General features: G+C 37.1%; 88 protein-coding genes and 3 tRNA genes (1 of these 91 running past the window's edge). 57 read left to right on the top strand and 34 right to left on the bottom strand.

Annotated elements, in window-relative coordinates:
- Positions 1-679, top strand: the final stretch of a protein-coding gene (locus tag C1A06_RS12680; RefSeq protein ID WP_101690586.1) for an alpha-L-fucosidase. Its footprint begins 953 nt before the window's first position; the window shows 679 of its 1,632 coding nt (coding positions 954-1,632); its start codon lies beyond the left edge, outside the window; its stop codon occupies positions 677-679.
- Positions 680-738: 59 nt separating this feature from the next.
- Here the strand turns inward: C1A06_RS12680 and C1A06_RS12675 are convergent, their stop codons facing one another.
- On the bottom strand, positions 739-1,602 hold the full coding sequence (locus C1A06_RS12675) for a helix-turn-helix domain-containing protein (RefSeq protein ID WP_101690585.1): 864 nt from the start codon (positions 1,600-1,602) through the stop codon (positions 739-741).
- A gap of 297 nt (positions 1,603-1,899) precedes the next feature.
- Here C1A06_RS12675 and C1A06_RS12670 point away from each other — a divergent pair, with 297 nt between their 5' ends.
- The 8 genes from C1A06_RS12670 (at position 1,900) to C1A06_RS12635 (ending at position 19,537) form a co-directional block, all read left to right on the top strand.
- Complete coding sequence (locus C1A06_RS12670; RefSeq protein WP_101690584.1) at positions 1,900-6,000, top strand: hybrid sensor histidine kinase/response regulator transcription factor; 4,101 nt, start codon at positions 1,900-1,902, stop codon at positions 5,998-6,000.
- Positions 6,001-6,115: 115 nt separating this feature from the next.
- Positions 6,116-7,366: a glycoside hydrolase family 88 protein gene (locus C1A06_RS12665; protein WP_101690583.1), complete on the top strand. Its 1,251-nt coding sequence runs from the start codon at positions 6,116-6,118 to the stop codon at positions 7,364-7,366.
- Positions 7,367-7,389: 23 nt separating this feature from the next.
- Positions 7,390-9,882 carry a glycoside hydrolase family 2 protein gene (locus C1A06_RS12660; protein WP_101690582.1) on the top strand — a complete coding sequence of 831 codons (2,493 nt, stop codon included), beginning with the start codon at positions 7,390-7,392 and terminating at the stop codon, positions 9,880-9,882.
- A 184-nt stretch (positions 9,883-10,066) separates the two neighbouring features.
- Positions 10,067-13,219, top strand: coding sequence for a SusC/RagA family TonB-linked outer membrane protein (locus tag C1A06_RS12655; protein WP_185116847.1), 3,153 nt, complete (start codon positions 10,067-10,069; stop codon positions 13,217-13,219).
- 15 nt (positions 13,220-13,234) lie between these two features.
- The gene (locus C1A06_RS12650) at positions 13,235-14,872 is read left to right on the top strand and encodes a RagB/SusD family nutrient uptake outer membrane protein (RefSeq protein ID WP_101690580.1); all 1,638 of its coding nucleotides are present in this window, start codon (positions 13,235-13,237) and stop codon (positions 14,870-14,872) included.
- Positions 14,873-14,886: 14 nt separating this feature from the next.
- Positions 14,887-15,525 (top strand): hypothetical protein, encoded by a 639-nt coding sequence (locus C1A06_RS12645; protein ID WP_145996406.1) that lies wholly within the window; start codon positions 14,887-14,889, stop codon positions 15,523-15,525.
- Positions 15,526-15,646: 121 nt separating this feature from the next.
- On the top strand, positions 15,647-16,846 hold the full coding sequence (locus tag C1A06_RS12640) for an alginate lyase family protein (RefSeq protein WP_101690578.1): 1,200 nt from the start codon (positions 15,647-15,649) through the stop codon (positions 16,844-16,846).
- Between the two features lie 33 nt (positions 16,847-16,879).
- A complete protein-coding gene (locus C1A06_RS12635; RefSeq protein WP_159461418.1) occupies positions 16,880-19,537 on the top strand; it encodes a glycoside hydrolase family 2 TIM barrel-domain containing protein in 2,658 nt (885 codons plus the stop codon).
- Between the two features lie 232 nt (positions 19,538-19,769).
- Here C1A06_RS12635 and C1A06_RS12630 read toward each other — a convergent pair.
- Positions 19,770-19,843: transfer RNA gene (locus C1A06_RS12630), tRNA-Met, on the bottom strand.
- A gap of 334 nt (positions 19,844-20,177) precedes the next feature.
- Between C1A06_RS12630 and C1A06_RS12625 the strand changes: the two genes are divergently transcribed.
- From C1A06_RS12625 to C1A06_RS12575, 11 genes are all read left to right on the top strand, one after another.
- On the top strand, positions 20,178-21,038 hold the full coding sequence (locus tag C1A06_RS12625; RefSeq protein WP_101690576.1) for a sigma-70 family RNA polymerase sigma factor: 861 nt from the start codon (positions 20,178-20,180) through the stop codon (positions 21,036-21,038).
- Positions 21,039-21,289: 251 nt separating this feature from the next.
- Positions 21,290-21,697 (top strand): methylaspartate mutase subunit S, encoded by a 408-nt coding sequence (gene glmS, locus C1A06_RS12620; protein ID WP_101690575.1) that lies wholly within the window; start codon positions 21,290-21,292, stop codon positions 21,695-21,697.
- Between the two features lie 15 nt (positions 21,698-21,712).
- The gene (gene glmL, locus C1A06_RS12615) at positions 21,713-23,095 is read left to right on the top strand and encodes a methylaspartate mutase accessory protein GlmL (protein WP_101690574.1); all 1,383 of its coding nucleotides are present in this window, start codon (positions 21,713-21,715) and stop codon (positions 23,093-23,095) included.
- Positions 23,096-23,129: 34 nt separating this feature from the next.
- Positions 23,130-24,581: a methylaspartate mutase subunit E gene (locus tag C1A06_RS12610; protein ID WP_101690573.1), complete on the top strand. Its 1,452-nt coding sequence runs from the start codon at positions 23,130-23,132 to the stop codon at positions 24,579-24,581.
- Positions 24,582-24,610: 29 nt separating this feature from the next.
- On the top strand, positions 24,611-25,855 hold the full coding sequence (locus tag C1A06_RS12605) for a methylaspartate ammonia-lyase (RefSeq protein WP_101690572.1): 1,245 nt from the start codon (positions 24,611-24,613) through the stop codon (positions 25,853-25,855).
- A gap of 20 nt (positions 25,856-25,875) precedes the next feature.
- On the top strand, positions 25,876-27,252 hold the full coding sequence (locus C1A06_RS12600) for an acyclic terpene utilization AtuA family protein (protein ID WP_101690571.1): 1,377 nt from the start codon (positions 25,876-25,878) through the stop codon (positions 27,250-27,252).
- Positions 27,253-27,261: 9 nt separating this feature from the next.
- Positions 27,262-27,579, top strand: coding sequence for a DUF4387 domain-containing protein (locus C1A06_RS12595; protein ID WP_185116846.1), 318 nt, complete (start codon positions 27,262-27,264; stop codon positions 27,577-27,579).
- A 7-nt stretch (positions 27,580-27,586) separates the two neighbouring features.
- Positions 27,587-28,525, top strand: coding sequence for an alanine-tRNA synthetase second additional domain-containing protein (locus tag C1A06_RS12590; protein WP_101690569.1), 939 nt, complete (start codon positions 27,587-27,589; stop codon positions 28,523-28,525).
- A gap of 7 nt (positions 28,526-28,532) precedes the next feature.
- A complete protein-coding gene (locus C1A06_RS12585) occupies positions 28,533-29,375 on the top strand; it encodes a fumarate hydratase (protein WP_101690594.1) in 843 nt (280 codons plus the stop codon).
- 15 nt (positions 29,376-29,390) lie between these two features.
- Complete coding sequence (locus C1A06_RS12580) at positions 29,391-29,960, top strand: Fe-S-containing hydro-lyase (RefSeq protein WP_101690568.1); 570 nt, start codon at positions 29,391-29,393, stop codon at positions 29,958-29,960.
- Between the two features lie 156 nt (positions 29,961-30,116).
- A complete protein-coding gene (locus C1A06_RS12575; protein WP_101690567.1) occupies positions 30,117-30,788 on the top strand; it encodes an HD domain-containing protein in 672 nt (223 codons plus the stop codon).
- 71 nt (positions 30,789-30,859) lie between these two features.
- Here C1A06_RS12575 and alaS read toward each other — a convergent pair whose 3' ends face one another.
- Positions 30,860-33,469: an alanine--tRNA ligase gene (gene alaS, locus C1A06_RS12570; RefSeq protein ID WP_101690566.1), complete on the bottom strand. Its 2,610-nt coding sequence runs from the start codon at positions 33,467-33,469 to the stop codon at positions 30,860-30,862.
- Positions 33,470-33,583: 114 nt separating this feature from the next.
- Between alaS and C1A06_RS12565 the strand changes: the two genes are divergently transcribed.
- Both C1A06_RS12565 and C1A06_RS12560 read left to right on the top strand, forming a co-directional pair.
- The gene (locus C1A06_RS12565; protein ID WP_101690565.1) at positions 33,584-34,555 is read left to right on the top strand and encodes a M23 family metallopeptidase; all 972 of its coding nucleotides are present in this window, start codon (positions 33,584-33,586) and stop codon (positions 34,553-34,555) included.
- A gap of 4 nt (positions 34,556-34,559) precedes the next feature.
- Complete coding sequence (locus C1A06_RS12560; RefSeq protein ID WP_101690564.1) at positions 34,560-34,904, top strand: MerR family transcriptional regulator; 345 nt, start codon at positions 34,560-34,562, stop codon at positions 34,902-34,904.
- Between the two features lie 12 nt (positions 34,905-34,916).
- Here C1A06_RS12560 and C1A06_RS12555 read toward each other — a convergent pair whose 3' ends face one another.
- The 5 genes from C1A06_RS12555 to C1A06_RS12535 form a co-directional block, all read right to left on the bottom strand.
- The gene (locus tag C1A06_RS12555) at positions 34,917-36,431 is read right to left on the bottom strand and encodes an MBOAT family O-acyltransferase (protein ID WP_101690563.1); all 1,515 of its coding nucleotides are present in this window, start codon (positions 36,429-36,431) and stop codon (positions 34,917-34,919) included.
- A gap of 6 nt (positions 36,432-36,437) precedes the next feature.
- Positions 36,438-37,841 carry a LysM peptidoglycan-binding domain-containing protein gene (locus tag C1A06_RS12550; protein WP_101690562.1) on the bottom strand — a complete coding sequence of 468 codons (1,404 nt, stop codon included), beginning with the start codon at positions 37,839-37,841 and terminating at the stop codon, positions 36,438-36,440.
- Complete coding sequence (locus C1A06_RS12545; RefSeq protein ID WP_245872073.1) at positions 37,834-39,276, bottom strand: SGNH/GDSL hydrolase family protein; 1,443 nt, start codon at positions 39,274-39,276, stop codon at positions 37,834-37,836. The genes C1A06_RS12550 and C1A06_RS12545 overlap by 8 nt, the downstream gene beginning before the upstream one ends.
- Before the next feature lie 97 nt (positions 39,277-39,373).
- Positions 39,374-40,183 carry a DUF3316 domain-containing protein gene (locus C1A06_RS12540; RefSeq protein WP_245872072.1) on the bottom strand — a complete coding sequence of 270 codons (810 nt, stop codon included), beginning with the start codon at positions 40,181-40,183 and terminating at the stop codon, positions 39,374-39,376.
- Positions 40,184-40,232: 49 nt separating this feature from the next.
- Positions 40,233-42,959: a DNA gyrase/topoisomerase IV subunit A gene (locus C1A06_RS12535; RefSeq protein ID WP_101690559.1), complete on the bottom strand. Its 2,727-nt coding sequence runs from the start codon at positions 42,957-42,959 to the stop codon at positions 40,233-40,235.
- Positions 42,960-43,146: 187 nt separating this feature from the next.
- Here C1A06_RS12535 and rlmH point away from each other — a divergent pair, with 187 nt between their 5' ends.
- Entirely contained in the window at positions 43,147-43,620 is a 474-nt protein-coding gene (rlmH, locus tag C1A06_RS12530) for a 23S rRNA (pseudouridine(1915)-N(3))-methyltransferase RlmH (RefSeq protein ID WP_101690558.1), read from the top strand.
- 7 nt (positions 43,621-43,627) lie between these two features.
- On the opposite strand, the gene C1A06_RS12525 is transcribed toward rlmH, so the two are convergent.
- From C1A06_RS12525 to C1A06_RS12515, 3 genes are all read right to left on the bottom strand, one after another.
- Positions 43,628-44,875: an ABC transporter permease gene (locus C1A06_RS12525; RefSeq protein ID WP_101690557.1), complete on the bottom strand. Its 1,248-nt coding sequence runs from the start codon at positions 44,873-44,875 to the stop codon at positions 43,628-43,630.
- Positions 44,876-44,896: 21 nt separating this feature from the next.
- Complete coding sequence (ruvB, locus tag C1A06_RS12520; RefSeq protein WP_101690556.1) at positions 44,897-45,919, bottom strand: Holliday junction branch migration DNA helicase RuvB; 1,023 nt, start codon at positions 45,917-45,919, stop codon at positions 44,897-44,899.
- Between the two features lie 82 nt (positions 45,920-46,001).
- Positions 46,002-46,514, bottom strand: coding sequence for a terminase small subunit-like protein (locus C1A06_RS12515; RefSeq protein WP_101690555.1), 513 nt, complete (start codon positions 46,512-46,514; stop codon positions 46,002-46,004).
- 194 nt (positions 46,515-46,708) lie between these two features.
- Between C1A06_RS12515 and C1A06_RS12510 the strand changes: the two genes are divergently transcribed.
- Positions 46,709-46,780, top strand: a tRNA-Met gene (locus C1A06_RS12510).
- 76 nt (positions 46,781-46,856) lie between these two features.
- On the opposite strand, the gene C1A06_RS12505 is transcribed toward C1A06_RS12510, so the two are convergent.
- The 3 genes from C1A06_RS12505 to C1A06_RS12495 form a co-directional block, all read right to left on the bottom strand.
- The gene (locus tag C1A06_RS12505) at positions 46,857-47,549 is read right to left on the bottom strand and encodes a hypothetical protein (RefSeq protein WP_245872071.1); all 693 of its coding nucleotides are present in this window, start codon (positions 47,547-47,549) and stop codon (positions 46,857-46,859) included.
- Positions 47,550-48,093: 544 nt separating this feature from the next.
- A complete protein-coding gene (locus tag C1A06_RS12500) occupies positions 48,094-48,744 on the bottom strand; it encodes a carbonic anhydrase (protein WP_101690553.1) in 651 nt (216 codons plus the stop codon).
- Between the two features lie 121 nt (positions 48,745-48,865).
- Entirely contained in the window at positions 48,866-49,393 is a 528-nt protein-coding gene (locus tag C1A06_RS12495; RefSeq protein WP_101690552.1) for an RNA polymerase sigma factor, read from the bottom strand.
- 380 nt (positions 49,394-49,773) lie between these two features.
- On the opposite strand from C1A06_RS12495, the gene htpG reads away from it, so the two are divergent.
- The gene (gene htpG / locus C1A06_RS12490) at positions 49,774-51,660 is read left to right on the top strand and encodes a molecular chaperone HtpG (protein WP_101690551.1); all 1,887 of its coding nucleotides are present in this window, start codon (positions 49,774-49,776) and stop codon (positions 51,658-51,660) included.
- A 49-nt stretch (positions 51,661-51,709) separates the two neighbouring features.
- Here the strand turns inward: htpG and C1A06_RS12485 are convergent, their stop codons facing one another.
- Both C1A06_RS12485 and C1A06_RS12480 read right to left on the bottom strand, forming a co-directional pair.
- Positions 51,710-53,146: an alpha-amylase gene (locus tag C1A06_RS12485; protein WP_101690550.1), complete on the bottom strand. Its 1,437-nt coding sequence runs from the start codon at positions 53,144-53,146 to the stop codon at positions 51,710-51,712.
- A gap of 152 nt (positions 53,147-53,298) precedes the next feature.
- A complete protein-coding gene (locus C1A06_RS12480; RefSeq protein ID WP_101690549.1) occupies positions 53,299-54,168 on the bottom strand; it encodes a DUF8429 coiled-coil domain-containing protein in 870 nt (289 codons plus the stop codon).
- 237 nt (positions 54,169-54,405) lie between these two features.
- On the opposite strand from C1A06_RS12480, the gene mdh reads away from it, so the two are divergent.
- Positions 54,406-55,341 carry a malate dehydrogenase gene (mdh, locus tag C1A06_RS12475; protein WP_101690548.1) on the top strand — a complete coding sequence of 312 codons (936 nt, stop codon included), beginning with the start codon at positions 54,406-54,408 and terminating at the stop codon, positions 55,339-55,341.
- A gap of 52 nt (positions 55,342-55,393) precedes the next feature.
- Here the strand turns inward: mdh and C1A06_RS12470 are convergent, their stop codons facing one another.
- Positions 55,394-56,092 carry a VIT1/CCC1 transporter family protein gene (locus C1A06_RS12470; RefSeq protein WP_101690547.1) on the bottom strand — a complete coding sequence of 233 codons (699 nt, stop codon included), beginning with the start codon at positions 56,090-56,092 and terminating at the stop codon, positions 55,394-55,396.
- An 80-nt stretch (positions 56,093-56,172) separates the two neighbouring features.
- Between C1A06_RS12470 and C1A06_RS12465 the strand changes: the two genes are divergently transcribed.
- The 3 genes from C1A06_RS12465 to metH all read left to right on the top strand — a co-directional run bounded on the left by C1A06_RS12465 (position 56,173) and on the right by metH (position 64,146).
- Positions 56,173-59,076, top strand: coding sequence for a PD-(D/E)XK nuclease family protein (locus tag C1A06_RS12465; RefSeq protein WP_101690546.1), 2,904 nt, complete (start codon positions 56,173-56,175; stop codon positions 59,074-59,076).
- Positions 59,077-59,185: 109 nt separating this feature from the next.
- Complete coding sequence (gene galK, locus C1A06_RS12460; RefSeq protein WP_101690545.1) at positions 59,186-60,331, top strand: galactokinase; 1,146 nt, start codon at positions 59,186-59,188, stop codon at positions 60,329-60,331.
- Between the two features lie 77 nt (positions 60,332-60,408).
- Complete coding sequence (gene metH / locus C1A06_RS12455) at positions 60,409-64,146, top strand: methionine synthase (protein WP_281253962.1); 3,738 nt, start codon at positions 60,409-60,411, stop codon at positions 64,144-64,146.
- A gap of 46 nt (positions 64,147-64,192) precedes the next feature.
- Here the strand turns inward: metH and C1A06_RS12450 are convergent, their stop codons facing one another.
- The 3 genes from C1A06_RS12450 to C1A06_RS12440 form a co-directional block, all read right to left on the bottom strand.
- Positions 64,193-65,086, bottom strand: coding sequence for a DMT family transporter (locus C1A06_RS12450; RefSeq protein ID WP_101690543.1), 894 nt, complete (start codon positions 65,084-65,086; stop codon positions 64,193-64,195).
- A gap of 99 nt (positions 65,087-65,185) precedes the next feature.
- Positions 65,186-65,647, bottom strand: coding sequence for a ribose 5-phosphate isomerase B (gene rpiB / locus C1A06_RS12445; RefSeq protein ID WP_101690542.1), 462 nt, complete (start codon positions 65,645-65,647; stop codon positions 65,186-65,188).
- Positions 65,644-67,665, bottom strand: coding sequence for a transketolase family protein (locus C1A06_RS12440; protein ID WP_101690541.1), 2,022 nt, complete (start codon positions 67,663-67,665; stop codon positions 65,644-65,646). Before C1A06_RS12440 ends, rpiB begins: the two co-directional genes overlap by 4 nt.
- Positions 67,666-67,903: 238 nt before the next feature.
- Here C1A06_RS12440 and C1A06_RS12435 point away from each other — a divergent pair, with 238 nt between their 5' ends.
- The 3 genes from C1A06_RS12435 to C1A06_RS12425 all read left to right on the top strand — a co-directional run bounded on the left by C1A06_RS12435 (position 67,904) and on the right by C1A06_RS12425 (position 70,397).
- Positions 67,904-69,175, top strand: coding sequence for a replication-associated recombination protein A (locus C1A06_RS12435; RefSeq protein WP_101690540.1), 1,272 nt, complete (start codon positions 67,904-67,906; stop codon positions 69,173-69,175).
- A 110-nt stretch (positions 69,176-69,285) separates the two neighbouring features.
- A complete protein-coding gene (locus C1A06_RS12430) occupies positions 69,286-69,804 on the top strand; it encodes a TlpA disulfide reductase family protein (protein WP_159461417.1) in 519 nt (172 codons plus the stop codon).
- Positions 69,801-70,397, top strand: a complete 597-nt coding sequence (locus C1A06_RS12425) for a thioredoxin family protein (RefSeq protein ID WP_101690538.1) — start codon at positions 69,801-69,803, stop codon at positions 70,395-70,397. The genes C1A06_RS12430 and C1A06_RS12425 overlap by 4 nt, the downstream gene beginning before the upstream one ends.
- A 67-nt stretch (positions 70,398-70,464) precedes the next feature.
- Here the strand turns inward: C1A06_RS12425 and C1A06_RS12420 are convergent, their stop codons facing one another.
- The 8 genes from C1A06_RS12420 to nusB form a co-directional block, all read right to left on the bottom strand.
- Positions 70,465-70,707, bottom strand: coding sequence for a hypothetical protein (locus tag C1A06_RS12420; RefSeq protein ID WP_101690537.1), 243 nt, complete (start codon positions 70,705-70,707; stop codon positions 70,465-70,467).
- 57 nt (positions 70,708-70,764) lie between these two features.
- Positions 70,765-71,538, bottom strand: a complete 774-nt coding sequence (locus C1A06_RS12415) for a metal ABC transporter ATP-binding protein (RefSeq protein WP_101690536.1) — start codon at positions 71,536-71,538, stop codon at positions 70,765-70,767.
- The gene (locus C1A06_RS12410) at positions 71,528-72,421 is read right to left on the bottom strand and encodes a metal ABC transporter solute-binding protein, Zn/Mn family (RefSeq protein ID WP_101690535.1); all 894 of its coding nucleotides are present in this window, start codon (positions 72,419-72,421) and stop codon (positions 71,528-71,530) included. The genes C1A06_RS12415 and C1A06_RS12410 overlap by 11 nt, the downstream gene beginning before the upstream one ends.
- Positions 72,421-73,092 (bottom strand): carbonic anhydrase, encoded by a 672-nt coding sequence (locus C1A06_RS12405; RefSeq protein ID WP_101690534.1) that lies wholly within the window; start codon positions 73,090-73,092, stop codon positions 72,421-72,423. The genes C1A06_RS12410 and C1A06_RS12405 overlap by 1 nt, the downstream gene beginning before the upstream one ends.
- 7 nt (positions 73,093-73,099) lie before the next feature.
- Positions 73,100-73,687: a dephospho-CoA kinase gene (coaE, locus tag C1A06_RS12400; RefSeq protein WP_101690533.1), complete on the bottom strand. Its 588-nt coding sequence runs from the start codon at positions 73,685-73,687 to the stop codon at positions 73,100-73,102.
- Positions 73,688-73,690: 3 nt separating this feature from the next.
- Positions 73,691-74,566: a YbbR-like domain-containing protein gene (locus C1A06_RS12395; RefSeq protein ID WP_101690532.1), complete on the bottom strand. Its 876-nt coding sequence runs from the start codon at positions 74,564-74,566 to the stop codon at positions 73,691-73,693.
- Between the two features lie 162 nt (positions 74,567-74,728).
- Complete coding sequence (yajC, locus tag C1A06_RS12390) at positions 74,729-75,052, bottom strand: preprotein translocase subunit YajC (protein ID WP_101690531.1); 324 nt, start codon at positions 75,050-75,052, stop codon at positions 74,729-74,731.
- 108 nt (positions 75,053-75,160) lie between these two features.
- Entirely contained in the window at positions 75,161-76,087 is a 927-nt protein-coding gene (gene nusB, locus C1A06_RS12385) for a transcription antitermination factor NusB (protein WP_101690530.1), read from the bottom strand.
- 188 nt (positions 76,088-76,275) lie between these two features.
- Between nusB and cmk the strand changes: the two genes are divergently transcribed.
- The 9 genes from cmk (at position 76,276) to C1A06_RS12340 (ending at position 86,673) form a co-directional block, all read left to right on the top strand.
- Complete coding sequence (cmk, locus tag C1A06_RS12380) at positions 76,276-76,974, top strand: (d)CMP kinase (RefSeq protein ID WP_101690529.1); 699 nt, start codon at positions 76,276-76,278, stop codon at positions 76,972-76,974.
- A gap of 25 nt (positions 76,975-76,999) precedes the next feature.
- On the top strand, positions 77,000-77,878 hold the full coding sequence (locus tag C1A06_RS12375) for a 4-hydroxy-3-methylbut-2-enyl diphosphate reductase (RefSeq protein ID WP_101690528.1): 879 nt from the start codon (positions 77,000-77,002) through the stop codon (positions 77,876-77,878).
- Between the two features lie 224 nt (positions 77,879-78,102).
- On the top strand, positions 78,103-79,083 hold the full coding sequence (pfkA, locus tag C1A06_RS12370) for a 6-phosphofructokinase (RefSeq protein ID WP_101690527.1): 981 nt from the start codon (positions 78,103-78,105) through the stop codon (positions 79,081-79,083).
- 111 nt (positions 79,084-79,194) lie between these two features.
- Positions 79,195-79,638: a dCMP deaminase family protein gene (locus C1A06_RS12365; protein ID WP_101690526.1), complete on the top strand. Its 444-nt coding sequence runs from the start codon at positions 79,195-79,197 to the stop codon at positions 79,636-79,638.
- A gap of 24 nt (positions 79,639-79,662) precedes the next feature.
- A complete protein-coding gene (locus C1A06_RS12360; RefSeq protein WP_245872070.1) occupies positions 79,663-81,303 on the top strand; it encodes a S41 family peptidase in 1,641 nt (546 codons plus the stop codon).
- Between the two features lie 12 nt (positions 81,304-81,315).
- Positions 81,316-81,873: a 5-formyltetrahydrofolate cyclo-ligase gene (locus tag C1A06_RS12355; RefSeq protein ID WP_245872069.1), complete on the top strand. Its 558-nt coding sequence runs from the start codon at positions 81,316-81,318 to the stop codon at positions 81,871-81,873.
- Between the two features lie 82 nt (positions 81,874-81,955).
- A complete protein-coding gene (locus tag C1A06_RS12350; RefSeq protein ID WP_101690524.1) occupies positions 81,956-83,098 on the top strand; it encodes a hypothetical protein in 1,143 nt (380 codons plus the stop codon).
- A gap of 35 nt (positions 83,099-83,133) precedes the next feature.
- Positions 83,134-84,996, top strand: a complete 1,863-nt coding sequence (locus tag C1A06_RS12345) for a DNA topoisomerase IV subunit B (protein ID WP_101690523.1) — start codon at positions 83,134-83,136, stop codon at positions 84,994-84,996.
- A 159-nt stretch (positions 84,997-85,155) separates the two neighbouring features.
- Positions 85,156-86,673 carry a peptide MFS transporter gene (locus C1A06_RS12340; RefSeq protein WP_101690522.1) on the top strand — a complete coding sequence of 506 codons (1,518 nt, stop codon included), beginning with the start codon at positions 85,156-85,158 and terminating at the stop codon, positions 86,671-86,673.
- Between the two features lie 191 nt (positions 86,674-86,864).
- Here the strand turns inward: C1A06_RS12340 and upp are convergent, their stop codons facing one another.
- On the bottom strand, positions 86,865-87,521 hold the full coding sequence (gene upp / locus C1A06_RS12335; RefSeq protein ID WP_101690521.1) for a uracil phosphoribosyltransferase: 657 nt from the start codon (positions 87,519-87,521) through the stop codon (positions 86,865-86,867).
- A 9-nt stretch (positions 87,522-87,530) separates the two neighbouring features.
- Entirely contained in the window at positions 87,531-88,298 is a 768-nt protein-coding gene (locus C1A06_RS12330) for a shikimate dehydrogenase family protein (protein WP_101690520.1), read from the bottom strand.
- A gap of 152 nt (positions 88,299-88,450) precedes the next feature.
- On the opposite strand from C1A06_RS12330, the gene C1A06_RS12325 reads away from it, so the two are divergent.
- Together C1A06_RS12325 and C1A06_RS12320 are read left to right on the top strand one after the other, a co-directional pair.
- Positions 88,451-88,954 (top strand): pyridoxamine 5'-phosphate oxidase family protein, encoded by a 504-nt coding sequence (locus tag C1A06_RS12325; protein WP_101690519.1) that lies wholly within the window; start codon positions 88,451-88,453, stop codon positions 88,952-88,954.
- A 112-nt stretch (positions 88,955-89,066) separates the two neighbouring features.
- Positions 89,067-89,140 (top strand) — tRNA-Arg (locus C1A06_RS12320).
- A 242-nt stretch (positions 89,141-89,382) separates the two neighbouring features.
- Here the strand turns inward: C1A06_RS12320 and C1A06_RS12315 are convergent.
- The 4 genes from C1A06_RS12315 to C1A06_RS12300 form a co-directional block, all read right to left on the bottom strand.
- On the bottom strand, positions 89,383-90,564 hold the full coding sequence (locus tag C1A06_RS12315; RefSeq protein WP_101690518.1) for a tetratricopeptide repeat protein: 1,182 nt from the start codon (positions 90,562-90,564) through the stop codon (positions 89,383-89,385).
- Positions 90,565-90,589: 25 nt separating this feature from the next.
- Complete coding sequence (locus tag C1A06_RS12310; RefSeq protein WP_101690517.1) at positions 90,590-91,741, bottom strand: hypothetical protein; 1,152 nt, start codon at positions 91,739-91,741, stop codon at positions 90,590-90,592.
- Positions 91,738-92,133 carry a hypothetical protein gene (locus C1A06_RS12305; RefSeq protein WP_145996405.1) on the bottom strand — a complete coding sequence of 132 codons (396 nt, stop codon included), beginning with the start codon at positions 92,131-92,133 and terminating at the stop codon, positions 91,738-91,740. The genes C1A06_RS12310 and C1A06_RS12305 overlap by 4 nt, the downstream gene beginning before the upstream one ends.
- A gap of 532 nt (positions 92,134-92,665) precedes the next feature.
- Entirely contained in the window at positions 92,666-94,588 is a 1,923-nt protein-coding gene (locus C1A06_RS12300; protein WP_245872068.1) for a glycoside hydrolase family 97 protein, read from the bottom strand.
- A 424-nt stretch (positions 94,589-95,012) separates the two neighbouring features.
- Here C1A06_RS12300 and C1A06_RS12295 point away from each other — a divergent pair, with 424 nt between their 5' ends.
- From C1A06_RS12295 to C1A06_RS12230, 14 genes are all read left to right on the top strand, one after another.
- On the top strand, positions 95,013-95,945 hold the full coding sequence (locus C1A06_RS12295) for an aldo/keto reductase (RefSeq protein ID WP_101690514.1): 933 nt from the start codon (positions 95,013-95,015) through the stop codon (positions 95,943-95,945).
- Positions 95,946-95,957: 12 nt separating this feature from the next.
- Positions 95,958-96,974 carry a zinc-binding alcohol dehydrogenase family protein gene (locus tag C1A06_RS12290; protein ID WP_101690513.1) on the top strand — a complete coding sequence of 339 codons (1,017 nt, stop codon included), beginning with the start codon at positions 95,958-95,960 and terminating at the stop codon, positions 96,972-96,974.
- A 12-nt stretch (positions 96,975-96,986) separates the two neighbouring features.
- The gene (locus tag C1A06_RS12285) at positions 96,987-97,910 is read left to right on the top strand and encodes an amidohydrolase family protein (RefSeq protein WP_101690512.1); all 924 of its coding nucleotides are present in this window, start codon (positions 96,987-96,989) and stop codon (positions 97,908-97,910) included.
- Between the two features lie 17 nt (positions 97,911-97,927).
- Complete coding sequence (fucP, locus tag C1A06_RS12280; RefSeq protein ID WP_101690511.1) at positions 97,928-99,187, top strand: L-fucose:H+ symporter permease; 1,260 nt, start codon at positions 97,928-97,930, stop codon at positions 99,185-99,187.
- An 83-nt stretch (positions 99,188-99,270) separates the two neighbouring features.
- Positions 99,271-102,249, top strand: a complete 2,979-nt coding sequence (locus C1A06_RS12275; protein ID WP_101690510.1) for a SusC/RagA family TonB-linked outer membrane protein — start codon at positions 99,271-99,273, stop codon at positions 102,247-102,249.
- Positions 102,250-102,269: 20 nt separating this feature from the next.
- Complete coding sequence (locus tag C1A06_RS12270; RefSeq protein WP_101690509.1) at positions 102,270-103,952, top strand: RagB/SusD family nutrient uptake outer membrane protein; 1,683 nt, start codon at positions 102,270-102,272, stop codon at positions 103,950-103,952.
- A 394-nt stretch (positions 103,953-104,346) separates the two neighbouring features.
- Positions 104,347-104,973 carry an RNA polymerase sigma-70 factor gene (locus tag C1A06_RS12265; protein ID WP_101690508.1) on the top strand — a complete coding sequence of 209 codons (627 nt, stop codon included), beginning with the start codon at positions 104,347-104,349 and terminating at the stop codon, positions 104,971-104,973.
- Between the two features lie 109 nt (positions 104,974-105,082).
- The gene (locus C1A06_RS12260) at positions 105,083-106,078 is read left to right on the top strand and encodes a FecR family protein (RefSeq protein ID WP_101690507.1); all 996 of its coding nucleotides are present in this window, start codon (positions 105,083-105,085) and stop codon (positions 106,076-106,078) included.
- A 31-nt stretch (positions 106,079-106,109) separates the two neighbouring features.
- Complete coding sequence (locus tag C1A06_RS12255) at positions 106,110-109,532, top strand: SusC/RagA family TonB-linked outer membrane protein (RefSeq protein WP_101690506.1); 3,423 nt, start codon at positions 106,110-106,112, stop codon at positions 109,530-109,532.
- A gap of 21 nt (positions 109,533-109,553) precedes the next feature.
- Positions 109,554-110,951, top strand: coding sequence for a RagB/SusD family nutrient uptake outer membrane protein (locus C1A06_RS12250; RefSeq protein WP_101690505.1), 1,398 nt, complete (start codon positions 109,554-109,556; stop codon positions 110,949-110,951).
- Between the two features lie 16 nt (positions 110,952-110,967).
- On the top strand, positions 110,968-112,956 hold the full coding sequence (locus C1A06_RS12245; RefSeq protein WP_101690504.1) for an outer membrane protein assembly factor BamB family protein: 1,989 nt from the start codon (positions 110,968-110,970) through the stop codon (positions 112,954-112,956).
- Positions 112,957-113,011: 55 nt separating this feature from the next.
- The gene (locus tag C1A06_RS12240; RefSeq protein ID WP_101690503.1) at positions 113,012-113,908 is read left to right on the top strand and encodes a sugar phosphate isomerase/epimerase family protein; all 897 of its coding nucleotides are present in this window, start codon (positions 113,012-113,014) and stop codon (positions 113,906-113,908) included.
- Between the two features lie 2 nt (positions 113,909-113,910).
- Entirely contained in the window at positions 113,911-114,948 is a 1,038-nt protein-coding gene (locus tag C1A06_RS12235; RefSeq protein ID WP_101690502.1) for an MBL fold metallo-hydrolase, read from the top strand.
- A 10-nt stretch (positions 114,949-114,958) separates the two neighbouring features.
- On the top strand, positions 114,959-115,343 hold a 385-nt coding region (locus tag C1A06_RS12230), incomplete at its 3' end, for a glycerophosphodiester phosphodiesterase family protein (RefSeq protein WP_145996404.1).

Raw genomic sequence — 115,343 nt, 5'->3', positions numbered from 1 at the left:
AGTTGTTTTCGCTAAGATTCTGACAGAAGATCAAAAAGAAGCTTTAGTGTGGGATGTAGAGAAAGGCGTTCCGGATCAGATTCAGGAAAAACCATGGCAGACTTGTACATGTTTAGGACATTGGCATTATCACAGAGAAACCTACGATAAAGGTTGGTACAAATCTGCAAAAACAGTAGTACATATGTTGATAGACATCATCAGCAAAAATGGGAACTTATTGCTAAGCGTGCCGATGCGTGGTGATGGAACAATAGATGATAAAGAAGTCGCTATTTTGGAAGATATTGCCAAATGGATGAAAATCAATGAAGAAAGTGTTTTTGGAACACGTCCTTGGAAAATATTTGGCGAAGGTCCGGTAGCCGAAACTTCGAATCCATTACATGCTCAAGGTTTTAATGAAGGTAAGCACCAACCTTATACTGCAGAAGATATTCGTTTTGTAACAAAAGGAGAAACACTCTATGCACATGTATTAGCATGGCCAAAAACAAATAAAGTAGTTGTCAAATCTCTATCTAAAGATAACCCTTTGTATGAGGGAACTGTGAAAAATGTAGAGTTGATAGGTAGCGAAGGCTCACTGAAGTTTACTCAAACGGAAAATGGGTTGGAGGTAGAATTGCCTTCAGCAGAACAAATAAATGATATTTCATTTGTATTGAAAATTTCTTAATTTTAAGGCTAGATCAAAAAACGGACTAATAATTTCTATTAGTCCGTTTTTTGTAAATATCAGTCCTTGCGGTTTAGTAACTTATATTGCTGAGGTGTCATTCCTGTTTCTTTTTTGAATACTCTGTTGAAATATGAATGATCTTCAAAAGCTAGCATATAAGCAATGTTCTTTATAGGTATATCATTTGTTATCAGTATTAATTGTGCTTTTTCTATTTTCTTCTGGTTGATGTACTGTAGAGGTGTTAATCCTACTTCTTTTTTAAATAAGCGTATGAAATGATCTTTTGATAGATATGATTTCTGAGATAGGTCTTCAAGGCTGATAGAGGTATAAACGTTTTTACGAATATAAGAAAGAGCTCTTTGTATTCGATCGTCACTTACGTCTATTTTAGGTTTTATATCTTTCACAAAACGAGATAGAAGTTGATAAACGATTCCACGTGATTCTACTTTATCGCAAAAAGTACGCTCTTTGTTTTTTATTATATTTTGAATAAGCATATCGTTATTGTCATAGCTGGCAGGATTCGAGTTTTTCAATTTCATATTCGGATTAATTTCGCATAATCTGGCGAAAAGTTCTCGGTCTATAACATTGGATGTAATTTCTACGGGAAAGTTCCAATCTTCTAAAAGTCCCGAACCTGAATTTATATCTTCATATATGTGAAGATAATAATGACAAAAATGTGTATCGCATTGATAGCTATGTTCGGTGAACGAAGGTATTAAGTATAAATTGTTTGGTTTAAGCTCTTGAATTCCAGATGGAAGTATAAGCAAGGCTGTCCCTTCGGTTACATAGTATAAACGCGTAAAAGGACTGCTGATATTTTTCCAGTTCCAATCAGCATTATGTATAGCTAGCCCTACGTTCAAAACAAGTAAGTGCAGTTCGTCTATCGATTTAAGCATAGGTGTAAATATATTGTTACAGACCTCAGAATAATAAGTGTCGATAAGATACAAATCTTTTTTTTATTATTGGATGACATAGTGTCTTTTTGTGTAATACGTATCGATGTTGTCCTATTTAAAAGCGAATTTATACAATGAGTGATTTATTCATATGTTATTGAAGAATTTATATATATAGATTATATTATATGGATATTGACGTTTTGTCGGCATAAATTGTAATATTATCTTTTCGTGTAAGATTAAGTTGCTTATCTTTGTGGCCTTATAGAATTAAGCCTTTCATTTTGTTGTATGAGAAAGACTGCTTTATTATATATATTTACACTACTCACAATATTTTCATCGATAGTAATAGCAGGTAACAGAGATTATTACTTTTCTCAGCTATCTACAGAAAATGGCTTATCACAGATAACAGTAACATCAATCTGTCAGGATGGTGAAGGTTTCATGTGGTTTGGTACCAGAAATGGTCTCAATCGATTTGATGGATATTCTTTTGATGTATATCAGAATAATTCAGACGATGTTGAGAGTATTAGCGATAGTCACGTACTATACATAAAAGAAGACGCATTGGGCGATTTATGGATCGGTACTAATAATGGTTTAAACAGACTAAGAAAGAAAACTGATAAATTTGATCGTTACTTTTCTATTACTAAAGACGTTCAAAGTCTTTCAAGTAATATGATTATATCGCTTTATGTTGATCATAAAGAATGTCTATGGATAGGGACTAGCCGCGGTTTAGATAAATATAATGCAGACTCAAATTCTTTTTCTAGGATCGAGTTGCCTGCGTTATCAGGTAATGCAGTGAATTGTATTGTAGGGCAAGGAGACATCCTATATTTAGCCACATCCTCAAATGGTGTAGTTTCATACAATTTAGAGACTGATGAGACAAAAGTACTGTTTAAGGATGAGAGGCTGAAAGATATAAAGACTTTGTTTATCGACTCGAATGGTAATTTATGGGTTGGTACACATCATAATGGAGTTGCATTGATTGATATGAAGACTCATACGATATCATTTATCACAAAAGCATCAGGTCTCAGCAATGATTATGTAAGAAGCATTACTGAGAATGCTGAAAAGAAGATTGTGATTGGAACTTTTAATGGACTGAATATACTTGATCCACAGACTAAAAAAATAGTAAACTATTCTGTTGCAGATTATAAAGATGGTAGTTTAAGCCATTATTCAATCTACAGCTTGTTTATTGACAATGCCGAAACGCTGTGGATTGGAACTTATGGTGGAGGAATTAGTTATTCGAATAAATATGGTAACAAATTTCATTTTTATGATCCATCTAAAGAACAAAGATCTCTCATGGGGATTATTGGACCAATGCTTGAGTATCAAAATAGCTTATTTATTGCTACAGAAGGTGGTGGTCTACTTGAATTAAATAGAAAATTTGATCATAATAGTTATAGATCATATACGAATTCGAAGTCGACATTATCTCGCGATATTCTCAAGTCTGTTTATCTGGATGGCGATCAAATCCTTTGTGGAAATAATAGGGGTAGAATTTATAGTTTCGATGTTAAGAATAGAAAGTTTAGTGAGTTTTATGATTTTGGTACCGAAAATACAATCTATCAGATAGGACGAAATTTATCAGGAGAATTATATGCAGTAGGAGTTAACACTATAGGGCTTACATTTTTTACAAAAGATAGCAAAGTGAAAAACTCATTTAAACTAGCTAATGATTCCAGCTTTTCTTTTCATGATGCACGATGCCTATTCGAAATAGAGAAAAATGTTTATTTGATTGGTCTGCGAAATAATGGTCTTCAGCTTTATGATGCAAACAAGCGAATTCTGAAAAAATACAAGAGAAGTAGAAATTCGGTTTCCGAGAGTGGGATTCCTGAGAATTACGTTACAAGTATCATAAAAGATAGTAGGGGATATATTTGGATCGGAACATATGGGGGTGGAATTTCTCTTTTCAATATAGAAAAAGAAACATTTGAAACTTTTAATGCAAGTGCTGGACTACAAAGTAACGATGTATGTGCTATTGTTGAAGACAGAAATGGATATCTGTGGATAAGCACAATATCGGGGATAAGTAGATTTGACGTCGAAAATAAAGAATTTACGAATTATGACCATTCGAGTGGAATAAAAGTGGATGAGTTTACTCCACATGCAGGTATTCGTTTATCGGATGGACAAATACTTTTTAGTGGTAACAATGGATTTACTTCATTCAATCCGCATGAAATGTTGACAAATCCTTATAAACCTACTGTTGTATTTAAAGGCATTTCGGTAAATAATAAAAGAATAGTTCCTTTTGGTGAAGATGGCATTTTAAAAGGTGAATTGAAAGATCTGAATGAGATTAAACTCGAATACGATCAGACAAACATAGCAATCGAATATAGCGCACTAAATTTTATTCTTCCCGAAAGAAATCAATATATGTACAAATTGGAAGGGTTTGACAAGGAGTGGAATGAGGCTGGAAGTCGTAGAATTGCGTATTATACAAATATTCCCGCAGGGACTTATCGTCTTATAGTAAAAGCATCTAATAATGATGGTTTGTGGAATGATGAAGGAACTTCTATTACCATAAAAGTTTTACCTCCATTTTGGAAAACCTGGTGGGCATATTGTTTTTATGCGTTGCTGTTATCAATTATATCGTATTTGATTTTCAGATATTATAATGAGCGTAAACAGCTGGAGAATGCAATAAAAATTGAGCAGGCTAAAGCGGAAGCTCAACAAGAGTTTCATGAGGCTCGAAATAAACTTTTCACAAACTTTTCTCACGAATTAAGAACCCCGTTGTCATTAATTATGAGTCCGTTGAAGGATTTGGTAGATAATGAAGCTAATTTACCAAGTAAGGTTCGCGATAGTCATAAACTGATGTATAATAATACGCAGAGAATATTACGATTGGTAAATAACCTGATGGATTTTCAGAAAAAAGAGAGTGGTACAATGGAATTAAAGCTTGAACATCACGATTTTGTTGCTTTCTCGAATGAAATGATATCGTTGTTTCAAGAACTTGCGTTTTCTCGTAAAATAAATCTGAATTTCAAACATGAAATAGCCTCATTAGATTATTGTTTTGATGTAAGTCTGATGGAGAAGGTTTTCTTCAATTTCTTATCAAATGCCTTTAAGAACGTACCAGATGAAGGAATAATAACTATAGTTTTAGATAAAATATCTTCAGCGAAGCTAGAACAGCAGTTTCCGGATAAAGCTGCCTCTATTGGAAACAGAGTTACTCAATATATATTATTCGAAGTTTATGATTCAGGAAAGGGAATACCTGAAGATGATTTAGAAAATATATTTATTCCATTCTATCAGGTATCTCAGAATAAGCATTCTGCGTCGGGTACTGGATTGGGTTTAAGTCTTAGCAAATCGATAATTGAATTGCATAATGGCATAGTATGGGCAGATAACCAAGATATAGGGGGAGCTATTTTCAGATGTATTCTTCCGATAGGAAAGAGTCTGGATGATGATTTGGTTGTGGATAATTCAGATGAAATAGAACAATCATCATTGTATCGTGAAGTAGAGTTGCCAAGTAAGAATATTGCAGTGCCTATTTACTCGAAAGACAAGAAATACACGATACTAATTGTTGAAGACAATCCGGATGTACAAGCTTATATTATGACTTGTTTGTCCGATAAATATAATATACTTCTAGCAGCTGATGGTGAAGAAGGTGTTGAAAAAGCTGTTTTGAAACAGCCGGATCTTATAATATCCGATTTGATGATGCCACGAATGGATGGAATGAAAATGTCATCCATACTGAAGAATGATATCAGAACCAGCCATATTCCGATCATAATGTTGACTGCACGTGCAATGACGGCTGATATTGAAGAGGGATATACAATAGGTGCTGACGATTATATTACCAAACCATTTGAATCATCGCTTTTGGTTGTTCGTGTTGACAACTTGATCAAAAGCCGGGAGATGCTCAAGCAAATCTATGGAAAAGACTTCTCGCTTGATACTTTAGGCATTAATGTATCTCCGTTGGATGAGCAGTTTATGGATAAGCTGTATAACATAATGGAACAAAATATATCGAACTCTCAGTTTAACTTAGATATTTTTAGTAGTGAGATTGGAATGAGTAAAGCCAGTCTGTATCGAAAAATTAAATCGATAACAGATTTGAGTCCTAATGAATTCATAAGAAATTACAGATTGGAGATAGGCGCAAAATTATTGCGTGAAACCCAATTACCTATCTCAGAAATATATGTATCAGTAGGCTTCAATAGTATTGCTTATTTTTCGACTTGTTTTAAAAATAGATATGGAGTCTCGCCTTCCGAGTATTTAGCTGATATTAAGAGAGTTTAATTTCTAATAAAATAGCTGATTGATGAGTTTTTGAAAAAGAATGATTGATTTTTGGAAATAGAGAAGTTTTTAGTTTCTCATTTTTGCTGTGCAAGAATTATAACAAAAATCTAACATGAGAAAACTCTTTTTTTCAATAACCGCAATTATCTTTCTTATAGGGTGTACTACTCCCCAAAAATCAAAAAAAGATATTGTACATACTAATTTCACGTTCGCATCTACACAATTTGATTTTGCAATGTCCGAGATTGATAGTGCTATCAATAAAGAACCACAAGCGGATAAAATGAAACGCGAGAAAAGGGGGCAGGGACCTTTGGTATCTCCTCGTTCAATTGATAATCAGGGAAATCTGATTGTTGTCCCTTCTGCTGATTGGACTAGCGGTTTTTTTCCTGCAGAATTATGGTATATGTATCAATATACGAATGATGTGAAATGGAAAGAGTTGGCTCAGAAATATACACAGCAAATAGAACATGAGAAAACTAATGGCAAAACTCACGATATGGGCTTCAAAATGTATTGTAGTTTTGGCAACGGCTATCGCCTGACAGGTGACGAAAGCTACAAAGAGATATTACTGGAATCCGCTCGTACGCTTGCAACACGTTACAAACCTAATGCAAAAATAATTCGTTCATGGGATCATAATAAAGATAAATGGCAATGCCCAGTTATTATTGATAATATGATGAATCTGGAATTGTTGTTTTGGGCTGCAAAAGAAAGTAAGGATTCAACATTTTATAATATAGCTATAAATCATGCGACAACTACACTAAAGAATCATTTCCGAGCAGATTATAGTTGTTATCACGTAATAGATTATGATACAATTACGGGCGAAGTATTGAAACGCAATACGCATCAAGGATATTCGCATGAGTCGGCATGGTCGCGCGGACAAGCTTGGGCTGTTTATGGTTATACAATGTGCTATAGAGAAACACAGAAGATTGAATTTTTGGAACAGGCAAAACATGTTGTAAACTTTATATTCAATCATCCTAATTTACCGGAAGACCTTATTCCTTATTGGGATTTTGATGCTCCCGAAATACCGAATGAGCCAAGAGATGTATCAGCAGCTACAACGACAGCTTCAGCTTTGTATGAATTGAGTTTGTACGATAAAGAAAATGCAATGCAATATAAAAAATGGGCAGATACAATTCTCGAAAATTTATCAAAAAACTATCTAGCTAAACCTAATGATGACTATGGATTTCTATTGTTACATAGTACAGGATCGAAACCTGGAAATTTTGAAGTAGATGCCCCTCTAGTATATGCTGATTATTATTTTCTTGAGGCATTGTTGAGAAAACAAATGCTGGAACAAAATGGAAAATTATTCTAAATACATAATTATATAAAAGAGAAATGAACAAAACAACTATTATTCGAACGTTAAGCATTTGTATTGCTTTGTTCGGTTTTATAGCGCAGAGTTTTGCACAAATTAATTATCCTGAAAAAGAACGCCTCAATGAAGGATGGCTTTTTTTGAGACAAGATCTTGGAAGTATCTGGGAAGCTGTTCGTCCCGCGGCGAAGGGCTCTTCGGAAGAAGTTCCTCTTTGGTCTAAAGTAACGTTACCACATTGCTTCAATGCCGAAGATGCAGTTGATCCCGATGTAAATTATTATCAGGGAGCAGGTTGGTATAAAAAAATGCTGGAAGTGAAGAACCCATATCAGAATGGTAGAACTTTATTGCATTTCGAAGGCGCTGGACAAAAGACAGAAGTTTATGTATATACCGAAAAAGTGGGAAGTCATGTTGGTGGCTATGATGAGTGGACTGTTGATATAACTGAAGCTGTAGACCGTTTTTTGCAATCAAAAGATGCAAAACGCTTTAAAGGAAAAGTTCCACTTAGTATTCGCTGTGATAATACACGCGATGTTGAAATGATTCCATCAGATCTTTCAGACTTTTGTGTATATGGAGGTATATATCGTTATCTGAATCTGGTATATACTCCCGCTATGTCTTTCACTCAGATCAAAATTGATCCGATTGTAGATGAAAAAGGTAAAGCAGGTAATTTACGAATCAGCGGAAATATATTGAATTATTCGGATGAAAAATCAGCAGATGTCAATATTAAAATATTTGATCCTTCAGGAAAGAAAATTCAAGATGTAAACACTAAATACACAGATTTAAAAGAAGTTATATTGCTAGATACAAAGCTGTCAAAACCGGTTCTTTGGTCACCTACGACTCCAAATCTGTATTCATGTGAAATTACATTGTCCTCGTCAGTCGGACAGCAAACATACAAAGATGAGTTTGGTTTCCGCCATTTTGAATTTAAGGAAAAAGGTCCTTTTTACTTGAATGGAAAAAGACTCTTATTAAGAGGTACTCATAGACATGAGGATCATGCTGGTGTAGCAGCTGCTATGACTGAGGATCAAATTTTGAAAGAAATGAAAATGATGAAGGATATGGGTGTTAATTTCATCCGCCTAGGTCATTATCAACAATCTCGTATTGTATTAGAAGCCTGTAATCGTCTAGGTATTCTTGTGTGGGAAGAAATTCCATGGTGTCGTGGAGGTTTAGGTGGAGATGTATATAAAGAACAAGCTCGTAGAATGTTGACAAATATGATTACTCAGCATTATAATCACCCTTCCGTAATATTATGGGGTATGGGTAATGAAAACGATTGGCCAAATGATTTCCCCGAATTTGATAAAGAGAAAATCAGAGTTTTTATGAAAGAATTACATAATTTGTCTCATCAGTTAGATAACGGACGTTTAACTTGTATCCGCAGATGCGAATTCTGTAGCGATATCATTGATGTATATTCGCCTTCTATTTGGGCTGGATGGTACAGAGGTATGTATTCGGATTACAAGCGAGTATCATATAGCGAAATGCAAAAAGTGAAGCGCTTCCTTCATGTAGAGTGGGGAGGTGATAATCATGCCCGCCGCCATGCAGAAGATCCATACGTAGGTCTCGATAAGATAGAAACGGGAGGTAGTGCTGATGAGAGAGCAGGTGATGCATCATTATACGGAGGTAAAGCTCGTGCTTCGAAAGATGGGGATTGGAGTGAATCTTATATTGTCGATCTAATTGACTGGCACCTGAAAGAACAAGAAACTATGCCTTGGTTGACAGGCGCTGCATATTGGCCATTCAAAGATTTTTCGACACCAGTTCGCCCAGAGAATCCGGTACCTTATGTCAATCAGAAAGGAGTTGTTGAACGTGATTTGACTCCTAAAGAATCATATTTTGTATTTCAGTCTTATTGGACTGATAAACCTATGGTGCATATTTATGGTCATACTTGGCCAGTACGTTGGGGTAAAGATGGCGAAACTAAAACTTTGAAAGTATACTCTAACTGCGATGAAGTTGAATTGTTCCTGAATGGAATAAGTCTAGGTATCAAAAAAAGAGACTCACAGGATTTCCCTGCTGCAGGTTTACGTTGGGATACTCAATTCAAATCGGGAAAAAATACAGTAAAAGCAATTGGTTATAAAAAGAATAAAAAAGAAAAGATTCAGATTGTTGATGAAATTTCTTTCGACTATGAAACCAGAGAATTTGGAAAAGAGAATTCGATAAAAGTATCAATAATTGAAGAAACGAAAGAATATGCATGGGTCGAAGCTCTACTATTAGATAGCAATGGAGTCATTAGTTTGAATTCGAAAAAATACATCAGGTTCGAGATAGCTGGTGATAGTAATTTTGTTAAAAACCAAGGAACATCCACGGGTTCATCCAAAGTGCAAGCTTATAACGGTCGTGCAAAAATTAAAGTTATAAAGAATAACGGTGTGTCGCACGTAGCTGTGAAATCGGAAGGACTGCCTACAACATTCATTGATTTAAAGTAACTCGATGTTAGAATCAACCAATATAATAAACTATTCTAATTGAGTCTTAATTGCTTTAAAAGTATTGATAATCAGTTAATGAATGAATTTTGAAAGTTTATGAATTAATATTAAAAATGGAAAAATGTATTCGATATTAATTTCGCACCAGAAGTATTTAAATTTCTATAATCTAATTAATAATATGAAAAACTATTTTTTGAAAACGAGGCTTATCCTACTTATGGGATTGCTCTTCTTTTGCTCTTCAGCATTGTTGGCCTCACCTGATGAAATCAATCAGCAAAAGACTGTTACAGGAGTTGTGACGGATGACAAAGGTGAACCTCTTCCGGGAGTATCGGTTGTTATTAAAGGTACAACTATAGGCTCCCTTACAGACTTAGATGGTATTTATTCAATTTCTGCAGATGAAGATGCAGTTCTTGATTTTACTTACATTGGTTTTAAACCACAGTCAATATCTGTAGGTAACAAAACTAAAATTGATGTTGTTTTATTGGAAAATACGCAATTACTGGAAGAAGTAGTTGTGGTAGGTTATGGCACACAGAAGAAAGTTAATCTTACTGGAGCTGTAGCTGCTATTGATGGTGATGTAATCTCTTCTAAATCGAGTCCTAATGCTTTGGCTGCTCTACAAGGAGAAATGCCGGGTGTTACTGTATTAAGAAGTAGTGGTCAGCCAGGATCAGAGACTTCAGGTGTTCGTATCCGTGGATTTTCTTCTATTAATGATGCATCTGCTTTGATTCTGATTGATGGAGTTGAAGGAAGCCTTGAAACAATAAATCCGAATGATATTGAAAGCGTATCTGTACTGAAAGATGCTGCTGCCAGTGCAATATATGGTGCGCGCGCTGCAGCCGGTGTTATATTGGTTACAACAAAATCGGGAGGAGAAAGTAAGGAAGGTAAAGCAAAAATATCATATAACGGATACTTTGCAATAAATACACCTACACGTATGCCTGAGCGTTTACCAGCATGGGAAGAACAAGACTTTATCAACAAATCGCGTATTGCTGAGGCTGGCTCTCCAGAATGGAACGACGAACGTACATCATGGCTTTCTAATCCTAACTTCAACTACAGACCTAACAATAATGGTGGCCGTTGGGAATATTTTGATCCTACAAACTGGGTAGAAGAAGGAACTCGTGATTATACGACACAACAAAATCACTCAGTATCTATTTCGGGAGGTAGTAAAAAGATGAATTACCTTGTGTCGGGTAGCTATTTCAATAAGAATGGTTTCTTGAAATATGGTCCTGATAAAAATGAAAGATACAATTTACGAGTAAGATTGAACTCAGAATTGAATGATTATATGGACTTTGGCTTGATTGCCAGTTATGATGGGCGTTTTGATGAAACAATACCTTATAAAAATTCGTCTACAAGAGCCGATGGTGCTAAGAATGTGCTAGGTGAGCTCTATCAAATCAGAGGAAGACAGCCTGTATTTAATCCTGAAGAGGATGCTTATCCTGGTTCGTATAATGGTGACTTGCATGTAAATCCTATAGATATTATGAAGAATGGTGGTATTGACGAGATCCGTTCTGAGTCTTTTATGGGTAAAGGTGAGCTTACTATCAAGAATATAGTGAAAGGTCTTAAGTTTAAATTGAGTGCTTCGCGTAGAGCAAGTTTCTATAATAGAAAAGTGGAAAGACGCAGATTGGTTTGGTATAACCGTCTTGGTGATACCGAAAGAAACAGTATAAATCAGAATGGCGAATTGGAGAAAACACGTTATTACCGTACGCATGATACATTCGAAGCGTTGGCATATTATGACTTATCTTTTGGCAAAAATACATTCAACTTTTTAGGAGGTGCATCGTATGAAAATTACAGAAATGATCAGACTAAGTCAGTTGCTAAAGATATGAACTCGGAAGAGTTGTACACTTTGAATGGATATAACAGTATCATAGCAGCTAATTCGGAATTAAGCGATGCTATCAAAACTTGGTCTATGATGTCTTATTTTGGACGTATCAACTATAATCACGATAACAGATATTTGTTCGAAGCAAATATTCGTTACGATGGTAGTTCAACATTGCATCCGGATAAAAGATGGGCAGTTTTCCCCTCATTATCAGCAGCATGGCGCGTAAATGAAGAGAAATGGTTCAATGTACCATATATTGATAATCTTAAGGCTCGTGTATCTTGGGGACAACTTGGTATTGGAGACGATTCGGTTGGTGCATACGACTTTCTGAGCATGTTGAAGAGTGGTTTTTATATGGGTGATAGATATACTTATCAAGAGAGATTACGCTCGAAAGATAAAACATGGGAAGTTATTGAAACAACAAATATCGGTTTCGATTTAGGCCTATTCTCAAATAGATTGACTTTTGTAGGAGACTACTATTGGAAGTATAATAATGATATGCTTATTGATTACCAACTACCAAGTACAGTTGGAGCGAAAGTTCCTAGAGGTAATTTAGGTAAACTGAAGACTTGGGGTTGGGAGTTCGAAATCGGATGGAAAGATAAAATACAAGAAGTAAGCTACCAAGTAAGCTTCAACTTATCGGATAGCCAGAATAAGCTTGTTGAATTTAATGGTATTAATGAAATCAAAGCTGGAGCAGTAAAGCACATTGAGGGATATCCAATCAATACAATATGGGGATTCCAAACCAACGGATATTGGTCTAGCCGCCAAGAGTACTTGGATTATAAAGCTGCTAATCCGGGTTATGAATCATTTAATGATGCTAAGATAAGTGGAGGAGATGTGAGATATGTTGCTCAAGGTAAAGCAGACCATGCTATAAAAGGAAGTGGTACTCCTGATAATCCTGCAGATTTAGTCTATTTAGGAAACTCGAACGGCAGATATATGTATGGCTTGAATCTTGCCGCTCAATGGAAAGGTTTTGACTTTTCTATGCTATGGCAAGGTGTTGCTAAACGTGATATAATTGTTAAAACTGAAACTATTGCCCCTTTGTTCAGATCGTATAATATGCCTTGGACAATGCACCGCGATTATTGGACAGAAGACAATCAGGATGCATATTGGCCTCGCCTGTATAACTATAATGGCAATGACTTTAACTTCAAAGCTTCTGATAAATGGGTACAAGATGCATCGTACATACGATTGAAAAATGTGCAACTAGGTTATACTATTCCAATTAATCAGAAAATAGTAAGCAGATGTAGGGTCTATGTATCGGGTGACGATGTTTGGGAATACACCAAATTACTTGATGCTTTCGACCCAGAGGTTAAAAATGAAGCATCAGCAAGCTATTATCCATTCTTCCGTACTTGGACTGTAGGATTAAACTTAACATTTTAATTTTTGCTAAATATTATGAAATATATATACTTATCAATTTTGAGTTTCGTATTGTTTCTATCTAGTTGTGAATTGGATAGAATGCCGGAGACGCAATTCCACGATGACAATTTCTGGAAAACAGAGAGAGATTTACGATCGGCTTGCAATAAATTATATGATGATTTAGGCGGCTTTTCTCACGATTTCAGATCTGATGAGTTGGTAGCAAAGTCGGCTAATAGCATTTCAGCAGGTAGTCGTACTACCCCTCACGAAAGTACAGATTGGGAAAATCCGTATACTCGTATTTTCAATGCAAATAAAATAATAGACTTTGCTCCAAATGCAGATGTTAGCGAAAAAGTTCTGAACCATTATCTTGCTCAGGCATATTTTTTCAGAGCATATGATTACTTTACACTAGTTAAACGCTATGGAGATGTTCCTCTGATCTTGAAGTCTTTCTTAGATCCGGATGATCCTGCAATTTATACTGCACGTACACCAAGAGAAGAGGTTATTCAGCAATGTTATGCCGATTTGGAGTTTGCTATAGAATGGTTGAATACGTCAAAAAATGATTGGGGACATGTAACTAAGTCTGCCGCATTAGGTTTAATGACCCGCATAGGTCTATATGAAGGAACTTATGGAAAATATCATAATTTGAATAATAACTACAAAGTTCACTTAGAAAAATCGATAGAGGCGGCTGAGGCTTTGATGAAAAGAGGACATGAATTGTATCCTAATTTTTCGGATTTGTTTACATTTAAAGGACAAGGTCCTGAAAATAAGGAAAACATATTTGTAAAAGTTTATGGTCCAGATGATGCTGGAACCGAAGTTCATAAGAATAGTAGGGAAATGGAGAATAAAGTTTCATTGACTCGTCAGATGGTTGATTTATTCTTGTACGAAGATGGATTGCCTCGTGAAAAATCGAAAGATGCTATACTTCAAGATAAAAGTTTCGACGATGTGTTTGTTAAGCGTGACCCTCGTTTGGCGATGACGATATTCAAGAGAGGAGAAGAAGCCTATAAAGGGAAATATAATCCTTTAGCACAGAATCACGGATTTGGATATGGTCTGAAGAAAGGCTTTATGATGGAAGAATGGTCTACAAACCAGAAAGAAACTGTCGATAAAATGTTGATTCGTTATGCAGAGATACTACTTTCTTATGCCGAAGCATTGTATGAACTGAACGGATTGATAAGCAATGATAAGTTAGATGCGACTATTAATTTAGTACGTGCCAGAGCTGGATTTAATGCAAAGCTTTCAAACGAATTTGTAAAAGACAATGATCTGAATATGCTTGAAGAGATTCGCAGAGAACGTACTGTTGAATTGCTCGACGAGGGCTTCCGTTATGATGACATTATCCGTTGGAAAATTGCAGAAGAAGTTCTTCCTAAGGCAATAGTAGGAGCTAAGTATGTTGAAGGAGAAACAACGAAAGGCAGAGATGAACTGGCAAAACGATTGACAGACAAAAATGGTATGGTAAACGGCGAATTCGAGTATGGAGTTGAAGATATGTATATTATCGAGTTAGCTAATACTCGCAGATTTAACCCAGAGAAAGATTATCTATATCCTATTCCGATGAAAGAAATTATACGTTCTAAAAATATAATAACTCAAAATCCTAATTGGAACTAAAATATATAAGAATTATGAAAAAGTTTTTATTCCTAGCAATAACTGTTCTATGCTCGTTGGGCTTTATGAGCTGCGATGACGATAAGTGGACAGATGGAGATCCCTCAATGGAACACATATATTATTTTGGTTTCGAAGATTGGGGAGGATACAATAACAAAGTTGAGTATACGGTTAAAAAAGACCAAATTGTTAAAATACCAGTACAATTCTTTAGTGAGCGTGTTCGTTCGTATGATGTAGTTACATATTATTATGCAAGTTCAAAAAATCTGACTTATGGAGAAGATTATTTGATTGTAGACGAAAAAGGGAATACTATTGAAGCTGATGAAAATGGTGCATATATTATGCATTGGCCGCAAGCTGAAAAAGGTGTTCAGAATGTTTATGTTAAGACTTTGAGAGATACACCAAAGTACATCTATGATGAAAGTAATGTTAATAAAGAAGGACTGACTGAAGATGAAATTGAAGCTGCGATTAAAAAAGAGAAAGAAAGAATAAAATCGCTTAATACTTTTAATGTTCTTACTTTTGATCCTAGTGTAGGGAAAATAGCTCATCCCGACAACATAACTAATAGTAAAACGAATGATTATGAGGTAAGATCATTTAGTCAAAATTACAAGGTAAATGTTGTTGTCAAATAGTTATTATAGACACTGAAAATTTATTCCAGAATTCATATCACTACTTTAAAGCGAGGGGTGTGCCCAAAATGGACACACCCTTTGTGATAAAGACAAAAAAGCTTTAAACCACTGTTACCTGATGAAATACCTAGTTTTCATACTATCGCTATTCGTTCTATTTAATACTTCTGCATTTTCGCAAAATATTATTGATATTGAGTATCTGCTTGATGTGAAAGAGAATCTTGATGGTATTGAATGTGGATATGATGCATATAGTAGTTTAGTAGAATCAGCCAACAAAGTAATTAATTTATCTATTTCGCCGGTTACAGATAAGAAATATCTGGCCGCTAGTGGTGATACACACGATTATGTGAGTATTGGACGGTATTGGTGGCCTGATTCAACGAAAACTGATGGTTTACCTTATGTCCGAAATGATGGTTATCACAATCCTGAATTGAAAGACTTTGATAGAAAGAAGCTGGGTGATTTGACACAGAGTGTTAGTGTATTATCATATGCTTATTTTTTTACGAAAGAAGATATATACGCGAAGAAAGCGATCGAGAACCTACGAATTTGGTTTTTAGATGAGAAAACCCGGATGAATCCGAATCTGAATTATGCTCAAATAATCCGAGGGCATAATGGTGATGCGGGTAGGAGTGAGGGCCTGATTGACGCTTATGGATTTGTGGAAATGTTGAGCTGTGTAGAACTCATATCAGAATCGGGATTAATGACGAAAAATGACTATGAAGGTCTGAAAAAATGGTTTTCAGATTTTCTTGACTGGATGTTGACAAGCGATTTAGGTATAAAAGCTAAAGGCTCGAAGAACAATCATGGTACTGCATACGATGTGCAAATTGTAGCTTATTCGTTATTTGTAGGTAGACTGGATATAGCTAATAAGTATATTCAACAATTTGCCGAGAATAGGTTGTTTAAGCAAATTGAATCTGATGGAAAGCAACCTTTAGAATTAGAACGTAAGACAGCCTTTCATTACTCGTTGTTTAATATTGGTCATTTTCTGGATATGTGTACCTTGGCAAAGTCGATAGGGATTGATATTTATGATTCTAATTTGAAAGGTAAACACTCGATAGATATGGCTATTAAATTTATGCTTAAATATCTAGGTAAACCCAGTTCGTCATTTCCCTATGAAGAAATCAGTAATTGGGAGACTTGTCAAGAAAGGCTTTGTTGGATACTTAAAAGATCAACTCAATTTAAGGCGAACAAAAAATACAACAAGCTCTTTAAAAAGTATTGTACAACCAAATGCTCAGATATTAACTGGTTGCTTTATGCAACTACTAAATAATATAACTTTTCTAATTCTTTAATAGACATGAAAATGCGAAAGATATTTCTATTTCTTATTTCTTTACTTTTTACACTTAATATTTCGGCCGGAATTAAATATTCGATAAATGAAGCGTGGCGATTCTCGTTAAACACGGCGAAAGATGTGTATAAGACGAATTTTAATGATAAATCATGGGAGATTGTATCACTGCCACATACTTGGAATGATAAAGATGCAATAGATGAACAACCGGGTTATTTCAGAGGTCAGGGTTGGTATCGGAAAAACTTGTTTATTGGCGATGTGGCAAAAGATAAGGTTGTTTATTTGTACTTCGAGGGAGTTAATCAAGTTACTGAGGTCTATATCAATGATAAATACGTAGGAATTCATAAAGGTGGGTATACCAGATTCTGTTTCGATGTGTCGTCTTTCATAAATGTTGGGTCTGATAATCAGATCAGTATCCGTGTTGATAATAGTCATGATGAACAGATATCACCCTTGAGTGCCGATTTTACTTTCTTCGGAGGTATCTATCGCGATGTATATCTGCAGATAGAAGATCCTATACATTTTTCGTTATTAGACAGAGCTTCCGAAGGTGTGTATATTACTACACCTAAAGTTTCGGCAGAAAATGCTGAGGTTGTAGTTAAATCTTTAGTGAACAATACCGATCCCAAGAATCGAAAAGTAAGATTAGAATATTCGATCATTGCTCCGGATGGAAAACAGGTAGCTCAATTCTCGGAAAAAATAAACCTGAAAGGAGAAACTCAGAATCATCAAGTCTCAAAAAACTTTGTTATTAATAACCCCCAATTATGGTCAATCAAAAATCCCGATAGATATACGCTTAAGGCAACTTTGCGAGATGAGAAAAGCAAAGAGGTGCTTGACGAGTCAGTTGAGAAATTTGGATTACGATGGTTTGAGTTTGATGTTGATAAAGGATTCTTTCTGAATGGAGAGCATCTTAAGTTGATGGGTACATGTCGTCATCAGTGTTTCGAAGAAATGGGGAATGCTTTGGATGATCAACTACACATTCATGATATAGAGTTGCTGAAAAATATGGGGGGTAATTTTTTGAGAATAGCTCATTATCCGCAAGACCCGCTAATTTTGGATTTATGCGACAGATTGGGAATTATTACTTCTGTTGAAGTTCCTATAATCAATGCCATTACAGAAAGTGATGAATTTCTTGAAAATTCGATCACGATGATGGATGAAATGATGAAGCAAAATTTCAATCATCCCTCTTTGGTGCTTTGGACATATATGAATGAAATTATGCTTCGACCTCCTTATAAGGTAGGTTCGGATGAATATAAAACTTATTGTAAAGAGGTAAACAGACAAGCTTCTACTATAGAAGCGCATATAAGAGAGCTTGATCCTTACAGATATACTCAAATCCCTTTCCACGCAGGATTTAAACGATACGAAGATTCTGGCTTAAATAAGATTCCTATGACTATTGGTCTTAATCTTTATTCGGGGTGGTACTCGGAAGGTATTGAGAAACTTGAAAGTTGGATATTAAATTTCAGAAAAAAGAATCCGGATAAGCCTTTAACTATTAGCGAATATGGAGCTGATGTGGATGTGAGGATTCATAGTGAAAAGCCTGAACGATTCGATTTCAGTGTCGAATTTGGAGATATGTTTCACGAACATTATCTAAAAGTATTTTTAAAGCACGACTTTATTACCGGTACAAATATCTGGAATTTGAATGATTTTCATTCCGAGATAAGGACTGATGCAGTACCCCGTATTAATAGTAAAGGAATTACAGGTTTGGATAGAACGCCAAAGAATACTTATTATCTCTATAAAGCTAATTTGAGTGACCAGCCATTTGTGAAGGTTGCTTCTTCGGATTGGAAATACAGAGCAGCATCACTTAAAAACGATTCGTCTACATATGAGCAGGAAGTTAAAATCTATACTAATCAGAAAAGTGTAGACTTTTATCACAATGGAATATTTAAGGGAAAACTTTCAGTTGTAGATGGCATTGCTAAGACAAAAGTAGCCTTTACGGATGGAGTTAATTATCTGAGAGCAGATATAAATAATGGAGAGATGATTGATGTTGCCGAGATAAATTACATGTTGATTCCTCAGATTTTTAGAGATGATTTTACTGAATTGAATGTTCTTTTGGGTGCCAATCGCTCATTCGAAGATAAAGTTTATAAAACAGCGTGGTTGCCCGAGCAGGAATATAGCGAAGGTAGTTGGGGATATATCGGAGGAAATCCCTTCAGAGCAAAAACTAGTTTCGGATCATTGCCAGCAGCCGATCTTGATGTTTTAGGGACTGATAAAGACCCTATATTTCAGACACAACGCATGGATATTGATGCTTTTAAGGCAGATGTGCCTGATGGACGATATTATGTTTATTTATATTGGGCAGATTTTAACCGAGAAGAAAGCAAAGAAATTGTAGCATATAATCTGGGAAATGATCGGATGTATGAAAATATTCAACCACGCATTTTCGATGTTGCTATAAATAATTTAAAGGTATTGGATAAGTATGATATTCCGAATGAAGCAGGAACTGGACGAGCTGTTGTCAAAAAGTTTGAAATCAATACTTCCAACAGAGAAGGGATTACGATAAAATTCACACCTATCGAAGGAAGTGTTATTCTTAATGCTGTTCGAATAGTCAGAGTAGATTAATATATAAATCTATTGTGATTGTTTACTAATGCATTTGGTTAATTAAAATAAGGGTATTTTTAAGATACCCTTATTTATTTTAAATATTTTATGACAAAAGATGGTCTCGTTTATATTCAAATGTGCAATACTTGACAGATGACAGAAGAACAATGCATATTGGAATTATAAAATTCACTAATGGGTTTTGGCAAAACAAAAGAAGCAGCACTATATAGTACTGCTTCTTGAGTAGCGAGAGGGGGGCATGATCCCCCGACCTCATGATTATGAATCATGCGCTCTAACCAACTGAGCTATCTCGCCATCATCATTTAACGGGTGCAAAAATAGCTGATTATTTCATATGTTCCAAAAAAATATAAGACAAAGTTATCTGAAAAAATAATCTTTTGTATATAACTTTGATTAATAGCCCGATATAATGGCATTGAATTTGATGTAATACAAATGTCGTATTCTGATTGTGAACTATATACTACCATAATTGTTAATAATATTGAGTATCCTAGTTTGTCAAACAATAAAAAACGAATTTATTAGTTAAAATAACATCAAATAGAGGTGATTGATGTGCTATCAATCTCTATTTTTTGTATATTTGCAAACGCTTAGAGATTAAAAAGTTATATATCTGTGTATGAGGCAGTTAAAAATTACAAAATCAATTACAAACCGCGAGAGCGCATCTCTTGACAAATATCTTCAAGAAATTGGTCGTGAAGAGCTGATCACTGTTGAAGAAGAAGTAGAGTTAGCACAGGCAATCAAAAAAGGTGACCGTGCTGCTTTAGAAAAATTGACACGTGCAAACTTACGATTTGTAGTTTCTGTTGCTAAACAATATCAAAATCAAGGGTTAAGCCTTCCCGATTTAATCAATGAAGGAAACTTGGGCTTGATTAAAGCAGCCGAAAAATTTGATGAAACAAGAGGATTTAAATTTATCAGTTACGCTGTTTGGTGGATTCGTCAATCCATATTGCAAGCACTAGCTGAACAATCGCGTATTGTACGTCTACCTCTTAATCAAGTTGGCTCGTTGAATAAAATTAGCAAAGCATTTTCTAAATTTGAGCAAGAAAACGAACGTAAGCCTTCAGCTGAAGAGTTAGCTGATGCATTGGATATCCCTGTAGATAAGATTGCCGATTCTATGAAAGTATCGGGTCGTCATATCTCAATGGATGCTCCGTTTGTAGAAGGGGAAGACAATAGTTTGCTAGATGTTTTAGTAAACGATGATGCACCAATTGCTGACCGTGTTTTGATTAACGAATCGCTACAACAAGAAATAGATCGCGCGTTATCAACATTATCAGAGCGTGAAAGCGAAATAATCAAAATGTTTTTCGGTATTGGGTATCAGGAAATGACTCTGGAAGAAATCGGAGATAAATTTCAATTAACCCGCGAACGTGTGCGCCAAATTAAAGAAAAGGCGATTAAGAGACTTCGTCAGAACTCACGAAGCAAATTATTAAAGAGTTATTTAGGATAATAAATCCTTTATAGAATATACTGAAGGGCTGAAAGTTTACACTTTTAGCCCTTTTTTATTTTGATGAAAATGATTTATTGAAATAAAATGTTGTTAAAACTTGTTTTTAGCTTTTTTTTGACTTGTACTAATAATTTTTGCTAGTTTTTACTTTCATATTGTTTTAATTTGTACATTTACATCACGAAGGAGGCACTTAAATGTGTCATTTTGTAAAAGACCATGAATGAATTTAACCTTATTAGAATTGTATGGAAAAGAAAACTATTGTTACTGGTGTAATTGGGGCAGATGCACATGCCGTTGGTAATAAAATTATTGCCTTTGCATTAGAACAAGCCGGATTTAATGTCGTAAATCTTGGAGTTATGGTTTCGCAAGAAGAATTTATTGCCGCAGCAGTCGAAACAAACGCAAATGCTATCGTTGTATCATCTCTATATGGACATGGCGAGATAGACTGTAACGGGTTACGCGAAAAATGTGAAGAAGCAGGATTGAAAGATATTCCACTATTAGCAGGAGGTAATCTGGTTGTCGGAAAACAAGATTTTGCTGATGTAGAGAAACGCTTTAAAGCTATGGGCTTTACAAGTGTGTATCCTCCGGGTACAGCAATTGAAACAACTATAGACGAACTTAATAGAATACTAGGATAAATACCAGCGAACGTTATGAAATATTTAACGGCCGATTTTGGAAGCACATTTACTAAACTCACTGCAATCGATTCGGATAGCCGTCAGGTTTTAGCTACTGCAAGTGCATTTACAACTATCGAAACAGATATCATTGATGGTTTCAATGCTGCTATGCAAAAGTTGGAAGCCAAAATAGGACGCTTTGAATACGAAAAGCTTTTATGCTGCAGCAGTGCCGGTGGTGGGCTGAAAATGGTGGCGTTGGGTTTGGTTCCGGAATTAACAGCAAAGGCTGCAAAAATGGCCGCATCAAGTGCTGGAGCAAAAGTCATTAAAACATACTCATTCGAAATATCGCAACAAGAGCAAGATGAGATATATGATATCAATCCTGATCTTGTTTTGTTATGTGGTGGAACCGACGGAGGAAATAAAGAAGTAATTGTAGCTAATGCCAAGCGTTTGTGTGATATCAAACGAGATTTTTCAATAATTGTTGCAGGAAATAAATCTGCATCATACGATATTGAAGAAATATTTAAAGGTTCGGGTAAAGATTATGTAATTACTAAAAATGTAATGCCAACCTTTAACAAACTTGATATTGAACCTGCAAAGAAAAGCATAAAAGACCTATTCATAAAAAAAATAATCGAAGCTAAAGGACTTTCGGGTGTTCAACAGATGGCAACAGGAGAGGTTATACCTACGCCGTTGGCTGTGATGAATGCTTGTGAACTGCTTAGTAAGGGTACAAAGAGTACAGAAGGAATAGGTGAATTGGTTGCCATAGACTTAGGTGGTGCTACGACTGATATTTACTCGATGGCAAGTGGAAAACCTTCTCAAGACAATGTTCTGGAAAAAGGATTGCCTGAGCCATTCAGCAAACGTACAGTCGAAGGTGATTTAGGGATGAGATATAGTTTGCATGCTTTGGTAGATGAACTGGATATGGATGACTTAGAGAGAAATTCCGGTATAGCGAAAGAAAAAATAGAAAATTGGGTAAAGAGATGTTCTGCCAATCCCGATACAATAGCTGAAACAGATGAGGATGAACTCAAAATAGAAGAGCTCTTGGCTCGCAGTGCTGTAGAGATGGCTGTTGAAAGACATTGTGGATATATGGAAAGCACATATTCGCCAATGGGTGAGATTTTTACACTAGTGGGTAAAGACCTTAGCGAAGTGCCATCAGTTGTAGGTATAGGAGGTGCTATTATAAATAGTAGATATCCTGCATCCATACTTGAAGGTGCAAAATACAGTATTAAGAAATTTAATTATATGAAACCAAAGTCACCTAGATACCTGATAGATCAAAAATATATTTTTGCGTCTATGGGGTTAATTAGTACTGTCGACCCAGAGTTGGCTTTGGACATATTAAAAAAAGAGATCAAACAAATATAACCTTATAAAACAGATTCCTTGGAGGGGTAACAAAATGGAGATTAAAAACACGAAATTAACAAATGATGCTTTTTTTGCTGAACGTAAAGAAGTATTATCTCAATGGTCTACGGGTGATAAAGTAGATTTTGACGAAGCAGTCAAATATCAAAAAACTATCTCTACCGAAAAACGTTTTGGAGACAAATTAGCAAAAGCAGCACAAGAGGGAGTAACGCTTATTCAACCTCGTGCAGGTGTTGCACTTTATGATGAACATATAAAACTATTACAATATCTGGAAACAGAAGGAGAAGCAGACTTGCTTCCGACAACAATTGATAGCTATACACGTCTGAATAGATATAAAGAAGCCGAATTAGGTATCGAAAAAAGTAAAGAAAGTGGTCGTTCGATGTTGAACGGATTCCCAGCTGTAAATTATGGTGTAGATATCTGCCGTACAGTTACTTCTTCATTGAAAAATCCGGTGCAGGTTCGTCATGGTACTCCTGATGCTCGTTTATTGACAGAAATAGCTATCGCAGGAGGATTTACTTCATACGAAGGTGGAGGTATTTCATACAATATACCATATTCTAAAAACTTTTCATTGGAACGTACTATTGCATATTGGCAATACACAGACCGCCTTGTGGGAATGTACGAAGAAGCTGGAATTTCTATCAACCGTGAACCATTTGGACCATTAACAGGAACTCTTGTTCCTCCTTGTATTTCGAATGCAGTTGCAATTATCGAAACATTGCTTGCTGCTACCCAAGGAGTGAAAGATGTAACAGTAGGTTATGGCCAATGCGGTAACTTGATTCAAGACGTAGCGGCTATCCGCTCGTTGAATATAATGACACGCCTATATCTTGATAAATTTGGTTTCAACGATGTTCGCGTTACAACTGTATTCCATCAATGGATGGGCGGATTCCCTCAGGATGAAGCAAAATCATTCGGTGTTATTTCTTGGGGAGCTGCTGCTGCTGTATTGGCGAAAGCTACTAAAGTAATCGTCAAAACTCCTCACGAAGCAATGGGTGTTCCTACGAAAGAAGCTAATGCGGCAGGCTTGAAAGCAACTAAACAGCTAACATCGATGCTGAAAGACCAAAGTTTCGTAGATATTCCTGCAGTGGTTGCCGAAAGCGAAATCATTATGCAAGAAATGAAATGTATCTTGGATAAAGTTGAAGAACTAGGACAAGGTGATTACGCTATCGGTACAATTCGTGCATTCGAAGCAGGAGTTATCGATATTCCTTTTGCTCCAAGTAAATTCAATGCAGGTAAGGTAATGCCGGCTCGTGACAATACGGGTGCAGTACGCTTGCTTGATGCAGGTAATATTCCTTTGTCAAACGAATTGAAAACATTCCACCGTCAACGTTTGGAAGAAAGAGCAGCATTCGAAAAACGTGCTGTAAGTTTCCAAATGGTAATTGATGATGTTTATGCAATCGGAAAAGGATTCTTAGTAGGAAGACCTCATTAATATTATAACCCAAAGAAAATATCTAAAATATGAAAATTATTGATGTAGTATGCGCTCAAGGTAAAACAGGATTTTACTTCGACGATCAGAAAGCAATAAAAGCAGGTGCAAAGCATGATGGAGCATTCTATCAAGGCGAACCTATGACTGATGGTTTTACAGCTATCCGACAAGCAGGTGAATCTATCTCTGTTTTGTTTATCCTTGAAAACGGACAAGTAGCTCATGGCGATTGTGCGGCTGTACAATATTCCGGAGCTGGTGGACGCGACCCTTTATTCTTAGCAAACGACTTTATTCCGATCATCGAGAAGCACATTGCTCCTTTATATAAAGGAAAAGAAATCTCTTCTTTCAAAGAATTAGCTAACTTAGTAGATTCAGGTATTAATCCTGAAACTGGTAAGATATATCATACAGCTATTCGTTATGGCGTGACTCAAGCTTGTTTGGATGCAGTAGCTAAGAGCAAATCGAAATTAATGGCTCAAGTTATTGCAGAAGAATACGGAACTACTATTGCAAATGATATTATTCCTATCTTCTCTCAATCGGGTGACGATCGCTATATGAATGCAGACAAGATGATTATGAAAGGTGCTGATGTTTTACCTCACGGACTTTTCAATCATGTCGAAGATAAACTAGGTAAAAATGGAGAAAAACTTCAAGCTTATGTAGAATGGCTTCGCAACCGAATCCTTCAATTCAAACCATATGAAGGCTACGATCCAGTATTGCATATCGACGTATATGGAACAATGGGATTGGCATTCAACAATGATTTTGATAAAATTGCTACATTTATAGGTGAAGTCGCTGAAACGGCTAAGCCATTCCGTCTTCGTATCGAAGGTCCGGTAGATATGGGCGAAAAAGAAGCTCAAATCGAAGCATTGAAAACTATCCGCGAATTGATGGAGAAAAAAGGAATCAAAGCTGAAATCGTAGCAGATGAGTGGTGTAATACGCTACAAGATATCAAAGATTTTGCAGAGAGAAAAGCTGGTCATATGGCTCAGATCAAGACTCCGGATTTAGGAGGTATCAACAACTCAATCGAAGCTGTACTTTATTGTAAAACTCATGATATGGGTGCATATCTTGGTGGTACATGTAATGAAACGAATCGTTCGGCTGAAGTATGTGCTCACATTGCTATGGCAACATCTCCGATTCAATACCTAGCAAAACCAGGTATGGGCGTTGACGAAGGTTATATGATCGTATTTAATGAAATGCAACGTGTATTAGCGTTGAAAGATAAATTGTAAACTACAAAAACTAAATAAAAATGGAAGAAATCAGAATTCTTTCCCCAACAGCTATTCTCGGTTACGGATTCCCTATGGAATCTTTCACCGAAGGTATGAAACGCAAACCACACGTAATTGCTGTGGATGCAGGTTCTACCGATCCGGGACCTTACTATCTCGGAGCCGGAAAATCATTTACCGATTACAACTCGGTAAAACGTGACTTAGGTATTATGATTCCAGCAGGTCTGGAAGCAGGTATTCCCGTGATCATAGGTACAGGTGGTGGATCGGGAGGTAGACCTCACGTAGAATTCGTACTCGATATCATCAAAAGTATAGCTAAAGAAGGCAAGCTTTCTTTCAAATTGGCAATCATTCAATCAGAATTAGATAAAGAACTAATTAAATCTAAGCTGAAAGAAGGTAATGTAACACCACTTGAGCCAGCTAAGCCTCTTACTGAAAAGGATGTTGATGATGCTGTACGCATTGTTGCTCAGATGGGTGAAGAACCATTTATCGAAGCATTGAATGGTGGAGCAAATGTAATTCTTGCTGGTCGTTCGTACGACCCATCGGTATTTGCAGCATTGGCTATCAAAGAAGGCTTTGACAAAGGTTTGGCTATTCACTTGGGTAAAATCCTAGAGTGTGCATCAATTGCAGCCCTTCCGGGAAGTGGTAGCGACTGTATGTTTGGTTACTTGCAAAAAGATGGATTCATCCTTGAACCACTTTCTCCAATTCGTAAGTGTACAACACTTTCGGTAGCAGCACATACATTGTATGAGAAAACAAATCCATATATTTTGCCTGGTCCGGGTGGAGCAATCAATCTTCACGAATCTGAATTCACGCAGATAGATGATAATAAAGTTCGTGTAACGGGTAGTAAGTTTGTTCCGACAGAAGAATACTTTGTTAAACTAGAAGGTGTTCGCAAAGTTGGATATCGTACAATATCGGTAGCAGCGACTAAAGATCCTATCATGATTTCGAAAATAGACGATATCGTGAAAAGTGTAACTGAACGTGTTAAAGATAACTTCAAGACTTATGGTATAACAGACTTCTTCCTTGATTTCAAAATCTACGGTAAGAATGGAGTTATGGGATTATTCCCTGGAAGTGAAAACCGTGTAGCTCACGAATTATGTATCGTTATTGAGGCTGTAGCTCCGACTCAGGAACAAGCTGATACTATTTGTGGATTTGCACGTAGTACAATGCTTCACTTTGGTTACGAAGGACGTATCGCTACTGCTGGAAACTTAGCATTCCCATTCTCTCCGTCTGACTGTCATGTCGGCGAGGTGTATGAGTTTAATGTATATCACCTGATGAAAGTGGATAATCCGAGCAAGCATTTCCCAATTTCATATAAGGAATTTACTAATGGTGAATCAAAATAAAAGAAGATCATGGAACATAAATTAGTAGATATAGCATCGGTAATACGTAGTAAAAATTCTGGACCTTACGAATTGACATTCGATGTGATATTCAAGGATTTTGAAACGTTCAAGAAAGTGAAAGAAGCTAAGGCTATCAACGAAGAAGCATTTGCAAAATTGTATAATATTCCGGTATCGGATATCATCAATCTTGTTTACTTTGATCCGGCTAAGGCTGTCAAAATTACGATTGTTCGTCCTATTCCTTCGGGAGCATTAGGTGAAACAGATGTTTATGGAGCTCAACAACATGCTCCGTTGATGAATTATACAGTAAATTTCTGATACGACTATGCGTAATCTGGTACAAGAGTACAACGTATTTTCTCAATATTTTGCACCCCGAGGAAGAGAAAGACTTCTCTTCCTCGGCGAGCAAATATCGCAGCGTCATTTGCATTATAATGACCGCTTGATCGGTATAGTAGGGGATGCAGGTTCGGGCAAATCATCTCTGATTAAAGGGATGTTTCCTGGAATTGAATTGTCGAATGACGATGATACATTGAATCCTCGTAAGATAATGCAGGTACGTGATTTGGACATGGATATTCATGAGGCTACGACATATCATATTGATATGCGTTTCCAGACAGCATTTACGCAAATGCATGAGATTGTAGACTTTGTGAATAGTGTTCTGGATAGTAAACGACGAGTGATAGTTGAACATTTCGATCAGCTATTTCCAGCATTAGGACGAAATGCTGATATGATTATTGGTATTGGGGAAGAAATCATTGTTACCCGACCAAGCATTTTTGGACCACTACCTCATAGTATTTACGAGATTGTACACGAATCACTTTGGTATCGTAAAGTTGCGCATACAATTGAAGATATAACAATGTTATTGTTAGGGACTGAGTTTGGTATCGACGAAAGTATATACTACAGCTCGGATATGAGAAATGGTTTTGTCTTGAAATTTTTGAAAGAAGTGGATCTTGACTTTTGCAGACTTTCGGCTAGGATTCATGAAGAATTGAAGAAGAATTTGTCGGTTAGTTATTATGATGAAAATCATATAATAATAGGTGATACTATTGTTCCTTGCGATGGGCCGCGTTTTCATATCCGTAATACATCGGAAGTGAAGAACTTTACTTTGATCAAGAAGTTTATTCCAGACCCGAAGACCAATACTTTCTGTTTGGTCGGATGTCTTGATGATGAAGATAAAATTGATATCCGTAACCTGAATACAATACATTTCTTAAAAAGAGGCTAGTAACATGATAAGAGAAGTTAAGGCTAGTGATATAACCGAACTAGTTGAAAAACTATGTATCGAAGCGAATACCGTTCTATCTAACGATATATATACTTGCTTGGGTAATTGTGCCAAGAAAGAAAAATCAACTTTAGGACGAGAAATTCTGAATACGCTCATCGAAAATGCTGATATTGCAAAAGCAGAAGTTGCTCCTATGTGTCAGGACACTGGTATGACTGTTGTTTTCGTAACTATGGGGCAGGATGTACACGTATCGGGTGGTTTCATCGAAGATGCTATCAACGAAGGTGTGCGTCGTGGATATAAGAAAGGCTATTTGCGTATGTCGGTTGTAAACAATCCGATAGATCGTGTAAATACAAAAGATAATACACCCGCTATCATTCACTACGAAATAGTAGAAGGTGATAAATTTCATATAACAGTAGCACCAAAAGGATTCGGTAGTGAAAATATGAGTCAGCTTCGTATGCTGAAGCCTAGTGCCGGATTGAAAGGTATCAAAGACTTTGTAATCCAAACTGTATCGGAAGCTGGAGCTAATCCTTGCCCGCCGATCATAGTTGGAGTAGGGATAGGAGGTACGATGGAAAAGAGTGCTTACTTGAGCAAAAAGTCTTTGTTGAGGCCTATTGATCAGAAGAATCCAGATCCAAAGTTAGCTGAGTTGGAAGCAGAGTTACTCGAAGCTGTTAACGCTCTGGGTATAGGCCCTGCCGGATTCGGTGGAACAACAACAGCTTTGAGTGTAAATATATTGACCAATGCGACACATATTGCAGGTCTGCCAGTATCGGTAAATATTGGTTGTCATGCAACGCGTCATGCCGAAGGCGATTTATAAATAGGAGGAAACAGTATGGAAGATAAAAGAATCAGTCTGACAACTCCGTTTACGGATGAAATGATAAAGAGCCTTAAAGCTGGCGATATGGTTTATATTTCGGGAGTGATCTATACATCTCGCGATGCAGCTCATAAACGTATGTGCGAATATCTGGAGAAAGGAGAGGATATGCCTTTCGATTTTGAAGGTGCAGCAATCTATTATGCAGGACCTTGCCCACCGAAGCCAGGTAAGCCAATCGGATCGGTTGGACCTACAACCAGTGGACGTATGGATGCTTATTCGCCAAAACTGATAGAACAAGGCTTGAAAGTTATGATTGGTAAAGGCTTGCGTAATAATGAAGTTGTAGATGCTATTGTAAAACATACCGGTGTATATTTTGCAGCTATAGGTGGAGCAGCAGCTTTGATGGGTAAAAGCGTTGAGTCTGCTGAGGTCATTGCTTACGATGATTTAGGAACTGAAGCTGTTCGCCGACTTGTTGTGAAGAATTTACCTGTAATTGTAGCTATTGATAGCCAAGGTAATAATATGTACGAAAGTGGTAGATTAGAGTTTGAACAAGATTGTGATTGTTAGCTCAATCATCTAAGATATTTGAAAGCTGTTCTAATTTAGAACAGCTTTTTTTGTAATAACTATGTAATAGATGTTATTATTATGTGAAGAATGCTTAGCGTTCTGTAACACATTGAATTTTTATGCTATTTTTGGGCTTGAAAATTAAGAAACAACATGGAAAAGAAAATAATAACTTTTGCCGATATAAAACAGTCGGAAGAAATAAGAGCATATATCAAGCAAGCAGATATATCGCTTGCAGCACGGGGCTTTACAGAACATAGTTTTGCACATGTTACTAAATGCGCTGAGGTAGCAGGTAAATTGCTGGACGATTTGGGATACAATGCACGTGAAGTAGAATTGGTCAAGATTGCTGCTTTTATGCACGATATAGGTAATGTGGTTAATCGTGCAGATCATGCACAGAGTGGGGCATTGATGGCTTTCCGTATTTTGGATAAAATGGGCTTAGCATACGATGAGACTGCGATGATAATAAGTGCGATTGGTAATCATGATGAAGGTTCAGCATATCCTGTAAATGAAATAGCAGCAGCATTGATATTGGCTGATAAATCGGATGTAAGACGTACACGTGTGCGAAACAAAAATACAACATTGACAGATATTCATGATCGTGTGAATTATGCTGTTGAAAAAGCAAATTTAGTTCTTGATAAAGAAAATGGAGTTATAACTCTTTATCTGAGTATTGACACAAAAATAAGCTCAGTGATGGATTACTTCGAAATATTTTTGCAACGCATGCTATTGTGTCGTAAAGCTGCAAACTTTTTCAACTTGAAATTTCAGCTAAATATAAATGGTAATGATCAAGGCTAAGATTGGTCTTTGAGAAACAGAAAAGAGGTATATGATTGTCATATACCTCTTTGTTTTATGTTGTTGTAATCTTAAATCTTGCTTAAGATTTCATCCATAGCCGCAGTTAAGCCTTCTGTATTTTTACCTCCTGCAGTTGCAAAGTGAGGTTGTCCACCACCGCCACCTTGGATAAGTTTAGCTGCATCGCGAACAATTTGAGAAGCATTCATTCCACCTTTCACCAAATCATCGCTTATGATAAGAGTAAGTTGAGGTTTGTTTTCACTTTCTGTTGCTCCAACGAATATTGAATTTTCAGGGAATTGCCCATGTATTTGGAATGCAATATCTTTAACAATATCGGCAGGTATTGAAGCACGTAGTGTAAATACATCCACTCCGTTGATGACTTGTTTGTGGCTGATGACTTTCTCTTTTACTTGTTGCGCTTTTTCTTTAACATAAACCTCTACTTGTTTTTTCAATTCAGAGTTTTCGTCAAAGAATTTATGCATAGTCTGAATCAAGTTCGGAGCATTGTTGAAAAGCGAACGAATATCAGAAAGGATATCTTGCTGAGCATATAGATAATCTTCACAAACTTTACCAGATATTGCTTCGATACGACGAATTCCTGCAGCAATCGAGCTTTCACTTATAATACGGAAAGTTCCGATTTTTCCAGTCGAAGAAATATGTGTACCACCACATAGCTCGACAGAAGTGCCAAAACGTACAACACGAACTTCTTCGCCATATTTTTCGCCAAACAATGCCATCGCACCCATTTCGCGAGCTTCGGAAATTGGAACCTTGCGCGATTCGACAAGTGGAAAGTTTTCACGAATCTTTTCAGTAACGTAACGCTCTACTTTACGAATCTCTTCGTCTGTCATTTTCTGATAGTGAGAGAAGTCGAAACGCAGTACATTTGGCGATACGAATGAACCTTTTTGTTCAACGTGTTTGCCTAATATCTCGCGTAATCCTTCGTGAAGCAAGTGAGTCGCAGTATGGTTACACTCGGCAGCAGTACGATTTTCTACATTGATACGTGCTATGAATGTTGATGTAAGATCGCTTGGTAGCTTAGCCAATAAATGAACCGACAGATTATTTTCTTGTTTTGTATCGAACACTTCAGTCGTTTCTTCACCGTCGATTAAGTATCCGCTATCACCAACCTGACCTCCCATTTCTGCATAAAATGGAGTACGATCAAGTACTACTTGGTAGAACTCTTTATTCTTTTGTTTTACTTTTCTGTATCTAAGTATATTAGCTTCGCACTCGGTCATGTCATAGCCAACGAACTCTACATTTCCTTCTTTCAATACAACCCAGTCTCCGGTTTCCATGCTTGCAGCATTGCGGGCACGATCTTTTTGTTTTTGCATTTCTGCATCAAACTCTTTGTGATCTACTGTCATATCATTTTCGCGCAGAATCAGTTCTGTCAAGTCAAGCGGGAACCCGTAAGTATCGTATAGTGTAAATGCTACAATACCTGAAAGTATAGTTGATTTTGCTGCTTTAGTATCTTCAATTTGTTTATCCAACATCTTGATACCAGTTTCCAAAGTACGAAGGAATGATTCTTCTTCTTCTTTGATTACCTTTTCAATCAATGTTTGTTGCTGTATCAATTCAGGATAAGCATCGCCCATTGTATCAATTAGTGCAGGGATCAATTTGTACATAAATGCCTGATGTTGTCCCAGGAATGTATATCCGTAGCGAACTGCACGGCGTAGAATACGACGGATTACATAACCAGCTTTTGCATTCGAAGGAAGTTGTCCGTCGGTAATTGAGAATGCAATAGTACGTATATGATCGGCAATAACACGCATTGCGATGTCCTTTTTGTCATCTCTTCCATATGTGCTATTAGTAAGATCACCAATTGCTTTTATGATAGTCTGGAAAACATCTGTATCGTAGTTAGATGTTTTACCTTGTATAGCCATACAAAGGCGTTCGAATCCCATACCAGTATCGATAACCTTAGCAGGAAGTTCTTCAAGAGACTTGTCTGCTTTGCGGTTGAACTGCATAAATACAAGATTCCAGATTTCAACAACCTGAGGGTGGCTTTGATTTACTAATGTAAGACCATCAACTTTTGCACGTTCTTCGTCAGGACGAATATCGATATGGATTTCCGAGCAAGGTCCGCAAGGTCCAGTATCACCCATTTCCCAGAAATTGTCGTGTTTATTTCCATCGATGATTCTGTCTTTCGGTAAATACTGAGCCCAGTATCCAGCTGCTTCGTCATCTCTTTCAAGACCTTCTTCTTCGCTACCTTCGAAAACAGTTGCATAAAGACGGCTCTTGTCAAGTTTAAGAACTTCTGTCAGATATTCCCAAGCCCATTCGATGGCTTCTTTTTTGAAATAATCGCCAAAAGACCAGTTCCCTAGCATTTCGAACATCGTATGGTGATATGTATCATATCCCACTTCTTCCAAATCGTTATGTTTTCCGCTTACACGAAGACACTTTTGCGAGTCGGCGACACGAGGATACTTGATCGGCGCATTACCCAATATAACATCCTTAAATTGGTTCATGCCGGCATTAGTAAACATCAGTGTAGGATCACCCTTGATGACCATCGGAGCCGATGGTACAATCTTATGATTCTTCGATTCGAAAAATGTTTTGAACGAATTACGTATTTCCTTAGAAGTCATTTTGTTATTATTTCTAATAATATTATAATATTGTTTATCTTGATTTGCAAAAGTAACTCAAATTCTTTACTTTCGCTGCTCTTTGGTCAAATAAAAAACGTCTGACATCGTTAAATGAAGAAAAAAATCTATTATCGATATAATCCGCAAACACTTACATATGAGCGGGTATATAGAAGTGCGAAGGATAAATTCTTCACAGTCCTACGTCATCTATTGTCAGGTATTGTGATCGGAGGACTGTTATTCTCAGGTGCGTGGTATGTGTTAGGAACACCATATAGAGCGGCTGAACGCAAAGAAAAAGAGATTACTGAGGCTCAATATAAACTATTATCTAAGCGTTTGGATGATGCATTGTCAGTGCTAGAAGATATTCAGCAACGTGATGATTATATGTATCGCGCGATTTTCCATGCAGAACCCGTATCATCATCTATTCGTAATTCGGGTATCGGGAATATAGGTCGATACGAGCATTTAACAAATTTATCGGCTTCAGATCTTATCATACAGACTTCTCAAAAGGCGGATTATTTGGAAAAACAGCTTTATGTACAATCCAATTCATTTGATTATCTGATAGGATTGTCTAAGACTCAGAAAGATCGTTTAAAACATATCCCAAGTATACAGCCGGTAGCCGAAAAGAATCTCAAACATGTAGCTTCGGGTTATGGTACACGTATTGATCCAATCTATGGTACCCCAAGATTTCATGCCGGGATGGACTTTACTGCACGTGTAGGTACTCCGGTATATGCTACTGGTCAGGGTACAGTTATTTATGCGGACTGGAAGCAAGGATATGGAAAATGTATTATAATCGATCACGGATATAATTATCAAACTTTGTATGCCCACTTGAATGACTATACTGTACGTAAAGGACAAAAAGTAGTTCGTGGCGATTTGATTGGTAAAGTGGGTTCGACTGGAAAATCTACTGGTCCTCACTTACACTATGAGGTACATTATAAAGGTCGACCTGACAATCCTGCTAAATACTATTTTATGGACTTAACTCCAGAAGAGTATGATGAAATGTTACGCGTTGCTGCAAATCGTGGACAGGTAATGGATTAATACTATGGCAATCGATTTAGAAAATAGCAAGAAACTTTATTTCTCCATCAAAGAGGTTGCTGAACACTTTGATGTAAATGAATCGTTGTTGCGTTTTTGGGAAAAGGAGTTTGATACAATCAATCCCCGAAAAACAGCAGGTGGTTCACGTCAGTACTCACGTCAGGATATTGAAGATATATCCTTAGTATATCATCTTGTTAGGGAAAAGGGATTAACCCTTGAAGGGGCTCGTCAGATGCTGAAGCACAAGAAAGATGAAGCAACTCGAAAACTAGATGTTATTCAGCGTCTTGAGCGTATCCGTGACGAACTGAAGTCGATGGAAGATGAGTTCGATATTGAGTAGCTTGCCTTTATTTTAAAACTGAAAATAAATAAACGGTTGTGGTCCGCTTGACATGGTAGCATATACCAACCAGAATGATAAGCCCATGATTACTGCTTTGCCAACAAGAGGAAGCGCAATAAATCCATTTCTTACGCGATCAACAAATCTTTCGGGTAAGAAGTGCATAATGTAGCCTATAGCTATCATGATAAATACATTTCGGTAGCTTGATATGACTGTTGCCCAAGCATTCAGATCGAAGTTCAGATCTCCAATTTTTGAAATCACATCACTAGCCATCCCAAAATCTTTCGCACGGAAGAAAATCCAGCAGAATGCAACCAAATGGAATGTAATCAATATACGGAATAGGCGAGGGAAGAACTTGTCACTCGAGAGGGGAATCCATTGTTTTATGTAGCGTTCGATAGCTAACAATATACCATGCAGACCACCCCATACAACAAATTTCCAGGATGCTCCGTGCCATAATCCACCAATAAGCATTGTCATAAACAGATTAAAATAGGTGCGGATTTTACCTTTACGATTTCCTCCCATCGAAATGTATAAGTAATCCCGTAGCCACGAAGACAGCGAAATATGCCAGCGTCTCCAGAATTCGGTAATCGATTGCGATTTATACGGTGTCAGGAAGTTTGGCGGAATCTTAAATCCCATTAATAGCGATAGGCCGATTGCCATATCCGAATAACCCGAGAAGTCACAGAATATCTGTAAAGTATATCCATAGACAGCCATCAGATTCTCGAAAGAAGTGTAGCTTAATGGAGAATCGAAAATACGATCCACAAAGTTTGTCGATATATAATCAGATATTACGGCTTTTTTGATAAGACCTATCACGATAAGAAATATGGCTGCTCCTGCTTCTTGTTTAGTTAGTTGCAGCTTTTTGTGCATCTGGGGTAAGAAATCCTTAGCTCTGATAATAGGTCCTGCAACCAATTTAGGGAAGAATGCAATATAAAAACAGAAATCAAGAGTCGATTTAGCTGGTTGCATTTCGCGGCGATAAAGATCGACTGCGTAACTGATAGCCTCGAATACGAAGAATGAGATACCAATTGGAAGAGCAATGTTCCCAAATGAAATATCACCATTGAAAATTGCATTTATATTCTCGACCAAGAATCCAGTATATTTATAGTAGGAAAGCATAGCCAGATTGCCAATAATGATAAGGGCCAGCCATAATTTGCGTTTGCGCTGATCTTCTTCTTTGTACATTATTCTAGCTAAGAAATCAGTAACCAGTGCACAGACCAGAATCAGGATATAGTAGTTTCCTCCTGCTTTGTAGTAGAAGAATAACGAAAATAAGATGACATATATGTTGCGGAAGGTCTCATGTTTGGCATTCTTCAATGATACATATATTGTATAGAATACGGCAAATATTCCCAAAAATAGTGCGCTATTGAATAGGAGAGGGCGCTTCTGATCGAATACAAACCAACTCTCAATTGTTGGCCAGTATTGACTGATGAGATCCGGAAGATAAAAGCTAAATAGTGTACTCACTTTATTTTAATGTTGTTCTTTGTAATTCGTATATGATTTTAACAAGTCTGAAGCGAACATTTGTCCTTGGAGATCGTAGCCCGATTGGGTATAATGTACTTTGTCTCTGGCTACTAGTGATGCGAATCTACCAGATCGGATACTTTGTAAGCCTCCCATATTATTGAATAGATCCCATACTGTATAATTCTTTTGCGAATTTAATGCTTCGGAATATTCTATTAGATAGTTATTGTTATTTCTACGGCGGAAAAGTGATGCCGGTGGTGTCATTACTAGAATTGTCGCATTCGGAACAGACTTCCGTATTTGATTGACAAAATCATTCATTTGATTCATGTATTCACTTACAGCCATACGTGCAAAAGATTCGTTTGTTCCGATTGATATAATCACTAAATCGGGTTCGAGTATTGGCAGTTGCTTAAAGAATACTGGGTACTTGCTATAGTCGCTCATGTGAGCACCATTTACACCTATCGAATGATATATGATTCCGGGTTTGTTATTCTCAACAACAAATCCATTGATTGTATATTTCGAGATTTGTTCAATTGGGAAAAAAGTTGCGCGTTCAATTCCTTGAGGGTTATAATAAAATGAATGATAAGGATGGTTCTCTTCCATTTCGGTAAACTGGATATTATCATCAATTTTGATATTAGACACCTGAACAGTATTCTTTGTCGGTATTTTCAATAACTTCCCTGCACGGATAAGATCGCTTCGCATATTATTTGCTTGCTTTAGCTTCGCTACAGTTACTCCGTATTTACGTGCAATAGTTGAAAGTGTTTCACCACTTTTTATGCGGTGTGTTTTTCCTCCTGATGAAACCACAGATGTTACTTTTAGTTTGTCGGCAGTTAATGACAATCTAAATTGTGGAGTCTGGGTAGGGTATATGATCTTTATTTTGTTAATACTTTGGCTTTCGCTAGTAAGTTGCAAGGCAAAATTCTTAGTCGTAGTAGATAATGCAAACCCACCTATACCAACTTCTGTATCTCCAATTGCACGCGTATTGGGAGTGCTGGCCCACGCAATATTCGATGAATATTGTATATCTCTAGGTCCATTGGTGCGAACTAGTTGATATGGAAACGAAAATCCGATCCCTCCATCTCCAAATTGATTTTGAAGCATCGAACGTATCGATTGTGTAAAGAATCCGGCTTGAATATGTGAATCACCAATATGAACGATATTCAACTTACGATTACGATTTGTTTCTAGATCCTTTAGCTTTTCGAAGAATGCAGAAAGCTGTCCCTCGTTTGCAAACAATGCTTTATTTTCGATGTCCTGATTCTGTGTTACGATAGAATCGGTATCTATTGATGTCGCAGTACATATCGATACTGATAGAAATAGAAGGCATGTAGCGATTATCTTTCCTAAGCTATTCATCTCTATTGTCTTCTATATTAATGTCTATATCGCTTGCGTCACTTGTCGAATCAACTTCTTCAGAGATTGAGTTTTTGTTCTCCTTATATAGATTATAACCTTTGATTATTTCGTTATAAATAAGCTTTGCTACTTTCTTCGACCCCGATGCATTGAAGTGTGTATAATCTTTTCCAGCCAGTCCGTCATCAACCCATTTTATCATTGAACCATCTCCACCCATCAGACTATAAAGATTGATAAAGCCAGATCCGGTACTACGTGCATACTTTTTCTGAGCATTCAACAACAGAGTTACAGCGGGATCGCTGGCTAATTCTTCTTCTATCTTAGTTGCTTTGTCGGCTGTGGATATGATCAGAATTTCAGCATTCGGAAAACTTCTTCTCAGATTATTGACAACTCGTGTCATTCCTTTTTCATACCACCCATAACTTTCAACTGTATAGCTTAGCACATTAGCACCGTATTGCAGCACAATTAGGTCGTAGTCGAATGAGGAGTTAAATGCATTCATCAATGATGAATTGAAGATTGATAGTGGCAATCCAGAGTTGCCACGAAGTGAGAAGTTATCTACATGCACGCCCGTATTATTTCCAAAGCTAACGCCATAGATAGGGATAGAATCAATATCGTTGAAGGTTAGCTTTATTTGTTTTTGGTTTGTGTCACTAAGTGATAGCTTGTTCAGTAGCTTGTCTGCATTAAGAGACTTGATCTCTTTAGATCCGTCGGCAGTTTCTATTGTTACAGACCCATTTTTATTGTTCGAACGCCCGTAATATAGAGTCGGGTTGTACAGCTGTGTACAGTGTTTTTGTCCCTGAGCTTTGTATTTTACCCAAAATGATTTAGTATCGGTCGTGTCGTTCCCGAAGAATACTTGGCCGCTGATGCCATACTTAGTATGTGAGCCTTTTTTAGCAGTAACAAATGATTCGGTTCTCCAGTCTTTGCTGAATTGATGAGAAACAGAGTAGCGGGCTCCAGCAGATAAAGATGTTATTCCGACAAAACCGACTCCCTGACCACCATATGTATCTTGAAACGCTTGACGTATGTCTTGAACAATGAGGTCTCCGTCATTCATCGAGTCTCCGAAATATGCTATTCTGACATTACCCTTCTTTTGAGTCTCTAACTCATTTAGTTTTGTGTAGAATGTTGATAAATTCTTGTATCCTTCAGCAGATAATGTAGGGTTTAGAGAGCCATCCACTTCTGTTGTTGCGTTGTTGTTTATTGTTTTCGGCTCACCAGTTTCTGCTGATAGAGTATCATTGGCTTCTGTATCGACTTTTACAGAGTCTGACTCTGTCTCTACTTTATCTGCTTCGATAGCATCAAGAAGTAAATTGTCAATGATTATGTTCTTATTATTTGCCGCGACTGTTTGTTCTGGGAAAAGACGCTCCGGTAGTATCGCTTTCAAACCGATAAAGGCTACTATGGACAGCAATATTAATAAGATAGTACTCGAAAAGTATGAATTTTGATTACTCACTATGAGAAAGTGTTAAAAAGGGATATTAATAAAAACTGCTGTTCCATTTAGGAACTTTACGCGATTTTGCTCCACTAATATTTAGCGATTCAGTGACTAAACCTATCACAAAACTATTTGAATAGGTATGCGTATTAATGTTGTTAACTTTGGTTTGGTAGTGCGAACCTAAATATCCTGCACGAATTGTTATTTTACCGATCGGGTAGTCTACAGTTATGTAATTACGAAGTGCTCGTTGATTATGTATCGAAGCAAAATTTACTACACCAACCGAATTACCTAGTGATATCTCGTAATATGATTGTCCAAATCGAGGCGAGAACAAAACACCAACAACTGGAGTGTCGACTTGCCAGCGGAAAGTAAACTTTTTCCAATTGTAGAAAGCTGTAGCCGAGAGATTTAGATTGGTATATGCACGTGCGGAAGCCGGATTATTCCCATTTCTTTGATTAAACAATACGCCTAATGATACATCCCAAAGCGCTCCAGCTCGTAATCTGAAATCACCGATATTTATCACCTCATAATGACCCCCAAGGCGATAATTTAGCATTATCCAATATTCGTTAGCAGTTTTAGCCGGATTGTCAGTTAAGGCAAATTCAAAGTCGATTATTTGTTGCTTAATAAACTTATCCGTAGCCCAATGCAGTCGGCTTGTCCGCTCATTGAATACACGTAATGATAAACCCGTATATTTCAGCGGTGATAGGTAAGTGTCATATAAATTCGAACTTCCCATACCAATCAGAGTTGCTTTATTAACGGGATGAGGTAACGAGATCGAGTCATTTTCTTGTTCTTGAGCCGAGAGTGTATTGCAACACAAACAAATACATATTAAAGAAAATATGTATTTGAATATGTTTGGGCAATATTTACTCTTCTTCATCATCTTCTATAAATAAAGACTTTTGTCCGGTTATTTCATCTATGATCTCTGATACCGAGCGATTGTCTACATCTTCGTCATCATCATCAATTTGTATGTCAAATTTCTTTTCCTCTTCATCTTTTGGTTCAGGGAAGCGGGTCGGTTCCAATTCTTCAACTTTAGCTATATTGAATGTTGAGATTCTCTTGCCGCGCGCTTTAAAGCTTTTTACTGCGATAAATTCTTCGGCATCTACTTCCAGAGCTTCGCGGAAACTGTCTCCTCCACCAAATGTAACAAGAATTCTAGGAAAGGCAACATCAGTCAGTATGTATAGTTTCGAATTCTGGTTTTCTCCTAAGAAATTTTGTTTCTTGATTGTGGCCTCAAAAGTGAAACGTTTCAGATAAACATACTGTTGGTCTGCATCGAATAGAACTGCTGTCCAATCTTTGTCTTGAACAAATTTTTCGATGCGAACAATGTTGGCTTCGTAGTGATTGCTGATATCAAAGTTGGTTGTACAGAAATCACCATTTTCATAAACTACAAGTATCTGATCATCACTCTGGAATTCTCCAAGATAAGATCCTCTTCCGTCGTAGTTGAGACGAAGTACATCTTTATCGAACCATACTTTACGTCCACCAAGAGTTGATCCACCTTTTTGTTTCAAGGAGATTTTGTGAACTTCCGCTTTGGTCAGGATGTTACCCATCGATTGACGTCCTTTGATAGCTATTTCGCTGAAATCTTTTTCAAAAACAAGTATTTTCTGACGAGGTTTTGGTTTTAGTATAACTCGTATAGTCTCGGCTTCTCCATTCGGATTAGCACTGAAATATACCACTTTCGAGTGATCTTCTCCTTTTGTCAGATCATATTCTTTATCGCGAGTAACTCCAGTTACAGCAAAGCGTTTGATGTAATGCGGCCCATTCCGTCCATCACGATAAACGGCGTTGTAAATTGTACGTTTGTCGTTTCGGCGGAAAACATTCAGGTATAGAATATTCTTACCTACAAACATCTTATCGCTTACTTTTACGATCTTATATTTACCATCTTTGTAGAAAAGAATCACATCGTCAATCTCCGAGCAGTTGCATACAAACTCATCGCGTTTAAGTGATGTCCCGATGAAACCTTCTTCACGGTTGATGTACAACTTCTCGTTAGCTTCGATAACTTTCGTTGCTTCGATAGTATCGAAGTTTCGTATTTCCGTTCTTCGAGGATGATCTTTTCCGTATTTCTCTTTAAGCATTACATACCAGGCAATTGTATAGTCTACAATGTTTTCGATATTGTGCTTAATTTCTTCTATTTCTTCTTTGTACTTCGCAATGATATCATCTGCCTTGTCGGAATTGAATTTGAGGATACGTCCCATCTTAATTTCCATCAGACGAAGTATATCTTCGCGGGTTACTTCGCGGATAAAGATAGCTGCATATTTAGCTAATCGTTTATCTATGTGTTCTACGGCTGCATCCATGTTTGGTGCGTTCTCAAACTCTTTATCCTTGTAGATTCGTTCTTCGATGAAGATCTTCTCAAGCGAAGCGAAATGAAGACTTTCTTCGAGCTCCGATTTTTGAATCTCTAACTCTAGTTTCAGCAGTCGAAGCGTGTTGTCGGTCGAATGACGAAGAATATCACTTACTGTAAGGAAGTACGGTTTGTTATCTTCAATGACACAACAGTTTGGAGAAATACTGATCTCGCAATCAGTAAATGCATATAATGCGTCTATCGTTTTGTCCGATGATACGCCAGAAGCCAGATGAACATGTATCTCGATATTCTGAGCGGTAATATCATCAACCTTGCGAATTTTGATTTTACCTTTTTCGTTAGCTTTCAGTATTGACTCTACTACCGAAGATGAGGTGCGCCCAAACGGAGTACTATTGATGACTAAAGTCTTATTGTCAAGCTTGGTAATCTTTGCTCGTACTTTTACTGATCCTCCGCGTTCCCCATCGTTGTATTTACTAATATCAACATAACCTCCGGTTTGGAAATCGGGATAGAGCGTGAATTCTTTACCATTCAGATAGGCAACCGAAGCATCACAAAGTTCGTTGAAGTTGTGAGGTAGTATCTTCGAAGATAATCCTACTGCAATACCTTCTGCACCCTGTGCTAGTAGTAGGGGAAACTTAACTGGAAGGTCGATAGGCTCTTTATTACGGCCATCATACGAAGGCTTCCACTCGGTAGTTTTGTTGTTAAATACTACATCAAGTGCAAATTTAGATAAACGGGCTTCAATATAGCGGGGAGCAGCAGCTCCATCGCCAGTGAAAATATTACCCCAGTTACCTTGACAGTCAATCAGCAAGTCTTTTTGTCCTAACTGCACAAGAGCATCGCCTATTGATGCATCACCATGCGGGTGAAATTGCATTGTATGCCCGATAATATTGGCAACCTTATTGTAACGGCCATCATCCATACGCTTCATAGAATGTAGGATGCGTCGTTGAACAGGCTTCAACCCATCGTGTATATGTGGGACGGCACGTTCGAGTATTACATACGAAGCGTAATCCAAAAACCAGTTTTGGAACATACCCGAAAGATGCATCTTGGTGTCGCCTTCTTTTGTAGGTGCTTTGTATTCAGAATGACCTGCTACTTCTTCCGAATCGGTATCTATATTTTCCGATTCGTTGATCAGATCATCCAAGTTCTCATTTTCATTCGTAATATCTTCTGGAAACATGCGTGTTTATTGTTATTATATAGCTATAAAAAAACACCCAAAGATAGTTTTTTTTAGCATGAAAACCAAAAGCGAACTTCTATATCTTGAGGCTGTTGAAAACAATTTATCGATAGATTGAAAGCTTGCTAGTAATAATCTGTTCCAAAATTGTACTTTTGTACTTTCAACGCATGTGTATACGAAAATGAAAATAATATTATTATCAATCGGGAAAACTGACGCAACGTATTTGGTGGAAGCTATTAAAGAATACCAAAAACGTTTAGAACATTATATTCCCTTCGAAATACAGATAATCCCAGATCTGAAAAATACGAAAAATTTAACATTCGATCAGCAGAAAGAAAAGGAAGGAGAACTTATTCTGAAAGCTTTGCAGCCCGGAGATTACCTTGTCCTGCTAGATGATAAAGGCAAAGAGTATACCTCGATGAAATTTGCCGAATACATCGAACGTAAGACACATACTGTTCCCAAAAGATTGATCTTTGCCATAGGTGGCCCGTATGGGTTTTCTCAAGCAGTTTATAGTGCAGCTAGCGAGAAACTAACCTTATCGCGAATGACTTTTTCGCATCAGATGGTAAGGCTGATTTTCGTCGAACAGCTATATAGGGCAATGACCATCTTGAATAACGAACCTTATCATCACGAGTAATTGCAGGTTACTCGAAACGCATGGTTTTGACAGGCGATATATTAGATATCATATAAGACGGCAGAATCATGGTCCCGACTGTTATGATCAGTGTGCCAAGATTGAGCAGTATGAAATATAGCCAGTTGATCTCAACCGGTACGGCTGATAGGTAGTAAGTTCCCGGGTCGAGTTTGATGAACGATGTATATTTCTGTAAGAAGATTACTCCGAATCCAATTATATTCCCCCAAAGCATCCCTTTCAGAACAAGAAAACCTGATACATAAAGAAAGGTCTTGCGGATGCTCTTGTTACGCGCTCCCATCGTTTTTAGTATTCCGATGAGTTTTGTATTTTCGAGAATGATAATCAGTAGCCCTGATGTCATAGTGAAAACGGATATTGCAAGCATCAGCAGGATAATGATTATGACATTGAGATCAAGCAGCTCGAGCCAGCCGAAAATGTCGGGTTTGACTTCTTTGATGGATCGTGCATAGAATGTATTATCTTCCTTATCTCGATATCCAAGCATATCGAAGAACAGCTCGTTTTTAATATCATCCAGCTTATTATAATCATTGACTAGAATCTCCAGACCGGTAACTTTGTCTGCCGTCCATCCGTAAAGACGTTGAACAGTACGTAGGTCGGTAATGATAAAGAGCTTGTCGTAGTCTTCAAAATTGGTATTGTAGATGCCGGTTATCTTAAATTTACGGGCACTGACATTTTTCTCCTTGATGAAATAGCTCGTAATATCGTCTCCCAGTTTAAGGTTTAGCTTGTTGGCAATGTGTTGCGAGATAATGGTGCGATATCGTACCGAGTCATCTGGACTGAATACAGAGCCCTCAACCATATTGTGCTCGAAAAAAGACCAGTCGTAGTCTTCTCCAACTCCTTTGAGCATGACGCCCTGAAAATCGTTGTCTGTTTTGATGATTCCAGGGATGTTGGCATAAAGCTCTATATGTTTGAAATCCTTATTCTGGCGAAGCGAATCAACAAATGCCGAGTCGGCTATAATTGAGCCATAATCCAATGAGCTGTTGTCGCTTAAACTAGAAATCTGAATGTGTGAACCAAATCCGATAACCTTGTTGCGTACTTCGTTTTTGAAACCGATGACGATTGATACGGCCAATATCATTGCAGCAAGTCCAATGGCAACACCAGCGACAGCAATTTTGATAGCCGGTGACGAAACGCGCTTCTCGCCTTTCTCTTTGCTGAAGTAGATACGCTTTGCTATGAATAGTTCTAAGTTCAAATCGTCTGGATGGTTTAGTTGTTAGAATAAGAATCCTTGTTCGCTTTCTTTGCGGCGACCGAGGTGCTCGTATGCAAGCTCAGTTGCTTCGCGACCACGAGGAGTTCGTTTCATAAATCCCTCCTTGATCAGGAATGGCTCGTACACTTCTTCTATCGTTCCGCTGTCTTCGCCCAATGCTGTGGCAATAGTGGATATTCCCACCGGACCACCTTTGAACTTGTCGATAATGGTCAGAAGTATCTTGTTATCAATCTGGTCGAGACCGTATTTGTCGATATTCAAAGCTTCGAGGGCATAGCGTGCAATCTCACGATCGATTCGTCCTGTTCCTTTTACCTGAGCAAAGTCTCTGACGCGGCGGAGTAGGGCATTGGCTATACGCGGTGTCCCGCGACTTCGTGATCCTATCTCAAGAGCAGCTTCGGCGCTACATGGAACATTGAGTATATCGGCCGATCGTAATATAATGCCTGTCAAAGTATCTATATCGTAATACTCGAGGTGCATATTGATGCCGAATCGGGCGCGGAGCGGGCTTGTCAGCAATCCGCTGCGAGTTGTAGCTCCTACGAGTGTAAACGGATTTAGTTCTATTTGCACCGAGCGTGCGCTAGGTCCTTTGTCGATCATTATATCGATTCGGTAATCTTCCATTGCGCTGTAAAGATACTCTTCGACTATGGGAGAAAGACGATGTATCTCGTCGATGAAAAGTACATCATTCACTTCGAGCGAAGTGAGTAATCCTGCCAGATCCCCCGGTTTGTCCAATACTGGGCCTGATGTTACTTTGAATCCTACGCCTAGTTCGTTGGCTATGATGTTTGATAAAGTAGTCTTACCTAGTCCCGGAGGTCCATGCAGAAGCGTATGATCGAGCGATTCGCCACGCATTTTAGCTGCTGTGACAAATATCTGCAAGTTCTCGACCACCTTGTTCTGGCCGCTAAAGCTATCGAATGAAAGCGGACGCAATGCGTTCTCGAATTCTTTCTCGCTTTCGTTGTAATTATCTTTTCGTATATCGAATGTCTCTTCCATAAGTCAAAGGGCAAATTTACATGATAATTTTCGAATAACCTCATTCCGAGTCGATAGAAAAAGTAACACATTACTACAACTTTCAGGCACTTTTGTTTGTTGACTCCTGTTCCAGACGTTGGAGAAACTTAGCCAAAATAAAAGCCTCTTGGCTTGTGGATGGTGTTATTGTCGCATTCTTTTGTTTTTCGGTTGACGAAAAGTTATGTAGCTTTTGGGCTTTCTGAATCCGACTACGTTCGATAATATTATTCAGCGAAGCTATACTTGCTTCTTTTCGCTTGCGTTTTACTACTTTTTTCTTCAATATCATTTGTTCGTCATCAAGCGGCGAAGGTTCATAGGTGAAAGTTGTTTCTTCAACAGTGTAGCCTTCAATGCGGTCACGAAGTGTGCGTCGAGCCAATGCGATTATTTCGTCGTAGGCTCGTTCGCGGGCATCTTCAATGGCTTGTGCAAACTCGGGTTTCGAGTTTTTCCATTCATAAAATGTTTTGCGATTAATGCCGACTGTCTTGCATATTTCGGTTACCGACATGTCATTCTCTACGAGTTCTACGATTACTGCTGCTAATTTTTGATTGAATTTTGCCATGACTTTTTCTTATATAGATAAAGTTGTACCAATTTCGTTGTTTTTGATCTGAAGAAAAAAAGTTTGATATTTTTTATTGTAGCTAATCGTCTAGACTTTAGATGCTAAGCGGGTTTTAGTTTTATTGTTGATGAAAAAAATATATAATATGTTTGGAACGATAGATATTTTTCATACCTTTGCACTCACAATATCGCGGGGTGGAGCAGTGGTAGCTCGCCAGGCTCATAACCTGGAGGTCATCGGTTCGAATCCGGTCTCCGCAACTAGAAAAAAAAGCAACCTCATTTGAGGTTGCTTTTTTGTTTTATATCAGTTCGTTGGGGAGTTCGATAAAATAGATTATTCATTATCACCTATATCAAGAAAAGATTCTCTTATGTTGGCACTCCAAAACGAAGCATAACTGTTTGCAAATTCTTCTTTCTTTTTCCCTGAAGCCTTACTCCAAAATGAAAAGTGAATACTATTAATAGAGTGTCCTATTTCATGTAATAGCAGGCTTTCAATATAGTATTGCTTTATCAGCAGTTCAGTCCATTGTAAATACCAATATCCATCTTGATCTTGCTTTAAATCAGTTGTATATTTCTTGTAAAAATTGATTGTCTTAGGAATGGGCTTCTTTTTTCCGAAAATCATTCTATTGTCTTTAGGAAATGGATATAAAATAATAAGGTAGACCCCACTACCAGCAATAAAACAACCTTGCATAGCATCCTCTTGCAGATAGTCACTCTTTTTTATTTTTCTTAGCCATATGTGAGTAAGATGATCGGTATCTTCTTTAGGTAATTTTTTTAATGTACTTTTTATATCATCAATGGATATTGGAAAATAAAACTCTCTTGATGGGTTTTCTACTATATATAAAGGTTTCTCTTCAGAGTCAGTAGGTTTTGAAAAACTGTGCATACGATTGAATATCCCATCTTTACACTTCAATCTCATCCGTCCACCTTTTATGTCTCCAAATTTACGATTCTTCTTCCAAGCTGTGTGTTTCCGCGTTTGCATAGTATTCTGTTTTTTCAAATATACTCATTAGATCTAATTACCATCTTCCAATTCTTAACAAACTTGTTCGATAAGTTTCTTCTTTTCTATCATAACTTACGTTCTTCGAAAAAACTAAACGTTTTATTGCCGTATTCAATCAATTAATTGGGTCGTTCTTTGTATTTTTTGTCTATATTTGAATTATGGATTCTGTCTATTTTGTCCTAAAATATTTATCTTATCGACTCTTCTTTAGTGGTTTCTATATAGCTCCAGTAGTGATGATAATATCACTGATTGGAGTCGCATATTCCTTCAGAACTCATAAAGAGAAGTTGAATAAGTTTTTCCTTTTTGTAATTGTTGCTTCATGTATTAATAGCATATTTAGTATTTGTTATTATATCTGGCTATTTATTATGATATAGGTTCGAACTAGTAATATTCTAATGTTCAACATTAGTCTTTTATATTATTGTTTTTTTTTGTTAGCCCTATGGAAGATATATTCAACTAAAATAATAAAGCATCTGATGATTCAGATGCTTTATTGGGATGCATAACATTAAGAACTGAACGATTACATTCCTTCCGTAATATTATAAGTCTTCTTGATCTTGTTAAGTTCGCCTTCGAAATCGATATTTAAGTCGTGAAGCTGTGCATCGTGTATATCGAAAATCCAACCTGCAACTTTTGGATAACCATTCTTATGATATGATTTTTGAACTTCAGCAGTTTTTATCACATTCAGACACTGTTCGTATGTATTCAGTTCCACAAGGCGGCGATGTCTTGCTTCAAGATTGTCGATTGCATCCAATTCTTTTTGGTGAAGACGATATACATCGCGAATGCAACGCAGCCAAGGATTCAATATACCATGATCCAGATTTTCCATTGCAGCTTTGATCCCTCCGCAACCATAGTGACCGCAAACAATGATAAACTTTACTTTCAAGTATTCTACAGCATAGTTGATTACCGAAAGAGCATTCAAATCGGTATTGATAACCATATTGGCAATGTTACGATGAATAAAAACCTCTCCGGGTTTCAGGCCCATTACCTGATTGGGATGCACTCTGCTATCCGAACAACCGATGTATAGAAAGTCAGGATGTTGATCGGCTACCAGGAGTTTGAATAATCCTGGATTATCGACCTTGTTTTTCTCTATCCATTTTCTGTTCGATTCGAATATATTGTCATATTTTTCTTGATCTGTCATTCTGAAAAATTTAATATTAATCAGACAAAGATAATATTTGTCTGATAATTTGCTAGAAATGCACAAAATAAAAAGTCCCACTGCAATAAGTGAGACTTTTTGGTTGTTTATTCTGTTAGTTTCAATCGTTCTGATATTTATAATCTTTCAATATCTCTTGCAACCTCTTGCGTGCAAAGAAGATTCGACTCTTGACTGTTCCAAGCGGAAGTTTCAGCGCTTCGCCTATCTCTTCGTATTTGTAACCATCTACGTGCATCTTGAAAGGAATTCGGTAATCGTCGGCAAAACTTTCGATGACGCGGTTGATTTCTGCCAGATTGTACGAACTTTCAGGAGAATCGAAGCCCGATTCCTGAGGCATATTCAGATGATAGAGATTGTCTGTCTGATCAATAATTGTCTGACTGCGTACGGCACGACGATAATTGTTCACAAAAATGTTGTGCATTATAGTGAATACCCAGCCTTTGAAATTCAGATTCTCGTAATACTTGTCTTTATTGTTGAGTGCGCGTAAAGTTGTTTCTTGTAGCAGGTCGTTTGCCGCCTCTTTGTCTAACGTCAACGTCAGAGCGAAGCTTAGCATATTGTTCTGTAAATCAACTAGGTTGTTTTCAAAACTTTTGATTGAATTATTATCTTTCATCTTTAGGTGTATAAAGTAAAACTATGAATATTAATTCTACAAATACCTTTTATGTATTATTTTGGACTTGTTAAGTACAAAGATAAAGACATTTCATCTTAATAGATATAATGTATGATATTTCACGATTTGAACAAAAAATCTATAAGATTGTTGGTCGTGTAAAACTCAGTCAAATAGCCGGTTAATTGTTAATATAAACGGAATGTTTGTCTGATGAATAATATCTATTGAAGTAAAATAACTATAAAAGTATAACAGGATGTCAAAATGTCACACACGCTTGTCTGGCATTTTTTTTGTTTAAAGAATATTCGATCGTTTATGATTATTATGTCTAACGGTTGCAATATACAAAAATAAATTAAAAAATATATAAAATGGAACAAAAAGGTAAAATTGGAGTAACAACGGACAACATTTTTCCGATTATCAAGAAATTCTTGTACAGCGATCACGAGATTTTTTTGCGTGAGTTAGTTTCAAATGCAGTAGATGCCACTCAGAAGTTGAAGACTTATGCATCGATAGGCGAGTTTAAGGGCGAGTTGGGTGAATTGGCAGTTTCCGTATCGGTCGACAAAGAGAATGGTACAATTACAATCTCAGACAAAGGTATCGGGATGACCGAAGAAGAAATTGATAAATACATCAATCAGATTGCTTTTTCTTCGGCAAACGAATTCCTTGATAAATATAAACAAGATGCTAATGCTATTATCGGGCATTTCGGACTTGGATTTTATTCTGCGTTCATGGTGTCGAAACATGTGGATATTATCACTAAATCATTCCGCGATGGAGCCGAAGCGGTAAAATGGTCGTGCGACGGGTCACCGGAATATACACTAACAAAAACTGAAAAAGCTGATCGAGGAACAGATATCGTGTTATACATCGACGATGAAAATAAGAATTTCCTAGAAAAAGCAGAAATAGAAAAACTTTTGAAAAAATACTGTCGATTCCTGCCTGTTCCGATTGCCTTTGGTAAAAAGACAGAATGGAAAGATGGAAAATCGGTAGAAACAGAAGAAGATAATATTATCAACGATACAAATCCTCTTTGGACACGTAAACCAACCGATCTGAAAGACGAGGATTACAAGAAATTCTATCAAGATCTATATCCTTTCAGTGACGAACCTATGTTCTGGATTCATCTGAATGTAGACTATCCATTCAAATTGACAGGTGTATTATATTTCCCTCAAATCAAGAGTAATATTGATTTGAATAAGAATAAAATTCAGCTATATAGCAATCAGGTATTCGTAACCGACTCGGTTGAAGGTATCGTACCCGAATTCTTGATGTTGATGCATGGAGTGATTGATTCGCCGGATATTCCGTTAAACGTGTCACGTTCATATTTGCAAAGTGATCAGAATGTGAAGAAGATATCTAATTATATCACTAAGAAAGTGGCTGACAAATTAGAAGAAATCTTCAAAAATGATCGTAAACAATTCGAAGAAAAGTGGGATAGCTTGAAATTGTTTATCGACTATGGAATGCTTACTGACGAGAAGTTCTACGATCGTGCTTCTAAGTTCTTCTTGTTGAAAAATACCGAAGGACAATTCTTTACGCTCGAGGAATATAAAACTTTGATAGGTGCAAATCAGACTGACAAAGATGGCAATTTGGTCTATTTGTATGCCAACAATACCGATGATCAATATGCATATATCAGTGCTGCAAAAGATAAAGCTTACGATGTTATTGTTTTCGATGGTCAGTTGGATGTACACATGGCTGGTTTGTTGGAACGTAAGTTAGAAAAGAGTCAATTTGTACGTGTAGATAGCGATATCGTTGAAAATCTGATCAAAAAAGATGAATCGAAAGTAGACTTGACCGATGCTCAGAAAGAAAGTTTGAATGAGGCCTTCTCATCACAACTACCTAAATCGGATAAAGTATCATTCACAGTTGATTATGCCGCTTTAGGCGAGTCAGGACAACCTGTACAGATTACTCAGAACGAGTTTATGCGTCGTATGAAAGATATGGCTCAGATGCAAGCAGGCATGAGCTTTTATGGTGAAATGCCAGATAACTTCAACTTGGTAGTAAATGTTGAGCATCCTCTTGTTAAATCTATTCTTGCAGATGTTGATTCGAAAGACAAAGAGGCTGTAAAAGAATATGCTGACGGCAATAAAAATATCCGTCAGTTGATCGATTTGGCATTGCTATCGAAGGGAATGCTGAAAGGTGAAGCTTTGAATAACTTTATCAAGAGAAGTACTGAAATGATATAATTTAATTGAATTCTTAAAAAAGGCTGTTAGAAATATCTGACAGCCTTTTTTATTTACTTTTTTCTACCCATACCGAGAAACTTCGAGCAGGGACTGAGAAATGTCCATATCCGTCATGACCGATTACAATGTCTTCACGGATATTTCCAGTGATATCGTACCATGTTTGTTCGGCACGACTCACCCCAACAAACATATTCTTCGAATCGGCATCGTTGTTGGATACCAGCAAGGCTAGTCCTGAACGGGCTTTATCTTTTACTCCCGGACGTACGAATCCTATCGTATTTGGATTGTTGAAATAATCTATCTGATTGCCGTAAGCATATTTTTGTCTGATTCTGATGAGCATATCAAGTGTCTTTTCCAGATATTCGTTAGCTTGATAATCGCCCCAGAATATAGAAGGAGTTCCTTTTTCCATCAGAAGGAGTAGGGCATAAGCTGATGGCTTGAACCAATCGGCAACTGGTGAATCCATCGAGCTTCCATGCTCCGAATCGTGATTATCAACAAATGTAACGGCTTTTCGCGGATGACGTTCGATGAGAGTTTCCTTGAATAGATTTCTCAAATCGTAATTGTCTTGAATCGAAGCCTCGTGCATATTGTAATGTAACGGAACATCAAACATATTTGGAAGAAAGTCTGTTTCTTCAAGAAAATGCGTAAACGCATCGATATATCTCGACCAATATTCGGCAACAAAGTAAAAATTATTGCCTTGCTTCTTACGAAGGCTGTCAATAAAATGTTTAATAAAGTTCAGATCAATGTGTTTTGCTGCATCCAAACGCATGCCATCAACATTCAGCTCCTTACATAACCATTGTCCCCATTCGGTGACATGATCAACAACATCCGTATTGCTGTAATCAATATCGGCATGCATCAGATAGTCGTAGTTACCTAGTTCTTTGTCAACCGCTTCCGACCAATGAGTATTGTCTTTTTTTTGTATCAGGTAAATAGCCTTTTTGCCATTCTGAACATTGCAGTCTATCCCTTTGAAGTGCGTGTAATTCCATTTGAAAGAAGAATATTTATTCTTTCTGCCGGGAAAATTGAATCCTGTCCATCCTTCAATTTCGTATGCATCGCTTATTGTCGTATTACGATTGTTGGGATCAACTTCTTTTACCAGAAAATGTTCAGTATAATCGGCTCCGGCTTTATGATTCAGAACAGCATCGAAATAAACTTTTATTCCGTATTTATGCAATTCTTTAATGGCTTCTTGCAGTTCGTGTTTCGACCCGTATTTTGTTCTGAGTGTTCCTTTCTGGAAGAATTCGCCCAGATCAAATAAGTCATATATTGAGTAACCCGTATTTTCATACGACATGGCTTTACAAGCAGGTGGAATCCAGACAGCCGTAAACCCCTTTTTGTGGAGTGCGGCTGCATCCTCTTTCAGCCTGTTCCAAAGGGTTCCGTCCGAGGGCATATTCCACTCGAAGTATTGCATGATAAGTTTATTCTTCATTGATCATTGTTAATAATCCGTGTCTGTAGAACATCGAAATAATATTAATGTTTTACATCTTCAGATTGTTTAACTTATTTTGTACACAGCACATTGTTACATTACTGTCTAGCGTAATGCAAATTAGAATTCAGAAGTCGGAGATGACGTATTTATTTTTTCAGCTCAAATGATTTTGAACCGATACGGTTTCCATCCGCAAATATATCGCAACGATATGTTCCTGGTATAAGATATTCTTCTACATCCCAATATAGTGCAACGTTAACTTCTTCACCTCCGTATTCGATAATACGTTTCATCGAGTAGTTGATCTCTGTATTTTCGTAAGGGAATAAGTTTGCACGGCTCTTAGTCAGCACATCATTATCAGGTTTCATGATACGTACGTAGATTGTTCTTTCGCCCGGCTCGGCTGTAATGTTTTTAGTTATTGTGAAATTCACAACCAACTGTTCTGTTTTACTGATCTTTTTCTGAACCTTTCCCTTTTTGTTAGTCGGCGTAATAGAGATATTCGTAGCATCCAGTTTCGAAGCCAGAGTTACAATTTCTGTCAATCCTTTTTTCTCTTCTGTCACTCTGTTCAGAGTTTGAGATGCTTCCTGATATTTGGTAGTGATTTCTTGTTTCTCTTTCTTTAATTGTTCGTTTGCTCTGTTCAACGAGTCGATCTGAGCAACATACGATCTGAGTACTTTTCTGAGAGTGCCCAATTCATCATTCAGACGCTTTATTTCGGCCTGATCATTTGCTTTTACAGTCTTTAGTTCTTCAAGCAAACGTTGGACTTTGGCTTGCTCATTATTCAATTGGAACAATAACGAGTCGTTCTTTATGTTGAATTTCATTGTCTCGTATTGCATAGACAAGTCAGCATAATTATCTTCAAGTTGCTGTTTGTTGATCGACAATTCCAATTTGTTGTTATCATTCTCTTTTTTCAGCGTAAAGATGACAGCACCAAATATGATAATGAGTAAAACTATAACACCACTAAGTATTTTTGTATTTTTATTCATAACTATTATTCAATAAATCAAACATACAAATATATACATGTTTTTTCAAATCTGGCTAAATAGAAGATTTCACTTTTGTATTTTTAATAAATTGGAAGGTTTTTAGACAGAAAATGCTTCATAATTGGCAATAATAATGTAAATTTGTTAGGTGAAAATATTCTAAATATACGAAGTATATAAAAACAATAAACTAATTGAAATTCACTTAATTTATAATCATAAAATCACAACGCAATGTCTAAAGTAACAGTAGTTGGCGCTGGTAATGTAGGTGCAACATGTGCAAATGTTTTAGCTTTCAAAGAAATAGCAGATGAAATAATCATGCTTGACGTGAAAGAAGGAGTATCGGAAGGTAAAGCTATGGATATGAACCAAACAGTTCAGCTGTTAGGTTTCGATAGCCGTATCAAAGGTGTAACTAACGATTATGCTGCTACAGCAAACTCGGATGTAGTAGTTATCACATCGGGTATCCCTCGTAAACCAGGTATGACTCGTGAAGAGCTAATCGGAGTAAATGCAGGTATCGTAAAATCGGTAGCTGAAAACATCCTTAAATATTCACCAAATACAATTCTTGTTATTGTATCTAACCCAATGGATACAATGAACTATTTGGCTGCTAAAGTAACAGGTCTTCCTAAAAATCGCGTAATCGGTATGGGTGGAGCGCTAGACAGCTCTCGTTTCAAATATTTCTTGAGCGAAGCTCTAGGTTGCAATGCTAGCGAAGTAGAAGGAATGGTTATCGGTGGTCATGGCGATACAACAATGATCCCTGTAACTCGTTTGGCTACATACAAAGGAATTCCGGTAACAGAACTTCTATCGAAAGAAGTATTGGATAAAGTTGCTGCCGATACAATGGTTGGTGGTGCTACACTTACTGGTCTTCTTGGAACTTCGGCTTGGTATGCTCCGGGTGCAGCAGCTGCAGCGGTAGTTGAAAGCGTTATCCACGATCAGAAGAAAATGATTGTTTGTAGCGTATTGCTAGATGGCGAGTACGGACAAAAAGATATCTGTATGGGTGTTCCTGTAATCTTAGGTAAAAACGGTTGGGAAAAAATCGTTGACCTTAAATTGAACGCAGACGAAAGTGCTAAATTCGAAGCATCTGCAAATGCAGTTCGCAAAACAAACGAAGCATTGAAAGGCGCTCTATAATTTTCAGAGATATAAAACGAAAGGCTGCAAGTAAAAAACTTGCGGCCTTTTTTTATCCGGCCTGCACTCCGAATAATGATCCCACGAATGCAGAGATTGCCATAGCTACTGTTCCCCAAAAACAGATTCTAAGCACTGATTTTAAAATATTAGCTCCACCAAACTTGGCAGCTATTGCTCCAGATATAGCAAGAAATACAATAGCAAAGATATACTGACAATAAATCATATGTTCGACGGGTGCTAACCAAGCTACAAGACAAGGCATAAAACCTCCACTGATGAACGATGCGGCAGAAGCTCCAGCTGCTTGTAAAGGCTTGGCTTTCGAAATGTCATTGATGCCCAGTTCTTCTTTGGCATGAGCATCTAAAGCGTTATGAGCCATCAATTGCATAGCAACATCTCGTGCTAAATCTTTTGTCAGGCCTCGTCTTATGTAAATATCAGTGAGTTCGTCGAGTTCTTCTTCGGGCTGATTTTCCAATTCAGCAGATTCTCGCTGCAAGTCAGCCTTTTCGGTGTCGGCTTGCGAGCTAACCGATACATATTCACCGGCAGCCATTGATCCTGCACCTGCTACAAGACTAGCTACAGCTGCAATAATTATTGCTTCGCGCGTCGAGCTGGCAGCAGCTACTCCGATGACAAGGCTTGTGGTAGAAATGATTCCATCATTTGCTCCCAGAACGGCTGCACGTAACCAATTGTTGCGATGTACATAGTGATTTTCGGAATTTGGATATATCATGTTGTTTCGATTAAATGTTAAAGAGGTATACTAAGTTACTCTAAAAATGATTATTTTCGTAGGTCAAAGCAAAAAAATAGATGATTCCTTTTTTATACAATGTTGCTCAGGCCTACTATAATAAATATGGTGCAGCCGTTAGTCGTTATACGTTTGTTTTCCCGAACCGACGTGCCGGATTGTTTTTTCAGAAATATTTGGCCGAGATCGCGCAAAAGCCGATTTTCTCTCCATCTATATTGACAATCTCAGACTTATTCGAACGATTGAGCGGTTATAAAAAAGCCGATCGCATCGAGATGCTTTTCCTGCTTTACGATATTTACATCGATATAAGTAAATCTAGCGAAACATTCGACGAATTTCTCTATTGGGGAGATATGCTGTTGAATGATTTTGACGATGTTGATAAGTATCTGGTCGATGCCAAGCAGTTGTTTCATAATATCTACGATCTGAAAGAGATTGATTCGGATTATTCGTTTCTATCCGAAGATCAAGTAGAAGCCATAAGGCGGTTTTGGACGAATTTTCTGCCGATAGGAGAGAATGCGAAGAAAAAAGATTTCCTTGAAATGTGGGAGGTCCTTTTTGAATTATATTCTAGGCTTCGCGAGGGTTTGATGGCTAAGGGGCTAGCCTATGAAGGAATGATTTTCAGAGAAGTGGCTGAGATAGCGTTACGCAAAGAAGATTTGCCGATAGATACAGAAAAAATTATATTCGTTGGTCTTAATGGTCATAGTAAGTCGGAAGAAACCTTGTTGAGATACCTACAGAAACGTGGTATTGCCGATTTTTACTGGGATTACAGTTCGCCTTTGGTTTGCGATTCGCAGAACAGAGCTTCGCTTTTTGTAAGTAAAAATAAGGTTCAATTTCCTTCGCAGTTAGAACTTCAGCCCGAAGAACAGAGTCTGTTTAAACCTACAATCGAATTAATAGGGATACCATCGGCCGTTGGACAAGCGAAATATGTGTATACGATTATCGAATCGTTGGTCGACGAGAAAGAAATTACTTCCGAAAACGAGGGTTTGAATACTGCAATTGTTTTGCCTGACGAAAATCTGTTGATTCCCACGCTTTATTCGATTCCCGAATCGGTAGATAAGATTAACGTAACAATGGGGTATAGCCTGAAGAACTCGTCTGTATCTGGGCTGATGGAGTATATTTTCGAGCTACAGAAGAATGTGCGCCAAACGGGTGGACGGATTGGTTTTTATTTCCGTCCAGTGATGTCTATCTTGAATCATAGATACATTATTCAGATCACTGGTGATACAGTAAAAGAAATTCGCAATCAGATTGTTCGTTATAATAAAATAATAGTCTCTCGGGAAGACCTGAATCAGCATCAGCTTCTCGAACTGATATTTCGCCCTATAAACGATTGGTCTGAAATTCCTGAATATATAAAAGATATTCTGGCTTTTTTGCAGAAATCACTATCCCTAAAGCGTCATGATATGGACGATAAAGATATTGAAGCGCAAGCTAATACACGATCGATTGATATTGAATGTGAATTTATAATTGAATACTACAAAACTGTAAATAGACTGGATGAAGTATTGAAGGTTATAAAACCACAGATGTTGATTGAGACTTATTTCAAACTGCTGAAAAAGCTGATTATTAATATAAGCGTTCCGTTTAGCGGAGAACCTTTGTCGGGATTGCAGATAATGGGAGTTCTGGAGACTCGTGCTCTCGATTTTGACAATCTGGTTATTCTGTCGATGAACGAAGGAATTTTCCCTATGAAACGCGCAACAAACTCATTTATACCATACAATCTGCGTCAAGGGTTCGATCTGCCAACTTATGAGCATCAGGATAGCATATTTGCATATCACTTCTATCGTTTGATCAATCGAGCTAAAAATATATATCTTCTTTACGATACTCGTACCGAAGGGCTTCAAACAGGAGAAGTTAGCCGTTATTTCAATCAGATAAAATACCTATATAACGATTCGTTCGATATCAGCGAAAAGTTGGCTGTATATAAAGTCTCTTCCAGCGAAAGCTTATCCATATCGGTACACAAAACACCTCAGATAATGGATCGTTTGAGTAACTTCCTTTCGGGTGGCGAGCGGAGCTTATCGGCCAGTTCGATTAATATGTATCTCAATTGTCCGCTACAATTCTATTTCTCCGTTGTCGAGAAAATGGAAGATGAGGAAGAAGTAGCCGAGACGATCGAATCGAGTATGTTCGGTACGATATTCCATTATATCATGGAGTCGATTTATGAGCGATTGGAAGGTAAAATGGTTACTGCCGATCTGTTGAACAAAGTAGCTGTCGACGATAAGTATCTGACTGAATTGATCGAAAAATCTTTTGCTCGAAATTTCTTCAAGACTGAAAAAGTGAAACCTTTGACTGGACAAAATTATCTGACCGGAGAAGTCCTTCGCAAATACGTAAAACAAGTTCTACATACCGATGCACGACTGACTCCGTTTATATACGAAGAATCGGAAGAAAAGCTTTTGTTAGATTATCCTTTACCATCAGGAAAATCGGTTTCGCTGAAAAGTTTTATCGACCGGGTTGATAAAGTGAAAGGCTGTACCCGCATTATAGACTATAAAACCGGAAAAGGAGATCTACGATTCAAGGCTATGGCCGATCTTTTTGACAAGGATTTGAAAGATCGTCCAAAGGCTGTAATGCAGGTATTCATGTATGCTCATCTTTATATGATAAAGCATCCTGAAGTAATTCTGGAACCAGGAATTTATTACTTGCGAAATTTATTTAACGATAAATTTGATCCCAGTGTACTCTATAAACCTGATGCAGGAAATGGAGTCCAAGTCCGCGACTTTGCCGAATATCGAGAAGAGTTCAGAGAAATGTTCGATTCTTGTCTTGAAGAGATTTTTGATGAGCAAATCTCGTTCGATCAGACCACTACTTCAGAGGCCTGTAAGTGGTGTTCTTTTACAAATATCTGTAAAAGATGAAATAGTGGTATCTTTTGACCGATTTTTGGCATACACTTTGCCATTATATTTATAATTTTATGCTTCCGAAAAACAAATAATATTAATTTATAAAATAAATATTCATACCATGGAGATTAAAGTATTACAAGAAAAATTCCAAGAGCTTTACGGATCAGAAGGATCAGTTTACACTTCACCGGGACGTATCAACCTAATTGGTGAACACACTGACTATAATGGTGGATTCGTATTGCCAGGCGCAATCGATAAAGCTATGTACTGTGTTATCAAACCTAACGGTACAGCAGATAAAGTTCGTGCATTTGCAATGGACTTGAACGAAAGTGCAGAATTTGACTTGCAAAATTTACCCGCACAAAGTTGGGCAAAATATCTGTTCGGAGTTTGTAACGAAATGATCAAACGCGGAGCAAAACCTCAAGGATTTGACACTGTATTTGCTGGCGATGTGCCTCTAGGTGCAGGTATGTCATCTTCGGCTGCTCTTGAAAGTTGTTTCGGTTTCGCATTGAACGATATGTACAATCTCGGTTTCGATCGCTTCGAACTAGCTAAAATCGGTCAAGCTACAGAACACAATTATGTGGGAGTGAAATGTGGTATCATGGACCAATTTGCTTCATGCTTCGGTAAAGAAGGATCGTTGATTCGTTTGGATTGCCGCTCATTAGAATACAAATATGTACCATTCCATCCGGAAGGCTACCGTCTGGTATTGGTTAATACTTGCGTAGCTCACGAATTGGCTTCGTCGGCTTATAACAAACGTCGCGAATCATGCGAAAATGTTGCAGCTCATATCCGTAAATATCATCCGGAAGTTGAGTTGTTGCGTGATGCAAATATCAATATGCTGAAAGAAGTAGCTAACGAAGTTAGTGCAGAAGACTATATGCGTGCTGAATTCGTAATAGAAGAAATCGCTCGTATGGGTGAAGCTTGTGATGCATTGGAAAAAGATGACTACGTAACAGTAGGAAGAAAAATGTACGAAACACACATTGGACTTAGCCGTAAATACGAAGTAAGCTGCGAAGAACTTGATTTCTTGAACGACGTTGCTCGTGAATGTGGTGTAGCTGGATCTCGTATGATGGGTGGAGGCTTCGGAGGTTGTACTATCAACCTTGTGAAAAACGAACTATACGATGCATTTATCAAACGTGCAACAGAAAGCTACGAAGCTAAATTCGGTATCAAGCCGAAAGTTTATGATGTAGTAATTAAAGATGGTGCTCGCAAGTTAATGTAATTAGTAAAATTGTTACATAATAATACGAATAGAGGGTAGTATCCGACTACTCTCTATTTTTTTATGCTCTTTTTTATATCTTTGTAAATCTTACAAACGAAAGAGATCAACAGATGCAGAATATTAAGGAAATATTGAAGCATCGTATCCTTGTTCTGGACGGAGCAATGGGTACGATGATACAACGCTATAAGCTAAAAGAAGAAGACTACAGAGGAGAGCGTTTTAAAGACTCGAAGATATTGCAAAAAGGCAATAACGACCTATTGTGTCTCACTCAACCCGCTATCATTGAAGAAATTCATCGTGAATATTTGGAGATTGGGGCAGATATAATAGAAACCAATTCATTTAATGCTCAATCCATTTCGATGGATGATTATGGATTGGCAGATGAGGCTTTTGTTCGCGAATTGAATATAGCTGCAGCCCAGATAGCACGTCGTGCAGCAGATGATTATACAAAGAAAACACCATCTAAACCTCGCTTTGTAGCCGGATCGATGGGACCAACAAATAAGACAGCATCGATTAGTCCTAAAGTTGAGAATCCAATTTTCAGAGCTATCACTTTCGATGATCTGAAACTGGCTTATCGTCAGCAGGTCGAAGGCTTAATTGATGGAGGAGTCGATTTACTTCTGATTGAAACTATCTTCGATACGTTGAATGCTAAAGCTGCACTTTTTGCCGCAGATGAGGTACGTAAAGAACGCAATATAGATATGCCGATCATGATATCGGTAACCTTGGCTGATAAAGGAGGAAGAACCTTATCGGGACAAACTGTTGGAGCATTCTTGGCATCAATCAGTCATATCGATTACCTTTCGGTAGGATTGAACTGTTCGTTCGGAGCAACGGATATGAAGCCGTTCTTGAAGGAATTAGGACGATTGGCTCCGAATTATATTTCGGCTTATCCGAATGCCGGACTGCCAAATCAATTTGGAGAGTATGACGAGACTCCCGAGAAAATGGCAGTGCAGATACAAGAATACATCGACGAAGGTTTGGTCAATATTCTTGGCGGTTGTTGTGGTACAACTCCAGCACATATTGCAACTTATGCACGTTTGGTTGAGGGAGCTAAGCCTCATGTGCCGGCTAAGGCATCTCCATATATGCAGTTGTCAGGTTTGGAGCTGCTAGAAGCAAAGCCTGAAATCAATTTCATAAATGTAGGCGAACGATGCAATGTTGCCGGTTCGCGCAAGTTCTTGCGACTGATAAAAGAGCAGAAATACGAAGAAGCTTTAACAATTGCACAGAAGCAAGTTGAGGACGGAGCACAGATTCTGGATATAAATATGGATGAAGGTCTGTTGGATGCAGCGAAAGAAATGACAACTTTCTTGAATCTGATAGCTTCTGATCCTGATGTTGCCCGTATTCCGATAATGATTGATTCGTCGAAGTGGGAAGTTCTTGAAGCAGGATTGAAATGCACACAAGGAAAGTCGGTTGTAAACTCGATTTCGCTAAAGAACGGCGAAGCTGAATTTTTGCGCGAAGCTCGTTTGATACGTGCCTACGGAGCAGCCGTAATTGTCATGGCTTTTGATGAAGTAGGGCAGGCCGACAGTTTCGAACGTAAGATTCAAATTTGTGAGAGAGCATATAAATTATTAGTCAATGATGGTTTCCCTGCTCAGGATATAATTTTCGACCCGAATATATTGGCAATTGCTACGGGTATAGAAGAACATCGTGGCTATGCCGTTGCATATTTAGATACAATTACTTGGATAAAAGCGAATCTACCTCATGCCAAGATTAGTGGAGGGGTGAGCAATTTATCTTTCTCTTTCCGTGGTAATGATTATGTGCGCGAAGTGATGCACTCGGTATTTTTATATCATGCTATTCAACGTGGTATGGATATGGGAATCGTTAATCCGGGGCAGTCTATTGTATACGACGATATCCCGTCTGATCTGCGTAACTTGGTTGAAGATGTTATCTTCAATCGCCGGCCAGAATCTACAGACGAACTGATTGTAGTAGCCGAAAAACTTAAGAATGAACAATTAGGACAGACTGAAGAGAAAATTGAAGAGTGGCGCAGCTATTCGCTTGATGAACGTATTAAATATTCATTGGTAAAAGGGATTAGCGATCATCTTGAAGAAGATCTAGCCGAAGCCTTACAAGTATATCCCAAGGCTGTAGATATTATCGATAAGCCTTTGATGGATGGAATGAATCGGGTAGGAGAGCTGTTCGGTTCAGGTAAAATGTTTTTGCCACAAGTTGTTAAGACTGCCCGTACAATGAAACGTGCAGTAGCGATTCTGCAACCAACACTTGAGGCTCAGAAAGCATCATCAAACGGAAGCAATAAAGCCGGAAAACTGTTGATTGCTACAGTGAAAGGAGATGTACACGATATAGGTAAAAATATTGTAGCTATCATTCTTGCTTGTAATAATTACGAAGTGATTGACCTTGGTGTGATGACACCTCCTGAGGTTATAATAAAGAAAATAGCCGAAGAAAAGCCCGATATTATGTGTCTTAGTGGCTTGATTACACCATCTTTGGAGGAAATGAGTATTGTTGCCGAAGAAATGCAAAAAGCAGGATATTCTATTCCATTGATGATCGGAGGCGCAACTACATCAAAATTGCATACAGCTATAAAAATCGATCCGAAATATTCGAATGGTTCAGTCGTTTACGTGAAGGATGCTTCGCAAGCTCCGGCTGCAGTGGGTAAATTGATGAATCCGACAACAAGAGAAGTTTTCTCGGCTGAGATACGTGCAGAATACGACTCATTACGTGAGTCTGCAAAAGATAAAACCGTTGAATTATTACCTTATACCGAGGCTTTGAGCAAGTCGCTGAAAATCGACTGGAATAGTTATGAAGCTATGCCCCCTTTAACAAAAGGACGTCAGGTATTGAAAAATATTCTTATTGAGGATATTATTCCGTTTATAGATTGGAAATTCTTCTTCCACTCGTGGAATCTATCGGCACGATATGCAACTGTTCAGCATCTTGATGATTGTATGTCATGCAAGCAAACTTGGTTGAATAGCTTCTCGGCTGACGAACGCGAAAAAGCAGAAGAAGGATATAAGCTTTACAAGGATGCTTGTGCATTGTTGGATAAGTTTGTTGCTGAAAAAGCTGATTTTATAGGTGCAGTATTTGGTGTTTACGATGCGTATAGCAACGACGAATGTCTGTATATAAACGATGTTTGTTTCCCGATGTTACGTCAACAAAAGAAAAATGATAAAGATCTTTACTTGTCGTTGTGCGATTTTGTTGCACCGAAATCTTCGGGTAAAAAAGACTACGTTGCCGGATTTACTGTAAGTGCCGGATTGGGCGAAGCCGAGAATATGCTTAAGGCATACGAGGAAGAAGGAGATGAATACACCGCATTGCTGATGAAATCGGTACTTGACCGTTTGGCTGAAGCAACAACCGAGTGGCTACATGCTCGTATTCGTAAAGAATATTGGGGATTTGCTGCAGAAGAAAGTATTTCGGTTAACGAAATGTTTGCTCTGAAATATCAGGGAATCCGTCCGGCAGTTGGCTATCCATCGATTCCTGATCAGTCGGTAAACTTTTTATTGAACGACAATTTGTTACAATCGTCTGAGATTGGAGTTCGTTTGACCGAAAATGGCGTGATGTATCCGAATGCAGCAGTCAGTGGAATTATTATTTCGCATCCGCAGTCTAAATATTTCACTATCGGAAATATAGATAAAGAACAAGCTAAAGTTTATACTGCTCATCGTGGTATCGATCCCGGGCAAATGAGAAAGTTCTTAGCAGCTAACTTGATTTAAGAAATAAACTCGATAAAGATAAAAGGCTTCCATTCGGAAGCCTTTTTTATGAATTAATAGCAGGATTTTCCTGCTTGCGATTTCTTATGCTGTCGAATGTTTGTAACAATACAGAAAGTATAACGAGCGATACGCCGATATAGAAAGAAAAGTTAAGTTCTTTGGCTTCTCCGAAAAAAGCCATTGCTAGAATAATACTATAAACGGGTTCGAGGTTATAGCTCAGATTAACTGTGAATGCCGATACTTTTCTTAATACCTGAATTTGTAGCAATTGCAGTCCGATCGTACATAAGATAACGAATAGTAGTAGCCAGACAATATCCAGTTTTGTTGGTAGCATCGAGTCGGTTGGATTGAAGTGAAGATAGATTGGAAGTAATAATGATATCATTAAGAATCCGCCAATCATCTCGTAGAGTAAAATTGTTCGTGGAGGGTAGTCTGCGTTGATTTTCTTTGTCATAATTGTGAACAAAGAGGCAAAAGCCGCTGATATTATTCCGAGCGTAATCCCGAATCGATAGCGTGTGTCGAACGAGAATATCAGCATTACACCAAGTAAAGTAATCAAACTGTAAATAAGTTCACGCGCAGAGAATCGACGATGTAGCATAATTGGTTCGAGAACGGCTGTAAACAATCCTACAAGCGAGAAACAGACCACTCCGATAGAAACATTCGAAGCTTTGATACTTCCGTAGAAGAATATCCAATGTAGAGACAGTACAGCTCCGACTTTTGCAATACGAAAGAAATCTCGTCCTGATATTCGTGGCATTTTTTTTATAGCGATCAAGAAAAGCATATAAAGTACACTGGCTAGTAACGTTCTGTACCAAACCAGCATTCCCTCGTTGAGTGAGATTAGTTTACCGAAAATCCCCGTAAATCCGGCTAACAGAATAGATAAATGGAGTTTGAAAAATGTCTTTCCCATCACTTAATATTTGACGCTGCAAATGTATTGTTTTAGTTGAATAGATGGTGTTAAAACAAAAAAAACCTGACTTACCAGTCAGGTTTTTTGAAAGTATTCTTATTTGCAAAGCGGAATTTTATCAATTCTTGTTTGATGTCTTCCTCCTTCAAATTCGGTACTGAAGAATTTATCTACGATTCTAAGACCTTCTTCTATCGAAATGAAACGAGCTGGCATACTCAATGCATTAGCATTGTTGTGCTTACGTACAAGTTCTGCTATCTCAGTATTCCAACACAGTCCTGAACGAACTTTTTGATGTTTGTTCATTACCATATTGATTCCATTTCCCGTTCCGCAGAATGTAATTCCGTATTCGCACTCGCCGTTGTCAATAGCATTAGCTAATTTGTGTGCAAAGTCAGGATAATCTACACTCTCGGTAGAATATGATCCAAAATCAATGTATTTGATTCCCGATTCTTCGAAAAGCTTAATCACAGCAGCTTTCATTTCGAAACCTGCATGATCGCCAGCTAGTCCGATCGGTTTATCTGTTTTCGAGATCAAATTTTTCATTTCAAAAGTTCTTTAACTTGCTTGTATACATTTTCAGCAGTGAAACCTAGTTTCTCATCCAATACTGTATATGGAGCAGAGAAACCGAATGAGTTAAGTCCCCAAACAGAACCATTGTGTCCTACAAGTCCTTCAAGTGTTACTGGAAGACCTGCAGTAAGACCGAATTTCTTTTTGTCAGCAGGAAGTACTGATTCCTGATATTCTTTGCTTTGTTTGCGGAACAAACCTTCTGATGGAACAGAAACAATACGTGCTTTTATTCCGTCAGCATTCAATAATTTAGCTCCTTCTACCAGAGTTGAAACTTCAGAACCTGAAGCAAGAAGAATAACATCGAAGTTAGCTTCATCGGATACGATATAAGCACCTTTGTCAGATTGAAGAGCTTCTTTGTAACGAGATTCCTTTGCAGGAAGATCTGTAATGTTTTGACGAGAAAGGATCAAACCGGTTGGAGTTGAAGTATTTTCCATTGCCATTTTCCAAGCAACAGTAGCTTCTTGAACGTCAGCCGGACGAAGAACTAGCATCGAGTTTTCGCCGCTGTGGTTTTGAAGTTTTTCCATCAAACGGATTTGAGCTTCTTGTTCAACTGGTTCGTGAGTAGGACCATCTTCACCAACACGGAATGCGTCGTGTGTCCATACAAACTTAACCGGAACTTCCATCAATGCAGCCATACGAACAACTGGTTTCATATAGTCAGAGAATACGAAGAAAGTACCACAAGCTGCAATAACACCGCCATGCAACATCATACCTACAGATAGTGCTGCCATTGTAAGCTCAGAAACACCAGCTTGAAGGAAAGCTCCGCTGAAGTCACCTTTCTTCATTGATGTTGTTTTGTTCAAGAAACCGTCTGTTTTATCAGAGTTTGATAAGTCAGCAGATGAAACGATCATATTTTCAACTTGTTGAGCTAAAGCTCCAAGTACTGTCGCCGAAGCTGCACGTGTTGCTTGACCAGGTTTTTGTTCGATAGCTTCCCAGTTTACTTTCGGAGCTTCACCTTTGAACCAAGCTTCCATTTTTGCTGCTAATTCAGGGTTTGCTTTTGCCCATTCAGCTTTTGCTGCAAGTTTCTTAGCAACGATATCGTTTAGTTCAGCTTCGCGTTTTGCGTATAGCTCTTTTACTTCTGGGAATATAGTGAACGGATTTTTAGGATCACCGCCTAGATTTTCAACAGTCTTTTCGAAGTTTCCGCTTCCTAGAGGAGCACCATGTGTAGATGTACTGTTTTCGAAGCTAGAACCGTCTGCTTTACGAGCACCTTTACCCATAATTGTTTTACCAATGATTAGGGTTGGTTTTTCTTTTTCTAGTTTAGCTTCAGTCAGAGCTGCACGTATTTCAGTTGCGTTGTTTCCGTCGATTGTGATTACACGCCATCCCCAAGCTTCGTATTTAGCAGCTACATCTTCTTCTGTAACTTCGCTTGTTGGTGTAGATAGCTGGATGCCATTTGAGTCGTAGAACATGATCAGGTTATTTAAACCTAAGTGACCCGCTGTACGTCCTGCACCTTGAGAGATTTCTTCTTGGATACCACCATCCGAAATGAATGCATAGATTGTTTGATCCATTACATCGCCAAAACGATGTTGAAGGAATTTAGCAGCAATAGCAGCACCTACTGCATAAGCGTGTCCTTGTCCCAGAGGTCCTGATGTGTTTTCGATACCACGCATCAAGTCTCTTTCAGGGTGTCCTGGTGTAACGCTTCCCCATTGGCGAAGTTGTTGAAGATCTTCAAGCGTAAACTTGTTGATCAATGCCAAAGTCGAATATAGCATCGGAGCCATGTGTCCAGGGTCAAGGAAGAAACGGTCGCGACCTTCCCAAGCAGGATTTTTAGGATCGAATACCAAGAATTCAGAGTAAAGGACATTGATGAAGTCAGCTCCGCCCATTGCACCACCCGGGTGACCAGATTTCGCCTTCTCAACCATAGAAGCAGCAAGGATACGGATGTTGTCTGCTGCACGATTCAGTAATTTTACGTCATTCATAGAGTTTATATTTTTTGATTATTTATAGATTTTCTTCGTAACGTACAAATATAGCTATTTTATTGTGATTTTTCTCTTAGAATTCCTTACAAAAGAGCAAGAAAACTCAGGTTGTTTAGTTATTTGAAAACTTTGTTTTTTAGAAATTGACAATAAGGTTTCAATGAGTTATCTTTGTGTAAATAGAATTCTCTTTTTTGTTAATTTGGGGATTTTACAATAATTAGATATTGCGATTATGGCTCAACCTCTAGCGGAACGATTGCGTCCCCGATCATTAGATGAATATATCGGGCAGAAACACCTTGTAGGACAAGGTGCTGTTTTACGTAAGATGATCGAATCGGGGCGAGTGCCGTCGTTTATTTTATGGGGACCTCCCGGGGTAGGTAAGACTACCTTGGCACAGATTATAGCTAATACTCTAGAGACTCCGTTTTATACATTAAGTGCAATCAATTCGGGAGTAAAAGATGTCCGAGAAGTAATAGATACGGCAAAGCGTAATCAGTTTTTCGGATCAGTCAGCCCAATCCTCTTTATTGATGAAATCCATCGTTTCTCAAAATCGCAACAAGATTCATTGCTTGGAGCTGTTGAAACGGGAGTTGTTACATTGATTGGAGCAACAACAGAAAACCCTTCGTTCGAAGTTATTCGTCCATTATTGTCACGCTGTCAGGTTTATGTGCTCAAATCGTTAGAAAAAGCTGATCTCGAGGAGTTGATACAACGTGCTATAACTCAGGATTCGATTTTGAAAGAGCGTGATATTGATATTCAGGAGACGAACGCATTACTTCGTTTTTCGGGTGGTGATGCTCGTAAATTACTGAATATATTAGATCTAATAATCGAGGCTGAAACAGAAAATAAAGTAATCATCAACGATAAGATCGTAACCGAGCGGTTGCAGGAGAATCCTGCCGCATACGATAAAGGCGGCGAGATGCATTACGATATTATTTCAGCTTTCATAAAATCGATTCGTGGTAGTGATCCCGATGCTGCAATCTATTGGTTGGCAAGAATGGTTGCAGGAGGGGAAGACCCAAAATTCATAGCTCGCAGATTGGTCATTTCGGCAGCCGAAGATATTGGATTGGCAAATCCGAATGCTTTATTATTGGCAAATGCATGTTTCGAAACACTTCAGAAAATAGGCTGGCCCGAAGGACGGATAGTCTTGGCTGAAACTACAATTTATTTGGCTACTTCTGCTAAAAGTAATTCGGCATACCTATCTATTGATAAGGCTATTGCTTTAGTAAATGAAACGGGAAATCTACCAGTTCCGTTACACCTTCGTAATGCACCGACCAAGTTGATGAAAGAACTTGATTATGGTAAAGAATATCTTTATTCGCACAACTATGCAAACAATTTTGTAGAACAAGACTATCTACCCAAAGAGATTAAAAATAGCTGTTTTTGGGATCCACAGCAAAACCCGTCCGAAGCTAAAATTGTCGAACACATGAAACGACTTTGGAAAGACCGATATAAATGATCTAATTACAAAGCTTCTTAAATTATTCTAAAATTGCATTTTGATGTGATTATTTAGAAACATTTTACGCTATATTTCCGTTTAGATATAAATAGATGAAATATGCGCGTATGAATATCAATAAACTAACACTTGTATTGCTTGTATGTTGTGCATCATTGATGATGACAATAACAGCACAAAATAAACCAACAAAAATAGGAGGACTTCCAGTCTATAACTTTGAGCAGATTGAGCCAATGTTCAATCCCGAAGCTTCGAATGATACAGTCTATGTATTCAACTTTTGGGCAACGTATTGTGCTCCTTGTATCAAAGAACTTCCTTATTTCGAAGGAGCAGGAGAAAAGTATAAGGGAGAGAAAGTCAAAATAGTACTTGTTAGTCTCGATTTCAAATCGAAGATTGAGAGTGGGGTAGTACCTTTTCTTAAAAGAAAGAATATTACACTTCCGGTAGTTGTTTTATCCGACCCCGATGCCGATGCATGGATCGATAAGGTCGATCCGTCGTGGGATGGTAATCTACCTGCAACACTTGTGGTGAAAGGAAATAGAAAAGAATTTTACGATAAAGAATTTACAAAAGAAGAATTGGATTTACTAATTACTAAATTTTTAGAACTATGAAGAAAATTATATTACTAATAGGCTTCCTTGCTGCCTTCACAATGAGTGCTTTAGCTCAAGGATATCAGATAGGTGATGTTGCAGCCGATTTCAAATTAAAGAATGTAGATGATAAATTTGTATCATTAGCAGATTATAAAGACGCCAAAGGTTTTATTGTAGTATTTACATGTAATCACTGCCCTTATGCCAAAGCTTATGAAGAACGCTTAGTAGCTTTAGATTTACGATTCAAGGATAAAGGTTATCCCGTAATTGCGATTAATCCGAATAATCCAGTTTCGTATCCGGCTGATAGCTTCGATGAAATGAAAATTCGTCACAAAGAAAAAGGATTCACTTTTCCTTATTTGTTTGACGATGGTCAGAAAATATATCCCGTATACGGAGCAACGAAGACACCTCATGTTTTTATCCTAGAGAAAACAGATAAAGAAAACGTTGTAAGATATATTGGAGCAATAGACGATAATTACGAAGATGCATCGGCTGTAAAGAAAACTTATGTTGCTGATGCTGTAAATGCTCTTTTAGAAGGCAAGCCAGTAGAAGTTACAACAACTAAAGCTATTGGTTGCAGTATTAAGAACTAATGTTTACTAGCTATAAACAAAAAAGGAGAAACTCTAAGAGTTTCTCCTTTTTAATTATAAGATTTTATTATTCTGTTTCTTTATACCACTTAACCAATCTGCCATCTTGGAATTGGAAGAACCAGTGGTTCTTGTATCTGTCTACATATTTGATCGTATTGTTGTCAACCATAGTGTATTTATCTCCCATGAGAGCTACAATTTCCTGATCTGTCATCCCTAGCTGAACTTGTTTTAGCTGTGTGTTATAAGCTGTACCACAAGCAGCAAGGCTAATTGCTGCAAAAGCAATAATTAATAATTTTTTCATAATCGTAATTTTTAAGTTCATATCTTGATTATAATCTTCGTTTTTTTCTATCTCAGTTTACTTGCAACAGTCGCAATCATCATGTCTTTCCAGCACTCGGTGTGGTAAATCGCCATGACCAATAATCTCGATAGGGCAAGCATATGATTTTTCGAGCCATTCGCTGGTGATGTTTGCACCCGAATGGTAATGCAATCCACCGTTGACGCAGGCAATATTTTTTACCATTGAAAGCGTAGTACCTACATCGTGTGAAACAAGGATAATTGCAGTCTTCTTATTTATCTCCTCTAGTATTTTGTAGAAATTCTTTTCGAATTGTTTATCCACATACGAATTTGGCTCATCCAAAACCAGAAGCTCAGGACCATCTACTATTGCTCGTCCAAGTAATGTACGTTGAAGTTGTCCGCCCGAAAGTTCACCGATCGGACGATCTAGCAGATTATCCAGTCCCATCTGAGCAGCTACTTTCCGAGCTTGTTCTTTCTGTTCGGGGGTATATGACGGAATAAATTTTTTAGGGAGTGTAATACCCGAAAGGATGACATCAAATACCGAAATAGGAAATTTTTTGTCGATCTGATTGATCTGTGGCAGATATCCGATATTGATCTTTTTCGAGGTTTTGCAATGAAATACAATTTCGCCTTTCGATGGTTTCAGCAGCCCTAAAATTGTTTTTAACAGAGTTGTTTTCCCTCCGCCATTAGGTCCTATGATACCAAGAAAATCGCCATCGAAAACATCGAGGTTAACGCCTTTCAGGATATTGGGATTGTCGTCATATCCTGCCGACATGTTTTTTATTTCGAGAATCTTATTGTTCATCGCTAAAAGTCTTGGCTATATTGATTAGTTCTTCAGCCCAGTTATAATTAAGTAAATTGATGGTAAAAGTACGAGCGTTGATAGATTTTGCTATCGTTTCAGCATTTTTTACATCAAACTCCTTCTGGATAAATACAGTTTTTACACCTTCTTTTTTCGAATTGTCAATCATTTCCGCCAATTGAGTCGGAGTTGGGCTCTTGCCGTCTTTTTCTATCGAATGCTGAGTCAATCCGTATTCGTTAGCAAAGTACGACAATGCTGGATGGTAGATGATAAAGCTTTTGTTTGCTGCTTTATCAATATAACTTTTGATTACCTGATCGGTACTGTCAACAGTTGCTATCAGTTTGTTGTAATTTGTTTCGTAATATTCTTTGTTGTCTTTGTCGAACTCAACCAGAGCATTGTACATATTCTGAATCATAACTTTTGCACTAGCCGGAGAACTCCAAATATGAGGATCAGTTCCGGAATGAGCATGGCCATGATCATGATGATGATCATCGTGCCCACAATTAGCATGATCGTGCCCTTCGATAAGATCAATTCCTGTCGAGCAATCGATATATTTAATATCAGGGCTGTTGCTTCTCAGCTTTTCTACCAATAGATGTTCAACACCTAATGAACCAACTGTAAAATACATTTTACTTTTGCTAACTTCTAGCAGTTGTGATGGAGTAGGGTCGAACGACTCAGGATTAGCGCCATTCGGAGTAACGCAATTCACATCAAACTTGTCGCCGACAAGTGTCTCAAGAAAGAAGCGCTGAGGTTCGATAGTTACCGATAGTACCTCTTTGCTACTTGATGGTTTGCTGTTGCAGCTCGCTAATGCGAGTGATAATAATATTGTGATGTATATAAATTCTTGTTTCATTAATCTTCTGATTTTTTAGGTTGATTTCTTGTAATATCATATATTTCTCGGATTCGATCCAACTCTTTGTCCATATCTATATTCAAATCGTGAAGCAGCCCGTCGTTAACATCATAAACCCAGCCTTCTACTACGGGATATCCTTTCTGATGATAACTTTTTTGCACTTCGGCAGTCTTTATTACATTCAGACATTGCTCATAAGTGTTTATTTCGACAAATCGTCTGTATCTTTCTTTCTCGTCTTTTATTGCATCCAATTCGTTACGATGCAATCTGTAAACATCGCGAACGCATCTTAGCCATGGATTCAAAATGCCTTGATCCAGATGCTGCATTGCAGCTTTTATTCCTCCACAGTTGTAGTGGCCGCAAACGATGATGTATTTCACATTCAAATATTCTACACCATAGTTTATGACAGACAAAGCATTCAGGTCGGTGTTGATGACCATGTTTGCTATATTGCGGTGAACAAATACTTGTCCGGCATTCAATCCCATTATTTCGTTGGCATGTACACGGCTATCCGAGCACCCAATGTATAAATAATCAGGATCCTGATTGTTCGCCAAGTTAGCAAAGAAATTTGGATCTTCCTTTACTTGCTTTGCTGCCCATTTCCGATTGGCTTCGAAAATACTTTTGTAATTTTCTTTATATGAAGACATCTTTATTTTATTGTTGCAATTGTTCGATCAATTGAATCGTTTGTTCAATTAAAGATTTATCTTCATTATTAACAATAATAAAGTCAGAAAGTTCTACTTTTTTTTCATCAGGCATCTGCGAATTTATTCGCTCTTGTGCCATTTCGCGCGTACAGTTATCTCTTTGGGTTATTCGATCTATCCTTATCTCGATCGGGGAATATATGATCACCGATTTATCGGTAAACCGATCGAATCCGGATTCGAATAGTATGGCTGTTTCGCATGCAGCTATACTATGTTTTTTGTTTCGCTGATTTTCAACCCATTTCAGGAAGTGATTTTGTACTTCGGGATGAATTATTGCATTTACTTGCTCAAGCTTCTTTTGGTCGCTGAATATAATTGAAGCAAGTTTTGCTTTATTTAGTTTATTGTCGATGTATAAGTCGTCACCCAAAAGTGCTGTCAGCTTTTCTCTGATTATGGGTGATGAATCAGTTAGTTTTTTGCTTTCGTCGTCGGCAATATATACAGGTACTCCTAGTACTGATAATATTTTAGAAACCGTCGATTTACCGCTACCAATACCTCCTGTGATTCCTAATACTATCATTGTCTATTGTTTTTCGAGAATGAATTCTACTTCTGATGGTTGTAGTGACTGAATAAGAGCGTGTTCCGGTTTGCTGGTGATCAGAATTGGAACTGTTGTCGAATTTAAATCTTTGATCTTATTATAATCGAGGACTATTTTAAAATCGCTGTCTTTAGTATCTTTGTATAGCTTCAAGCCTAATGTAGCAGATACTTTTATGTGTGAAGGGAAAAATTTGATATTCAATCCTTCAGGTACATTTATACAAGTAATGGGAACGCTAATTTCTTTGTTCGAAAATTTGTCTACATTGATCTTGATTGTGACGCTGTCAGGCTTAAATCTTGCTCCTTCGATCTTGTTGATAGGAACTCTAGTGTTTATATTTTTATTTATCTGTTTCAATGAACTGATATCAGCGTGTGCGAAGAATATGGTATCCAATGCCCGCTGAGTAGCGTATACTGCAATATTTTCCGGCTCGATTGAAGTTTTACCATCGAAGATAAAGCCATTTGCCAATTCTATTTCGCCATCATATACCACTGGTATTTTTTTGCTCTGGATGACAGAGTAACCGGTGTTAATCATCGATGGTGAGTAACTTATCAATTCGGTTCCGGCTTGAAGTTGTTCTCTTATGAGCTGAATTATATTTTCGCTCTGAATTATAACCCGTTGTTGATCGCTTAGCTCGTTAATAAGTTTTGTTAGATCTATTCTGACGCTGTCTTTTCTAGTTCTTAGAGCGTAGTGGCGCATCAGTGAGGAACTTTCGTCTTTGATAGTTAGATTGAAGTGTGTAGGTAATTCCTGATCGAAGACAATGCTGTCAGGTGTGTTGATGTATTGAATAGGCATAGCATAAGTCATTTCAGACTTTTCTTTATATACCATGGCTATCCAAAAGATAGTTGATAAAAATAAAAAGGCTAAAAAAGTCAGACAGTTTTTCCAAGAGAGATTTTTGAAAAACTGTCCGACTTCATGTAATATTTCATTTGTATTACTCATTTACAATTGCAATACATGTCAGATTCAGATTGGAAAATAAATAAATTATTTTTGAGCTTGAGCTTCAGCGCTAGCAAAAACAGAACCTTTTTCGATTTTGATTTTAACGCCTTCTGCAATTTCGATTACAAAATATGTATCTGCTACTTCTTTCACTTTGCCATGCAAACCTCCTGCTGTAACAACTTTGTCGCCAGTTTTGATTGCGTTACGTGCTTCTTGAAGTGCTTTTTGTTTCTTTTGTTGTGGACGGATCATGAAGAAATACATGATAGCAAAAAGTACTACCATCATGATGATCATTTCGAATCCAGCGAATGGACCTTTGCCGCCTTCTGCAGCCTGTAGTAAAACAGTTAGTAAGTTCATAAATTTTCTTTGTTATTATCTATTAAGTTAAAAATCTTTGATATAAGACAAAGATAAATGTTTTTTTGTAAAACAAACAGTCGACCTGCAATAGTTATGCTAATATTATTATTGCTTAACAATCTTATTGTTTGCTTTCAGGTCTTTGATTATTGCATCTAGTATTCCATTAATGAACGAAGCACTCTTTGCTGTACTATAAGCTTTGGCTATATTGATGTATTCGTTTAATGTTACATTCGTCGGAATCGATGCAAAATTCAAAACTTCGGCAATGGCAATTTGCATAATCACCATATCCATATTGGCAATACGTTCCGATTCCCAGTTTTTGGTGTATTTCCCAATCATTTCAAGATATTCGCCCGAGTTGAAGAGCGTTTCGCGAAGTAGCTTTAGAGCGAATTGTTGATCCGAGTTGTCCTTAAACATAGGCAACAGCTCTTGGTCAGCACCTTTGCTTTCATCAAAGCGTTTGATTGTTTTGATAACAAATGATGCAACTATTTCCACATCGTCATTCCAATACAAGCTTTCGTCTTCCAACCAGTCGTACAGGTCTTCCGATTGAGCAATCAGGTTTTTGAATACGCTGCGCCAGAATTCACGATCATTGTCATAATCGCAAGTCTCTAGTTGCAAGTATTCCTTGTATATATCGGATGAAAGAATATCGTCAAGAAGCGCCTTTATGTAGCCATCGTTTTCCGACCACGAGTATGGCTTGTCATTCATATACTCAGTCAGAGCTTTATTGGCACGCAGTTGAGCTATGAATTTATTGTTGACTAGTCTTGTGTCTGGATTGATATCTTGTTGAGACGGTAGAAGTTTTGATTTCCGGTTGTCCAGCCTTGTTTTGTGCAAGTCTGTTACTTCTATCATTAACGATAGTAAATAATGATACAGGTCGTAAGATTTCTGAAGACTGAAAAGCAATTCACTTTCTGCTTTTCTCAGATCTTTTGTTTCATTGTCGTAATATGCAAAAACGATTTGCATTACTCTAATACGGATAAGAACGCGGTTTATCATTTTCCTGAATGTGGGAATTAATATTATTGCGCAAAAATACGCTATTTTTTGATCTTGTCAAAAGCTTTGAGCCCTGAATTTGCCTTAATGATATTTTTATGAGCCATAGAAATATTCGATAGTCGTTATTTTTAGAGAAAAAAGCAGCGGATAATTTTTATCTTTGCCGAAGTGAAAACTTATACAAAATGAGAAAAATTACAATCGCAGTAGACGGATTTTCTTCGTGCGGGAAAAGTACAATGGCAAAGAGCTTAGCTCGTGAGATAAGATATGTGTATATCGATAGCGGTGCTATGTATCGTGCTGTGACGCTATATTGCATGCAGAATGGACTGTTCGAAGGTTCGGAGTTGAATGTTGAAGCACTTCGCGAGCAAATTTCGGAAGTGAAAGTGAGCTTTGAGTTTAATGAAGAAACCGGAGCTCCTGATACTTATTTGAATGGAGAGAATGTTGAACGAGAAATTCGCACGATGGAGGTTTCTTCAAAAGTAAGTATTGTTAGTGCAATTCCTTTTGTTCGTCATGCAATGGTAGCACTTCAACAAGAAATGGGACGTGCTAAAGGTATAGTTATGGATGGACGCGATATAGGTACAGTTGTTTTCCCGGATGCTGAACTGAAAATATTTGTTACGGCTTCGCCCGAAATCCGTGCAGAACGTCGTTTGGCAGAATTGCGATCTAAAGGTGATAACAATACAACTTTCGAAGAAGTATTGAATAATCTTCAAGAGCGTGATTATCTGGATCAAACTCGTGCTGAAAGTCCATTGAAGCAAGCTGAAGATGCTATTGTGCTTGATAATTCGCATATAACGATTGCCGAACAACAAAAATGGCTCGTTGAGCGTTATAAAGAAACAGTCGAACGATTGGACTGAGAACTAATTAGCAAAAAAGTAAGGTATGGAAGAAAAAAAGATTGAAATAGATAAAAAATCGGGTTTCTGTTTTGGTGTGGTCAATGCCATAACGAAAGCAGAAGAAGAGCTTGCGAAAGGGAGTGTGCTGTATTGCCTTGGCGATATTGTGCACAACAATCTTGAAGTAGAACGTTTGCAAAAACTAGGATTAAGAACGATTGATCATGAGCAGTTTGCACAACTTCAAAATGTGAGAGTATTGCTCCGCGCACATGGTGAGCCGCCTTCAACATACGAAATAGCAAAACGTAATAATATTGAGATTATCGATGCTTCGTGTCCGGTAGTGCTACGTTTGCAGAAGAAGATCAATATGAAATATGTTTCGTTGATGGATAATGATACTCAGATTGTGATATATGGGAAGAAAGGTCACGCTGAGGTGAATGGTCTGCTGGGGCAAACTGATAATAAAGCTATTGTTATTGAAAAACTAGAAGATCTGGATAAGTTGGATTATAAACGTAATATATGTCTGTTCTCGCAGACAACTAAACCTCTAGATGGTTTTCAGCTTATGATCGATACAATAAGCAGCCGTATGGAGGATGGAGCATCATTCGAATATAATGATACAATTTGTCGTCAGGTGTCGAATCGCATTCCGAATATAAAAGAATTTGCAACTGCTAATGATATTGTCTTTTTTGTTGCCGGAGAAAAGAGTTCGAATGGTAAAGTCCTTTATGCAGAATGTAAAAAATACAATGACCGTTCATACTTTGTAACAACTCCTTCGGAGATAGATCCTGCTTTGATTGATAAGGATTCTAAAATTGGAATCTGTGGAGCAACATCTACTCCAAAGTGGCAGATGGAAGAAGTCGAAGCTTATATTGATGCAATCAGAGCTAAAATGTAATAATTGACTGGTCGATAACTTTCAACTCGATATACAGAGTGACAAATAACAAGTCGTAAGAGATAAGTTATTTGTCACTCTTTTTTTGAATGTAGGTTAAATAATAATTTCTTAAGATTATCTTAACAAATCGGTTTGGTTGTGATGTGAAAAATATTATTTTATTTCCTACCTTTGTGCTTCGAATTACAGAAATGAAATAAAAGGGTGTTAAACTAAGAATTATGGCAGATATAAAGTGTATTGGCATCTTGACTTCGGGAGGTGATGCCCCTGGAATGAATGCAGCGATCAGAGCGGTGACACGTGCAGCAATCTATAATGATATTGAAGTTAAAGGTATTATGCGCGGTTACAGAGGACTTATTTTTGATGAAATTGTGCCTTTCAAGACTGACTCGGTGAGTAATATCATTCAGCAAGGTGGTACTGTGTTGAAAACAGCTCGTTGTAAAGAATTTACTACACCTGAAGGACGTAAGATTGCTTACGAAGCCATTCAAAAAGAAGGAATTGATGCATTGATTGTTATTGGTGGAGATGGATCGTTAACCGGAGCACGTATCTTTGCTCAAGAATTTAATTTCCCAGTAATTGGATTACCCGGAACAATAGATAATGACTTGTATGGTACTGACTATACTATCGGATACGATACAGCTCTTAATACTATAATGGATGCAGTGGATAAACTGCGCGATACAGCAAGTTCGCACGAACGTTTGTTTATCATCGAAGTGATGGGGCGTGAATGTGGATTCTTAGCTCTGAATGGTGCAATAGCTACCGGAGCTGAGGCTGCAATTATCCCTGAACGCATGAATGAATCGGATCAGCTGGAAGAATTGATTTCAAACGGTTTCAGAAAAAGTAAGAATAGCAGCTTGGTGTTAGTAACCGAAGGTGATATTACTGGCGGAGCAATGGGAATTGCTGAAAGATTGAAACGCGATTATCCTCAGTTCGAAGCTCGTGTTACGATCTTAGGACATATTCAACGTGGAGGTTCACCTACTGCAAGCGACCGAATATTGGCTAGCCGTATGGGAGCTGCAGCTATAGATGCTCTGAAAGATGATCAGCGTAATGTAATGATCGGCGTTCAGAACGATAAAATCGTATATGTGCCATTTTCGAAAGCGACAAAGAAAAATAAGCCGATTCCGGAAGAATTGACAGGCGTTTTGAGAATGCTTTCAATTTAAGACTAGAAACGTATATAAGATTAAGTATATTAAGAGGATTCATTCTTTGTGAATTCTCTTTTTTCTTTGTTTTTTTATACCTTTGTAATCGCGAAAAATAGAAACTGATAGATGAATAAAGATAAACAACGCTTACTGGACGAACGTTACATGAGGATGGCTCTGATTTGGGCCGAAAATTCGTATTGCAAGCGCCGCCAAGTTGGAGCTCTCATCGTTAAAGATAAAATGATAATCTCGGATGGTTATAACGGAACGCCTTCGGGCTTTGAGAATAACTGCGAAGATGAGAACAATGAAACTAAACCCTATGTTCTCCATGCCGAGGCAAATGCTATTACTAAAGTGGCTTGTTCGCACAATAGTAGTGAAGGAGCTACGCTCTATGTGACTGCTTCGCCTTGCATAGAGTGTGCAAAGCTGATTGTTCAGGCCGGGATAAAGCGAGTTGTTTATAATCAGCAATATCGTCGTACAGACGGTTGCGCATTGCTTGAAAGAGCAAATATAGAAACAGTTTGTATCGAATTCGATTCGGAAGATACAGCTGAATAATTACAAGAATTTATAGATATGTCGATGAAAAAGTCAAGTTTGTGGTTGCCGTTTTGGATTGCAGTTGGTGTAGCAGTCGGGATATTCATTGGTAATAAGTTTATGGTCTTCGATAATTCGTCCGTGCGCAATGTGTTTGGAGGAAAGAATAAAATAGATCAGGTACTTAGTGCAATATCTAAATCGTATGTCGATACAGTTGATGTTGACCGACTTGTTGAAAACGCGATACCGACCATACTTGCCGGATTAGATCCTCACTCATCGTACATAAGTGCCGAGGAAATGGCTTTGACCGGGGAAATGCTTGATGGCCATTTCAGTGGAATCGGAGTTGAGTTTATCATATATGAGGATACGGTCTCTATTGTGAATATTATTCCGGGAGGTCCGTCAGAGGCTGTCGGGATTCGTAAGGGAGATAGAATCGTTTATGTTGAGGACTCTTTGTTTGTTGGTGAGAAATTAACAAACGAGAAAGTATATAATAAATTACGTGGAGCTAACGGAACTCAAGTAAAACTAGGTATAAAACATAAAGAGAAGCAAGATACAACTACTTATGTTGTGACCCGTGCTAACGTTCCGGTTGTGAGTGTTAACTCTGCATACAAATTAGATGATAAAATCGGATATATAAAAGTATCTCAATTTGGAAGTACAACTTACAGCGAGTTTATTGGAGCTATAGCTAAGCTGAAATCAGAGGGTTGTGACGCTTTTATCGTTGATCTTCAGCAAAACGGAGGCGGTTATTTGGGAACTCCGCGTGCAATGGTTAACGAATTTTTGGACGCAGGTCAGCTGATATATTATACAGAAGGACGTATCTATCCGCGAGAAGATGTGTTTGCCGATGGCTTAGGAACATTGAAAAAAGAGCAGATTGTAGTCTTGTTAGACGAAGCCAGTGCTTCGGCCAGTGAGGTGTTTGCCGGTGCTTTACAAGACAATGATAGAGGTTTGATAGTAGGACGCCGCTCGTTTGGCAAAGGGTTGGTACAGCATCCATTTATGTTCAAAGACGGATCGTCTATGCGCTTGACGATAGCGCGTTATCATACTCCATCAGGCAGATGTATTCAAAAGGAATACGAAATGGGGAATGGTGATAATTACAGCCATGATCTAATGAATCGTTATATGCGTGGCGAATTTGATAATCAGGACAGTATTAAATCTGATAATCTTCCGTTATTTCATACGGTTGCCGGACGTCCGGTTTATGGAGATAATGGTATAATGCCTGATGTATTTGTTCCTCGCGATACGATTGGACAGAATTCATATTCGATAAAAATATTTAATTCGGGAGTCTTGCGCGATTTTGCTTTTAGTTATTGCGATAAGAATAGAGAGCTGTTTACCAAATTCAAAACTTGGGAAGAAGCACGTGATTATCTGAATACACAGCCAATTGTTAATGAGTTGGCAAACTATGCGCACTCCAAAGGGATAAATCGTCGTCCGCAGTTGATCTACGAAGCTTATACTTTGTTGAAAGACCAGACGGAAGCTTTGATCCTAAGGAATATATATGGAGATGTGGCTTTCTATCCTGTTATCCAGCGCAATGATGTTTTACTAAAAGAAACAGTAAAGCTGATAAAAGAGGGTAAGGCTAAACCAGAGGCGATAGCAAACAAACTTTATAGTAAAAAATAAAAGAAATATAGAGTGGAGAATATTCAAGAACAGAAAAAGTTGATCCGCAAGCAGATTAAAGAAGCTAAAATGCGGTATACAAGTCTTGAACTTGAAAGACTCTCTTCTGTAATAATGTCTCGACTAGAGACTCATCCAGCTTTTGTGAAAGCTAAACGGATACTCATATACAACAATATGCCCGACGAAGTAGCAACTATGGATTTGGTGCATCGGTGGATGAACGAAAAAGAGTTTTATTTACCCGTGGTTGTTGGCAATGAAATGGTATTCAGACGATATGAAGGTACACAGGCTTTGATAGTGTCTGATTATGGGATTGAAGAACCATTAGGAGCCGATTTTACAGATTTCGATTCTGTGGATTTAATTGTTGTTCCGGGCTTGGCTTTTGATAAGGACGGACATCGATTGGGCCGAGGTAAAGGTTTCTATGACCGATTCTTGCCAAAGGTGTCCAAGGCTGTTAAGATAGGGGTGTGTTTTGATTTTCAGCTAGTAGAATCAGTCCCTTTATCGGCCGAAGATATAGATATGGATATTATTATTTCGGATGTCCATCCTGTGTGATTTAAATAAATTGAATTATAAAAAAAAAGAGTATATTTGCTTGCTTGTAGAAAAAAGCATTTTTTTTAAGATATAAGGATTAATGTCGATAATAATAAAAGAAATACATTCTGCTGACAGAGCTTTGCTTAAAGCTTTTGTTAAGTACCCTATAGATGTTTTATATAAAGATTGTCCGTATTTCGTTCCACCATTGGTTATGGATATGTTGGATACGTTGGATGATAAAAAAAATCCGGCTTTCGAATTTTGCGAGATGCAGTTATTCCTGGCATATCGTGACTCAAAAATAGTTGGGAGAATAGGGGCGATAATTAATCATAAGGCAAACGAAGCTTGGAATGAAAAGACCGGGCGTTTTGGTTTTGTCGATTTTATTGACGACAATGAAGTCGTCGATGCATTATTTGATGCAGCTCAGAAATGGGTGTTGGCTAAAGGAATGAATGCGATTGTCGGGCCGATGGGATTCTGTGATCTAGATCCTCAAGGACTACTTGTAGAAGGATATGACCGGGTGTCAACAATGGCAACAGTATACAGTTATCCGTATTACAAAGAGCAGATCGAGCGCATCGGTTTTGCAAAAGAAGTAGATTGGAAAGAATTCCTGATAAGAGTTCCTGAAGAAACGCCGGAGCGTCATAGGCGCATAGCTAATATGGTATCGCAAAGATATGGCTTGAAGGTACATAAATTTAAGAGCTATGAAGAAATTAAACCTCGTGTACGCGATGTCTTTAATTTATTGAATATTGCATATAAACCACTGTTTGGGTTTTCGGAATTGAGCGAAAAACAAATCGAGCATATAGTGAAAACATATGTGCCTATTCTTAACTGGAATTTGATAACACTTGTCATCAAAGAAGATACAGACGAACTGGTCGGATTCGGTTTAGGTATGCCTAATATGTCGCAGGCTCTTATCAAATCAAGAGGACGACTTTTCCCTACTGGATGGTTCCATCTGTTGAAAAGTTTGAAAGGAAAATCGAATAAACTGGCCGATTTGTTATTGATGGGTATTTCACCCGAATATCAAGGAAAAGGAGTAAACGCGATGGTGTTTAACGACTTTATTCCTTCCACACGGAAATCGGGTTTCGAATTCGTAGAATCGAATCCTGAATTGGAAATGAATAATAAAATGGTGTCTCTTTGGGATGGTTTTGATGCTCAACAGCATAAAACCCGAAGAGCATATAAGAAACAACTAGTATAATACAGAATAAGCACGATAAATAGAAAGACAGAACTATGAGTGAAGATATATTGAATAATAGCATACCCGAAGTAAACTACTCGGACGATGATATTAAAACCCTCGAATGGCAGGAACATATCCGTCGTCGTCCGGGGATGTATATCGGAAAACTAGGTGATGGATCATCGTCTGATGATGGTATTTACGTATTATTGAAAGAAGTATTAGACAACTCGATTGACGAGTATATGATGGGCTTTGGTAAGTCTATCGATATTACGATCGAGGAGGGTAGTGTACGAGTGCGTGACCATGGTCGTGGGGTTCCACTTGGTAAAGTTAAAGACGTTTCGTCGAAAATGAATACCGGAGCAAAATATGACTCGAAAGCTTTTAAAAAGTCAGTAGGGTTGAATGGAGTCGGTATTAAAGCTGTAAATGCATTGTCGACAATGTTTCGTATTCAGAGTTTCCGTGACGGAGAAACTGTGTCTGTGGAATACAGCAAAGCTATTGTTGTTGAAGAAACAAAGAAACAAGCTACGACGGAAGAAAATGGGACGTTGATCGAATTTACTCCTGATAGCTCTATTTTCCAGAATTATGTGTTTAAGGACGAGTATATAGAGGCTTTGATCCGAAATTATACTTATCTGAATACAGGATTACTTATCTATTATAATGGAAAGAAATTCGTTTCGAAAAATGGTCTGGTAGACCTTCTTAACGAAAATCTGACCTCTGAGGCTCTTTATCCTATCATTCACTTCAAAGATACGGATATAGAGGTTGTTTTGACGCATACCAATGAATATGGTGAAGATTATTATTCGTTTGTTAATGGTCAACATACCACTCAAGGAGGAACACACCAATCGGCATTCCGCGAAGCTTTGTCGCGTGTGATAAAAGAACATTACAATAAGAACTTTGATTACTCAGATATTCGTAATGGATTGGTTGCGGCTATCAGTATAAAAGTTGAAGAACCGGTTTTCGAATCGCAGACTAAAACAAAACTAGGCTCGCGCGATATGGGGCCAAATGGTCCTACAGTGCAGAAATTTATTGGCGACTTCTTGAAAAAAGAGCTAGATAACTACTTGCACAAGAATCTGGATACATCGGAAGTGATGTTGAAAAAGATTCTCGAATCGGAAAAAGAACGTAAAGCAATTGCCGGTGTTACGAAATTAGCTCGTGAAAGAGCTAAAAAGGCAAATCTTCATAATAAAAAACTACGTGACTGTCGCCTTCATTATAACGATACGAAAGGTGATAATCTGGAAGATACTTGCATCTTCATTACCGAAGGGGATTCGGCAAGTGGATCGATAACCAAAAGCCGTAACCCGAACTATCAGGCAGTATTTAGTTTGAGGGGTAAGCCATTGAATAGTTTCGGACTTACTAAAAAGATTGTCTACGAAAACGAAGAGTTCAATCTTCTTCAGGCAGCTCTCAACATTGAGGATGGTTTGGAAGGGCTTCGTTATAATAAAATAATTATTGCTACCGATGCCGATACGGATGGTATGCATATTCGTTTGCTGATATTGACATTCTTTCTTCAGTTCTTCCCCGATCTGATCAAAAAGAGACATGTCTATATTCTTCAAACACCGTTATTCCGTGTACGTAATAAAAAAGAGACGCGCTATTGTTATACCGAAGAGGAGCGTTTGGATGCAATTAAATCGTTAGGGACAAATCCGGAAATTACCCGATTCAAAGGGTTGGGAGAGATATCACCTGATGAGTTTGTGCATTTTATAGGGAAAGATATTCGTCTGGATCCTGTGACCATGAAAAAGGAAGACCTTGTAAAAGAAATGCTTAATTTCTATATGGGGAAAAATACGCCCGAACGCCAAGAATTCATTATCGACAATCTGGTTGTTGATATTGAAGAATAACTAGCGAACGATAAAAAATATAGAAGAAAATAAATTTGCATTTATGCTTTAGAAGTATCCGTAAAGCTTAGGTTTCTATGGATATTTTCTTATTTTTGTGTATCAGAATGTAAATTGAAAAGCACGAAATCAATTAATTATTAAATAAAAAGTATCATTATGTTTAAAAATCATCCAAAAGGATTGTTAGCCGCCTCATTAGCCAATATGGGAGAGCGCTTTGGTTTCTATGTGATGATGGCTATTCTATCGTTATTTCTTATGGCCAAATTTGGTCTGGAAGAGACGACGGCTAGCGTCATCTATGGAACATTCTATTTTTGTATTTATGCTTTGGCTTTAGTCGGAGGACTTATTGCCGACAAAACTAAGCAGTATAAAAATACAATTGCAACTGGTATCGTTTTAATGGCTTTAGGTTATGCTATTATAGCTATTCCGACAGATACGCCGGTTAGCAATATGAAGCTAATGTTAGGTTTAACTTGCTTCGGATTGTTTGTAATTTCTTTCGGTAATGGATTGTTTAAAGGAAACTTACAAGCATTGGTTGGACAAATGTATGATAATGAGCAGTATGGCAAAATGCGTGATACTGGTTTCTCTTTGTTCTATATGTTTATCAATGTTGGAGCTATTTTTGCTCCAATTTGTGCTGTAGCAGTTAGAAACTGGTGGGTTAATCTGAAAGGATTCAATTATAATGGTGACCTTCCTGCATTATGTCATAGATATTTAGAAGGAAATTTGACTGGTGATGCTGCTACTCGTTTCAACGAATTGGCTCAAAGTGTAAGCCAAGCAGGACCGGTAACAGATCTTACAGTTTTTGCAAATGAGTATCTAAATGTGTTTAACACTGGATTCCACTATGCATTCGCTGTAGCTATTATAGCAATGGCTATTTCGTTTGTTGTTTTCATGGTAAATAAAAAAGGTTTCCCTGATCCGGCAAATAAAGTAGTAAATGGTGCAGAAGCAGCAAAAGTTGTTGAGATGGATGCAAAAGAAATTAAACAACGTCTATATGCATTGTTTGCAGTATTTGCAGTTGTTATTTTCTTTTGGTTCTCATTCCACCAAAATGGTCTAACGTTGACATTCTTTGCTCAGCGATATACTCTTCTTAAAATAGGACCATGGGAAATTACCCCAGAGTTATTCCAGTCTCTAAATCCATTCTTTGTAGTATTCTTGACTCCAATTGTTATATCTGTTTTCGGATGGTTGCGAGCTAGAGGTAAAGAGCCTTCGGCACCACGTAAGATTGCAATTGGTATGGGTATTGCAGCATTAGCTTATGTTGTGATGAGTATTGGATCAGTTGGTGTTCCATCGTATAATGAAGTAGAAGCAATGGGTGGTCTTCCAGATGCTCAACGTGTAACCCCTTTCTTATTGATAGGTACATACTTAATATTAACTATTGCAGAGTTGTTTATCAGCCCATTAGGTTTATCTTTTGTGTCTAAAGTATCTCCTCCACAATATCAAGGTGTTATGCAAGGTTGTTGGTTAGGTGCAACTGCATTAGGTAACCAATTATTGTTTATTGGAGCAATATTCTATAAGAGCATTCCTATCTGGGCAACATGGTGTGTTTTCGTTGTAGCTTGTCTTGTATCGATGGTTGCAATGTTGGCGATGTTGAAATGGTTGGAAAGAATTACTAAATAAAATTTAGAGTCACTTTATAATAATAAACCCCGATTGGATTATCCAATCGGGGTTTATTTATTCCGTGAAACTTTATCTATATTATTTTATGATGTACTCTAAGTGTAGAGTTCTCAAAAGCGATCTATATAGAAAAGCATATAAAGTTGTACACATGTGTTACTTTTTAACAAATGAGTACTTCTGATAACTTATTCTTTTTCGCCGTAAGCAAGGTCTCCTGCATCGCCTAGTCCCGGAACGATATATGCGTGTTCATCCAATTCAGGGTCAATTGCAGCTGCCCATATAGTTGTTTCAGCATCAGGGAACATCTTAACACAATAGTCGATTGCTTGTTGGCTTGAGATAACTGTTGCTATGTGTATATGTTTAGGCTTTCCTTTTGTTAGCATGGCGTTGTACGAAAGATACATGCTACCACCTGTTGCAAGCATAGGATCTGCTAAAATTAATACCTTGTCATCAATTCTCGGAGAAGCAAGGTATTCGATATGAATATTAAAACTTTCGTGGTTTTCTTTATATTTGCGATATGCAGAAATGAAAGCGTTTTCGGCTTTATCGAAATAGTTAAGGAATCCATGATGGAAAACTAGACCGGCTCTCAGGATAGTACCAATTACAATATTATCAGTATGTACGTTAGTTGCTGATATTCCAAGAGGTGTTTGTGTTTCTATTCTTTGATACTCCAGTGTTTTACTGATTTCGTAAGCCATTATTTCACCGATGCGCTCTACGTTACGGCGAAAACGAAGGCTGTCTTTTTGAATTTCAACGTCTCTCAATTCACTCACAAACTTATTGAGCAGACTGTTCTTCTCTGATAGATTGATTACTTTCATTTCGTTTTATTATCTTATGTCTATATATGATTGTTTATTGTTCCAAAACTCCCATGCAGCTAGAGCCTGCAGTACAAGCATTTCGTAGCCATTCTTGGTCGTAGCACCTTGTTCCTTGCCTAGTCTGAGAAATTTAGTCTCTTCAGGATTATATACAAGGTCGAACAATAGATGGTTCTTGTTAATATATTGGTACGGAATAGCTGGAGCATTATCTATATCAGGGAATGTACCTAGCGGGGTACAATTGATTATCAGGGTATAGTCGTCCATAATGTCTTTTGTAAGATCGGTGTACGTTATAGAATTCTTAGAAGAACTACGTGATACGTACTGATGTGTAATATTTAATTCTTCAAGAGCCTTACAGATAGCTTTGGATGCCCCTCCTGTTCCTAGTATTAGTGCTTTACGGTGTATATCCGGCTTGATTAGTGGTCTGATTGACTCACGGAAACCGATGATATCCGAATTGTAGCCAATGAGTTTAATTTGAGTGCCGATTCTTTCAATTTTGACGACGTTAACGGCTCCGATAGCTTTAGCTTCAGGCGTGAGTTGATCAAGGAATTGAATGATTTGTTCTTTATAGGGAATTGTTACGTTAAACCCTTTGAGATCGGGAGTTTCCTGAATAATTTGGAGAATGTCTTTTATGTCAGGAATATCGTAATTATTATAAATAGCTTTGGTTTGCTCCTTTTCGAATTTGTCAAAAAAAAAGCGTTGCGAAAAAGAATGTTTAAGCGGATGACCAATTAGTCCGTATTTATCCATACTTGTTGCTATTATAATCTGGACAAAGATAGAGACTCTAAAATATTTAAACAACAAAGCTGTTACTTTTTTTCGCTGATTATTCGAATGAACTTTAGATTCTCGATATAATGGCTTATTTTTGTTCAACTTATTATAAAATATTATTCTATATGTTGACTGTAACAGTTGAAGAGCGTGACCTGATTGATAAAATAATATCGAATAATCAGGTTTGTATGGTAGGAATGATCGATGTAGATGGTTTACCTTATGTCATTCCTATGAATTTCGGATATGCTGATGATACTTTTTATCTTCATTCAGCTCCGGTAGGGCGTAGCGTCGAGTCTTTGAAATTGAATCCGCAAGTCTGTATAACATTGTGTTCTGATACTAAACTCGTATATCAGAATGAGGAAGTGGCATGCAGCTACAGGATGAAAGCCAGTAGTGTCATTTGTAGAGGCAAAGTTGAGTTCGTAGACGATTTTGATGAAAAGGTTCAGGTCTTGAATATAATAATGAAGCAATATAGTGATCGAGAATTTAAATACTCTAATCCGGCTGTCGTAAATGTTCTTGTTTGGAAAGTAGAAATCGATAGTATTTCGACTAAAGTTTTTGGAGTTCCGCATCCATACTCAAGAAATTATAAAGATGGGAGTCTTTTTTAACTGGCAGATAATAAATGTTTTGAGATTTTTATTGAAAAAATATTGAAAAAAACTCTCGAAAAGCTTGCTGGAAAAAGAAAACGTGCTTATCTTTGCAACGCATTTAAGCAATGGCTTCGTAGCTCAACTGAATAGAGCATCTGACTACGGATCAGAAGGTTACAGGTTTGAATCCTGTCGAGGTCACTCCAAAAGCACTTATAACGATGGTTGTAAGTGCTTTTTTTATGTTTATATTGGTGAAAATGGTTAGAACTGTAAAACAAACTGTAAACCAGAAATTACAATGAGTGCTACAGTTAATGTGTTGTTTTACAAGTCGAAAAGTTCATTTGATGAAATGGCCATTTTTTATCTATATTTTTTGTCATTAATCGGGAGAGTCCTAAATAATGATTTTCTTCATTTAAATTTATATTTTAAACTGATTATTTCTCAGATAAATCATCTTTTTCTGAAAAATTGATATCTGGTCTCACACTTGCAGCCACGCTAAGTTCGCCTTCTAAAACTTTGATAACAGCATTTTTAATGTCTTCATAAGTTGAATCGTCTGTAAATCCCAAACCATAGTTTATATGCATATTATCTTTGTTTGCGCAGAGTATATACTTAGCCTCTCCAAATGCTACCGCTGCTGGTGAATATTCTGTTTGTATTCTATATTCGATATTATTATCTTTATCTAAAATATAGAATAAAATCTTATTGTAGATTCTATCCTTGTGACCATCTTCATATCTTTCAAAAGCCTTGATTGTAATATTATCGACTTTAAACTGGTCTATACAGAACATGTCGGATAGATTTTCATCTTTTATTAGATCTTTTTTGTGAGCATCATATAATACTGCTTTTAGAGGCTGTATTTTATCATATTCTTTCATCTGATTATATGCTTGAATCAATTTAGCATATGTGTGATAATCTGTTGGATCAATTTCTATCAGTGAGAGATAAGAAGATTCTGCCTTTTTGTAATTACCTTTCTGTTGTTCAGCTAAACCGATATTAAATAAGATAGTTGTATATTCTTCATACAGACCTGAACTATTCTCTTTTCCTTTATAATAATACTCCAATGCAAGATCATCTTTGTCCATATCGTTATATAGTTGAGCAATCATTATATATGGCAATGGGTTCTCTTTCTCATTTTCAATCGCTTTATGATAAGCCTCTATAGATAAATCAGCTTTATGTAGATGATAATATGCAAATCCCAGATTTCGGTAAGATTTCGCCAATTTAGCACTATCGGATTCCAAATTAATTGCTTTTTGCAACATAGGAATTGCATTGTCTAGTTCATTCATATAACAATATGTAGACCCTTTAATGTAGTGAGGTGCTGCCTTCATCGAGTCTTTAGCTATTGCTAAGTCCATTGCTTTCAGACAATTTTCATCATCACTTAACATGTAGTAAGATAATCCAATATTATATAGGGTCTGGTAGGAATAATCAGGGCTGATATTGCTGAATTTATCAATAACAGCCTGATATTGTTCTAATGCAACTAAGGCTTCTGTTTCTGCTTCTATTTCACTCTGTGCGTACATATCAAAAACGCAGAATGTAAGAATAAGTGTGAATAGGTATTTTTTCATGATATCTTATATTGTAGTTATTTTATTAAAAATGAAATTGCATGAACTTATATATCTCCTGCATTTCTTTTGTCATACTATGATTAATCTTATTTCGGAGTATTCTTCTGGAGCTAATATTACTTCTTTTAAGAAAATCTTTGTAAGATTCTGATTTTAATATCCACCAACTAAGCCACATCTTTTTTGCTGTTTCTGCAGAAAAAATATACAACTTATTACCGTCAACTGTGTAAAATAGGTTATCTCTCTTTATAAAGTACTCTAGAGGCATTGGATCTAGTAACATATCAATATTGAGATAAAACTCACTTTCGCCAGATGCATGAACGATTCTATTTGATAATCTTGAAGTTATATTGCCATTAAGTAAAAGTCTACAATGAAAATCATAAGCATGAAGATTGTCTTCTATAAAGATTTGATCATGATATTTTTCTTTAAAAGAAGAAAATACTAACTCATAAAACTCTTTTTCCGAATATCCATTCGCCTTTCTTTTTTCTCGAATATAATATCTCAACATATCTTCTGTGAGATTTATATTGATAGGTAACTCTAGATGAGAAAAACAGAAATAATTTTGGAAGGCACTCGATATTGTCCACAAATCATTCTCTGATTTTTCTAGTATGTCCATAAGTGTCGGTATATCAGAAAACCAAGCATCTCGTACAAGCAAATCCATAATTAGAGGTTGCAAATAATTCTGTTCAAGGTGAGCTTGCTCTTCTAAAAGATGGAATAATGCTTTTCGAGCTTTTAGATTGTTAAACTCTTCGTAAGTCCTCCCTTGAACCTTACAATCAATACCTATCAGATGAATTGTATATATAGCTGCAATTTTAGCATCTTCTTCTCTAATCGTATCTATGAAGCTCATTAAAGGGTCGATAGCTTCTTCTCCATGCAATGCTATTGAATACATTAAGTCATTATAGCCAATCCAATAAGCTTTCCCAGTCTCGTACAATTCATAATTATGTTCTAATGAATTGATTAGATCAAGAATTGGACTTATGGTATCTAAATTCATTTCGTTGAAATGAATTCCTATTGAACTAATCTCTTCTGTTGGTTTTATCTTTACCTCTACTCGATTCTCCTTATTAGAACACGCTGAAAAAAGGATAAGAATAAGAACCGAAGTAATAAATATATGTTTTGATATACTCATCTGTAATATTGTTCAAGTCTGGTTAAATAATCCTTAGTTGCAGAATCTGGAGCTTGATATATAGACGCTTCCAATACACTAAGGATTAGTTTTTCATGATTTTCAGTAGTTGCATTACTTAGATCAATATCAATTATTTTGTTATTCTTTTTTACGAAAAGTATATTCGTGAATATTCCATCATTAGCATCAATTCTTCTATCTGATAGATCATCATCAATAAAAGGAATTGTGTTAATATATTCATAACTGGAATCATTCAACTGAACAAGAAAGCTACTTGGAGCTATTGTCTTTATAATAGTATCTGGAAAATTCTTGAAATTTAAATATTCTTTCTGTCCAATTCTTTTAAAAAGAATCGTAGAGTCATTCATGTCTAATGTTATCATAGAACGTGTCATAAATGCAGGGAAAAATTGAATCTGTATTTGTTTAAATTCTGACTCATACTTTAGGTCACTTTGTTGTGAACAGGCTGAAATCAATAGTATTATTATGGTAAGGTACACATATTTCATGATATCTGGTTTAGGATTTCTTTATAGATTCGCTAGGATATAGATTTCCATAATAAACATACGAAAATTTCACGAGTAATTTAGCTAAGCATTCCGTTAGTTATGGATTTTCTGGCAGAACGGCTTATGATAAGCACAATCTGGTACGTACGCATGTTCAGTATAAATTATTACAATCCATCGAAGAGAATTTTCATAAAATGGAAAGTATTATAAAAGAATTAGTATAACAACTACCAAATTATCAAATGATAATCTATTTATTACTTTCAGTATTTGTGTATAGCCATGTTATTAAAAGAATGGACTGTCTTAAGTTTCATACTATGAAGTAATATAAGAAGTCCTTATTCCCGAAAAATATTTCTTGGAATAAGGACTTCAGTAGATTTCAAAATATTATTTATTCTATTACTGCAACAAAGCCACCTCTTGGTAAACAGTTAATCTCAATATTTGAACCTTTATCTGCTAGAGCGATCTCTTTATCGATCGAGAAACTTCTATCATTTTCGCCATCTTTGAAAATAGTAATCTTTTTTCCTTGCGAATCTAATTGATCTAATACAAGATTAAGTACTTTAGGCTCATTTGTTCCGTTTACTCCAGCTACATACCATTTGTCTCCTTTGCGACGAGCTAATACTATATCTTGACCTGGATAACCAGCTAGAAGTTTAGTGTCATCCCATGTTGTAGGTATATGCATCAAAAATTCTTTTACTGGCTGAGGTAGAGAACGATAAGAAGAAGGACGATCTGGCATATGTTGTACTGCAGATTCGAATAGAACATAGAGCGCCAACTCGTGTCCATGAGAGGTAATATGCGGATGCTGCGAATCTGTGAATGTCCCTGGAGTGTAATCCATTGGGCCAATAACATTTCTGGTAAAAGGAATAGTTGCGTTGTGTGCAGCTGCCTTCTCTGTCAATATTGGACGATTGTTATACCACTCAGATCCATATACAGCTTCTACTGTTACCATGTGCGGATATGTTCTTTGCCATCCACGAGGGATAGTTGCCCCATGAAAATTGATCAATAATTTATGATCTATCGCATCATCTAGTAGATCTATATAATAGTTTATCATATCAGATTTGTCTTCAGCAAAGAAGTCAATTTTTATCCCCGATATTCCCATTTCAGTTAACTTAGCATACTCAGCTACTCTGTCTTCTCTTTTGTTCAGACGATCAAGTGGTTCTGGAGCACCCGGACCTATCCAATTTGTTCCTGAGTTATACCACAAGAGTGTCTTTATATTTTTCTTTGCAGCATAGTCTATAGCATCCTGAACATTACCTCCATTAGACATCACATCCCATTCCCAGTCAATAAGATTGTATTCCCATCCCATTTCTGCAGCCAGATCAATGTAGTCTTTAACTATCTGGTAGTCTTTAGATCCATGATTATGAGCCCAATATATCCAAGAAGCTTTGCCTGGAACTATCCAATCTGTATTAGTTACTTTGCTCGGAGCAGATGCATCTGTGACAAGAGTAGATTCTACCACATCCGCTAATGAACCAATGATAAGCAGACGCCAACTAGAAGTCCATTCTCCTTGAAACTCGACTTTTTCCTCAGTTGCACATACCTGATATACATTCATATCATTCACATTAGATAGTCTGGTAGCGCTATGTCCTTTCTTAATATCAGCCTCTGTAATCAGTACAAATAGTGAATCTGTAGGTTCTACTAGTGCAGGATAGCCCCAAAGATGAGGATTCTTTCCTTCAGATTCCCCATTGGTTGCCAAAGGATAAAAGTTTTCATAGTCGATAGTATATTTTTGTATCCATCTGTTTGTTCCCTCAGGTATCAAATAGCTGGTTAATTCCTCTGTGATATATTCTTTCTTTCCATCTAATGATGCAATAGAATAATTAAGTGCTAAACCATCATTGTAAGCTCTGAATGTGATAGCGACAGTCTGTTGATCTTTGTTTTCGAATCTGAACACTCTTTCTGTTGCCTCATTTGTACAGTGACTTCGTTTGCCTGTAACCATCATATAATCTTCGTCTATCTTCCTACTTTCGGAAGCTGATATCAGTTTTAGGTTACTTCCTAAATCTTGTGCATCAGTTTTTAGTCCCAAGTCTATTTGAGAGAATACGGTTTTTGCAACTCCGTCTTCGAGGTATTCTACTGTACAATATATTTGTCCATAGCCTTGCTCATCTACATTCTTGGACTCTACATTTACTGTGATTTTTCCATTAGGCGAAGTTATCTTTTTAGTATCCTTGGCGCATGACGCCCAAAGGAATATTAGAGATAAAGCCAAAAACATTAATCTAAAATTTCTCATGATAATAACATCTCTTCATTAAATTTATATTTAATAATTTATTTTTGTTTTTTTCTGAAAATCGATCTTAGATAATATTTTGCTTGCTTCAAATATAACTCGTTGTAGTATACTATAAATAACGAGCGACAGTCTTCCTAATTTACCTTAAAAACTCTAAATATTTTCTTCTCAATAATTTGTGAAAAGAGATTCAATGCTCATATATAGTAGGAAAAAAAATAGTATCCTTCTCATGATTAAAATATAGATTTTCAGTAATGTAAAGGTAAAGTCTCTAATGTTAATGTTTCTAATAATCCACTCTTAAAATTAACGCAAACCTTTGCGTATAGTTTTAACATGTTTGAATATTTGCCTGAAAAATAATTAAATACTTTTGATGCAAATCTGAATTATACCGTAATCACATAAACTGAAGAAAGTGGAGTATAGAGAAATAGGTCATACTGGGATGAAAGTCTCAAATTTAAGCTTTGGTGCTTCATCATTAGGAGGAGTTTTCCATTCTATTAAAGAGGAAGATGGAATTGAAGCAGTATATACTGCAGTTGATAATGGAATTAACTTTATTGACGTTTCCCCTTACTATGGATACCTCAAGGCAGAGATAGTATTGGGCAAGGCTTTGAAGCATATTGACCGAAATAAATATTATCTTTCAACGAAAGTGGGACGTTATGGCAAGGATGGTAAAAACTATTGGGATTATTCAGCTGAAAAAACGAGAGAAAGTGTTTATGAAAGTTTGGATAGACTTAATGTCGCTTATTTAGATATTATAAATGTTCATGATGTCGAGTTTGCCGACCTAGATCTTTTATGTAAAGAAACAATACCTGCATTGGTAGAATTAAAGGAAAAAGGAATTGCAAAGTATGTAGGAATTACTAATCTAACATTGAAACATTTTAAATATATAATTGATAATGTACCTGCCGGAACAATTGATTCTGTACTTTCATTTTGCCATTATTGCTTAAGTGATGATGCATTGGTCGATTATCTGGATTATTTCGAAAAACACAAGATTGGAGTGATAAATGCATCTCCATTTTCGATGGGATTATTGACCGAAAGAGGTGCACCCGACTGGCATCCAGCTCCGAAACCATTACAACAGTTATGCCGAAAGGCTGCAGAGCATTGCAAATCGAAAGGTAAGTCTATAGAACAGCTTGCTATAAAATATTCGATATCAAATCCTCGAATAGCAACAACACTTTTTAGCTCTTCGCGTCCGGCTGCAGTATTGCAGAACATAAAATGGGCTGAAGAACCGCTTGATGAGGAATTGTTGGCAGAGGTTTTTGATATTTTGAAATCGAGACATCGAGATACTTGGTTAAATAGTTAAATTGAATTGCTAATGAAAGCTATTGTAATATCAAAGGAAGGGCACGTTGAGGTTGTAGAAAGAAAAATGCCCGAATTGTTGCCTGATGAAGTTCTGGTAAAGATAAAATTTGTTGGCTTTTGCGGTTCTGATCTGAATACATTTCTCGGTAAAAATCCGATGGTACAACTACCAGTAATTCCTGGACACGAGATAGGAGCCGTCGTAGAAACGGTAGGAGCAAATGTTCCGAATACAATAAAAGCAGGAATGGCATGTACTGTTAATCCGTATACAAATTGTGGTTATTGCCCTTCGTGTAGAAATGGACGGCCAAATGCCTGCCAGTTCAACCAAACATTTGGAGTTCAACGTGATGGAGCAATGTGTGAATATATAGCTGTGCCATGGCAAAAAGTTATTATAGACAATGACTTGACATCAAGAGACTTTGCAATGGTAGAACCTATGAGCGTAGGCTTCCATGCCGTAAGCAGAGCTCAGATAACTGATCTTGATATAGTATTGGTAATAGGCTGTGGTATGATTGGTTTAGGAGCACTAGTACGCGCTTCTTTGCGTGGAGCAACTGTCATCGCGATGGATATGGATGATAGCAAACTGGAATTGGCGGCAGAACTTGGCGCATCATATACAATCAACTCAAAAACAGAAGATGTACATGCTCGTTTACAAGAAATAACCAACGGAATGGGCCCTGATGTAGTTGTGGAAGCCGTTGGAGCCCCTATAACGTATCAAACAGCCATTAATGAAGTCGCATTTACAGGACGTGTTGTCTGTATAGGATATGCAAAGACAGAAATAGCTTTCGAAACAAAATATTTCGTACAAAAAGAGCTGGATATAAGAGGTTCGCGTAATGCTATGCCTGAAGATTTCAGGGCCGTAATTAGTTATCTGAAACGAAAAACATGTCCTATTGATAAGCTAATAAGCGGGATATACAAACCAGAGTTTGCTCAGCAAGCTTTAGAGAATTGGGCTAAAGAACCTGGTAAAGTTTTTAGAATCTTGATCGAATTTTAAAAAGAAAGAACCATGAATTACAAAATAGTTGATGCGCATGCGCACTTGTGGCTTCATCAAGACACAGAAGTGAATGGCCATAAAATCAAGACTCTAGAAAATGGGAAGTCTTTGTTTATGGGAGAAGTGCGTCAAATGGTTCCACCTTTTATTATTGACGGTAAAAATACAGCCGAGATATTTCTGTCGAATATGGATTATGCACAAGTATCTGCTGCAATTATTACCCAAGAATATATTGATGGAATTCAGAATGATTATTTATGGGAGGTACAAAATAAATACCCTGATCGTTTTCTATGCTGTGGGATGTTTGACATAAGAGAAAATAATTATTTAGATCATGCAGAAAAAATAATCGATCAGGGTTTTAAAGCAATAAAAATACCAGCTCAGCGTTTCTTTTTGCCGGAAGGGCGAGTATATTTGACAGATGACAAAATGATGCAGATCTTCAAGTCGATGGAAAAGAATAATCTGATTCTGTCGATAGATTTGGCTGATGGTAACGAGCAAGTAGCTGAAATGAAAGAAGTGATACAGGAGTGTCCTAAACTACGAATAGCTATAGGCCATTTTGCGATGGTTACACGTCCTAATTGGCAAGAACAATTGAGGTTGGCTCTTTATGAAAATGTTATGATTGAGTCAGGAGGGATTACATGGCTATTCAATGATGAATTTTATCCTTTCAAGGGGGCTGTATGGGCAATAAAAGAAGCTGCTTCTCTTGTTGGTATAGAGAAACTGATGTGGGGTTCGGATTACCCACGTACGATAACAGCCATAACTTATCGTATGTCATACGATTTTGTAGTCAAATCAAATTTGTTGACTGAAAACGAAAAGAGATTATTTTTGGGCGAAAATGCTAAATGTTTTTACAAACTAGAAAATCTAATAGATTTACCTTATATAAAAAACATGTCTGAATAAAATAAAGACAAAATACTATGAATACCAATAAAAAATACACGATTGCTTTAGCACTTATTTTTAGTCTATTCTTTATATGGGCTATAAGCAGCAATCTTTTGCCGACAATGATAAGGCAATTGATGAAAACTTTCGAGCTATCAGCTTTCGAAGCATCACTTACTGAAGCTTCATACTGGATTGCATATTTCATATTTCCTATCCCTATAGCCATGTTTATGAAACGCTTTAGCTATAAAGCAGGTATCATAACTGGGCTATTGATAGCTGCTGCAGGAGGCTTATTGTTCTTTCCGGCTGCTGCCATTCAAGAATATTGGGCTTATCTAGGAATATTCTTTATCATAGCTACAGGAATGTGTTTTTTGGAAACAGCTGCAAATCCTTACGTAACTGTACTCGGTGATCCGGAGACTGCACCTCGCAGGTTGAATCTTGCTCAGTCGTTCAATGGTTTAGGGGCATTTATTGCTGCTATGTTTCTTAGTAAGATAGTATTAAGCGGAAATGATTATACGCGCGACACTATTCCTACAAATTATCCGGGTGGCTGGGAAGGATTCGTTCAAATAGAGACAGAAGCAATGAAACTTCCCTATCTAGTGCTAGCCGCTATCCTAATTATAATAGCAGTGATCTTCATTTTCTCACATTTGCCAAAGATTAAAGAAGGAGATCAAGAAGAAGGAAGCACTAAAGGCGAAAAGTTGATTGATTTTGCAGTCCTTCGAAGATCTCATCTTCGTAACGGAGTCATAGCTCAGTTCTTTTACAATGGAGGTCAAACAGCTATCAATGCAATGTTTCTCATCTATTGCTGCAAATATGTAGGACTATCAGAATCTACTGCTACTACTTATTTCGGATTTTATATGCTGGCATTTTTGCTCGGCAGATGGATTGGAACCTTATTGATGGTAAAATATAAACCACAAAATATGCTGGTTGTGTATGCTCTGGCTAATGTAATACTATGTGGCGTGATTATGACATTTGGCGGAATGATAGGTTTATATGCCATGTTAGGAGTTTCGTTCTTTATGTCAATCATGTATCCTACACAGTTCTCATTAGCTCTCGAAGGTTTAGGAAGCAAAACCAAAAGTGGGTCTGCTTTTCTGGTAATGGCAATAGTAGGAAATGTAATATTACCACCATTAACTGGTCATGTAATGGACATTAATGGCCCTATTTATCAAATTGCATATATCATACCTCTTATCTGTTTTATTGTTTGCGCATATTACGGATGGAAAGGTTATAAAGTTATAGACTAGATTCATAAGTCTAGTCCCTGTATCAAATTTAAAATCAAAATTAGAACCATTATTTATTAATCTTTATCGTTAAATTAATTTCTATGCTTAAAGTACGAATTTACACAAAAAAGATAACTCGAATTACGGTTATCTTAGCACTACTAGTGCTGAACTGTACATCGGCATTTGCCCAAAACAAGGTGACGGGCCAAGTTGTTGACAACGCAGGAGAACCTTTAATTGGGGTTAGTGTCGTGGAAAAAGGAACGACCAACGGTAGCCTTACAGATATCGATGGAACTTTCACTCTAAATGTCCCAACTGGGAGTATTATTCAATTTTCATATGTTGGTTTCCAAGCTAAAGAAGCGGTAGCTAAAAATGATTTTCTAAAGATCGTTTTGGAGGAAAATAATGAACTTCTGGAAGAAGTTATTGTAGTGGGTTATGGTAAAATGACTCGTAAAGATGTGACAAGCTCTATTACAACCATCAAAGCTGAAGACTTAAATAAAGGTGGTGTATATACATCGCCAGGACAATTGCTTCAAGGTAAAGTACCGGGTCTTACTATTACCACCAGTAGTGATCCGACATCAACGCCTTCGGTAACACTACGTGGTGCATCTTCGTTCCGCGGAGGTGAGGCTCAAGAGCCATACTATGTAATTGATGGTATACCTGGGGCTTCTATAGCATTGGTGTCTCCGGATGATATCGAATCGATTGACGTATTGCGCGATGCTTCGGCAACAGCTATTTACGGGTCGAAAGCAGCAAATGGTGTAATCATTGTTACTACAAAAAGAGGTAAGAGTGGTTCAACAAATGTAACTTATAGCGGGTATATGGCTGTAGATCAAGTGTCGAAAAGATGGGATGTGCTAGATGCTAATCAACATCGTAAGCTTTTGGATGACAATGGTCTTATTCTTGGTTCGTCAAACTATATAGATCCAAACACAAACACAGATTGGCAAAAAGAGGTGCAACGTACCGGATTGTCGCACAATCATAACCTTTCAATCCTTGGTGGAACAGATAAGACAAACTACTCGTTAGGTCTTAACTACTTGGAAAATATGGGTGTTATGAAAAACTCTGAGCTAGATCGTACTACTGCACGTATGAGTTTGAATACTAAAACGCTAAACGATCGTCTTGATTTGGGCTTTAGTTTGAATACAAGTATTACAAACAGTAAGTATATCATGGCTGGTACTGACGGATTAAATGTGTTCGATGCAATGACATATTACTTGCCAGAGTCTCCCGTTTACAACGAAGACGGATCATATTTCGAGAATTTTGATTATAACCAATACTACAATCCTGTAGGTTTGCTTAAGCAGAACTCGGATGACGTGCGTCGCAAACGCTTGCAAGGTATTGGAACAATGGCATTACATATTATTCCAGAAGAGTTGACATTGTCTGCTAACGTTTCTTATCAGTCTGATAACGAAAACATTAGCCGTTATAATGATATTGCTTCTCCTGCTAAAAAAAATTATGGCGGTTTTGCTCTTCGTTATACAAATGAAGACATTCTTAAGAATGTGGAAATTTTCGCAAACTATAATAAGACATTCAAAGATATCCACAAATTAGGTTTGATGTTAGGATACTCTTGGGAAGAAAAAAATACAGGAGATGGTTTCCAAACAACTGATCAAGGATTCTCTTCAGATGCTTTGGGTTATTATGGACTTGGCACAGGAAGTTATGAAGGAAGAATAGATTATGGTTGGTCATCATACAAAACTCAAAGATCGATTTCGTTCTTTGGACGTGTTAACTACTCTTTCGATAGCAAATACTTATTACAAGCAACAATCAGAAGAGATGGATCTTCGGCTTTCGGTAAAAATAACCGTTGGGGTACATTCCCTTCAGCTTCATTGGCATGGCGAGTAAACGAAGAATCTTTCATCAAAGACTTGAATGTTTTTAGCGATTTGAAATTCCGTGTTGGTTATGGGGTAAGTGGTAACAGTCTAGGCTTTGATCCATATACGTCTCTTGTACGTTACGGAAAAAATGGAACGTTTATTAATTCAAATGGGGAAACAGTAAGTGCAATTGGTGCTGTTCGTAATGCTAATCCTTACCTGAAATGGGAAAGAACAGCTATGATAAACGTAGGTATTGATTTCGGATTCTTTAACAATAGATTGACTGGTACAATTGAATACTATGATAAACGTACTGATGATTTGATCGCAGACTACGAAGTATCTACTACCGAATATCTAGTTTCATGGATTACTACAAACGTAGGGGAAATCAGTAATAAAGGGGTAGAATTGACATTAAATGCTACACCAATTTCAACTAGAGACTTCAGCTGGAATACAACTTTGAACCTATCTCACAACAAAAATGAGGTAGTAAGTTTGTCAAATGCACACTTCTCTAAAGAATATATTGATAGAGCAGAATTGAATGCTGCAGGACAGACTGGTGCGCATCAACAACGTATCCAGGCAGGAAGACCATTAGGTTCGTTCTATACATGGAAGTGGGCAGGTTATAACGAAAGCGGAATTTCTCAATTCTATACAAAAGATGGTGAGGTTACATTAACTCCATCTGACAACGATCGTTTCTGGACAGGATCTGCTCAGCCTAAATTAAACCTGGGATGGAAAAATACATTTACTTACAAAAACTGGTCATTAGATCTATTCATCACAGGAGTATTTGGTAATGATATATTGAATGCTAGCCGTGCACACCTTTCTCGTATGGGATCAATTACATACAGAAATATTTTGGAAAGTGCTGTGAAAGATGAAAAAATAACAGACTCAAACTCACACTTCTTATCAGATCGTTATATTGAGAAGGGAGATTATCTACGTCTGTCAAATATGTCAGTAGGATACAACTTCAATTCGGTAGGTAAATATATTAAAGGGCTGCGTGTATATGCTTCATGCAATAACGTATTTGTTATTACAAGTTACAAAGGTCTTGATCCAGAAGTTAATCTTGGAGGTACTGAACCAGGTATCGATAACAGAAACTTCTATCCGAAAACTCGTACCTTCATGCTTGGAACAAGTATTACATTTTAACAATTAGCTAAAATCTTATTATGAAAATTATGATAAAGAAAATATTACCAATGCTGTGCTTGCTGTTTTCGTTAAATGCTTGTACAGACCTTGATGTAGAAGTAAAGTCTGAGTACACGGAGGATAACTTCCCACTTACTCAGGCTGATATGGAAGCTGTGTGTGGACCTGCATATACTTCGTTCAAAGCAGATTTCGGCCGTAGCTTTTGGTTGATGGTAACGACTTCAGCTGATGAGGCTGTTATGGTTACGAATGATAACAACTGGTACGATAAAGGATACTACGGAGAATTTGTATTGCATTCATGGACAATAGACAATTCAATGACTACTGCATCATTCGAAGGATTGTTTAAAAGTATCTCAACTTGTAACCAAATTCTGTCAATTCTGGAAAAAGCTCCTGAAACTGATTACAGAAAGCAGGCAATTGCCGAGGTTAAAACGATGAGAGCTCTATATTACTTCTGGGCAATGGATAACTTCGGAAATTTGCCTATCATCGAAACATTCGGAAGTAAAGCTCCTGAGCAATCTAGTCGTGCTGAAGTTGCAGAATTCCTGAAGAATGACCTGCTTGCTTGTATGGGTGATTTAACTACTAAAGTTGATAACACAACTTATGGTAAACCTACAAAATACATGGCTCAGGCTATATTGGCAAAACTATATCTGAACTGGGGCGTATACACTGCAAGCGATATTACGAAGTATGAGCCAACTGATTCTAACAAAGGATCAAATCCTCATCTTGACGATCTTGTAGCAATCTGTGATGAAATCATTGATAGTGGAAAATTCAATCTTAGTGACGATTGGTTAGAGAAATTTAAGCATACAAATGGACCTCATATTAAGGATTTTATTTTCGCATTTCCATACACTTGGTCACATAAAGATGGTAATGTACACTATCGTTTCTGGGGACATAAGTTTTTTGAACAAACTTTAGGATCGAAGAAAAGACCAAGCGGACCTCTACGTGCTGTCCCTGAATTTGTAGACAAATTCAATTTAGAGGGAGATGTTAGAAACAAAATTTGGCGTGGTGGATTACAATACTTAGAAAAAGAGCCTACTACTCCATATATTGTAAATTTATCGAAAAAGACAATAGACAAGTATTATGTAGGAGAGGATGGCGAGAATAAGATTGATTGGCATTTTGAACTGACAAAAGATTTAGTGATAAGAGGTAAAAATCAAACAGAAATTAATGAAAACATTCGTCAGCTAAATTTAGGTAATGATGAGCTAGGTTTAGCTATGGGATATCGCAACGTGAAATTCTTTCCAAATCTTGAAAGTACTGAGCATGATCAGGATAACGATATTCCGATTTTCAGATATGCTGACATTTTGATGATGAAAGCAGAAGCTTTATTGCGTGGTGCTACACCTACGAAAGGAGATACTCCAGCGTCGTTAGTAAATCAGATTCGCGATTGTGCAAAAGCACCAAATGTAGATACAATTACTTTGGAGGAGTTGTTGGATGAACGTGCACGCGAATTTGCTGACGAATATTGGAGAAGAAATGACTTGATCCGTTTCGGTAAATTTGAAGATGATTGGGGATTGAAAAAAGCTTCGTTAGGAACTTCTAATAACGAAAAATATCGCCGTATATTCTCAATACCGCGTAAGTTTATGGAACTAAATCCTACATGGGAGCAAAATGCAGGTTATACTGAAAATTAATTTATCTACTTAATGAATCCGGGATGTTGATATTTCAATATCCCGGATTTATTTTTAATGAATAGTATATTGATTTAACAGGAAGGGTATACAATTAATTTTTACAGAAGGCTAAGGTCTTACTCCTCTTGACACTGTTAGGTTTGTTGCTGCTTATGCAGCATTTATCCTTAAAGCCAAGCATAATCCTAAACAAGGATAATGTTCTTTCGTTAAATTTTGGTTTAATAATGAAAAACAATGAATTTTAAACAGACTCTAAATTCTTCTTTGCTAACTTGAGATTTCATAGAAAAGTTATTTCCTAATCTAATATTTAAAATAAAGAGATTCAATGAAAAATATTTATCTTTGGAAACAATAATGAGATTTTTCGTCTCAAAAATTTACGATAGTGCATAATAATAACTTTTCTAATGAAAGTTTTCTCTTAGAAGAATTGAAAAGAGGAAATGAGGAAGCTTTGGAATTCTTATTCAAAGCCTATTATCCTCGACTTCAGGGTTATGCCTCTCGATTTATCGCAGATAAAGAACTTGTTAAAGATATTATACAAGAATGTTTTATCAAATTATGGGAGAAGCACAACTCGATTCAAATTCTTTCAGTTCAATCACTCTTATTTGCCATGGTTCGAAATAGTTGCTTGAACTATTTAAAACATGAAAGTATTGTAAATCAATATCAAATAGAATATCTGGCTAATATCCAAGGACAAGAAAAATTATATCATGCAGATTTTCTTTGTGATGCAGACTCTCCATTACTATACGAAGAGTTGCGAAAGGAAATAAATTATGTGATAGATCAATTGCCAGAAAGGCAAAAAGAAGTTTTCTTGATGAGTCGTTTCGAAGGATTAAAAAATAGAGAAATTGCTGAGAAATTACAAATATCAACTACTGCTGTTGAAAAACATATATCAAAAGCACTACAAAATTTTGAAAATCATTTCAAAAATAAATATCCTATTGATATTTATGTAGTGGTTATCTTGTGGCTCATTAATAATAATTTATGACATATTTGAGATACTGAAAAGGGCAAAAGTGAAAAATCTTTTGCCTTTTTCTGCTTTAGAGGGTTGGGTAAAATCAAATTGAGTTGTCATATCATATAGAAGCAAAATTATGGAAAGAAATAAAATTAAAGAATTGGCTATTTCATATTTCGAGGGAAGAATATCTTTTGAAGATGAAGTCACATTGTTTGAGTTCATGTCCAAGAATGAGGAATATAACAAAATATTCAGAGATTGGGAAAAGGATTGGATGCTTAAACTGAATGAAGAGAGTAACTTCCATTCAGAGTGGAATTCATTACAAGCCAAAATAGGGACAAGAAAAGTTATAGCTCCTCTTTTTCAGCCAAAAAGAAAGATGTTGTCTATCTATAGAAAAATAGCAGCAGTAGCTGCAATAATAGTCATTACAATAATATCGACACTACTTATAAACAATGTTACACTTTTCAATTCTTCAGAAAGAACCTTTATCGTGGAAACACCCAATGGAGAAAAAAGTCGTATAACATTACCCGATGGTAGTACTGTTTGGATTAATAGTACATCAAAAATAAGTTACAATGCAGCATTCGGAGAGAAGGACAGAGCAGTTACTCTTGATGGAGAAGCATATTTTGAGGTTAATAAAAAAGACGATTTACCTTTTACTGTAAAAACAAAAGGTTATGATATTGTTGTCAGAGGTACAAAATTTAACGTTTCATCTTATGCCGAAGATATGAAGATCACAACAACCTTGATGGAAGGAATGGTAGAAGTTGTTCGTAATGACGAAGTATTGTTCTTAAATCCAGGAGAATCACTAGAACTAGATACCAAAGAGTATAAGTTTAGCAAAGAAAAAGTTAACTCCAATCAATATAAATCTTGGGTTGATAATAAAATAGAGTATGATGAAATACCTCTCAATGAATTGCTGAATAGGCTGTCTAGACAATATGATGTGAAAATCCATCTAGAAGAAAATGTATTAAAGCCTCGATATCTAAACATTTCACTCAAAAATAATGAATCTATAGAGGAAATATTACACGGATTATCATTGGCAATACCTATGAATATAGAATATAAAGGACAAGATATATATATCAAACTTAAGTAAGTAATCAAATTAAAAACTAAAACCATGAATTATGAAAATCAAGTATTGTAAGAAATTTGTCTTACTCCTTGTTTTTGGATTGTCTATAAGCATATCTTCTTATGCACAATCGGTGAGTAAAGTTTTCAAAAACACTCCACTCAAAACAGTATTGAAAGAAGTAGAAGCACAAACCGGATTTTCCATCATTTACGAAAAAGACCAGATTGATGGAAATAAAGCGGTGACTGCTACGTTCGAACAGACTCCTATTAAAGATGTAATGTCTAAGATATTAGATCAATCGTTAGATTTTTCTATTCAAAACAAGATGATAACAATCTTTTTGAAACAGAATAAGTCTGCGGGAGTACAAACAACAAGTGAAAGACCCAAAAAGAAATATACAGGAGTAGTTTTAGATGCCTCAGGTGAATCTATAATTGGAGCTAGTGTATCTGTAAAAGGGAATACTTCACAAGGAACTATCACTGACTTTGATGGTAACTTTTCGATTGATGTACCTGTTGGTTCAACATTACATATATCTTATATCGGATATCTACCTCAGGATATCAAGTTGGGAGATAACACATCGTTAGATATTGTATTAAAAGAAAATACCCAAATTTTGGATGAAGTTGTCGTTGTGGGTTATGGCGTTCAAAATAAACGAGATGTATCGACAGCTATATCTCAATTAAAAGCAGAAGATATTGCCGATATACCTGTTACAGACTTTCGTCAGGCACTAGTAGGTAAAATGCCCGGAGTACAAGTAACTCAGCCGAGCGGTGACCCTGAAGGAGCAGTAAGCATCCGTGTTCGAGGTGTAAGTTCTGCTACTGCAGGTAATGATCCTCTATATATCATAGACGGTATGCCTATGGAGAGAGGACTAGCCAATCTTAATAGCAATGATATAGAATCAATTGAAGTATTGAAAGATGCATCATCAGCTGCTATCTATGGTAGTCGTGGTTCGAATGGTGTTATTTTGGTTACAACCAAAAGAGGAGCTTCTGAAAAAATGACGGTAAAATACGATGGCTATTGGGGATTCCAGACTGTATCAAAAAAACTGCCGATGATGAATGCTTATCAGTTTGCTGAAGTTGCACGCGATGGTCATAACAATGCATATTTAGACGATGTGTCAACTGGATCAGTGAATGATCCTAACGGAATACGTCCACAATCTTATCATCGTATACCTGTAGAATTATATCCATATTTGACAGGAGAAAGAGGACTTACTGATACAGACTGGCAAGATGAGATATTTCGCACAGCTCCAACTACTAGCCATAATATATCGTTATCAGGAAAAGGGAAAAATATTGGCTATTTTGTTTCAGGAAACTATTATAAACAAGATGGAGTTATCATTGAATCTGATTTTGAAAAATATAGCTTACGCCTAAACCTAGATGGAAAATATGACAAATTTAAATTTGGAGTTAATTTCTCTCCGTCATACTCCAAATCAAATCGGGTTGATGCATCTGGTCCTTATGGTTCGGGAGGTATTGTTCAATCTGCATTAGCTATGCCACCACTTTGGCCAGTATATAATTCAGATGGAAGCTATAATTATCAAGGGAATGGATATTGGCGTATAGGTAATGATTATCAACACAATGAAGTACTTAACCCTGTTGCTATTGCAAAACTTCAATCAGATGTAGTTGATCGTTATGCTATTGTTGGAAAAATATATGGCGAATATGAATTCTTGAAGGGATTGACCTATAGACTTTCTTTGGGTGGAGACTATTATGGAGCTCATAACGATAAATATAGATCATCAGAACTTCCTTTGATCGGATATTCGTATTATGATTCCAAATCAAACCCAGTGGGTAGCAGTTCTTCTTCGTTTTATTTCAATTGGTTAATAGAAAATCAAATTAACTATACTACCACTTTAGCAGAAAAACATAATATAAGTGCTGTGCTTGTACAGTCTGCTCAAAAAGAGACGAAAAAAGGCAATTTTGTTGAAGCTACTGACTATCCTAACGATTATATCCAAACAATAACAGGAGGTACTGTAAAAAGTGGATCGTCAGAAAAAACTCAATGGTCACTAGCTTCTTATTTAGCTCGTGTACAGTATAGTTATATGGGACGATATATGGCTTCTGCGGCTATTCGTGCCGATGGTTCATCTCGTTTTGGCAAAAATAATCGTTGGGGGTATTTCCCTTCAGTTTCGGCAGCTTGGCGCATAAGTGATGAAAACTTCTTTAAAGAAACTAAAGCACTTCGTTTCTTTGATGACATCAAGCTTAGAGCCAGTTATGGACAAACTGGTAATTTCCAGATAGGAAACTATGAACATCTTTCGACTATGGCTCCAGATGATTATATTTTAGGGAGTGGACATGGTAGTCTGATCTCGGGATATAAACCTGATAAGATTGAGAATAAAGATTTGACATGGGAAAAAACGGCAATGGTAAATGTCGGCTTAGATATACAAGCTCTAAAAGGATTGATAGGTTTGTCAGTAGAATATTATAATAGTAATACTACAGATATGCTATTAAACGTTCCGGTACCGCAAATTACAGGATATACCACTGCAAGAATGAATATAGGTAAAGTAAATAATCGAGGATGGGAAATACAGCTTTCGTCTCAAAAGAAAATAAATAAAGACCTTAGCTATACATTCACAGCTAACTATGCTAAAAATACGAATGAAGTTAAGGCTTTAGGTCCAGGCAATGCTTCAATTATTTCAAGTGGAGGTGTTTCTCATGCATATTATATCACTGAAGTAGGAAAACCAATTGGCTCATATTACTTGCTGGTACAAGATGGTATTTTCGAAAACGAAGAGCAATTGAAGCAATATCCACACTTTGAAAACACAAAAGTTGGAGATTTTCGTTTTGTGGATGTAGATGGTGATGGTGTATTGGATGTAGACAAAGATCGTGCTGTTGTAGGTAATTATATGCCTGACTTTACATATGGATTTAGTGGAACTATTAATTATAGAGATTTTGATTTGGGATTCAACTTTCAGGGAGTTTATGGTAATGAAATTTTAAATCTAAATCGCCGCTATATTGACAATATGGAAGGTAATGTTAATGGAACAATTGTTGCTCTGGATCGTTGGAGAAGCGAAGCTGATCCTGGAAATGGCAATGTCAATCGTGCTAACCGTAAAACAAAGGGAAATAATGGACGTACATCAACATGGCATATCGAAGATGGTTCATATTTCCGTCTGCAAAATTTGACATTGGGTTATACTTTACCACAAGCTTTGACTCGCCGTTGGGGTATTGACCGATTGAGAGTATATGCATCAGGACAAAATTTATGGACTTCTACCAATTATTCAGGATACAATCCAGAAGTTAGCCGCCGACCTGACAGTGCTTTAACTCCAGGAGAAGACTATGGTACATACCCATTAGCCAGAGTATATACATTCGGTTTAAACCTTACTTTCTAAAAATATTAAAACAAAAGAATCATGAAAAAATATAGTTTTTTACTTCTTCTTTCGGTTTTATTTATGACCACTGCTTGTTCCGATAGCTTTTTCGATTTGGAACCAAGCGATAAAGTGCCGAAAGATAAAATATATAAAACAGCAGAAGATTTTGACATCGCAATTGTAGGTTGCTACGCAAAATTACAATCTCAAGTTTCATTCTATACAGAATGTAGCGAATACAGAAGTGATAATATGGTGTTATTAGCTCCTACCACAGGCACACAAGATCGTTACGATATTGATCAATTTAAAGAAACAGCGGCTAATGGTCTTCTGGATGATTATTGGGCGAATTTCAATAATCAGGTGTATAGATGTAATTTGGTATTAGACCAAATTGATGCTGCTTATTTTGATGATAAGCTAAAAGATCAGTATAAAGCTGAAGCTTTATTCATCAGGGCATACACTTATTTCAATATGTATCGTATATGGGGAGGAGTACCAATTACTCGTACAGTTGTTTCGGTTAATGAAGCTTTAAAAATAGGCAGAAGTTCCGACCAAGAAATGTATGAATTGATTGTAGGAGATTTGGAAGAAATAATAAATAATAATATGCTTCCTGCTGCCTACAAAGGAGATGATATGGGACGAATTACTATGGGTGCAGCTCAATCTTTATTGGGAAAAGTATATTTAACATTTAAAAAATATACGGAAGCTAGTGAAATATTGGCACAGGTAGTTGGCAAATATTCATTACAAACCGAACCAGGAGATGTATTTGATGTAGATAATAAAATGAATAATGAAGTGATTTTTGCTGTGCGTTTCAATAAAAATATTGTAGGCGAAGGACATGGATATTGGTTTGCATTCAACAATCCTGCCAATGCAGAGAATCCATCTCCACAACTACTTGCAGCATACACCGATCCGGCTGATAAACGTAAAGACTTAATCAGTTATGAGCAAGTTGAAAAAAATCAGTATGTGTTAAAGAAGTTTTATGATACAAAAAATACCAGCACTAATACTGTAGGTAATGATCAGATATTAATTCGTTATGCAGATGTGTTGTTGATGTATGCTGAAGCTCAGAATGAGATAGCTTACAGCAATTCGCAGAATTCGCCTGCACTGAATGCCTTGAACGAAGTTCATACTCGTGCCGGATTACAACCAATAGATATTTCGACTATACCCAATAAGGATGCTTTCCGTAAAGCTATACTTGTTGAACGTCAGCAAGAATTTCCTTTCGAAGGACACCGCTGGTTCGATTTAGTGAGAATGGGATATGCAAAAGAAGTTATGGCTGAGGCTGGGCATACTATAACAGATAATCAGCTACTTTTTCCTATACCAAAATCTGCAATAGAAAGAGTTAACAATACAGCTTTAGTATGGCAAAATCCGGGTTACAATTAATTAATATCTGATTACAATGAAAAAAACAATATTATATAGTCTTTTTGCTGTACTGGCATTTGCGTTTGCAGCATGCGATGACGAAAATATACCAGGTGCGAATTTTGAGACAATGGAAGCCTCTTCATTAAAAGCCACCGCCGGAGATGAAGAAGTTATACTCGAATGGGAACCTATGGAGGGTGCAAAACCTATCGGATATTATCTTTCTTGGACAGCCAGTTCACAGTCAATTGTAGGAGGCGATATGACTGTTGATGAGAGTACAAGAACAGCAACAGTTAATGAATTGGTAAATGGTGCGGCTTATACTTTCTCGGTGCAACCTGTTTACAAAGGGAACAAGAAGGGTGGAAAAATATCGGTAGGGGCAAAACCAGCTTCAACAAGAATTGCTGCAACCAACTTAATAGCTGCTGCAGGAGATAAGATGATAAGATTGAAGTGGACAAAACCTAATAGTGACAATCTAAAAGAATACAAACTTCTAGTATCGTCCATAGATGAGCCAATTATTATCTCTAAAGATAAAGAATCGTATGAGGTGAGAGAACTAACCAACGATATAGAATACGAATTCTCTTTGATATGTGTTTACCCTAATGGTACATCTGACGCAGTACAAGCCAAAGCTACACCAGGTCAAGTATCGCCTATAATAGTCGAAAAAAATACTTTGACGTTGAATGAGTCCAGTGCATTTGCTTACAATGATATGTATTTTACAATGGGTACAGTACAATCAGTAGTATGGGATTTTGGTGATGGAAGTACTTCTACAGAAAAGGAGCCAAAATACTCATATTCAGCTGCGAGTACATATACAGTAAAAGTAACCATAACCTATGAAGATGGAACATCGGAAAGCGGTACGATTGAAATGATTGTTTCAGATTATTTGTGGTCGGCAATGTTACTTGAATCAGGTGGACTCTATGGTAATGTGAAGGTTTCAAATCCAGTATTCTCACCCGATGGGAAAACCGCTTATATTCCGACTTCATCACCTAATGGGCATCTCTTTGCTATTGATGTATCTAAAGGTAATGTAAAATGGGTATCACAGATTGCAACCGTAACTTATGGAGGTGGTGCATTAGTTGGAGAGGATGGTACAATCTACCAATGCGGAACAGATAAGAAAGTATATGCAATGAACCCAGGTGATGGATCTTCGAAGTGGACTTGTGATGTTGATGGTGTTATTGGAGCTTTCCCAGCATTATCTATTGCAGGAGTTCTGTATTGTGCTACAAATTCAGGAACATTATATGCAATTGATGGAGCTACCGGAACTGTGAAATGGAGCAAAGCTATTGGCGGTACATCTAGTGCTGTAGCTGTTGATGCATCAAACAGTGTATATGTAGGAACAAACTCTGCAATCTATAAATTCAATGGAGACGGAGTTGAGCTATGGAAAACTGCAGGGACAATCAATGTTACGGAACGAGGTGCTTTTGCTATGGATGCTAGTGGAACAACCCTTTATGCAACACAAAAATCAAGTGCAGGTCTTGTTGCTATTGATATGAATAATGGAACCTCGAAATGGACTTATGTGAATTCAAGTGGAGGAGATGCTTATTTGCCTATTGTTGGCCCTGATGGAACAATCTACTTCAATGATAAAGGAGGGAAAAAGGTTTATGCAGTAACATCTAGCGGTTCATTGAAATGGAGTAAAGATTTAGGAGCTGCTTTAACATATTGTGGCCTATCTTTAGCCGACAACGGAATTGTTTATTGTGCTACCCAAGGAAAAACAGGAAGTGAATATATTATTTACGGACTGAATGCAGCTACTGGAAATGCTGATTTCACATACGAAAGTTCAGACCAATTTATGGCAGGAACTACAGTTGGACCAGATAAACGCCTTTATATAGGCACCATTGGTAGCGGAAATAAAGGATCGCTATTAGCTATTCCAATTGATGCCGGTCCAGAGCTGTCTTCATGGAGTGTCCGCGGAGGAAATATTTATGGAACAAATAGTAAATAGTACTAGAATCTTATTCGGGGAAATGTATTTCCCCGAATGATAAAATAATCTTATCATGAAGAAACTTATTTTACTCTATATTTTTCTAGGACTTTCTATTGCGATTTCAGCGCAAAAATATAGTATAGGTACTACATCTGCTTTGTGGAAAAATCCAACAGTTAAAGATTTTATTGAAGCAAAGAATAATGGAATTGATTATTTAGAGATAGCTCTCAATCAGTGTTATCGAGGAGTACCAATGGAAGAGGTTGTTACGCGCGTTTTCGAAATGAAAGCCAAAGTAGATAGTGCAGATATAAAAGTTTGGTCAATTCATCTTCCCTTTTCCAAGAAGCTGGATATATCTGTCTTAGATTCTGTTCAGCGCTCTAAGAATGTGAAATTTATAGCAGGAATGATTGAACTATCTGCCATGTTTAATCCTCAGAGATTGGTACTACATCCAAGTTCTGAGCCTATATCAGATAGTTTGAGAGTAGAGCGAATACAATATGCTCAGGAATCGATTGATATTTTAAGGAAGTATGCTAATAAAATAGGAGCTGAGCTTTGTGTGGAAAATCTACCTCGCACTTGTTTAGGAAATACTCCTGATGAGTTATTACAAATAGTAGAGCCATTTCCCGATGTGAAGATTTGTTTTGATACCAATCATTTTTTAGGTGGAGATCCTCTTATGTTTATTCGCAAATTTGGAAATAGAATAGGTACAATCCATGTGTCGGACTATGATGGTATTAATGAATGTCATTGGATACCGGGTGATGGAAAAATAGAGTGGGGGAAGCTGTTTTATATGCTTAATGAAGCAGGATATGATGGCGTGTTCATGTACGAAACTACTAAAAACAAAAATAAGGAATGTGTTTCTTCTGAAGAGTTGGTAGGTAGTTATCAGCTTATTCAAAGTCAATACAAAAACTATTTGAAACAAACTCAAAATAAATAATTATGAAAAAAAATTATATCTACATATTATTGTTGATTTTCTTTACTTCATTCATTTTTTGGTCGTGTGATGACGATGAGGATAACTCTAAACCATCGACTGGTGGAAATTTACAGAAAAACGACGCTAAAGAAATTGCTGAACAATTATGGAGCACCTCTCCCTTCGATGTAAATAGTACACGCAAAGCAGCTCTTGACCGTATTCAGAATTATGCTGACACATGTTCTGCAAACTATTTTAAAAACTATTTAGTTGCTATGGATCAAGCTAGCGAGATGGCGGAAAATTACGACCCTATGCTCAGCTTTTATCGTTTGTCATTCGATAAAGTGTTAAGTGAAGTTCAAGCAACAGAAGTAGAAGATGGAACATCTGTAATATGGCTACTATATAATATGGGGTATATTGTGAAAACACCTTCGGGTTGTTTTGGAATTGATATATCTCATCGTTATGCAGAACAATTTGCACTATATCTGGACTTCTTATGTATAACTCATAATCATACAGATCATTATGATAATGATTTAATTGAGTCAATGTTAGAAGCAAATAAGCCAGTATTGTCTAATTATCTGAAACCAACCGAAAATTATAAGTATACATCTCAGTCATCTACATCTTATGCAATAGGTAATTTCAAGATTACAACAAATATAACGGACCATAATACTACACTTACCAATTTCGTTACAACCTATCAGATTAACTGTGGAGAAGATGGAGGTAACCTTGTATTGATGCATGTTGGTGACTCCAATTACAAAGCATCACAATATAATATTGCTGAACCTGTAAATGTGTTTATCCCGAGATATGCACCAAATGCGTTAACTGAGAATAATGTGCTTGGAACAACTATTACACCGGATTATACGCTTTTATCTCATGTTTTGGAATTGGCTCATGCTGGAGTAGAGGAATCTCGTTGGTCAATAGAATTAGGTTTGGAACGAGCGTCAAAACTAAATTGCGCAAATTCTTTAATGCCTTTTTGGGGTGAAAAGTTGGTTTGGAAAAATGGAACATTGAATTAATATATAAACAATGAATAAAGTAAAGTTATTTATACTACCGCTTCTACTTTTCTCTTTCTCATGTACTCAACAAGTCAAAGAAGAAAAGATAGAAGCAAAAGAATCGGATATTTTCGTAGCCTCTCACCGCGGAGACTGGCGTAACTATGCTGATAATTCGATTGAAGGCATCGAGAGTTGTATCCAGATGGGCGTTGACATTGTCGAAATCGATGTATCCAGAACCAAAGACGGTCATCTGATTCTGATGCACGACAAAACAGTAGATCGTACAACGAACGGCAAAGGGAAAGTCGAGGACTTAACACTCGCTGAAATCAGAGAGCTAAAGCTACGTAATGGGTTGGGACGGCCAGGAGAATTCAAAGTACCCACATTAGAAGAAGCTATGCTTG

Origin of the sequence: Dysgonomonas massiliensis (assembly GCF_900240225.1) — a bacterium.
Classification (GTDB): Bacteria; Bacteroidota; Bacteroidia; order Bacteroidales; family Dysgonomonadaceae; genus Dysgonomonas; species Dysgonomonas massiliensis.
Note: the sequence above shows the minus strand (reverse complement) of the source record. Positions and strands in the feature narration are given on the sequence as shown.

Coding starts and splice junctions, on each gene's coding strand:
- C1A06_RS12305 (WP_145996405.1), bottom strand. CDS start 92,133: ATGATAACATTAGACATGAATGACTCTACGATTCTTTTTAAAAGAATT.
- C1A06_RS12515 (WP_101690555.1), bottom strand. CDS start 46,514: ATGGCAAAATTCAATCAAAAATTAGCAGCAGTAATCGTAGAACTCGTA.
- C1A06_RS12560 (WP_101690564.1), top strand. CDS start 34,560: ATGGCAATCGATTTAGAAAATAGCAAGAAACTTTATTTCTCCATCAAA.
- mdh (WP_101690548.1), top strand. CDS start 54,406: ATGTCTAAAGTAACAGTAGTTGGCGCTGGTAATGTAGGTGCAACATGT.
- C1A06_RS12670 (WP_101690584.1), top strand. CDS start 1,900: ATGAGAAAGACTGCTTTATTATATATATTTACACTACTCACAATATTT.
- C1A06_RS12365 (WP_101690526.1), top strand. CDS start 79,195: ATGAATAAAGATAAACAACGCTTACTGGACGAACGTTACATGAGGATG.
- glmS (WP_101690575.1), top strand. CDS start 21,290: ATGGAAAAGAAAACTATTGTTACTGGTGTAATTGGGGCAGATGCACAT.
- C1A06_RS12290 (WP_101690513.1), top strand. CDS start 95,958: ATGAAAGCTATTGTAATATCAAAGGAAGGGCACGTTGAGGTTGTAGAA.
- C1A06_RS12660 (WP_101690582.1), top strand. CDS start 7,390: ATGAACAAAACAACTATTATTCGAACGTTAAGCATTTGTATTGCTTTG.
- C1A06_RS12665 (WP_101690583.1), top strand. CDS start 6,116: ATGAGAAAACTCTTTTTTTCAATAACCGCAATTATCTTTCTTATAGGG.
- C1A06_RS12600 (WP_101690571.1), top strand. CDS start 25,876: ATGGAAGAAATCAGAATTCTTTCCCCAACAGCTATTCTCGGTTACGGA.
- C1A06_RS12575 (WP_101690567.1), top strand. CDS start 30,117: ATGGAAAAGAAAATAATAACTTTTGCCGATATAAAACAGTCGGAAGAA.
- C1A06_RS12655 (WP_185116847.1), top strand. CDS start 10,067: ATGAAAAACTATTTTTTGAAAACGAGGCTTATCCTACTTATGGGATTG.
- C1A06_RS12270 (WP_101690509.1), top strand. CDS start 102,270: ATGAAAATTATGATAAAGAAAATATTACCAATGCTGTGCTTGCTGTTT.
- C1A06_RS12375 (WP_101690528.1), top strand. CDS start 77,000: ATGGAAGAAAAAAAGATTGAAATAGATAAAAAATCGGGTTTCTGTTTT.
- C1A06_RS12635 (WP_159461418.1), top strand. CDS start 16,880: ATGCGAAAGATATTTCTATTTCTTATTTCTTTACTTTTTACACTTAAT.
- rlmH (WP_101690558.1), top strand. CDS start 43,147: ATGAAAATAATATTATTATCAATCGGGAAAACTGACGCAACGTATTTG.
- C1A06_RS12480 (WP_101690549.1), bottom strand. CDS start 54,168: ATGAATAAAAATACAAAAATACTTAGTGGTGTTATAGTTTTACTCATT.
- C1A06_RS12310 (WP_101690517.1), bottom strand. CDS start 91,741: ATGAGTATATCAAAACATATATTTATTACTTCGGTTCTTATTCTTATC.
- alaS (WP_101690566.1), bottom strand. CDS start 33,469: ATGACTTCTAAGGAAATACGTAATTCGTTCAAAACATTTTTCGAATCG.
- C1A06_RS12360 (WP_245872070.1), top strand. CDS start 79,663: ATGAAAAAGTCAAGTTTGTGGTTGCCGTTTTGGATTGCAGTTGGTGTA.
- C1A06_RS12260 (WP_101690507.1), top strand. CDS start 105,083: ATGGAAAGAAATAAAATTAAAGAATTGGCTATTTCATATTTCGAGGGA.
- C1A06_RS12595 (WP_185116846.1), top strand. CDS start 27,262: ATGGAACATAAATTAGTAGATATAGCATCGGTAATACGTAGTAAAAAT.
- C1A06_RS12315 (WP_101690518.1), bottom strand. CDS start 90,564: ATGAAAAAATACCTATTCACACTTATTCTTACATTCTGCGTTTTTGAT.
- C1A06_RS12300 (WP_245872068.1), bottom strand. CDS start 94,588: ATGAGAAATTTTAGATTAATGTTTTTGGCTTTATCTCTAATATTCCTT.
- C1A06_RS12605 (WP_101690572.1), top strand. CDS start 24,611: ATGAAAATTATTGATGTAGTATGCGCTCAAGGTAAAACAGGATTTTAC.
- C1A06_RS12435 (WP_101690540.1), top strand. CDS start 67,904: ATGGCTCAACCTCTAGCGGAACGATTGCGTCCCCGATCATTAGATGAA.
- C1A06_RS12350 (WP_101690524.1), top strand. CDS start 81,956: ATGTCGATAATAATAAAAGAAATACATTCTGCTGACAGAGCTTTGCTT.
- C1A06_RS12410 (WP_101690535.1), bottom strand. CDS start 72,421: ATGAAACAAGAATTTATATACATCACAATATTATTATCACTCGCATTA.
- C1A06_RS12275 (WP_101690510.1), top strand. CDS start 99,271: ATGCTTAAAGTACGAATTTACACAAAAAAGATAACTCGAATTACGGTT.
- pfkA (WP_101690527.1), top strand. CDS start 78,103: ATGGCAGATATAAAGTGTATTGGCATCTTGACTTCGGGAGGTGATGCC.
- C1A06_RS12345 (WP_101690523.1), top strand. CDS start 83,134: ATGAGTGAAGATATATTGAATAATAGCATACCCGAAGTAAACTACTCG.
- C1A06_RS12565 (WP_101690565.1), top strand. CDS start 33,584: ATGAAGAAAAAAATCTATTATCGATATAATCCGCAAACACTTACATAT.
- C1A06_RS12485 (WP_101690550.1), bottom strand. CDS start 53,146: ATGAAGAATAAACTTATCATGCAATACTTCGAGTGGAATATGCCCTCG.
- C1A06_RS12285 (WP_101690512.1), top strand. CDS start 96,987: ATGAATTACAAAATAGTTGATGCGCATGCGCACTTGTGGCTTCATCAA.
- C1A06_RS12255 (WP_101690506.1), top strand. CDS start 106,110: ATGAAAATCAAGTATTGTAAGAAATTTGTCTTACTCCTTGTTTTTGGA.
- C1A06_RS12625 (WP_101690576.1), top strand. CDS start 20,178: ATGAGGCAGTTAAAAATTACAAAATCAATTACAAACCGCGAGAGCGCA.
- C1A06_RS12425 (WP_101690538.1), top strand. CDS start 69,801: ATGAAGAAAATTATATTACTAATAGGCTTCCTTGCTGCCTTCACAATG.
- C1A06_RS12610 (WP_101690573.1), top strand. CDS start 23,130: ATGGAGATTAAAAACACGAAATTAACAAATGATGCTTTTTTTGCTGAA.
- C1A06_RS12645 (WP_145996406.1), top strand. CDS start 14,887: ATGAAAAAGTTTTTATTCCTAGCAATAACTGTTCTATGCTCGTTGGGC.
- C1A06_RS12430 (WP_159461417.1), top strand. CDS start 69,286: ATGAATATCAATAAACTAACACTTGTATTGCTTGTATGTTGTGCATCA.
- C1A06_RS12235 (WP_101690502.1), top strand. CDS start 113,911: ATGAAAAAAAATTATATCTACATATTATTGTTGATTTTCTTTACTTCA.
- C1A06_RS12470 (WP_101690547.1), bottom strand. CDS start 56,092: ATGATATATCCAAATTCCGAAAATCACTATGTACATCGCAACAATTGG.
- htpG (WP_101690551.1), top strand. CDS start 49,774: ATGGAACAAAAAGGTAAAATTGGAGTAACAACGGACAACATTTTTCCG.
- fucP (WP_101690511.1), top strand. CDS start 97,928: ATGAATACCAATAAAAAATACACGATTGCTTTAGCACTTATTTTTAGT.
- C1A06_RS12415 (WP_101690536.1), bottom strand. CDS start 71,538: ATGAACAATAAGATTCTCGAAATAAAAAACATGTCGGCAGGATATGAC.
- C1A06_RS12250 (WP_101690505.1), top strand. CDS start 109,554: ATGAAAAAATATAGTTTTTTACTTCTTCTTTCGGTTTTATTTATGACC.
- C1A06_RS12440 (WP_101690541.1), bottom strand. CDS start 67,665: ATGAATGACGTAAAATTACTGAATCGTGCAGCAGACAACATCCGTATC.
- rpiB (WP_101690542.1), bottom strand. CDS start 65,647: ATGAAAAATTTGATCTCGAAAACAGATAAACCGATCGGACTAGCTGGC.
- C1A06_RS12590 (WP_101690569.1), top strand. CDS start 27,587: ATGCGTAATCTGGTACAAGAGTACAACGTATTTTCTCAATATTTTGCA.
- C1A06_RS12395 (WP_101690532.1), bottom strand. CDS start 74,566: ATGGTATATAAAGAAAAGTCTGAAATGACTTATGCTATGCCTATTCAA.
- C1A06_RS12240 (WP_101690503.1), top strand. CDS start 113,012: ATGAAGAAACTTATTTTACTCTATATTTTTCTAGGACTTTCTATTGCG.
- cmk (WP_101690529.1), top strand. CDS start 76,276: ATGAGAAAAATTACAATCGCAGTAGACGGATTTTCTTCGTGCGGGAAA.
- C1A06_RS12640 (WP_101690578.1), top strand. CDS start 15,647: ATGAAATACCTAGTTTTCATACTATCGCTATTCGTTCTATTTAATACT.
- C1A06_RS12650 (WP_101690580.1), top strand. CDS start 13,235: ATGAAATATATATACTTATCAATTTTGAGTTTCGTATTGTTTCTATCT.
- C1A06_RS12405 (WP_101690534.1), bottom strand. CDS start 73,092: ATGTCTTCATATAAAGAAAATTACAAAAGTATTTTCGAAGCCAATCGG.
- glmL (WP_101690574.1), top strand. CDS start 21,713: ATGAAATATTTAACGGCCGATTTTGGAAGCACATTTACTAAACTCACT.
- C1A06_RS12535 (WP_101690559.1), bottom strand. CDS start 42,959: ATGTTTCCAGAAGATATTACGAATGAAAATGAGAACTTGGATGATCTG.
- C1A06_RS12500 (WP_101690553.1), bottom strand. CDS start 48,744: ATGACAGATCAAGAAAAATATGACAATATATTCGAATCGAACAGAAAA.
- ruvB (WP_101690556.1), bottom strand. CDS start 45,919: ATGGAAGAGACATTCGATATACGAAAAGATAATTACAACGAAAGCGAG.
- C1A06_RS12340 (WP_101690522.1), top strand. CDS start 85,156: ATGTTTAAAAATCATCCAAAAGGATTGTTAGCCGCCTCATTAGCCAAT.
- yajC (WP_101690531.1), bottom strand. CDS start 75,052: ATGAACTTACTAACTGTTTTACTACAGGCTGCAGAAGGCGGCAAAGGT.
- C1A06_RS12550 (WP_101690562.1), bottom strand. CDS start 37,841: ATGAATAGCTTAGGAAAGATAATCGCTACATGCCTTCTATTTCTATCA.
- upp (WP_101690521.1), bottom strand. CDS start 87,521: ATGAAAGTAATCAATCTATCAGAGAAGAACAGTCTGCTCAATAAGTTT.
- C1A06_RS12495 (WP_101690552.1), bottom strand. CDS start 49,393: ATGAAAGATAATAATTCAATCAAAAGTTTTGAAAACAACCTAGTTGAT.
- galK (WP_101690545.1), top strand. CDS start 59,186: ATGGAGATTAAAGTATTACAAGAAAAATTCCAAGAGCTTTACGGATCA.
- C1A06_RS12465 (WP_101690546.1), top strand. CDS start 56,173: ATGATTCCTTTTTTATACAATGTTGCTCAGGCCTACTATAATAAATAT.
- coaE (WP_101690533.1), bottom strand. CDS start 73,687: ATGATAGTATTAGGAATCACAGGAGGTATTGGTAGCGGTAAATCGACG.
- C1A06_RS12330 (WP_101690520.1), bottom strand. CDS start 88,298: ATGGATAAATACGGACTAATTGGTCATCCGCTTAAACATTCTTTTTCG.
- C1A06_RS12580 (WP_101690568.1), top strand. CDS start 29,391: ATGGAAGATAAAAGAATCAGTCTGACAACTCCGTTTACGGATGAAATG.
- C1A06_RS12325 (WP_101690519.1), top strand. CDS start 88,451: ATGTTGACTGTAACAGTTGAAGAGCGTGACCTGATTGATAAAATAATA.
- nusB (WP_101690530.1), bottom strand. CDS start 76,087: ATGATAAACCGCGTTCTTATCCGTATTAGAGTAATGCAAATCGTTTTT.
- C1A06_RS12420 (WP_101690537.1), bottom strand. CDS start 70,707: ATGAAAAAATTATTAATTATTGCTTTTGCAGCAATTAGCCTTGCTGCT.
- C1A06_RS12245 (WP_101690504.1), top strand. CDS start 110,968: ATGAAAAAAACAATATTATATAGTCTTTTTGCTGTACTGGCATTTGCG.
- C1A06_RS12675 (WP_101690585.1), bottom strand. CDS start 1,602: ATGCTTAAATCGATAGACGAACTGCACTTACTTGTTTTGAACGTAGGG.
- C1A06_RS12450 (WP_101690543.1), bottom strand. CDS start 65,086: ATGGGAAAGACATTTTTCAAACTCCATTTATCTATTCTGTTAGCCGGA.